The organism is Streptomyces sp. NPDC051109, from assembly GCF_044455885.1.
Classification (GTDB): domain Bacteria; phylum Actinomycetota; class Actinomycetes; order Streptomycetales; family Streptomycetaceae; genus Streptomyces.
On record NZ_JBITFF010000012.1, the window covers coordinates 54805 to 166669 of the forward strand.

The window sequence follows — 111865 nt, forward strand, 5'->3', positions numbered from 1 at the left end:
CGCTCAGTCCGCGGTCGAGGTGCCGGTTGATCATCTCGACCATGCCGTCCTGCCCCAGCCGCTCCTTGCCCTCGCCGATGCGGCCCTCGATCAGGCCGTCGGTGTAGAGCATCAGGCTCCAGCTGCCGCCCAGCTCGACCTGGCGGCGCGGCCAGCGGGCCTTGGGCAGCAGGCCGAGCGCCGGGCCGCTGTTCTCGTACGGGAGGAGCTGCGCGCGACGGCCCGGCCGGGATATCAGCGGGGCCGGATGGCCGGCCAGGCACAGGCCGGCGCGGCGGCCGTCGGGGGAGATGTCGACCGTGCACAGGGTCGCGAAGATCTCGTCGCCGGGGCGCTCCACCTCCAGGACCTCCTGGAGGGTCGACAGCAGGTCGTCGCCGCAGAGGCCGGCCAGGGTCAGGGCGCGCCAGGCGATGCGGAGCTCGACGCCGAGGGCGGCCTCGTCGGGGCCGTGGCCGCAGACGTCGCCGATCATGGCGTGGACGGTGCCGTCGGGGGTGCGGACGGTGTCGTAGAAGTCCCCGCCGAGGAGGGCGCGGCTGCGGCCGGGGCGGTAGCGGGCGGCGAAGCGGAGATCGGAGCCTTCGAGGAGGGGGTTGGGGAGCAGGCCCCGCTCCAGGCGGGCGTTCTCCTGGGCCCGAAGTTTCGATTCTGCGAGCTTGTACTGGGCGATGTCCGCGCGCTTTCTCTCCACGGCGTAGCGGATCGCCCGGCTCAGCAGGCGGCCGTCGAGCTCGTCGCGGAAGAGGAAGTCCTGCGCGCCGACCCGTACGGCCTCGGCGGCGCGCTCGGCGTCCGCCTCGGCGGTGAGGACGAGGACGGCGTGGCGGGGCGCGATCCGGAGCACCTCGCGGAGCGTGTCCAACTGGTCGACGACGGTGGTGCGCCCGCCGCCCGCCGTCGTGGATCCGGCGGCGGGGAGGGAGAGGTCGAGCAGGATGCAGTGCACGTCGGGGGTGAGCAGGCGCGCGGCCTCGGTGAGGTTGCGGGCGGTGCGGAGGCGGATGCGGTGCCGGTCGGCGTCGAGGATCTCGGGGACGGTGAGGCCGCCTGCGGGGTCGTCCTCGATCACCAGCAGGGTCAGGGACGCCTGGGGTGCGGGGGCGGGCGCGGCTGGCGGCGGGGTTGCCTGAGCGCTCTCCGTGGCGGGGGTGTCCCTCTGCCGCGGTACGGGTACGGCCATCGTCTCCGGTTCCTTCCCTCCCCCCGAGGGTGCGTCCGGCAGACCCTAGCGGGCCGTGGCTGGAGAACGGAATGGCGTTCTGGGCCCGGGCCGCTGTCATATGCCGTTATCGCGGGGGAAAGTCCGCCTCACTGAGTGCCCACTGAATGAGAAACGTCACGGCGTACGCCATCGCCGTCCCGACCAACGAGACGCAGCCCGACCCTCCGGGGTTCCCTCACCGCCGGGCCCGGGCCCGTGCTCCGGAGCCGCGCCCCTGCGGGCCGGCTCCGGGCCTGCAGCGGCCGCGGACAGCGGTTACGCGTCGGGGCGGACCACTGCCTTGATCGGCATCGAGCCGGCTCCGGCCAGGGTGACGTTGCGGCCCGGGCGGGGGGCGTGGATCATCGCGCCGTCGCCGATGTACATCCCGACGTGGCTGGCGTCGTCGAAGTAGATGATCAGGTCACCCGGACGCATGTCCTTGATCGCGACCTTCGGCAGCAGCCGCAGCTGCTCCTGCGAGGTGCGCGGGATGCCCTTGCCGGCCGCCCGCCAGGCCTGCGAGGTGAGGCCGGAGCAGTCGAACGAGTCCGGGCCCTCGGCGCCCCACACGTACGGCTTGCCCATCTGCGCCGTGGCGTACTGGACCGCCTTCTTCCCCGACTCCGACGCCGAGCTGTTGATCGCCTTCAGCACGCCCGTCGAGAGCCACGCCGTCTGGGCCTTGTACTGGGCTTCCTGCTCCAGCTGGATCAGCCGGGCCTTCTCCTCGGCCTCCAGCTTGCTCTCCAGCGACTCGGCCGACTTGATCTTCTCCTCGATCTGCTTCTTCGAGGTCTCCTGCTTGATCCGGTTGGCTTCGAGCTTCTCCCACTGCGCGCTCGCGTCCTTCGCGTACTGCTGCAAGTCGCTCTGCGTGCGGTTCATTTCGGACAGCAGGTCCGTGGTCGCCTTCTCGCCCTGGCGGATCCGGTCCGCCCCGTCGAGGAACTGGCCCGGGCTGTCGCTCAGCGCCAGTTGGGCGCCGGCCGGCATCCCGCCCGAGCGGTACTGGGCGCGCGCGGCGGCCCCCGCGCGGTTCTTCAGTGCCGTGATCCGGTCCTGGCCGGCCACCACCTGCTTGGCGATCTCGACGATCTTGGCGGACTGCGCCTTGGCCTCGCTCTCCGCGAGGTTGTACGCGTCCGTCGCCGTGCCCGCCTGGCGGTACAGCTCGTCGATCTCCTGGCGCACCTGCTCAAGGGACTTGGCGCCGGGCTCGGGCATCGGCGCCGCCTGGGCCACGCCCGTCAGGGCCGATACCGCCAACAGCGCCGTCGCACACAGCAGCGTGAGAGCGGACGCGCCCCTCCTTCGCCTGCGCTCCACGGTCCCCATGGCCCCCCCAAGGTGCCCCGAGTCGGATCCGGTATCAGATCTGACTATTCATCAGTAACTTTGTCCTGCCCTCGGGATGGTGCCACGAGTGGGTGAATTCCAACACCCTCGCGGATGGCGTCCCGATCTTGGACCTCGTCCTGGCCCGGCCCGGCCCGGCTCGGGCCCGCCCGGCTCGGCCCGGTCACGGCTTCGCCCCGGCCCCGGCCACCGGCCCCGCCCAGTCCCCCACATCCATCCCCGACGACTCAACGGGCCACCCCGGCAACCGGTTCCCCGCCGCGCCACATTCACCCCGCCGGGCGCAACGCCTCCCAGCGCACCGTGAGTTCCCCCTGCCGCCACCGCCCCGGCCCGTCCGCCAGCGGCCAGTCCGCGGCCAGCGCCCGCGCCGTCCGGATCCAGCGCTGCCGCGCGCCGTACGAGGCGTACGGGGCGGCCGCCGCCCACGCGCGGTCGAAGTCGCGCAGGAACGCGTGCACCGGTTCCCCCGGCACATTGCGGTGGATGAGTGCCTTCGGCAGCCGCTCCGCCAGGTCCGAGGGACGCTCCAGGGATCCCAGCCGGGTCGCGAACGTCACCGTGCGCGCCCCCTCTGGCCCCAACGCGACCCACACGTGGCGCCGTCCGATCTCGTCACAGGTGCCCTCGACGAGCAGCCCGTCCGGGGTCAGCCGGGCGCACAGCCGCTCCCACACCGCGGCCACCTGCTCCTCGTCGTACTGGCGCAGTACGTTCGCCGCGCGGATCAGCGTCGGCCGGGCCCCGCCCTCCAGCGGCACCTCGAACCCGCCGTGCCGGAAGCTCAGCCCCTCGCACTCGTACGGCTTCGCCCCGGCGACCCGCGCCGGCTCGATCTCGATGCCGACCACCCGCACCCGCGGCGCCGCCTCCCGCAGCCGGGCCAGCAGCTCCACCGCCGTCCACGGCGCGGCCCCGTAGCCGAGGTCCACCGCGACCGGCGCCTCCGAGCGCCGCAGCACCGGGCCGTGCACGGCCGCGATCCAGCGGTCCATCCGGCGCAGCCGGTTCGGATTCGTCGTCCCGCGCGTCACCGTGCCCACGGGGCGGCGCGGGGGCGGGGCGGCGGAGCGGGAGGACATGCGCCGAGCGTAAGCGGAGGGCACCCACCGGATGAAAACGCCCCCGCGGCCGGGATCCCCCACGGCAGGAACCCCCACGGCACCCCCGCGGCCGGAAACCCCACGGCGCGAAAGCCCCGACCTGACGGAAAGCGCCCTCGCGCGGCCCGCCGGGGCAAACGCCGGGAAAAAGGCGCGCTCCCCCGGAATGCGGGACGCGGCCATCCGGGTTGCACTCCTTGAAGGGCGCCCCGTGCGCTCCTTCCGTCATGCCCTGTCCGCGTCCCGCCGGTGGTCCCGCCCCTTCCACCGCGCGCCGTCCGAGTGTCGTCCGAGCGAGAGGAACTGCTCCCTTGAGCCAGTACGTGTCCCGCCTCGGCGGCAGCATCGGCGGCCGCATCGCCGCCGCCCGCGGCACCCGCCACGATCCGCCGCGGCTGCGCCTGCCGGCCGTCGGCCACCACCGCAAGCCGCGCCGCGTCGCCATGCTCAGCGTGCACACCTCACCGCTGCACCAGCCCGGCACGGGCGACGCCGGCGGTATGAACGTGTACATCGTGGAGCTGGCGAAGCGCCTGGCCGCGATCAACATCGAGGTCGAGATCTTCACCCGCGCCACCGAGGGCGGCCTGCCGCCCGCGGTCGAGCTGGCCCCCGGGGTCCTCGTACGGCACGTGGACGCGGGCCCGTACGAAGGCCTCGCCAAGGAGGAGCTCCCGGCCCAGCTGTGCGCCTTCACCCACGGCGTCATGCAGGCCTGGGCCGGCCACCGGCCCGGCTACTACGACCTCGTCCACTCCCACTACTGGCTCTCCGGCCACGTCGGCTGGCTCGCCGCCGAGCGCTGGGGCGTCCCCCTCGTCCACGCCATGCACACCATGGCCAAGGTCAAGAACGCCGCGCTCGCCGAGGGCGACACGCCCGAGCCCGCCGCCCGCGTCATCGGCGAGACCCAGATCGTGGCCGCCGCCGACCGGCTCATCGCGAACACCACCGAAGAGGCGGACGAGCTCGTGCGGCACTACGAGGCCGACCCCGGCAAGGTGGCCGTCGTCCACCCCGGCGTGAACCTCGACCGCTTCACCGTCGGCGACGGCCGGGCCGCCGCCCGCGCCCGCCTCGGCCTGCCCCAGGACGCCGTCATCCCGCTCTTCGCCGGCCGGATCCAGCCGCTCAAGGCCCCCGACATCCTGCTGCGCGCGGTCGCCGAGGTCGTGGACCGCGACCCCTCGCTGCGCCGGCGCCTCTTCGTCCCGGTCGTCGGCGGACCCAGCGGCAGCGGGCTCGCCAAGCCCGAGGGGCTCCAGAAGCTCGCCGCGAGGCTCGGCATCGCCGACATCGTCCACTTCCACCCGCCGGTCCGCCAGGACGCGCTCGCCGACTGGTTCCGGGCGGCGTCCGTGCTGGTCATGCCCTCGTACAGCGAGTCCTTCGGGCTCGTCGCGATCGAGGCCCAGGCGACCGGCACCCCGGTGCTGGCCGCCTCGGTCGGCGGGCTGCCGGTCGCCGTCAACGACGGCGTCACGGGAATCCTCGTACCCGGGCACGACCCGGTGGACTACGCGCGCGAGCTGAGGCGCTTCGTCGACGAGCCGGAGCTCGCGGACCGGATGGGCGCCGAGGCCGCGCGGCACGCCCAGTTCTTCGGCTGGGACACGGCGGCGAGCGGCACGGCGGACGTGTACACCGCTGCGATGCATGATCACCGCCGTCGCGTACGCTCCCACCATGGCTGACACCGCCGCGATCATCGAGAGCACGCTGACGGAGGCCGGACTGGGCTGGGAGAGCCCCGAGCCCGGTTCGTACGTCGTCCAGCTCCCCGGCACGCGCAAGCTGTCCACCACCTGCTCGCTCCGGGCCGGGCGGCACTCGCTGTCGGTCAACGCGTTCGTGATCCGCCACCCCGACGAGAACGAGGCGGGCGTCCACCGCTGGCTGCTGGAACGCAACCTCAAGCTGTACGGGATGGCCTACGCGGTCGACCCGCTCGGCGACATCTACCTGACGGCCCGGCTCCCGCTGTCGGTCGTCACCCCGGAGGACCTGGACCGCCTGCTCGGCACGGTCCTGGAGGCGGCGGACGGCGCGTTCAACACGCTGCTGGAGCTGGGCTTCGCGAGCGCGATCCGGCGCGAGTACGACTGGCGCGTCTCGCGCGGCGAGCCGACCCGCAACCTGGACGCCTTCAAGCACCTGACGCAGCCTTCGCAGGCGTCGTCCCAGTAGGGGGTGTCCGCGAAGTCCCGCCCGGCCCGCGACGACTTTGCGGACTCCTCTAGGCTTCGACGACGGCCGCAGCCGGGACGGTCGGCGCCGCAACCGGTGCCGCAACCGGCGCCGCAGCCGCAGCCGCCGCCGGTGCCGTGACCACGGACCCGGGCTCGCTCTCCGCCAGTCCCCGCATCAGCAGCCAGTAGCCCAGCGCCGCCACCGTGCCCAGCAGCGCGACGGACGCCCAGAGCCAGCCCGCCCCCCACCGGTCGATCACGAAGCCGGCCATCAGCGGAGCCACCAGCGAGGCCACCGCCCAGGACATCGTGTACATGCCCTGGTAGCGGCCGCGCCCGTGCAGCGGGGAGAGCCGGGCGACCAGGCCCATCTGGGTCGGGGAGTTGACGATCTCGGCCAGCGTCCACACGCAGACCGTCAGCCCCAGGCTCCACACCGATCCGGCGAAGGCCGTCAGCCCGAACCCGTACCCGGCCAGCAGCGCCGAGGCCACCAGCAGCTTCTGCGGGTCGCGCTTCTCCAGGAACCGGGTGACCGGGATCTGCAGCAGCACGATCAGCACCCCGTTGACCGCGATGACCAGACCGTAGTCCCCGGCGGAGAACCCGCCCGCGCCCATCGCCAGCGGCAGCCCGAACGAGCCCTGGGTGAAGATCAGCGAGATCAGGAACGACAGCCCGACCACGCCCATGAAGGGCCTGTCCCGCAGCACCGTCCCGAGCCCGATCTCCGGCTCCGCGGCCGCCTGCTCGGCGGCGGTCCGCTCCGGCCGCGACTCCGGCAGCTTCACGTACACGAGGACCGCGCAGACCAGCGTCAGCGCGGCCTCGCCGAGGAACCCGGCCAGGTAGCTGTACTCGGCGACGAAGCCCGCCGCCGTCGCCGAGACGGCGAAGCCGAGGTTGATCGCCCAGTAGTTCAGCGCGAAGGCGCGGACCCGGTCCTCCGGCCGGACGATGTCCGCCATCATCGCCTGCACCGCCGGGCGCGAGGCGTTCGAGGTCATGCCGACCAGCAGGGCCACCGCCGCGATCGCGGCCGGGTGCTCCATGAAGCCGAGCAGCGCCACCGAGAACGCCGTCGAGGCCTGGGCCGCCAGCAGCGTGGGGCGCCGGCCGAGGCGGTCGGTCATCACGCCCGCGCCGAGCGAGGAGACGACCCCGCCGAGCCCGTGCAGGGCCACCACGAGTCCCGCGAAGGAGGCCGAATAGCCCCGCTCCACGGTCAGGTACAAGGTCATGAAGGTGGCGACGAAGGCCCCGAGCCGGTTCACCAGGGTGCTGGTCCACAGCCACCAGAACTCGCGGGGGAGGCCGGCCACGCTCTCGCGCGCCGCCCGTCTGAGACTGGCAACGGACATGACGGATTCCCCCCGGTGGTGTAAGTGGCTCTCCTGCTCACCGCACCCTACGGGTGGGGCTTCGCGAGGGCCACTGGATTGACGCGCACCGTCAATCCACGGCCGGTCCGCGCCCGATCCCGCGGCCGTGGACACGCGCGCGAGCGCCCCCGCGCGTCCATTAGGCTCGTACGCATGGCCGACGCACCGTACAAGCTGATCCTCCTCCGCCACGGCGAGAGCGAGTGGAACGCGAAGAACCTGTTCACCGGCTGGGTGGACGTCAATCTCAACGAGAAGGGCGAGAAGGAGGCGGTCCGCGGCGGTGAGCTGCTCAAGGACGCCGGCCTGCTCCCCGATGTCGTGCACACCTCGCTCCAGAAGCGCGCGATCCGCACCGCGCAGATGGCGCTTGAGGCCGCCGACCGCCACTGGATCCCGGTCCACCGCTCCTGGCGTCTGAACGAGCGCCACTACGGTGCGCTCCAGGGCAAGGACAAGGCCCAGACCCTCGCCGAGTTCGGCGAGGAGCAGTTCATGCTGTGGCGCCGCTCGTACGACACCCCGCCGCCGGCCCTTGAGGACGGTACGGAATTCTCCCAGTCCGAGGACCCGCGCTACGCGACCATCCCGCCGGAGCTGCGCCCGAAGACGGAGTGTCTGAAGGACGTCGTCGTCCGCATGCTCCCGTACTGGTACGACGGCATCGTCCCGGACCTCCTCGCGGGCCGCACGGTCCTGGTCGCCGCGCACGGCAACAGCCTCCGCGCACTGGTCAAGCACCTGGACGGCATCTCCGACGCCGACATCGCGGGCCTGAACATCCCGACCGGCATCCCGCTCGCCTACGAGCTGGACGCCGACTTCAAGCCCCTCAAGCCGGGCGGCACCTACCTCGACCCGGCCGCCGCGGCCGCCGCCATCGAGGCCGTCAAGAACCAGGGCAAGAAGAAGTAGGTATTGCGATCATGCCTCCCACCTGCGGAAACCTTGCGGGTGGGAGGCGCTTTCGTCTTCTGGGCCTTCTACGGGCCCCGAGCGTGAGCGGGATCCAGGTGGACGTCCGAACGCTTCAGGGGTTCTCCAGGGGGTCGGCGAGACGGATCTGGAGCTGGCTCAAGCGCGTCGCATCCGCCTCTTCGCCGATCGACAGAGCCAGAACGAGCCGAACGATCTGCCCTCGAGCGCTCATCCGGACAGTTCAGCCCGCCATTGCCGGGGCCACTGCCCCGACGGCGGCGGAGCTCCGTTGATTCCGAGGTCACGCCGCGCGCTCTCGTAGAAGGCGTCACGCGCCGCACTTGCCAGCCGATGGACCTTGGTCCACTTCTCCGCGTCGACCGGCCCCTCTCGTATGAGCAACTCGATGGTCCAGATCGTCTCGTGCCAGCGCCGGGCCGCCGCGATGGTCGCTGCGTCCCCGACGAGCAGGACGGACTCCCACTCCGTTGCACGGTGAGACTCGGCATCGGCGAGCAGAGGCAGACCCTCGGTCGGCGGCAACGGATCGACCACGTCCGCGAATCCGAGGGCGGCGCCGATGCGTTGGGCGAGGCGGAGCTGGGCCTTGAGGGCATTGGCGTAGGCGCCGTACGTCTCGAAGCGCTTCTCGTCCCACCTCTCCTCCCGCTGCCGCGTCCACTTCCGGCGTTCGGTCAAGCTCTGCGCGGCATACGAGCCAAGCGAACCGATCACGACACCCAGCAGAGCAGGCAGTTGATCCACTAGCTCCATAGTCACTCCCCGACCAGTTTTCCAATGCCGCGCGCTCAGTGCTCCGCGGCCCACAACTCCATGCGCACCCGGCGTACTTCTGTTCTGTGGCATGCGGGGGGATTCGATTCCCTCGCGTCGGCGGCGGATGGCGGCCGAACTGTCGTGACACTAACTGCCAGTGGTCGAACTCCGCTGACACTTGCCCCGAGTCTTCACGCCCGGGGTAGGTGGGGATGTCGTCACCGCGGCGGACGACAAGTGACAAGCGGCCGCGTGGAGCGGAAGCCTTTCGTCGTGACGGCCATTGCGGAGAGGTGAGAGGGGCACCAGGCCCGGTTACCGGTTACCGGTTACCGGTCAGAGGCCCTGTGGACGCCGGTTCGCGCCGCTCAGAGCGGTCCAGGGACGTCTGCGGCCTGTAACCCGCTGCTGGTTTCAGCAGGTGGAGGGCCTGTCGGGGATCTTGGTCGCTCGGGTGGACCAACCGGTCACCTGCGTGGGCCAAGCTCCGGGCCGTCAGGGTGCGGAGCAGGGGAGGCGAGGGTCCGATGGGCTCGCGGGCCGACCGGCCCCGCATTCCCTCGTCCTCCGCGAGGGCCTCGGCCCGCCGCGGGGAAGGAAATCGCTCCGTGAACCAGAAGCCCGTTTCCCAGCGCTCCCGTGCCCCCCGCCGGGTGCTCCTCGCCTCCGCCCTGGCGGCGGTGGCCCTCTCCGGCCAGCTGCTCACCATGGCACCCGGCGCACTCGCGTACGACGGCCCCCACGGCGGGGGCGACAGCGACGGCCTCCACGACGGGGGCGACCGGCCCCAGCCCAAGGAGCCCAAGGAGCACCGGGAGCCGCAGGCGCCCACCAACATCCACGGCTTGCGGGACTTCACCGCGGACGGGTTCTTCACGCCGCCCGAGGGCGTCACCTCGGTGCACGTCCAGGCCTGGGGCGCCGGAGGCGGCGGAGGCGGTGGCGGAGGCGGCGCGAGCGCGCCGCTGACGGGCAACGGAGGCCAGGGCGGTGGCGGCGGCGCCGGCGGGTTCACCTGGTGCGTCATCAAGGTCAGGCCCGGCCAGAGCTACACGGTGGACGTGGGCTCCGGCGGCGCGGCCGGAACCGCCGGTCCCGGCGGGGCCGACGGCGGCAACAACGGACAGCCGGGCGGCACCGGCGGGACCGGCAGCCCGACGACGCTGACCTCCTCGGGCGGCGTCCAGCTCAGCGCCACGGGCGGCACCGGCGGTGGTGGCGGTGGCGGCGGCACCGCCACGACGGGCACTCCCGGTACGGGCGGCACCGGCGGCAACGGCACCTGCAACAGCCTCGACGTGACGAACCGCAGCGGTGCGAACGGTCAGAGCGGCGCCCAGGGCGGCGTCGGCGGGGCCGCCGTCGACGGCATCGTGCAGCTGCCGCCGACGAACACCGGCTCGGGCGGCAACGGCGGTGGCGGCGGAGCGGGCGGCATCACCCCGGCCGGCCCCGGCAGCCCCGGTGGCGTGGGCGGCAACGGCTACCTCGTCGTGTTCTGGTAGGTCCGGCCGAGCAGGCCGAGTAAGCCGAAACGGCCGCGAAAGGCCCCCTGCCTGCGGATCTCCGCGGGCAGGGGGCCTCTCCTTGCTGGCGTTGCTGGTGCCGCGCCGGCCCGGTTCGGCCGGGTCAGCCTCCGCACTGGCAGGGCGCGCCGGACTGGCAGCCGCAGCCGCAGCCCGAGCCGCAGCCGCAAGCCGCGAGCAGCGGGAGCCTCAGCGGTTCAGGCCGCGGTTGCTGCTGCTCGTGCTCCGGGGTGATGGGGACGGGGGAATCGGGCATGGATCCTCCTCGCAGGCGGCGTGCGTGGCGTCTTGCTGCTTATCAGAGCCTCTTACTGCCTTCGCCCTCATTCATGCCCAGCCGCACCGGCGCGTCAACGGCGCACTGGTGCAGAACGGCTCAGACTCCGTCGACCACCGTCGGCGTCTGCAGCTCGTCCGCGTGCTCGCCCGTCACCAGGTAGACCACGCGCTTGGCCACCGACACCGCGTGGTCCGCGAAGCGCTCGTAGTAGCGGCCCAGCAGGGTCACGTCCACCGCGGTCTCGATGCCGTGCTTCCAGCGGTCGTCCATCAGGTGCTGGAACAGGGTGCGGTGCAGCTGGTCCATCTCGTCGTCGTCCTGCTCCAGCTGGAGGGCCAGGTCGACGTCCTTCGTGATGATGACCTCGGCCGCCTTCGCCATCAGGCGCTGCGCGAGCTGCCCCATCTCCAGGATGGTCGCGTGCAGGTCCCGCGGTACGGCGGTGTCCGGGAAGCGCAGCCGGGCCAGCTTCGCCACGTGCTGGGCCAGGTCGCCCGAGCGCTCCAGGTCGGCCGACATGCGCAGCGAGGTCACCACGATGCGCAGGTCGGTGGCGACCGGCTGCTGGCGGGCCAGCAGCGCGATCGCGCGGGCCTCCAGGTCGTGCTGGAGGTCGTCCACCTTCTGGTCGGCGGCGATGACGCTCTCGGCGAGCTTCAGGTCGGCGTCGAGCATGGACGTCGTGGCCCGCCCGATCGCGGAGCCGACGAGCCGTGCCATCTCGACCAGGCCTTCTCCGATCGAGTCCAGTTCCTCGTGGTACGCGTCGCGCATGGGATGTCCCTCTCTTGCCTACTGCCTCTGCTGCCCGTGTGGGACGGGCCGGGGCGGCCTCGTGCCCCCACGTTGACACGGTGGGCCGCAAACGCGTCCGACTCCGGCATCACAAGTGAATCAGCCCCGTCGCCACGGTGAACTCTGGGCGACGACTGTTCGAGGTGCCACCCGAACGGCTGTGGAAGTGCCGTCGCGCCTGCTTAACCTGGATCCATGGACGTGAACGCGGCGGTCACCGCAGCTGCAGCGATCGCCGGTCTTTGCACCGGTGTGATCGCGATGCTGGCGTTCCGCTGGAGCGAGCGCGACCAAGCCCGCCCCACCCGGAGCTCCATGCGCCCCGACATCAACGCGGTGCTCCCGCCTGGCGTGGACACCGTCCTCTCCGTGCTCCGATCCTCCGCCGTCGTACTCGACGAGGGCGACGCGGTGGTCAAGGCCAGCTCGGCGGCGTACGCCCTCGGCCTGGTACGCGGCGGCAAACTGGTCGTCGAGCCCATGCTCCACATGGCCCGCGACACCCGCCGCGACGGGGAGATACGCCAGGTCGAGCTCGACCTGCCCCGGCGAGGTACGGGCCGCGGCGAGGCCCTCGCGGTCTCGGCGCGCGTCGCCCCGCTCGGCTCACGGCTGGTCCTGCTCCTGGTCGAGGACCTCACCGAGGCCCGCCGCATCGAGGCCGTACGGCGCGACTTCGTCGCGAACGTGTCGCACGAGCTGAAGACGCCGGTGGGAGCGATCTCCCTGCTGTCCGAGGCCGTCATGGACGCCGCCGACGATCCTGAGGCGGTCAGCCGCTTCGCCGGCCGCATGCAGATCGAGGCCACCCGCCTGATCAACCTCGTGCAGGAGCTCATCGACCTCTCCCGGGTGCAGAACGACGACCCGCTGGAGGACGCGGAGCCCGTACGGGTGGACACGCTCGTGGCCGAAGCCATCGACCGCTGCCGCCACACGGCGTCCTCCAAGCACATCACCATGGCCGCGGGCGGCACCGCCGACCTGCGCGTCTGGGGCAACCGCGGCCAGCTCGCGGCCGCCCTCGGGAACCTGGTCGAGAACGCCGTCAACTACAGCCCCGCCCGCACCCGCGTCGGCATAGCCGGACGCAAGGTCGCGGCACCTGGGGGAGACTTGATCGAGATCGCCGTGACCGACCAGGGCATCGGCATCCCGGAAAAGGACCGCGAGCGCATCTTCGAGCGCTTCTACCGCGTGGACCCGGCCCGCTCCCGTGCCACGGGAGGAACCGGTCTCGGCCTTGCGATCGTGAAGCACGTAGCGGCCTCTCACGGCGGGGAGGTGTCCGTATGGAGCTCGGAGGGTCAGGGCTCGACGTTCACCCTGCGCCTGCCGGAAGCAGCCGCTCCGGCACCTGCACCCGCGGCCGCCCCCGCCGCGGAGCCCGACCCCGCACCGAGCCACCCCACCCCCGCCTGAACCACGTGTCCCAAAGAACCACGCCAGCCATTCCTGCCCCGGAGGTCCTTCCGTGACCCGAGTGCTCGTCGTCGAGGATGAGGAATCCTTCAGCGACGCCCTGTCCTACATGCTCCGCAAGGAGGGCTTCGAGGTCGCGATCGCCGCGACCGGGCCCGACGGGCTCGACGAGTTCGAGCGCAACGGCGCCGACCTCGTCCTCCTCGACCTGATGCTCCCCGGGCTGCCCGGTACGGAGGTCTGCCGGCAGCTGCGCGGCCGCTCGAACGTGCCCGTCATCATGGTGACGGCCAAGGACAGCGAGATCGACAAGGTCGTCGGGCTGGAGATAGGAGCCGACGACTACGTCACCAAGCCCTTCTCCTCGCGGGAGCTGGTCGCCCGCATCCGCGCGGTCCTGCGCCGCCGCGGCGAGCCGGAGGAGGTCACCCCGGCCGCGCTGGAGGCCGGCCCCGTACGGATGGACGTCGACCGCCACGTGGTCACCGTCGCCGGAGCCAAGGTGGACCTCCCGCTGAAGGAGTTCGACCTGCTGGAGATGCTGCTGCGCAACGCGGGCCGCGTACTGACCCGCATGCAGCTGATCGACCGGGTCTGGGGCGCCGACTACGTCGGCGACACCAAGACCCTGGACGTCCACGTCAAGCGCCTGCGCGCCAAGATCGAGCCGGACCCGGGCGCTCCGCGCTACCTGGTCACGGTCCGCGGCCTGGGCTACAAGTTCGAGCCGTAAACCGGCGGTGTCGCGGTGGTCCGGGCCGGTCGGAGGCCGGCGCGGCAAGTTCGAGCCGTAGACCGCGAGCCGGGCCGCTCCCGCCGCGCACGCATATACGAGAGGGCCCCGTCCGCTTCGGCGGACGGGGCCCTTCCGTACGTGGTGCCGTCGGCTCAGTGGCCGGCGCTGTGCGAGGGGGAACCCGACGTGGCGCCGGAAGCGGCGCCCGAGGGGGTCGTGGCCGGGGAGCCGGACGGGCTGCCCGACGGGGCGCCGGAGGCCGCGCCCGAGGGGGTGGCGCCGGGGGCGGCGATCGGGGCCTCGGTCGGGCCGAAGCCCGCGTACATGCCGGTGGCCGGGACGACGAAGGCGTCGATCGCCACGTCACCCGCGTTGCTCAGCTGGAAGACGACCGGCTGCGCGTTGCCGTTCTGCACGGCGTCGCCGCCCTCGACCACGGCGGAGGCGTTGCCCTTGCCGCCCAGCACCACCGAGCCGCCGGCCGGCACGGTGATCTTGGACGCGCCCTCGGCGGGCTTCAGGACGACCTTGCCCCGGCCACCCGGGAGGGTGATGGCGTCAACCGTCTGCGGCTTGATGCCGTTGTTGAAGAGCGTCGCGGAAACGACGGCCTTCTTCTCCTTCTCGCCCTGGGTGATCACCAGCGCGTTCTGGATCTTGATGTTGCCCTTGGTGACGGCGGCGTTGTCCGGCTTGATCTGGAGCGTCTCCGCGTTGTTGCCTGCACCGCAAGCGGCCAGCGAGGCGATCGAGAACACGATGGCGGTGGCGGCGAGGGCGCCGCGTCGAAGGCTGCGGCTCACGGCGGCGGCAACTCCTTGGACGTACGGAACGGAAGGGTGGGCAGTCTCCGAGCGGCCGAGGTAAAGCCGCCCTAAGGGTGTGTCAGCGCGCTTAGGTTACCGAGCCGCCGCCCCGCCCCCGCACCCGACCCTCCGCAGCGCACGGGCCGCCCTGCACCGGCTCCGCGATCTTGCATTCCCCCCGCCGTCCGCCCGGCCCTTCCGGCCGCCGTTCCCCCACCCCTCCGCCGTCCTTCCTCCCGTCCCTTCCTCCTGTCACTTCCCGCGCCGTTCATCCGCCGATCATGTGCCGCCCGCATATCGCGCGCCGGGCCCCCGGTGATCAATTCGGGGATTCCTTCGAACGGCCCACGGTGATCAATTCCGGATTGGGCCTGAACCGCTCCGTACGGGTGGCCGCCAGTCGAACGGAGTAGTTCGGTTTCCCGGCTTCGAAACCGGCAAAACGGGATGTACATCACACGGGCGGCACCCGTGTCCGGGTGTAGCGTGGCTGTTTCGCCCGGTCCGCACAGCGCCTCCGACCTGCGAATACCCCCCTCCGGAAGCTCTTCGCAGCACGTTCCTGTCGCTGTTGTCAAGCCCCGAGATGTGCCCTGACCTGCGAAAACGCCATTCATAACAGTCAGTTCTCGTGTTACCCTGGATAGCCACGGAAGGGGTACCTGTCACATGACGTTCAAGGTTGGCGACACCGTGGTCTATCCCCATCACGGGGCCGCGCTGATCGAGGCCATCGAAACTCGCCAGATCAAAGGCGTGGACAAGACCTACTTGGTGCTCAAGGTCGCCCAGGGCGACCTGACGGTTCGTGTGCCTGCGGACAATGCGGAGTTCGTCGGCGTTCGCGACGTAGTCGGCCAGGACGGGCTGGACCGGGTCTTCGAGGTGCTTCGTGCACCGTATGCCGAAGAGCCGACGAACTGGTCCCGGCGCTACAAGGCAAATCTGGAGAAGCTCGCTTCTGGCGATGTCATCAAGGTCGCCGAAGTGGTGCGTGACCTGTGGCGTCGTGAGCGTGAGCGCGGGCTTTCCGCGGGCGAGAAGCGCATGCTCGCGAAGGCGCGCCAGATCCTGGTGAGCGAGCTCGCGCTCGCGGAGAACACCAACGAGGACAAGGCTGAGGCCCTCCTCGACGAGGTTCTCGCGTCCTGACGCGGGAAATCCTTCACACAGTTGTGCCGCGGTGCCCGATGACATGCCCTCTCCTCCACGAGAGGGCTGTTGCCGGGCGCTGCGGCATGTCTGTACCCACACCTTTTCTGCACTTTTTCCACCGGCGTGCCGGGTCCTGACAGCCTGCTCGACCGGTCGTCACGGAAGGGGCGAGGGCGTCGCACCCGGCACCCTTCAGGCCATACCCATGTCGGCCGAAGTCACAAACCTGGCTCGGAGCTACTGATGTCTGACGAATCGCGCCCCCACCGCACCGCCGCGGTGATCCCGGCCGCCGGCCGGGGGGTACGCCTCGGCCCCGGCGCCCCCAAGGCCCTGCGGGCCATCGGCGGCACCCCCATGCTCATCCACGCCGTCCGCGCGATGGCCCGCTCCCGGGCCGTCTCCCTCGTGGTGGTCGTGGCCCCGTCCGACGGCGCCGCCGAGGTGCGCCGGCTCGTCGACGAGCACACGCTCCCCGACCGGACCGAGATCCTGGTCGTCCCCGGTGGCGAGACCCGCCAGGAGTCCGTGAACGCCGGCCTCGCCGCGCTCCCCGCGGACGTCACCTCCGTCCTCATCCACGACGCGGCCCGCCCGCTCGTCCCCGTGGACACCGTCGACTCCGTCGTCGAGGCCGTACGCGACGGCTCGCCCGCAGTGGTGCCGGCGCTGCCGCTGGCCGACACCGTCAAGGAGGTCGAGCCCGGCAGGCCCGGCGAGGCCGAGCCGGTCGTCGCCACCCCCGAGCGGGCCCGGCTGCGCGCCGTACAGACCCCGCAGGGCTTCGACCTCGCGACCCTCGTACGGGCGCACGAGGCCATCGCCGTCAACGGCGAGGGCGCCACCGACGACGCCGGAATGGTGGAACAGCTCGGCATCACCGTCATGGTGGTCCCCGGCCACGAAGAGGCCTTCAAGGTCACCCGCCCGCTCGACCTGGTCCTCGCCGAGGCCGTACTCGCCCGCAGGAGGGCCACCGATGCCTACTAGCCCCGCAGGTTCCGCCGCCCCGCTTATCCCGCTCGTCGGGATCGGCACCGACGTGCACGCCTTCGAGGCCGGGCGCGAGCTGTGGTGCGCCGGGCTGCTCTGGGAGGGCGAGGACGGACTCGCCGGGCACTCCGACGGCGACGTCGCCGCCCACGCAGCCTGCGACGCCCTCTTCTCCGCCGCCGGCGTCGGCGACCTCGGCGCGCACTTCGGCACCTCCCGCCCCGAGTGGTCCGGCGCCGCCGGCGTCACCCTCCTGGCGGAGGCCGCCCGCATCGTCCGCGCCGAGGGCTTCGAGATCGGCAACATCGCCATCCAGGTGATCGGCGTACGCCCGAAGATCGGCAAGCGGCGCGAGGAAGCCCAGAAGGCGCTGGCCGCGGCCGCCGGAGCCCCGGTCTCCGTCTCCGGCACCACCACGGACGGCCTCGGCCTCACCGGCCGCGCGGAAGGCCTCGCCGCCATCGCCACCGCACTGGTGTACCGGACCAACCCCTGAGGAACGCCCGGCGGATCAGCCTCCGGACCGCCCCCGGACCACACCGCTTCGGCAACAAAGCACCCCCGCGTCCCGAAAGGGTCGCGGGGCACTGCTACGGGCCCACTACCCTGGATGCCGTGACTATTCGCCTGTACGACACCAGCGCCCGGCAGATCCGCGACTTCACCCCGCTCGTTCCGGGCTGCGTCTCGATCTACCTCTGTGGCGCCACCGTCCAGGCGGCCCCGCACATCGGGCACATCCGCTCCGGCCTGAACTTCGACATCATGCGGCGCTGGTTCGAGTACCGGGGCCTCGACGTCACCTTCGTCCGCAACGTCACCGACATCGACGACAAGATCATCGCGAAGGCCGAGCTCCAGGGCCGCCCCTGGTGGTCCATCGGCTACGACAACGAGCGGGCCTTCAACGACGGCTACACCGCCCTCGGCTGCCTCCCGCCCACGTACGAGCCGCGCGCCACCGGCCACGTGCCCGAGATGATCGAGATGATGCGCGGGCTCATCGAGCGCGGCCACGCGTACGAGGCCGACGGCAGCGTCTACTTCGACGTGCGCTCGTTCCCGGGCTACCTGGAGCTGTCCAACCAGGACATCGACGACCTGCGCCAGCCCACCGAGCACGGCATCACCGGCAAGCGCGACCCCCGCGACTTCGCCATGTGGAAGGCCACCAAGCCCGGGGAGCCCGACTGGGAGACCCCGTGGGGCCGCGGGCGTCCCGGCTGGCACCTCGAATGCTCCGCGATGGCGCACAAGTACCTCGGCGGCGCCTTCGACATCCACGGCGGCGGAATCGACCTGATCTTCCCGCACCACGAGAACGAGATCGCCCAGGCGAAGGCCTTCGGCGACGCGTTCGCGCAGTACTGGGTGCACAACGCCTGGGTCACCATGTCCGGCGAGAAGATGTCGAAGTCGCTGGGCAACTCGGTGCTCGTCTCCGAGATGGTCAAGGCCTGGCGCCCCATCGTCCTGCGCTACTACCTCGGCACCCCGCACTACCGCTCGATGATCGAGTACAGCGAGGAGTCGCTGCGCGAGGCCGAGTCCGCCTTCGCGCGCATCGAGGGCTTCTACCAGCGCGTCATCGAGAAGGCCGGCAAGACCGTCGACCCGGCGTCCGAGGTCCCGCCCGCCTTCGCCGAGGCCATGGACGACGACCTGGGCGTGCCGCAGGCGCTCGCCATCGTCCACACCACGGTCCGCCAGGGCAACAGCGCCCTCGCCGCCGACGACAAGGACGCCGCCATCGCCCGGCTGTCCGAGGTGCGGGCCATGCTCGGCGTCCTCGGCCTGGACCCCCTCGACCCGCACTGGGCCGGGGAGTCCGACCGCGGCGAGGACCTCCACGGCGCCGTCGACACCCTCGTACGCCTCGTCCTGGAGCAGCGCGAGTCCGCCCGGGCCCGCAAGGACTGGGCGACCGCCGACGCCATTCGCGACCAGCTCCAGCAGTCGGGCCTGGTCATCGAGGACAGCCCCACGGGACCGCGCTGGTCGCTCGGCCCGCGCTGAGCCCCCGGCACCCGGAGCAGTCCGACTGTGCCGCCCGGCGCTCCGGGCGGCACACTCTTCATACGTACATATCGCAGCATCAACGAAAACAGGTAGAGGTCATGGCCGGGAACAGCCAGCGCAGGAACCGCCGCACGTCCAACAAGAAGGGCGCCACGGTCGGCAGCGGTGGCCAGCGGCGCAAGGGCCTGGAAGGCAAGGGCCCCACGCCCAAGGCCGAGGACCGCAAGAAGCACAAGGCGAACCGCATCGCCGGCGCCATGGCCCGCCAGGCCGCCAAGCGCCGCCCGGCCCCGCGCCGCGGCGGCCCCAAGGGCACCAGCGAGATGGTCGTCGGCCGCAACCCGGTCTTCGAGGCGCTGCGCGACGGCGTCCCCGCCACCACTCTCTACGTCCAGCAGTTCATCGACAACGACGAGCGCGTCCGCGAGGCCCTCCAGCTCGCCGGCGAGCGCGGCAACATCAACCTGATGGAAGCCCCGCGCCCCGAGCTCGACCGCATGACCAACGGGCTCAACCACCAGGGCCTGGTCCTCCAGGTCCCGCCGTACGAGTACGCGCACCCCGAGGACCTCACCGCCGCCGCGTACGACGAGGGCGACGACCCGCTCATCGTGGCGCTCGACGGGGTCACCGACCCCCGCAACCTCGGCGCGATCGTCCGCTCCGTCTCCGCCTTCGGCGGCCACGGCGTGGTCATCCCCGAGCGCCGCGCGGCCGGCATGACCGCCGGTGCCTGGAAGAGCTCGGCCGGCACCGCCGCCCGCACCCCGGTCTCCCGCGTCACCAACCTGACCCGCGCCCTTCAGGACTTCAAGAAGGCCGGCATCGCCATCGTCGGCCTCGCCGCCGAAGGCACGCACGAGGTGCAGGACCTGGAGGCGCTCGGCGGTCCCGTCGTCATCGTCGTCGGCTCCGAGGGCAAGGGCCTCGGCCGCCTCGTCGGCGAGAACTGCGACTACCTCGTCCGCATCCCGATGCCGGGCGGCGCCGAGTCGCTGAACGCCGGTGTCGCCGCCGGCGTCGTGCTCTACGAGGCGGCCCGCCGCCGCGCCACCCGCGGCCGCGTCTGACCCCGCACGGCACCGCCGCCCCTGGTGGCGGCGGCGCCGCCTTGATCCACTTGGCTCATGGAACGTGACCCGTGAGCGTGCCACCCCGCCCCTTTCGGGCGGGGTGGCTTGATCTTGACGGGTCTCGGACACATCCCTCCCGTCAAGGCAGTGTCCTAAACACTGATCACTCGGTTAGATGAGTGTGGACACCAGAACGTCAGGGTTCGACGACCAGCCCGCGCTGAGCATGGTCAAGGTGCCGTGCGACCCCGCACAGGTCATCGTCAACCACGCCAGCTTCCGCGTGCGGCTCGCACCGAGCCCGAGCGCGCGTTCCAAGCCCGCGAACGCCCCCGGCCGCGTGCCCGTCCTCGGCGGCGCCGTGGTCGCCGCCGCTGCCGGCGCAGGCCGCCGCCGGGCCCCCGTCGTCTGGAGCGGCAAGTCCGCCCCCGGCGACACCGCCGCCATGGGCGGACTCCTCCAGGCCGTACGCGAACACGGGCGAGGGCACGACGAGTTCGACGGAGGCGCCACCCAGACCATTCCCCGCGTCGACCTCGCCCGCGACCTCGCCGAGGACACGCTGGCCACGCCGACCGTCATCGGCCAGCGCACGTACGGAGACCCGGACGAGACCCGCCCGCTGTCCGCCGTGCGCGACCTCCCGTACGACACCCGGTACACGGGCGGCGGGGAGCCGTACGGCGGCCCCTACGGCGGACCCGGCACCGAATCCCGCCGCGCCCCCTCCGACACCCGCGGGCAGGCCTCGTACTACCCCGGCCGCCGGATGAACCTCGGCGTCGTGCTGCTCCCGCTGCGCGTCTTCCTCGGCTTCATCTGCATCTACGCCGGCATGGGCAAGCTGTGCGACCCCGTCTACTTCGACGGCGGCGAACGCGGCTCCATGGTCACCTGGCTCCGCACCCTGCACCCCTGGGCACTCGCCGAACCCCTGCGCGACTTCGCCCTCGCCCACCCCGTCGGGGCCGGGCTCAGCGTGGCCTTCCTCCAGGTCATCGTCGGCGTACTGACCGTCCTGGGCCTGTGGCAGCGGTTCGCCGCCTGCATCGGCGCCCTGCTGTCGGCCGCCCTGCTGATGACGGTCAGCTGGAAGACCGTCCCCGCCTACGACGCCCCCGACATCATCTACCTCGCCGCCTGGAGCCCGCTGATCATCGCCGGCGCCCCCGTCTACTCCCTGGACGGGCGCCTCGCCGGCGAGGCCTGGCGGACCCTCGGACCGCGCTCCGAGATCTGGCGGCTGCGCCGCCGGGTCCTGCGCCGCGGAACCATCATGGCCACCGTCGTCTGCGGACTCACCCTCCTCATCGGCTCGCTCCTCGGCGGCGCCGTCCGCTCCACCACCGTGGTCACCGTCCCCGGACCCGGCCAGGCCCCCAGCAACTACCTGCCCGGCTCCCCGCTCCCGCAGCCCCCGTCCGGCAAGCCGCAGCGGCCCCAGCAGCAGCCCGCCACCCAGCAGCCCTCCAAGGCGGCCGAACCCAGCGCGAGCGCGTCGGCGCCCGCCGCCAAGTCCGGGCGCAGCAGCACCGGTTCCACGGCCAAGCAGACCGCGGGCACCGGCTCGCAGTCGCCGACCGCGACCCGCGGCTCCGGCAGCGGCCTGAACTCGGGCAGCTCGCCCAAGCAGTCCACCCCGAAGCCGCCGCCCTCCAGCTCCGGCAGCGCGGGCGGCAGCGGCGGCGGGGACGCGCCGCCGAAGCGGCCCGGACTGGTCGGCGGCCTCCTCGGCTGACGACGGTACGGAAAGGGGCCCGGCGCGCTGTGTGCGCCGGGCCCCTTTCCGTGCTCTGCGGGCCCTGTCAGTGCCCTGCGGGGCCCTGCGGGGCTTCTCGGCCGTGGTCCGGTGCTCCAGCGCCCCGGTGCGTTCTGCCGCGCGAAGGGCCTCAGGGGCCGCTCTGGGCCGCCAACTCCCGGGCCGCCTCGGTCAGGTCCTTCGCGGTGTCGATCGCCCGCCAGTAGGCCCCCTGCGGCAGCGGGAAGCCCGCCAGCCGCCGCTCCCGCGCCAGCCGCGGGAACGTCGTACGCTCGTGGTCGCCCAAATCCGGCAGCAGCGCCGCGAATTCGGGACCGAAGACGTAGACGCCCGCATTGATCAGATACGGCGACGGCGGTGACTCGATGAAGTCCAGCACCTGCCCGAACTCGTTGGTCTCCACCGCCCCCCACGGGATCCGCGGCCGGGCCAGCGCCAGGGTCGCCGTGGCCCCCCGCTCGGCGTGGAACTCCGCCATCTCGCGCAGCGAGAACCGCGTCCAGATGTCCCCGTTCGTCGCGTACCAGGGCCGGTCCGGGTGCGGCAGGTGGCGCGCCGCGTACTTCAGCCCGCCACCGCGCCCCAGCGGCTCCTCCTCCACCACCGTGGTCACCCGCAGCGGCAGGTCCGCCTTCGCCAGCCAGTCCTGCAGCACCTCCGCGAGGTGCCCGCACGACACCACGGCGTCCGTCACCCCCTCGGCCGCCAGCCAGGCCAGCTGGTGCCCGATGATCGGCACCCCGGTCCCCGGGATCTCCACCATCGGCTTCGGCCGGTCGTCCGTATACGGACGCAGCCGCGAACCCTGGCCGCCCGCCAGTACGACCGCCTGAACAGGCGCCTGGGCGAGGGGGGCCGGGTACGCGGCCGCGGATACGGAGGAGCGGGACACGGGGGGAACGTCGGTCATGGCCGCCAGAGTAGGGGCCCCGACGCGGGGGAGAACGGCGACGCCCGTCAGCCGTCAGCCCATCGAGGCGACGCCGGTCGCGTACGAGGTGTCGCAAACGGGACGCGCGAAGGACTGCGCCTTCGTCGGGCCGTACACGTCCACGGCGGCCCGTCCCAGCGCCCGCGCGATGCCCATGCAGTGCTCGGCCAGCGACGGGCGCCGGTCCACCTCCTGCTGAAGGTGCGTCAGGACGTCGCCCGGCGTCTCGCCCTGCTGGAGCTCGCCCAGCAGCTTGTCGCGCAGCACGTCCTGCGCGGCGCGCGGCTTCGCGGGGACGGACACGTCCTCGGCGGAGGCGGTCAGGATCTGGGAAGGCGTGTTGTCCGCCCAGGGGACCATGGTGACCGCGAGGGTCCCGGACAGGACCAGGACGACGGGCAGGACCAGGGCGAGGGAACGGCCGATACGGCGGGCAGTGTGGGTCACGAGGGCGAGAGTAGCGCTCGGTGAAGATTTGGCGACATTCAGTCACCCGGTCGGGGGATGGTTCGACGTGGCTTTTCGAATTAAGGGTTGACGGGTGGGGCTGAATGGCCCGGTCTGCCCCGGATGGCGGACGCGGACGCGGACGCGGATCGCGGACGCGGACAGGGGCGCCCCCGGGAAGGAGCGCCCCTGTCCGTACCCACTCGCGCGTCGGGTCAGTCGGAGAGCCGCTCGCCCGAGGAGGTCGAGAAGACGTGGATCTCGTCGGCCCGCGGCACCACGTGCAGCGTCGAGCCCTTTTCCGGCACCTGGCGGCCGCCCACGCGCACCACGATGTCCTGCGCACCCTCGGCCTCGGTCGTGCGGCCGTAGACGTAGCCGTCGGCGCCGAGCTCCTCGACGACGTTGACGGTGATCGTCAGGCCGCCTTCGGTGCCCACGTCGAAGTGCTCCGGGCGTACGCCGACCGTGACGGTGCGGTCGCCCGCGTCCGCGGCGGCGGACAGCGCCTCGCGCGACACCGGGACCACGCTGTCGCCGAACTTCACGCCGCCGTCGGCGATCGGGACCTCGACCAGGTTCATGGCCGGGGAGCCGATGAAGCCGGCGACGAACAGGTTCGCCGGGCGGTCGTACATGTTGCGCGGGGTGTCGACCTGCTGGAGCAGACCGTCCTTGAGGACCGCCACCCGGTCGCCCATCGTCATGGCCTCGACCTGGTCGTGGGTGACGTAGACGGTGGTGATCCCGAGGTCGCGCTGGAGCGCCGCGATCTGGGTGCGGGTGGACACGCGGAGCTTGGCGTCGAGGTTCGACAGCGGCTCGTCCATGAGGAACACCTGCGGCTTGCGCACGATGGCGCGGCCCATGGCGACGCGCTGGCGCTGGCCGCCGGAGAGCGCCTTCGGCTTGCGGTCGAGGTACTGGGTGAGGTCGAGCATCTTCGCCGCGTCCTCGACCTTCCTGCGGATGGTCGCCTTGTCCTCGCCGGCGATCTTGAGCGCGAAGCCCATGTTGTCGGCGACGGTCATGTGCGGGTAGAGCGCGTAGTTCTGGAACACCATCGCGATGTCCCGGTCCTTGGGCGGCAGGTGCGTGACGTCGCGGTCGCCGATGCGGATGGCGCCGCCGTTGACGTCCTCCAGGCCGGCCAGCATGCGCAGCGAGGTGGACTTGCCGCAGCCGGAGGGTCCGACGAGGACGAGGAACTCGCCGTCCTCGATGTGGAGCTCCAGCTCGTCGACGGCGGGCTTGTCGCCGCCGGGGTACAGCCGGGTCGCCTTGTCGAAGGTGACAGAAGCCATGGTGGTGAATCCCTTCTACCGGCAGGAACGTGCCGGACGATCCGAGTGGAAGGTCTAGTCCAGTAAGCAGGACTTCCGCCCGACGCTACCCGCCGTTCCCCCTCCTGTCAGCACCCCGGCGGTGGTGACTTCCGCCTCTGTCGGAGCCCGTCCGCCGACCACCCGTGGACGGGACGACGTGATGGCCCGGGGGTTGGGGCGCTGTGTAAAGTGAGGGCGGTTATGCCTCCTTAGCTCAGTCCGGCCAGAGCAACGCACTTGTAATGCGTAGGTCGTCGGTTCGAATCCGACAGGGGGCTCCGTCCCGGATCAGGGGTTCCTGATCGAGGGAAGCGGATGGAAGCGGAAGGCCCCGGATCCTTGTGGTCCGGGGCCTTCCGTGTGGGCGGGGAAGGGTCAGTGGCGGCCCGAGATGCGGTCGGCCAGGCGGGCCAGGGGGGTTGTGGTCGGGGCGTGGGTCGCCGATTCGCGGCGGTCGGCCTCGCGGTAGGCCGCGTAGAGGGCTTGGACGCCGAGCCAGCGGAAGGGTTCCGGCTCCCAGCGGCGGACGCGGTGGTTGACCCAGGGGAGGGTGGTCAGGTCCGAGGGTTCGCCCAGGACCAGGTCGCGCAGCGTGCGGGCCGCGAGGTTGGAGGTGGCGACGCCCGAGCCGACGTAGCCACCGGCCCAGCCGAGGCCCGTCGTGCGGTCCAGGGTGACGGTGGCGCACCAGTCGCGGGGGACTCCGAGGACGCCCGACCAGGCGTGGGTGATCTCCACTCCCGTGAGGACTGGGAAGAAGGACGTCAGCAGCGCGGTCAGGGAGTCGATCGTCGACTGCTGGGTGGTGCCGTCCGTGTCCGTGCGGGAGCCGAAGCGGTACGGGACGCCGCGGCCGCCGATCGCGATGCGGTCGTCCGCGGTGCGCTGGGCGTACATGTAGGCGTGGGCCATGTCCCCCAGGGTGCAGGCGTCGGACCAGCCGATGCGGGACCACACCTCGGGCGGCAGCGGGGCCGTCGCGATCATCGAGGAGTTCATGGGGAGCCATGAGCGCTTCTGGCCCTTGAGGGCGGCGGTGAACCCCTCGGTGCAGCGCAGGACGTACGGGGCGCGGACCGTTCCGTACGGGGTGACGGCCCGGCGGGGGGCGATCTCGGTGACGGGCGTCGATTCGTGGATGACCACGCCGAGGCGTTCGCAGGCGGCGGCCAGGCCCTTGACCAGCTTGAGGGGGTGGATGCGGGCGCCGTGCGGGGTCCAGGAGGCGCCGACGGCGTCCGCGACGTCGATGCGGGCGCGGGTGTCGGTGGCGTCGTAGAGCTCGCGGTCGGTCTCGCCGAAGGCGAGTTCGGCGGCGTGGAAGGCCTTGAGGCGGCTGAGCTGGGCGGGGGTGCGGGCGACTTCGAGGACGCCGCCGCGGTGGACGTCGGCGTCGATGCCCTCCTTGGCGGCGGTGTCGATGACCTCGGTGACGGTCTCGTTCATGGCCTGCTGGAGGCGGAGCGCGGCCTGGTGGCCGTGGAGTTCGGCGTAGCGGTCGCGGCCGGCGATGCCGTTGTAGAGCCAGCCGCCGTTGCGGCCGGAGGCGCCGTAGCCGCAGAACTTCTGCTCCAGGACGGTGACGTGGAGGTCGGGGGCGGCGGTCTTGAGGTAGTAGGCGGTCCACAGGCCGGTGTAGCCGCCGCCGACGATGACGACGTCGGCCGTGGCGTGGCCGGTGAGGGGGGCGCGGGGTGGCTGCTGGGTGGCGGTGTGGTCGGTCGCGTACCAGAAGGAGATGCCGCCGTTGATCGTCATGGGGAGTTGGTACAGGGCGGTCCGGAGGGGTGTCCAGGTACCGGATGCCGGGTTTTGGGGCGGGACAGGTGGCCTTTTGGCTGATGTGGCGGGGGTGCTGGGGTTCGTAGGGTGCCGGTGGGGGGTTTTGTCCGTGTTGCGAGAGGTTTGGTTGATGATGGGCGTACGTAGGGCAGGGCGCGCGGAGCATGTCGTCGGGGCGGTGGTGGCGGCGGCCCTGCTCGTCGGGGCTGCGGCCGGCTGCGGCGCGGGGGAGGGGGCCGGGGCGGATTCCGGTTCCGGCGCGGCCGGGGTGGTCCGGACGAGCCCGATCGCCGGTCGACTGGCGGAGCTGCCGGCGCGGGTCGACGGGGCGAAGATCGCGGTCGGGGACCAGGCTGCTCCGCGTACGGCGCAGGTGCTGGTGGATCCTCGGTGCGGGTACTGCGCGAAGTTCGAGGGGGCGGGCGGTGAGGTGCTGCTGAAGCTGGCCGCGGAGGGGAAGGTCAAGGTCGAGTACCTGTTGGCGTCGTTCCTGGACCGGGGCGGGGCCAGTGGTTCGGTGCGGGCGGTGAACGCGCTGCGGGCGTCGGTGGAGGCGGGGAAGTTCGCGGAGTACCAGGCGGCGGTGTTCGCGAGCCAGCCGAAGGCGAAGTTCACGGACGGGCATCTGCTGGCGATCGCGGCCGAGGTGCCGGGGCTGCGGGGGGAGGCGTTCGACCGGGCGGTGGCGGAGCAGACGTACAAGGGGTGGGCCGGCGAGGCGGAGGAGGCGTTCGAGGCGACGGGGGCGCAGGGGACGCCGCTGGTGAGGGTGGACGGGCAGTCGGTGGGCTCGAAGAACGGGGCGATGTTCGACGCGGCGGCGTTCGCGCAGGCGCTGAAGGCCGTAGGCATCGGCCCGGCGGACATGCCCTAGGGGCGCGGCCTAAGGTGCTCGCATGATCCGTCGCGCCGTCGTCGAAGACGTTCCCGTCATCCATTCCATGATCCGCGAACTGGCGGAGTACGAGAAGGCGCCGCACGAGGCGCGGGCCACGCAGGAGCAGTTGCGGGAGGCGCTGTTCGGGGTGCGGCCGGCGGCGTTCGCGCACATCGCGGAGACGGAGGACGGGGAGGCCGTCGGGTTCTCGGTCTGGTTCCTGAACTTCTCGACGTGGCGCGGGGTGCACGGGATCTACCTGGAGGACCTGTACGTACGGCCCGGTGCGCGCGGTGGCGGGTACGGCAAGGCGCTGCTGGCGGAGCTCGCGCGGATCTGTGTGGAGCGCGGGTACGAGCGCCTGGAGTGGGCGGTGCTGAAGTGGAACGCGCCGACGATCGCGTTCTACGAGGCCCTGGGCGCGCGGCCGCAGGACGAGTGGTCGGTGTACCGGCTGACCGATGGGCCGTTGAAGAGGCTCGGGTCGGTGCAGCACCCGGCGCAGGACGCGGCGCAGGACGCGGCGCAGGACGTGGCGCAGGACGTGGCACCGGGCCCGGCGCAGGGCTGAAGCCGCCGCGCCGGGCCGGGGTGCGGCCTCAGGCGGTGATCTTGGCCGTGAAGGAGTCGAGGTTGGCGCGGGCGCGGTCGATCTTCTCGGTGGGCGTGAGGGTCTCCTCGTACCGGCCGGCCCGCAGCTTCGGCTGCCGCTTGCCCCGGATGTAGAGGGAGCAGGCGAGGTCGGAGCAGACGTAGACGCCGACGGTGTTGCCCTCGCGGCCGCGGGCCCCGGCGAGGGGCGCGACCAGGAGGGAGACGCCGGAGGCGGCGTGGCCGGTGAGGCAGATCTGGCAGACGCTGGACTTGAGGGCGCTGGTGCGGCTCGCGCCCGGGACGCGCAGGGTGATGCCGACGGGGGTGCCGTCGGCGTCCCGGCGGACGAGGTGGGCGCGCAGCGGTGCGCCGGGGTCGACCCAGCCGAGGAAGTCGAGGTCTTCCCAGGGGAGTTCGCCGAAGTCCAGTGGGAGCTTGAGGCGGGCTGCCTCGCCCTTCGTGCAGTTCACGAAGGACGAACGGATCTCTTTTTCGGTGAGCGGGTCCACGTCGGTGGACGGTACGTGGGGATACGGGCCGCTGTCATCCGATATTACCGGCGGGTCGGGGCGTTCCCCTCAGGGTTCGAGGACGACCTTGCCGGTGGCGGCGCGGGTTTCCAAGGCGTGGTGGGCGGCGGCCGCTTCGGCGAGCGGGTAGCGCTGGAGGGCGGGCCGGAGCCGGCGGGCGGCGGCTTCGGCGAGGGCGCGGGTTTCGAGCAGGCGCAGGGGGTCTTCGCCGCCGGCACGCCGGAGCATGGCGGGGCCGAGGACGTTCTCGGTGGTGACGGCGCGGGCGGTCAGGCGGGCGCGGTCGGCTTCGGTGAGGTCGATGGGGCCGGCGGACCAGCCGAAGACCAGGTGGCGGCCGCCGGGGGCGAGGAGGTGGAGGGCGGCGCGGGCGGTGGGGCCGCCGACGGAGTCGAAGAGGACGGTGGCGCCGGCCGGGTGGGCTTCGCGTACGGCCTCCGGCCAGCCGGGGGCGGTGTAGTCGAGGGCGAGGTGGGCGCCGTTCGCGGCGGCCAGGGCGGTTTTGGCGGGGCCGCCGGCGAGGGCGATGACGGTGGCTCCGGCGTTGCGGGCGTATTGGACGAGCAGGGTGCCGATGCCGCCGGCGGCGGCGGGGACGAGTGCGGTGGAGTCCGGGCCGAGGTCGGCGAACTGGAGGATCCCGAGGGCGGTGCGGCCGGTGCCGATCATGGCGACGGCCTGGGCGGGGTCGAGGCCGGGCGGTACGGGGTGCAGGCGGTCGGCGTCGGCGACGGCGTACTCGGCGTAGCCGCCGGGCGCGAAGCCGAGGTGGACGACGACCTGGCGGCCGAGCCAGCCGGGGTCGGTGCCCGGGCCGAGGGCGTCGACGGTGCCGGCGACCTCGCGGCCCGGGATGGTCGGGAGCTCGGGCAGGGCGTGGACGGGGCTCCGCACCCCTTGGCGCAGGGCGGTGTCGAGGAGGTGGACTCCGGCGGCGGCCACGGCGATGCGGACCTGGCCGGGGGCCGGTACGGGGGTTTCGGTGCGCTCGTGGACGAGGTTCCCGGCGGGGCCGAAGGCGTGGAGGCGGATGGCGCGCATGGTGTCCATGCCGACAGGCTCTGACCTCAAGCGCGGTTGAGGTCAAGGCTCCGCGGGCGTTGTCAGTGCGGCGGGGGACGATGGGGGGATGGCGCGCAAGGAGCAGCAGGGGCAGCAGGAGCAGCAGAGTCGGCAGGGGCGGCGGGAGGCGGTGAAGGCGGCGCGGCTGCCGGAGGTGCGGCTGCCGGAGCTGAGCGCCTGGGAGGGCGGTGAGCTGGAGCCGGACGGGGACTACGACGGGCTGGAGTTCGCCGACCTTGATCTGGCGGGGCAGGAGGGGATCGGGGCCCGGTTCATGGACTGCGCGCTGCGGCGGTGCGCGCTGGACGAGGCGGGGCTGGCGAAGGCGCGGATCCTGGATTCGGTGCTGGAGGGGGTCCGGGGGGTGGGGACGGACCTGTCCGGGGCTGCGCTGCGGGACGTGGAGCTGGTGGAGGCGCGGCTCGGCGGCGTGCAGCTGCACGGGGCCGTGCTGGAGCGGGTGGTGTTCCGCGGGGGCAAGATCGACTACCTGAACCTGCGGAAGGCGCGGCTCAAGGACGTGGTCTTCGACGGGTGCGTGCTGGTGGAGGCGGATTTCGCGGGCGCGGTCCTGGAGCGGGTGGAGTTCCGCGGGTGCGCGCTGCGGGGGGCCGATTTCACGGGGGCGCGGATGGCGGACGTGGACCTGCGGGGGGCCGTGGAGCTGGACATCGCGCGCGGGGTGGACGCGCTGTCCGGTGCGGTCATCAGCCCGCCCCAGCTCTTCGATCTGGCCCCGGCCCTGGCGGCCCAGCTGGGCCTCCGCGTGCTCTCGTAACCCCGCGGGTCCCGCGAGCCCTGCCGGGGCCTGCCGGGGCGGGCAGGGCCTCCGGGCCGCTCGCTCACCCGGGCCCGGCGGGCGCCCCTACGCCGGGACGCGGGGGAAGCGGGACTGGAGGCCCCAGATGACGGGGTTGTCGGCCAGGGTGTCGTGCATGTCGGTCAGGTCCGCGATCAGGTCGTGCAGGAAGTCGCGGGCCTCGCGGCGCAGCAGGCGGTGGCTGAAGGTCAGCGGCTCCTCCTCCGGCGGCATCCAGTCGGCCTCGATGTCCACCCAGCCGAAGCGGCGCTCGAAGAGCATGCGGTCGCTGGACTCGGTGAAGTCGAGTTCGGCGTACTGGCGGTGGGCGGAGCGGCTGCCGCGCGGGTCCTGGTCGAGCTGCTCGACGATGTCGCAGAGCGCCCAGGCGAAGTCCAGTACGGGCACCCATCCCCAGGCTGTGGACACTTCCCGGTCCTTGGCGGTGTCGGCGAGGTAGACGTCCCCGCAGAACAGGTCGTGGCGCAGGGAGTGGACGTCCGCCGAGCGGTAGTCGGTCTGCGGGGAGTCCGGGAAGCGCCGGGAGAGGGAGTAGCCGATGTCGAGCACGTACCCGATGGTGTCACGGGTGCGGGCCGATGGTGTTACCGGTGCGATCCGCACGCGCCCGTCGGCCGAGCGGCTCTCCCCGTCCCGGCGGTGGCCGTGCGGCCGGGTCAGCGGACGTTGACGGCGTTCCAGGCTGCGGCGACGCGCCCGTATTCCACGCCGGCCGGCCCGTAGAGGTCGGCAGCGGCCATGAGGGTGGCGGTACGGGCGCGGGCGTAGTCGCTGGTGGAGGTCATGTAGGTGCTCAGGGCCCGGTACCAGATGCGGACCGCCTTGTCCTGGCCGATGCCGAGCAGCTTGGAGCCGTCGTACGTGGGGGAGTCGTAGGAGATCTTGTTGATCTCCTTGGGTCCGCTGCCCTCGGCCAGGAGGTAGAAGAAGTGCCGGGCGGGGCCGGAGGCGGCGTACGCGTCGAGGGTGCCGATGTCGCGTGACCAGTAGTCGCGGGAGTGGCCGTCGAGGCTGGGGTGGTCCATGCGGCGCAGGGGGCCGTCGGCGAAGGCGCGCTCGCCGATGAAGTAGTCGCCGACGTCGGCGGCGTTGTCGGCGAAGAACTCGATCGCGGTGCCGAGGATGTCGGCGGTGCCCTCGTTCAGGCCGCCGGGTTCGCCTGAGGAGCCGAGGCCCGCGGTGGAGGCGATCACGCCGTGGGTGAGCTCGTGGCCGACGACGTCGAGGGTGGCGAGGGTCTGGCCGGTGGCGGGGTCGTCGCCGTAGTTGGCGCAGAAGCAGCTCGGGTCGAAGAAGGCGTTGGGGTGGTTGCTGCCGTAGTGCACGCGGGAGGTGACGCCGGTGCCGTCGCCGCGGATGCCGTTGCGTCCGAGGACGCCCTTGTAGAAGTCCCAGGTGACGGCGGTGGCGTAGTGGGCGTCCACGCCGGCGGACTGGCGGTCGGCGGGGGTGCCGGCGCCGCCCCAGTCGTTGTCGGGGTCGGTGAAGAGGGTGCCGCCGCCGGTCTGGTTCATGGCGTCGAGGGTGCGCTGGTTGCCGCGCGTGGTGTCGCGGAGCTGGTAGGCGCTGCCGGTGAAGTAGGTGCTGAGGGGGACGGCGCCGGCGTGCTGGCTGTGGCCCGTGCCGAGGGCGGCGACGGGCCCGGGGCCGATTCCGGCGCCTACGCCTGCGCCGGCGGCTGCGTACGGGGGCTGGGCCGCGGCCGTCGCCGGGGCTGTCACCGCCGTGGCCGTCAAGGCGGCGGCCGTCCCGAGGAGGACGGCGAGGCGGGTGCGGCGAGAGGACGTGGGGTGGGTCACTCGGGCTCCTTCGCGGTGGCCGGGGTGGCGGCGCGAGAGAGCGTGGCAGGGCGGGGCAGGGCTTTGGCAGGTCTACGACAAGGATTCCCGGGGGATTCGGGCCGGTTGTCCGAACACGCCCCGCCCGGTGTCCGGATCCCACCCCCGGCATGATCCGGAAGACGCGGCCTACGGCAGGAGGCGCTGCTCCTTGGCCACCGAGACCGCTCCCGCCCGGGTGTCCACGCCGAGCTTGTCGTAGATGCGGCCCAGGTGGGTCTTGACCGTGGCCTCGCTGATGAACAGGGCCCGGGCGATGTCCCGGTTGCCCAAGCCCCGAGCCAGCTGGCCCAGGATGTCCAGTTCGCGGTCCGTCAGCGTCGGGCGCGAGCCCCGCATGTGGGCCATCACGCGGCTCGCCACCGGCGGGGAGAGGGTGGTGCGGCCCGCCGCCGCCGAGTGGATGGCGGCGAACAGCTCCTCCGGGCGCTCCGCCTTCAGCAGGTAGCCCGTGGCGCCCGCCGCGATCGCCCGGGTGACGTCCGCGTCCGTGTCGTACGTCGTCAGGACCAGTACGTGCGGCGGGTCGGTCACCGCCGTGATGCGGCGGGTGGCCTCGACCCCGTCGATGCCCTCGCCCAGCTGGAGGTCCATCAGCACCACGTCCGGGCGCAGCTTCGCCGCCAGGGCGACGGCCTCCTCGCCGCTGCCCGCCTCGCCCAGCACCTCGATGTCGGGCGCGCTGCCGAGCAGTGCCAGCAGGCCGGCGCGGACCACCGCGTGGTCGTCGCAGAGCAGGATCGTCGTCATCGGGCCGGTTCCGGTCGTCATGCGGGGGGCTCCAGGGGGACGGCCGCGGAGAGGACCGTGCCCTCGCCGGGGGTGGATTCGAGGGTCAGGGTGCCGCCGAGCTGGCGGACGCGGGCGCGCATCGCCGGGAGCCCGTGCCCGCGGTCCCCGGCCGCGCCCGCCCCGCGCGGCTCGGTGAACCCCTCGCCGTCGTCCGCGACGTCCAGGACCACCTGGTCGCCCAGGAAGCTCAGGGTCAGGGCCGCGGTCCGGGCGTGCGCGTGCTCCCGTACGTTGGCCAGCGCGCCTTGCGCGATCCGCAGCAGCGCCGACTGGACCCGGTCCGGGAGCGGGGCCGGCGCGCCCTCCAGGTGGAAGCGGACCTCGATGTCCGGGCCCGCGTCGAGCGCGCGCAGCGCGTCCGCGAGGCCGCCGCGCCCTTCGAGCTCCGGCGGGGCCAAGTCGTGGACCAGGCGCCGCGCCTCCGCCAGCCCGCGCGCCGCGATGCCGGTGGCGGTACGGACGTGCGCGCGGGCGGTGGCCGGGTCGCTGTCCCAGGTGCGGTCCGCGGCCTGGAGCAGCATCTGCTGGCTGGACAGGTGCTGCGCGAGCGTGTCGTGGATCTCCATCGACAGCCGCTGCCGCTCGGCGAGGGTGCCCTCGCGGCGTTCGGTGGCGGCCAGCTCGCGGCGGGTGCGGATCAGGTCGTCGATCAGGGCGCGCTGGGACTCGGCCTGGCGCTCCATGTGGACGAAGACCGCGGTGGCCAGGGCCGCGATCGCGGGCGGGGCGAGCAGCAGGTTCGGGTCGAACTCGCGCGAGAGCTTGAGCTGGGCGGCCACCACGAACACCGTCAGCAGGGCCACCAGGACGATCGCCGCGCGGGGCGGCAGGGTGCGCAGGGCGGTGAAGAAGAGGGGGACGGCGCACCAGGCGAAGCTGGGCGCGAGGACGACCAGGACCACCCAGACCGCCACGACCAGCCCGAGCCAGAGCAGCCGGCGCACCGTGGGCGCGGCCCCGAGCGCGGGGCCGAGTACGTACAGCAGGGCCAGCGCGATGCTGAGGGCGAGGATCCACGGGGTGCCGGGCGAGCCGGGGTGGCGCAGCAGGAAGCGGGCCACCGAGGCGCCGAGGAGCAGGAAGAAAGCCGTGTGCATGACGGCGGCCAGAGCCCGCGTGTCCGCCTTCCCGGGCGCGCCCCGCACCCCGGGCACCCCCGCCGCCTGTGGCGGTACGCGCCTTACGTGGTGGCTCACAGCGGGCTCCCGGGTCGGTGTCTGGCTCCTCCATCGTGCCTGGTCGTACGCGATGGCGCCGACCAGCCAATCCGCACCCGTACCCGCTCCGCATCGACCGATCGGTTGACCCCGGGGTCAACCGGTGCGGCAGCCGTCGCGAGCCGGTACGGGGACCGGTCGGGGCCGGGTGCGGCCCCAGGCTTGGAGCAGCAGGACGAGCCGACGTACTCAGCCGATGCACCCAGGAGCAGCAGACATGAACACCCGCACCCGCGTTCTCACCGGTACCGCTCTCGCCGTCGCGCTCGGCGCCGGGACCTTCGGCGCGGTCAGCGCCAGCGCAGCGCAGGCCGAGACCGCCCCGGCCGCCGCTGCCGCCGCCACCGCGAAGAAGGACGGCGGGGCGGACGAGAAGAACTTCACCACCACGACCCACCTCACCGTCGACGCCGCCACCCGCGCCGCCCAGGCCGCGCTGGACGCCGCGCAGAAGGAGAACCAGAAGGTGACGGTCGCGGTCGTGGACCGTAACGGCAACACCATCGTCACCCTGCGCGGCGACGGCGCGGGCCCGCAGTCCTACGAGTCGGCGCAGCGCAAGGCCTTCACCGCCGTGTCCTGGAACGCCCCGACCTCGGTGCTCGCGGGCCGCCTCGCCCAGACCCCGAACCTGAAGGACATCCCCGGCACCCTCTTCCTCGGCGGCGGCACCCCGGTGCAGGCCAAGGGCGCCCCGGTCGCCGGCATCGGCGTGGCCGGCGCTCCGAGCGGCGACCTGGACGAGAAGTACGCCAAGGCGGGCGCCGACTCCCTGGAGAAGTAATCACCCCGAAGTACGACATCGGGCCCCCATAGGATCGGGCGCGTGGAACACCGCCGCGCACCCTCCCGCCTCGCCGCCGCCCCCGCAGCCGCCGCTGCCGTCCTGCTCGCCCTCACCACGGCGTGTACGGCCGGCACGGTGCAGGGGCGGCCCGGTGCGTCCGGGCTGCGCGACCCGTACTTCCCCAAGGCCGGCAACGGCGGCTACCAGGTCGAGCACTACGACCTGGACCTCGACTACGACCCCGCGGACGGGGAGTTGAACGCCACCGCCGTCATCACGGCCCGCGCGGAGCAGGGGCTCAGCTCCTTCAACCTCGACCTCGCCGGCCTGGAGGTCGAGGACGTCACCGTGCAGGGCGCGGGCGCCCGCTACAACCGGACCGGCCGGGAGCTGACGGTGCGTCCCGCCAAGGACCTCAAGAAGGGCGAGGTCTTCCGTACGGAGATCGACTACCGCGGCAAGCCGAAGCCCATCGCGGACGCGGACGGCTCCAAGGAGGGCTGGATCACCACGGCCGACGGGGCCGTCGGGGTCGGCGAGCCGATCGGATCGATGGCCTGGTTCCCCGGGAACCACCACCCCAGCGACAAGGCCACCTACGACATCACCCTGACCGTACCCAAGGGCTACGAGGCGGTCTCGAACGGCGAGTTGGCCTCCCGGACCGACTCCCCCGCCGGGCGGACCGAGTTCGTGTGGCACAGCCCGGAGCCGATGGCGAGCTACCTGGCCACCGCCGCGATCGGGAAGTTCGACGTGACGACCGGCCGGACCCCCTCCGGGGTCGCCCTGTACGAGGCCGTCGCGCCCGGCGAGGCTGCCGCCGGCGCCCCGGCGCTGGCGCGGCTGCCCGAGATCGTGGAGTGGGGCAGCCGCAGGTTCGGGCCGTACCCCTTCGGCACCGCCGGGGCGATCGTGCTGCCGGCCAAGTCCCTCACGTACGCGCTGGAGACGCAGACCAAACCCGTCTTCTCCGGTGCGCCCGACGAGGATCTCGTCCTGCACGAGACGGCCCACCAGTGGTTCGGGGACTCGGTGTCACCGAAGTCCTGGAAGGACATGTGGCTCAACGAGGGCTTCGCGACCTACGCCGAATGGCTGTGGTCCGAGGACCACGGAGGGACCACCGCCCAGCAGCACTTCGACGCCTTCCGCACGGGCGACACCGCGGTGGACGAGGAGGCCGACTCCGACTGGGCCGCCTTCCCGCCCGCCGACCCGCCCAGCGCCAAGGACATCTCGGAGACCCCGGTGTACGTCCGGGGCGCGATGGTCCTCCAGCGGATCCGGCAGGAGGTCGGCGACGAGAAGTTCTTCGCCCTGCTGCGCGGCTGGGCCACCGACCACCGGTTCGGGAACGCGAGTACGGCCGACTTCACCGCGTACGCGGAGCGGTCGACGGGGCACGACCTGAAGAAGGTCTGGGACGTCTGGCTGTACGGGGAGGGCCGTCCGAAGTAGCCCCCGTACGGCCCGCATCCGTATGCGGCCCCTACAGGGCCTTGCGCAGGACCGTGCAGTCGCGGCCGTGCTCGCGGTCCTTGGCGCGGCGCAGCGCGGCGTAGCCCTGGGACTGCCAGAAGGCCAGGCCGGCGGGGTTGTCGTCGAGCACGGCGAGCCGTACGCCGGTGCGGCCCGCGGCGCGGAAGCGGTCCTCGACGAGCCCGGCGACGGCGCGCCCGTACCCCGCGCGGTGCACGGTGGCGTCGATGAGCAGCAGGCCGATCCACGGGTCCGGGTCGCCGGAGGAGGGGTCCGGGTGGTGGGCGAGGGTGGCGGCCAGGCCGACCAGCCGGCCGGCGGAGCGGGCCAGGAGCACCTCGGCGCCTTCGTGGGCGAGTTCGTCGGCGAGGGCCGCGGCGACCTGTTCGACCGTGATGCGGTCCGGGTCGGGGAAATCGCCGCTGAGCTCGAAGAAGGCGTGGTTGGTCGCGTAGAGCGCGGCGATCTCGGTGAGGACCGGGCCCGGCAGTGCGCCGTCCACGGGCGCGAGCGGTTGCAGGATCACCTGCCGAACCGTAGCGAAGCCCCCTCCCCGGACGGCCGGGAGGGGGCTTCGGCTGTGGTGCTCTCGGCCGGTCGGACCCGGCCCCGGGCTCAGCCTCGGACTCAGACGTTGACGCCGAAGTCCTGGGCGATGCCGGTCAGGCCGGAGGCGTAACCCTGGCCGACCGCGCGGAACTTCCACTCGGCGCCGTTGCGGTAGAGCTCGCCGAAGACCATGGCGGTCTCGGTGGCCGCGTCCTCGGAGAGGTCGTAGCGGGCGATCTCGGCGCCGCCGGCCTGGTTCACGACGCGGATGTACGCGTTGCGGACCTGGCCGAAGTTCTGGCTGCGGGCGTCGGCGTCGTAGATCGAGACCGGGAAGACGATCTTGTCCACGTCGGCCGCGAGGGTGGCGAGGTTGACGTTGATGGACTCGTCGTCGCCGGAGCCCTCGCCGGTGCGGTTGTCACCGGTGTGGACGATGCTCTGGTCCGGGGTGGACTTGTTGTTGAAGAAGACGAAGTGACCGTCGGAGACGACCTTGCCCATCGCGTTGACCGCGATGGCGGAGGCGTCCAGGTCGAAGTCGACACCGGTCGTCGTACGGACGTCCCAGCCGAGGCCGACCGTGACGGCGCTGAGGCCGGGGGCCTCCTTCGTGAGCGAGACGTTGCCGCCCTTGGACAGGCTTACTGCCATTTTGACTGGTGTCCCTTCCTCTTCGCTTGGCCGCGAGATCGTGGCCAAGGTACCGCTGACCTACATAACGCGGCGAGAGGGCCGGTAGGTTCCGCGCGGCGGAATACGCGCGGCGAAATACGGGTGACGGGCATCGCGCGGGGCGGGATCATGGGGGCATGCCTGGTCCCTATGTCATTCGCGGTTCGGTCGTGCTCCCCGAGGCGGAGCTCGCCTGGCGCTTTTCGCGATCCTCCGGGCCGGGCGGTCAGCACGTGAACACCTCGGACTCGCGGGTGGAGCTGCTGTTCGACGTCGCGGCGACGAAGGCGCTGCCGGACGTGTGGAAGGAGCGGGCGCTGGAGCGGCTCGCGGCCCGGCTGGTGGACGGGGTGCTGACCGTACGGGCCTCGGAGCACCGGTCGCAGTTCCGCAACCGGGAGATGGCGCTGGTCCGGATGGCGTCCGTGCTCGCGGAGGCCACCGCCCCGCCGCCGAAGGCGCGCCGCGCCACGAAGATCCCGCGGGGGATCAACGAACGCCGCCTGCGCGAGAAGAAGGCCCGGGCGGAGACCAAGCGCGGCCGCACCGGCCGCGACTGGTAGCGACCGCCGCGATCGGTGGCGACCGGGTGCGACAGGTCGCGACCGGGTGCGCCGCTGCGGTCCTCAGCCCGCCAGGTGGCGGTAGCGGCCGCGGAAGTACGTCAGCGGCGGGGAGTCCGGGGAGGGGAGCGCCGCGGTCAGGACGCGGCCGATGACTAGGGTGTGGTCGCCCGCCTCGACGCGGTTCTCCGTACGGCATTCGAGGGTGGCCAGCGCGCCCGTCAGCAGCGGGGCCCCCGAGACCTCGCCGCGCCCGTAGGGCAGGTCCGCGAAGAGCAGCCGGTCGCTGATGCGGTTCTTCATCGAGAAGCGGCTCGCCACCTGCACCTGGTGGTCGGCGAGCACCGAGACCGCCCACAGCGGCTGCTCGGCCAGCAGGTCGTCCATCCGGGAGCCCTCGCGCAGGCTCACCAGGACCAGCGGCGGGTCCAGGGACACGGACATGAAGGCGGTCGCGGTCATGCCGACGTCCTCGCCGTCCGGGCCGGTCGGTGTCAGGGGCGGCTCGTGCGCGGTGATCAGGCACACGCCCGCCGCCAGTCGGGACATCGCGGCACGGAACTCGTCGTTGCTCACGCCCTCAGGATGAAGGGTGGCGGGGATCGGCACGGGTACAGGGGTCGTCTTCGGCACGTTCGGAACGCTAGTCTCGCCCTCCTGCGTCGCGCATCGGGCCCGAGTCCGAGCCGCGTCCCCGCCCCTTGGCCTAGGCCCGGGCGTATCGTTTGCTCCCGGGAATGCAGGGGAGCGCTCCCGCGTGACACGACCCCCATCGCCCACCTTTATTCATCTCATGTGACTTGAGTCACAGAGGGCAAGATTTGTTGACCCTGTGTACCTGCCGCACAGCTCACTGTGATTCAGTGGACGGGACACCGCAACGAAACGCCGATGACAAACCTGGAGTTGCTGTCGAGGTCTCGGGGAGAGCGAGCAATGGAGACCGAGTCGGAGCCGTACGTCCGTCTTGCGACCCTGCGGCAGCTCCATCAGGTGGTGGCCGAACTCAACACGGCCAGGAGCCTGGCGGACACCCTGCAGACCGTCGTGGACGGCATCGTCGTGGGCCTCGGCTACGAACTCGCCTGTGTCAATCTCGTACGCCCTGACGGGGATCTCGTCGTCGCCGCATTCGCCGGCGACCCCGCCGCAGAGGCCCTCATCACCGGCCGCGTCGGCTCCCGCGCCTCCTGGGAGCGCCGTCTGACGATGGGTGAGAGCTGGGACGGGCTCCGCTTCATCCCGCACACCGAGGGGTGGGTCCTCCTGGAGGACGACGTGCCCCAGTGGCACACGGACGGCCCCGATCCGCGCTTCGCCGACGAGTGGCACCCCGAGGACCGGCTCTACGCCCCCATGTATGCGTCCGGCGGGGAACTTCTGGGTGTCATTTCGGTGGACAGACCGCGCAACGGGCGCCGCCCCGGCGCGTGGGGGCGCGAGGCGCTCCAGATGTACGCCTTCCAAGCGGCGATTGCGATCAGCAACGCACGGCTGCGCGCGAACATGCAGCGGGCCCTGGTCCGGCTGGAGCGTGAACAGCAGGCGCTGCGCGCCAGCGAGGAGTCCTTCCGGCAGGCCTTCGAGTACGCGCCCAGCGGCATGGCGATCGCCGAGATGGGCGGGGACCAGCACGGGCGGCTGCTGCGGACCAACGACGCGCTGTGCCGGCTGCTGGGCCGGCCCGCCTCCGTACTGCGCCGCTACTCCTTCTCCGACCTGGTCCACCCGGAGGACATCGGGACGCTGCTGCGGACCTCCGCCGAGGGTGGCCGGGCGGAGCTGCGGCTCGGGCGGCGCGACGGCACGTACGTATGGGTCTCGCTGCGCAACTCCGTCGTCGCGGACGCCGCCGACGGGCCGCGGTTCCTGCTCACGCACGTCGAGGACATCGAGGAGCGCAAGCGCCACGAGCTCCAGCTCGCCCACCGGGCCAGCCACGACTCGCTGACCGGCCTCCCCAACAGCGCCGAGCTGCGTTCCCGCCTCGGGGCGCGGCTGTGCCGCAGGCCGCAGTCGGTCCGCGCCACCGCCGTGGAGGCGCTCGACGCGGCGTACGAGGGGCACGGGGCGCACGGCGGCCACGGCGGCCACGGCGGCGGGATCGAGGCGGGTGGTGCCGTCGGGGAGCACGGCTTTCGTCCCGACGCCTACCCCGAGCCCTTCGAGTACCCCGGCGCCCCGGCGGTGCCCGCTCCCGGTGTCCCGGGGGTGCCCGGGCCCGGCGGGCCCGGCGCGGGCCCGGGCCCGTACGACCACCACGTGCACATGGTGGCGCCCGCGACGGACATCGACGACGGGACGAAGGGGCTCGCGGTGCTCTTCTGCGACCTCGACGGGTTCAAGTCGATCAACGACCGGTTCGGGCACCACACCGGTGACGCCGTCCTGATCGAGGTGGCCCGGCGGCTGACGACGGGCGTCAGGGACGGTGACACCGTCGCTCGGCTGGGTGGTGACGAATTCGTCGTCCTCGCGGACGGACTGGGCGCGGCCGACGCCGCCGACCTGGCCGTCCGGCTGCGCAACGCGATCATCCCGCCGATCCGGGTGGACGGCCGCGCGGTCCGTGTGGGCGCCAGTTTCGGGATCGGCTGGGCCAGCTGCGGCATGTCGGCGGACGAGGTGCTGCGCTCCGCCGACCAGCGGATGTACATCGAGAAAAGGTCCCGTTCCAAGGCGCACCGCCGGGCCGGCTGAGGCGATCGGCCGCCCGTGGGTGCACGTGTTCGGGGTAGGCTCCCGTGGGTCGAAAGGAGTGACCTGCGATGACGACGCCCGCGAACAACGGCCCGAACAGTGGGGCGAACAAGCCCGAGGACGACGATCCGTTCGGCTATCTCTACGCGGACGGCCAGGCCGCCGGAGCCACCCCGCCCGCGCAGGGCGGTGGATACGGCTACCCCGGCCCGACGGTCGGTGGGCAGCCCGGCGTGCAGCCCGGTGTCCCCCGTACCTCGTACAACCAGGTGCGCACGGTCGGTGAGCGGACGTACGGCGGCCAGCGCGGCGCCCAGGTTCCGCCCCAGCAGCAGCCGTCCTACCAGGCCCAGTACCAGGCCCCGGAAGCGCTCCAGGCGGGCGGCTACGGCGTTCCGCCGCAGCAGGGCCAGAGCACTGCGACGATCCCGGCGCCGGGCGGCCACGGAGGCCACGGCGGAGGCGGCGGTTCCAGCCGCAAGGGCATGCTCATCGCGGCGGTCGCGGTGGTCGCCGCGGTCGCAATCGGCATCGGTGCGGCCGTGGCCTTCGGCGACAAGGACAAGGACAAGGACAAGGGCGGCGCGACGGGCGGACAGCAGTCCGCGCAGCCGCAGACCTCCACCTCCGCGCAGCCGAGCCCCTCGCAGTCCTCGGAGGCCCCGCTGCCCAAGGCGGACGCCTCGGGCGCGGGCATGTCCCTCACGGGCGGCGCGCACCTGGAGGCCGCGGTCCCGGGCGCGAAGAGCGCGGGCGGCCAGTACGTGGGCGGGCTGAACGCCCCCGGTGCGGCGGCGACTTGGACCGTGGACGTGGCCAAGGCGGGCCAGTACAAGCTGAAGATGGTCTACGGGGTGCCGGGCAAGGACGCCAGCACCACCCTGACCGTCAACGGCGAGGCGCAGTCCCGGCCGGTCAACATGAAGAACTTCTCCGGGGCCAAGCCGGGCGAGTGGGACAAGGGCTGGACGAACACCTGGTCGCTCGTGACCCTCAAGCAGGGCACGAACACGATCAAGGTCTCGTGCGAAGCCGGCAACCAGTGCGAGGTCGCCCTCGACCAGCTCTGGCTCGAGAAGGGCTGATCCCGGGCCCGGCCCCCGCCGCTCCTAGCGTGCCGTCAGCTTCACCGACCCCCGTACCTCCTCGTAGGTGCGGGGGTCGAAGTCTCCCGCCGTCGGGGCGTGGACCGTGGCCGCCGAGAGGGCGACCGCGCGGGTCAGGCGGGCCGGCCAGTCCAGGCCCTCCGTGAGGGCCGACAGCAGGCCCGCCACCGCGGAGTCGCCGGCTCCGGTTGGGTTGCCCGTCAGGGCGCGCGGCGGGGCCGCCTGCCAGGTGCCGTGGGCCGTGGCCGCCAGCAGTCCGTCGGGGCCGAGTGAGGTCACCACGGCGTGCGCGCCGCGGCGGCGGGCGTCGCGGGTGGCCTGGAGCGGCTCGCGGGAGCCGGTCAGCTCGGCGAGCTCGGCTGCGTTCGGCTTGATCATCTCGGGCCGGGCGGCGACCCCGCGGCGCAGGGCCTCGCCGCTGGTGTCCAGGAGGACCGGGACCCCGGCCGCGCGGGCGGCCCGTACGAGGAGGGCGTACGCGCCCACCGGCACGCCCGGCGGGAGGCTGCCGCACAGGGCCACCGCCGCGGCCCCGGCCAGCAGGGCCTCGTACCGGTCGAGGAAGGCGGCCCATTCCGCGGAACCGATCAGCGGGCCCGGCTCGTTGAACTGCGTGGTGTCGCCCGAGGCCTCGTCGACCACGGCCAGGGTGCGCCGGGTGGTGCCCGCGCAGGGGACCAGAGCGTCCGTCACCTTCACGGTCTCGGCGAGCAGTTCGCGTACGACGGCGCCGGTGCGGCCGCCCGCGAAGCCGGTCGCGGTGACCTCGTGGCCGAGCGCGGCCAGTACGCGGGCGACGTTGAGGCCCTTGCCGCCCGGCCGCTCGGTCACGGCGGTGACCCGGTGCGAGGTGTGCGGAATCAGCTTCGGTACGTGGTGGGTGACGTCGAGTGCGGTGTTGAGCGTCACGGTGAGGATCATGGCAGGCCCCGGTTTCGGTGTGTGCCGGGATCATGCCAAACAGCAGTACGGGCGGCCCAGTCCCGCGGGCCGCCCGTTTCCCTCCGCACCCGCTCAGAGCAGCGCCGCAGCGGGCCTCAGAGCAGCGGGTCGACGATCCACTCGCCGCGCCGCATGACGCCCTTGACGTCGAACGCGGCGTCCAGGACGACCAGGTCGGCGTACTTGCCCGGCTCCAGCGAGCCGACCTCGTCGTACAGGCCGATCAGCTTGGCGGGATTGGCCGAGATCGCCTGGACCACGGACTCCACGGGCAGCTGGTCCAGGGTCACCGACCGCTTGAACGCGGTGTCCAGGGTCAGCGTGGAGCCGGCGATCGAACCGCCCTCGACGAGGCGGGCCACCCCCTCCTTGACCTCGACCTCCAGCGGCCCCAGGTGGTAGATCCCGTCGCCGAAGCCCGCCGCGTCCATCGCGTCGGTGATGAGCGCCACGCGGTGCGCGCCCGCGTGGTGGAAGGCCAGCTCCAGCATCGCCGGGTGCAGATGGGTGCCGTCGTTGATCAGTTCGACGGTGACCCGCTCGTCCTCCAGCAGGGCGGCGATCGGGCCGGGTGCGCGGTGTTCCATGCCGGGCATCGCGTTGTACAGGTGGGTGGCCACGGTCGCGCCCGCGTCGATGGCCTGGCGGGTCTGCTCGTACGTGGAGTCGGTGTGCCCGATCGCGGCGATGACCCCGTGCTCGGCCAGCAGCCGTACGGAGTCCAGCCCGCCCGGGAGTTCGGTGGCGAGGGTGAACATGCGGGCGGCGCCGTGCGCGGCGTCGATCAGCTTGCGGACCTCGGCCGGGTCGGGGTCGCGGAGCAGGTCCTCCTTGTGGGCGCCCTTGCGGCAGGGGTTGATGAACGGCCCCTCGAAGTGGATGCCGGCGATCTCGCCCTGCTGGGTCAGCTCGGCCAGGAGCCCGGCGCGGCGGGCCAGTTCGTCCAGGTCGCCGGTGACGGTGGAGGCGACGAGCGTGGTGGTGCCGTGCTCGCGGTGGGTCCGTACGCCCTTGAGGACCTCCTCGGCGGTGCCGGAGGTGAAGGAGGCGCCGCCTCCGCCGTGGTTGTGCATGTCCACGAAGCCGGGGACGAGCCAGTGCCCGGACAGGTCGACGGTCCGCGCGTCCTCGCCGGCGCTGCCGGCGATGCGCTCGCCGTCGACGATGACGCGGCCGCCCGCCACGGTCCCGGTGGGCAGGACCACCCTGGCGCCGGAGAGAACGGTGCTGTGTGCGCTTCCGGACATCAGGCAGGTACCTCCGTGGCGAGTAGGTCCCAGGCGAGCAGCCCTGCGCCCAGGCATCCGGCGGTGTCCCCGAGGGCCGCCGGAACGATGTCGGGCAGCCGCTGGAACGTCACGCGCTCCTCGACGGCCGTCCGTAGTGGTGTGAACAAGGTTTCCCCCGCCTCGGCGAGCCCGCCACCGATGATCAGCGTGCGCGGGTCCAGCAGGGTGATCGCGGTGACCAGGCCGTCGGCGAGGGCGCCGACGGCGGCCAGCCACACCTCGCGGGCGCGCTCGTCGCCGGACTCGACGGCCTTGGCGCAGTCCGCGGCGTCCGCGGATGGGTCGCCGGAGGCGGCCGCCCAGGCGCGGCTGACGGCGGACGCGGAGGCGAGGGTCTCCAGGCAGCCGTACTGGCCGCAGCCGCAGGCGGGGCCGCCGGGGCGGACCACGATGTGGCCGATCTCGCCCGCGTAGCCGTGGGCGCCGGCCTCGATGCGGCCGGCGATGCCGATGGCGCCGGCGATGCCGGTGCCGAGGGGGACGAACAGGAAGCGGTCGGCGCCCCGGCCGGCGCCGATGCGGCCTTCGGCGAGTCCGCCCGTGCGGACGTCGTGGCCCAGGGCCACCGGGATGCCGCCGAGCCGTCTGCTGAGGAGCTCGCGCATCGGTACGTCGCGCCAGCCCAGGTTCGCCGCGTAGACGGCGATCCCGTTCTCGGCGTCGACGATGCCGGGGACGGCGACGCCGGCCGCGCGGGCGGGCGAGCCGAAGCGCTCGCGGCCGAGCGCGGACAGCTCGGCGGCGAACTCCAGGATCGTCTCGACGACGGCGTCGGGGCCCCGGTCGCGGCCGGTGGCGCGGCGCGCCTCGTGCAGCAGGGAGCCGTCCTCGGCGATGAGGGCGGCCTTCATCCCGGTGCCGCCCACATCGAGGGCGATGACGTGTTTCACGGGTTTCACAGGTGACAGTCTCGCGTGCTCGGCGGGGAAAGGTCTAGTCCATTGGAGGGGATTGTTGAGCGGCCATACAAAATCGGAGACCTCGGTCGGGCGACGAACCGGACACCGTGCGTTCCCGATGTGGACGAGCCGCCAAAGTGGTGTAGACCTTACGTGGATCGTACGTACAACAAGGGGTGGATCGAGAACTGTGAAGGGCCGTTACCTGAGCCTGGCCGCGACCGGCGCCGCGCTGAGCCTGACCGCCGCGGCACTGACGGGCTGCGGAGCCGTGGGGAGTCTCACCGGGGACAACGACGTGACCCTGCGGGTCGTGGCGGCCGACTACGGGGACAATCCGCAGAACTCCTCGACGGGCTACTGGAAGGACCTCGCCGCCGGCTTCCAGAAGGACCACCCCGGCGTCAAGGTCGAGGTCAGCGTCTACTCCTGGTCCGAGGTCGACGCCAAGGTCGCGGAGATGGTCAAGGCCGGCAAGGCCCCCGACATCGCTCAGATCGGCGCGTACGCCGACTACGCGGCCGCCGGCAAGCTGTACACGGCGGAGGAACTGCTCTCCGTCAGCACCGAGGCCGACTTCCTGGCGCCGCTCGCGGACGCCGGCAAGGTCCGGCGGGTCCAGTACGGGATGCCCTTCGTGGCCAGCACCCGCCTGCTCTTCTACAACGAGAAGCTGCTGACGGACGCCGGGGTCGTGCCGAAGGACGCCAAGGGCGGCTGGCAGCCGAAGAGCTGGGCCGACCTGGAGGCCGCCGCGAAGAAGCTCAAGGCCGCGGGCGTGCCGACGCCGCTCGCGCTGCCGCTGGGCCGCGAGGAGGCGCAGGCCGAGACGATGATGTGGATGCTCGCGGGCGGTGGCGGCTACACCGACAACGAAGAGGCGTACGCGATCGACTCCCCGGACAACGTCAAGACGTTCGAGTTCCTGCGCGACAAGATGGTCGGCCAGGGCCTGACCGGACCGCTGGAACCGGCGAAGACCGACCGGCGGGCGGCGTTCGACGCCTTCACCCGGGGCGAGGTCGGCATGCTCAACGGCCACCCCACGCTGCTGAAGCAGGCGGCGGAGAAGGGCGTGAAGTTCGGCATGGTGGCGATGCCGACCGCCGACGGCACCGAGCACCCGACGATGGGCGTCGCGGACTGGGTGATGGCCTTCAAGAACGGCCACCGCAAGGAGTCCGGGCAGTTCCTGGACTACCTGTACGAGGCGAAGAACGTGACGGCCTTCACCAACAAGTACGACCTGCTGCCGGTCACGACGACCGGCTACCGGGCGATGGACGCCAGTACGGGCGGCTCGGCGACGCAGCTGAAGACGTTCCTGCAGGCGCTGCCGAACGCGCGGCTCTACCCGGTCGGCAAGAAGTCCTGGGCCGGGGTCAGCGAGGACGTCAAGCAGAACATCGGCAAGAGCGTGCAGCCGGGCGGGCAGCCGGCGAAGGTCCTGGAGGACATCGCCGAGTCGGCGCGCAGGGCGGACGCCCACTGACGGGCCCCGGCCGAACGGCGCCGGCCGGGGCGCGGGCGCCGAGGGGCGCGGGCCGGCCGGGTGTCACAGGGCGGCGTTAATCTGGCGGTATGACGGACGACGTGGGGCTGACGGCCACCGAGGCCGCGGTGCTCGCGTACGAGGGACGCACCTGGCCCGGGCCCGGGGCCAAGGAGCGGGCGATACGGGAAGGGCTGGGGATGACCCCGGTCCGCTACTACCAGCTGCTCAACGTGCTGATGGACGACCCGCGGGCGCTGGCCCACGCCCCCGGCACCGTCAACCGGCTCCGCCGCATCCGCGAGGCCCAGCGGGCTCGGCGCTGAGGGACGGCCCCGCGGGCGGCGGACGCCCCCCGGGGGGTGTCAGGGCTTCCCGCGCCGTAGCCGTGGCCCGGCCGGGCCGTTAGGGTCGTGCCTATGGGGAGCCATCCGCACGACTTGCCGATGCCCGTCACCGCTGCCGGACGTGAGGGCCTCGAAGCCCTGCTCCGCGCACCCCGCCGTTCCGTCGTCGCGCTCGACTTCGACGGCACCCTCGCCGACATCGTCCCCGACCCGGACCAGGCGCGGGCCCACCCCGGGGCCGTCCCGGCCCTCTCCGCGCTCGCCCCCGAGGTCGACTCGGTGGCCGTGATCACCGGCCGCCCGGCCGGCGTCGCCGTCCGCTACGGCGGCTTCGCCGGTGTCCCCGGCCTGGAACACCTCGTGGTCCTCGGCCACTACGGCGCCGAGCGGTGGGACGCGGTGACCGGCATCGTCCACGCACCGGCCGAGCACCCGGGAGTCGCCGCCGTACGGGCGGAGCTGCCCGGGTTCCTGGAATCCATCGGCGCCTGGCGCGGTACCTGGATCGAGGAGAAGGGCCGGGCGCTGGCCGTCCACACCCGGCGCGCGGACGACCCGGCGGCGGCCTTCGCGGCGCTGCGGGAACCCCTGGCCGAACTGGCGGCCCGCCACGGGCTCATGGTGGAGCCGGGCCGTGCGGTCCTGGAGCTGCGCCCCCCGGGCATGGACAAGGGCGTCGCCCTGACGGAGTTCGTGGCGGAACGGGATGCCGAGGCGGTCCTCTACGCGGGCGACGACCTCGGTGACCTCGCCGCGTACTCCGCGGTGGAGAAGCGCCGGGCCGACGGTCTGCCGGGGCTGCTGGTGTGCAGCGGCTCCGCCGAGGTCCCCGAGCTCGCCGCCCGGGCGGACCTGGTCCTGCCCGGCCCCGGCGCGGTGGCGGACTTCCTGGCCGTCCTGGCCGCGGCCATCCGCGGCTGACGGGGCCCTGCCGCCCCGCGGAGCCCCTCGGGCCCCGCGCGGCGGCAGCGGTCATCACGCCTCGCGCAGGGCCTCCAGCTGGGCCGTGAACCACTCCGTCGCGGGGAGGGCCGTGGCCGCGGCGGCCAGGCGCTTGGTGCGCTCCAGCCGCTCACCCGCCGGCATGGCCAGCGCCGCGTGCAGGGCCTGCGCCGTCGCCGTCACGTCGTACGGGTTCACCGTCAGCGCGTCCTCGCGGAGCTCCCCGTACGCCCCCGCCCCGGTCGACAGCACCAGCGCGCACCCCGCGTCCGACACCACCGGGATTTCCTTGGCCACCAGGTTCATCCCGTCCCGTACCGGGTTGACCAGCGCCACGTCCGCCAGCCGGTACGCGGCCAGGGAGCGGGTGAAATCGTCCTTCACCGACACCAGCACCGGCTGCCAGTCCTCCGTGCCGAACTCCTCGTTGATCCGCTCCGCCAGCTCCCGTACCGCCTCCGTGTACGAGCGGTAGACCGCCAGGTCCTGCCGGGACGGGTACGCCGACGCCAGGTGCACCACCCGCCCGCGCCACTCGGGGTGCACCGTCAGCAGCTCCCGGTACGCCAGCAGCCCGCGCACGATGTTCTTCGACAGCTCCGTCCGGTCCACCCGGACGATCGCCTTGCGGTCACCGACCTCCGCCCGCAGCGCCGCCAGCTTGTCGTTCACCTCCGGCCGGTGCGCCAGCGCCCGCAGCTCGTCCGCGTCCACGCCCAGCGGGTACACGGCCACGTCCGTCCGCCGGTGCCGCACCGGACCGCGCGGGGCCTTCTCGACGAACCGCTCGCCCGTCCCCGCCGGGGAGCAGGGCTCGGCCACGCCCCGCTCGTCGTCCAGGTGCGCGCCGTCCATGAAGCTGTTCGCCCACGCCCAGGTGTGGAAGCCCACGATGTCCGCCCCGAGCATGCCCCACACCAGCTGCGAGCGGACGTCGTCGGGGAGCATCTCCAGGAACTCCCGCGAGGCCCACGGGGTGTGCGTGAAGTGGCTGATCTTCAGGTCGGGCCGCAGCCGGCGCAGCTCACCCGGGACCAGCGCCAGGTGGTAGTCCTGCACGAGCACCGCCGCGCCCTCGCCCGCCTCCTCGGCCAGCGCCACCGCGAAGGCGTGGTTGTAGGCGGCGTACGACTGCCACTGCCGCCGGAACCGCGCGTCGAAGACCGGCTCGCGCGGGATGTCGTACAGGTGGTGGTGGGTGAACCACAGCACCGAGTTCGCGATGCCGTTGTACGCGTCGTCGTACGTGGTGGGATCGATGTCCAGCATCCGGACGCCGGGCTCGGAGACGCCGCGGCGGACCGCCTCCCGGTCCGCGTCCGACAGGGCCGCGCAGACCCACAGCGCCTCCGGCTGGCGGGCGAGGGCGGCGGAGAGGCCGGAGACGAGTCCGCCCCCGCCCCGCCGGGCCGTGAGGGTGCCGTCTTCGTCGAGTGCGTAGGAGAGCGGGCCGCGGTTCGCTGCAACGAGTACCTGGGAAGCCATGCGGCGAACCTAGCCCGGGGCCCGCCCGCTCAAACGTCAGTTCCCTCACGCCACCCGTCGGCCGGAGTACTCCTTGACCCCCGCCATCGGCGGCCGCTCCTCGGTGTCCACGGCGTACGTCCGCGGCGTGAACCCGTCCGGGCCGCGCTCGAACTGCGTCAGCTCCGGCCGTACGTGGGGGTAGCCCCGGCGGTGGCTGGGGGAAGGCCCGCGCGAGAGCCGCAGCTGCGCCGTCCGGTAGATCGCTGCGGCCATCCGGCCCAGCGCCTGGCCGTCCTGATGGCGGTGGAGCCGTACGCCCACGTCCACCTGGGCCAATGCGTCCAGTCCGACCGTGTGCAGCGCGTCCACGAGCAGGCCGAGCTCGACCCCGTACCCGACGGGGAAGGGCAAACGTTCCAGCAGGGCCCGGCGCACGGCGTACTCGCCGCCCAGGGGCTGGACGAAGCCGGCCAGCTGCGGCCAGTGCAGATTGAGCAGCGGGCGGGCGACGAGCTCGGTGACCCGGCCGCCCTGGCCGGGGGCGTCCCCCAGCGGGCGGTCGTACATCGCCTTGACGAACTGCACGTCGGGCTCGGTCAGCAGCGGGCCCACGATCCCGGAGACGAAGGCGGAGGAGAAGTCCCGCAGGTCCGCGTCCACGAAGCAGACCACGTCCCCCGTGGTCGCCAGCAGCGAGCGCCACAGCACCTCGCCCTTGCCGTGCACGGCCGGGATCCGCGGCAGGATGTCGTCGCGGTGCACCACCCGGGCGCCGGCCTTGGCGGCCACCTCGGCGGTCCGGTCGGTGGAGCCCGAGTCGATCACGACCAGTTCGTCGACCAGCGGCAGCGGCAGCCCGTCGATCAGATCGCGCCGGATCACCTCGACGATCGCGCCGACCGTCTCCTCCTCGTCGAGCGCGGGCAGGACCACGCTGACCGTGGTGCCCGCCGCCCGCTTGGCGGAAAGCAGCTGGTCGAGCGGTCGGTCGGCCGCGGACCAGGAGCGGTCCGCGAACCAGCGCTCCACCTCTTCCAGCACGTTCAGCACTCCCTGGTCGTCCTTCGCTCCCCGGCGGTTTCGGCCGAAAAGTGATCCATCTCGCGGTTCGGACGGCTGTCTCAACCACGCGGACCTTCAGTTACAGTCTTGAACAACGCGAAGGACCACCGCATGCCGGGGGTCCCCGCGCACAAACGCCCGGACGCGCCGCAGAGCGCGCGAACCGGTGCCATACCGCTCATCCAGAGGGGCAGAGGGACACGGCCCGTTGAAGCCCCGGCAACCCTCCAGTCGGTTCTCGCGCTTGCTTGCAGCAGCGGGGTCCCCGGCTAGGGAAGGTGCCAATTCCGTCTCATGGCGAAGTGCGCCATGGGGAAGATGAGGAGAAAGGGCCTCGCCATCATGGCTGCACAGACTGTTGCCACCTCTGTCGATCTCGGACCTGCCACCGGCCTCTCGTGTCGCGAGTGCGGTACCCGTTTCGAGCTGGGTCCCATCTTCGCCTGCGTCGAGTGCTTCGGTCCGCTGGAAGTCGCCTACGACCTTCCCATCGGAGACCCGGAGGCGCTGCGCGCCGCGATCGAGGCCGGCCCGAACAACATCTGGCGCTACGCCCCACTGCTGCCCGTCCCCGCGGACGTGGCCTCCAAGCCCAGCCTGAACCCCGGCTTCACCAAGCTCGTGGACGCGGCCAACCTGGCCAAGGAGCTCGGCGTCACGGGCAAGCTGTACGTCAAGGACGACTCCGGCAACCCGACGCACTCCTTCAAGGACCGCGTCGTGGCCATCGCCGTCGAGGCCGCCCGCGCCTTCGGCTTCACCACCCTGTCCTGCTCCTCCACCGGCAACCTGGCCGGCGCCGTCGGCGCCGCGGCCGCCCGGGCCGGCTTCCGCTCCTGCGTGTTCATCCCGCACGACCTGGAGCAGGGCAAGGTCGTCATGGCCGGTGTGTACGGCGGCGACCTCGTCGGCATCGAGGGCAACTACGACGACGTCAACCGCTTCTGCTCCGAGCTCATCGGCGACCCGCTCGGCGAGGGCTGGGGCTTCGTCAACGTCAACCTGCGCCCCTACTACGGCGAGGGCTCCAAGACCCTGGCGTACGAGATCTGCGAACAGCTCGGCTGGCGGCTGCCCGACCAGATCGTGATCCCGATCGCGTCCGGCTCGCAGCTGACGAAGATCGACAAGGGTCTGCAGGAGCTGATCAAGCTCGGTCTCGTCGAGGACAAGCCGTACAAGATCTTCGGTGCGCAGGCCGAGGGCTGCTCCCCGGTGTCCACCGCCTTCAAGGCCGGCCACGACGTGGTCCGCCCGCAGAAGCCGAACACCATCGCCAAGTCGCTCGCCATCGGCAACCCGGCCGACGGCCCGTACGTCCTGGACATCGCCCGCCGCACGGGCGGGTACGTCGAGGACGTCACCGACGAGCAGGTCGTCGAGGCGATCAAGATCCTCGCGCAGACCGAGGGCATCTTCGCCGAGACCGCGGGCGGCGTGACCGTCGGCGTGACCAAGAAGCTCATCGAGAACGGGCAGCTCGACCCGGCGCTGACCACGGTGGTCCTCAACACCGGTGACGGCCTCAAGACCCTGGAGGCGGTGGCCGCGGACAGCGGGCAGACCGCCACCATCCGCCCGAGCCTGGACGCCTTCCGCGCCGCCGGCCTGGCCTGACCCACACCCTCCGCCCCCGGAAAGGCAGTAGCGCCATGAGCGTCAACGTCCGCATCCCCACCATCCTGCGCACCTACACCGGCGGCCAGGCCGAGGTCCCCGCCGAAGGCGCGACCCTCTCCGAGGTCATCGCCTCCCTGGAGTCGAACCACCCGGGCATCGCCGCCCGCGTCCTGGACGACCAGGGCAAGCTGCGCCGCTTCGTGAACGTCTACGTCAACGACGACGACGTGCGCTTCGAGGGCGGTCTGGACGCGGTGACGCCGGACGGCGCGGGCGTCTCGATCATTCCCGCCGTGGCGGGCGGCTGCTGACACGCGCAAGCCCAGAATTACCCCTTCCGGTAAAAGCGGAGGGGGTAATTCTGCTTGGTTGGGCGCGGTAGAGTTGGGGAAGTCCCCTCCGCTGTTCTTGCCCGCCGCATATGAGCGGGTCGCGTGATGGTTGACATTGAGTCAATGTGCAAGTGCGGTATGGGGCTTTGGCGAGATATGCCGGGTCCGAGTTGCCCGGGAATATGCCAACTTTTCACTCTATTTCAATGTATCCCCGTGTCCAGATTTCTCGTCGGATTGACCTGTTGCAGACAGCAGCGGTGCAGATACATTCAGCCCCGGTCGAGGCGTTCCGGCGCAAGTTCTGACCCGGGACCGCGAAGTGCGGTCCTGCGCAAGGGCCAGTAATAGGGGAGTTAGGCATGGCTCAGGGCACCGTCAAGTGGTTCAACGCGGAGAAGGGCTACGGCTTCATCGCGGTCGACGGTGGTGCGGATGTGTTCGTCCACTACAGCGCCATCCAGATGGACGGGTACCGCACCCTTGAAGAGGGTCAGCGGGTCGAGTTCGAGATCTCGCAGGGCCAGAAGGGTCCGCAGGCGGACATGGTCAAGCTCGCCGTCTAGCCCCGGCGCGATCGACCAGCGACGCATCAAGCACGAGGGTCCACATCCTGGAGGAGGGATGTGGACCCTCGACGCATGTCCGGCCCCCGTCGGGCCGGCCGGCCGCCCCGGCCGTTGCCCGAAGCCGCTTGCACTCGGAGGGGTCGAGTGCTAATCATTGGCGTTAGCACTCTCCTGGTGAGAGTGCTACTACACAGGACCGGGTCGGTGAGGCCCGCAGGGTCCGGCGGGAAGGAACCGCCGGGCACGCAGGCCGTCCGTCGCGGGCGCGGGCGCGGTCCGGAGCAATCCAACCCTCCCCTCGTGCCGACGGCGCAGGGGGAACCCCAGTCCTGGAGGACCACTTCAGATGGCCAAGATCATTGCGTTCGACGAGGAGGCCCGGCGCGGTCTCGAGCGCGGGATGAACCAGCTCGCCGACGCCGTCAAGGTCACCCTCGGCCCCAAGGGTCGCAACGTCGTCCTTGAGAAGAAGTGGGGCGCCCCCACGATCACCAACGATGGTGTCTCCATCGCCAAGGAGATCGAGCTCGAGGACCCGTACGAGAAGATCGGCGCCGAGCTGGTCAAGGAAGTCGCCAAGAAGACGGACGACGTCGCGGGCGACGGTACGACCACCGCCACCGTGCTCGCCCAGGCGCTCGTCCGCGAGGGCCTGCGCAACGTGGCCGCCGGCGCCAACCCGATGGCCCTCAAGCGCGGCATCGAGAAGGCCGTCGAGGCCGTCTCCGGCGCCCTGCTGGAGCAGGCGAAGGATGTCGAGACCAAGGAGCAGATCGCTTCCACGGCCTCCATCTCCGCCGCCGACACCCAGATCGGCGAGCTCATCGCCGAGGCCATGGACAAGGTCGGCAAGGAAGGCGTCATCACCGTCGAGGAGTCCCAGACCTTCGGTCTGGAGCTTGAGCTCACCGAGGGCATGCGCTTCGACAAGGGCTACATCTCGGCGTACTTCGCCACCGACATGGAGCGTATGGAGGCGTCGCTCGACGACCCGTACATCCTGATCGTCAACTCGAAGATCGGCTCGGTCAAGGACCTGCTGCCGCTCCTCGAGAAGGTCATGCAGTCCGGCAAGCCGCTGCTGATCATCGCCGAGGACGTCGAGGGCGAGGCCCTGTCGACCCTGGTCGTCAACAAGATCCGCGGCACCTTCCGCTCCGTCGCCGTCAAGGCCCCGGGCTTCGGTGACCGCCGCAAGGCCATGCTCGGCGACATCGCCATCCTCACGGGCGGCACGGTCATCTCCGAGGAGGTCGGCCTCAAGCTGGAGAACGCCGGTCTCGACCTGCTCGGCCGCGCCCGCAAGGTCGTCATCACCAAGGACGAGACCACGATCGTCGACGGTGCCGGTGACAGCGACCAGGTTCAGGGTCGCGTCAACCAGATCCGCGCCGAGATCGAGAACTCCGACTCGGACTACGACCGCGAGAAGCTCCAGGAGCGCCTCGCGAAGCTGGCCGGCGGCGTGGCCGTCATCAAGGCCGGCGCCGCGACCGAGGTGGAGCTCAAGGAGCGCAAGCACCGCATCGAGGACGCCGTTCGCAACGCGAAGGCGGCCGTCGAGGAGGGCATCGTCGCCGGTGGCGGCGTGGCCCTGCTCCAGGCCTCCGCGGTCTTCGAGAAGCTCGACCTGACGGGTGACGAGGCGACCGGCGCCAACGCCGTGAAGCTCGCCCTGGAGGCCCCGCTCAAGCAGATCGCCGTCAACGGTGGTCTTGAGGGCGGCGTCGTCGTGGAGAAGGTCCGCAACCTGACCGTCGGCTGGGGCCTGAACGCCGCGACCGGCGAGTACGTGGACATGATCGCCGAGGGCATCATCGACCCGGCGAAGGTCACCCGCTCCGCGCTGCAGAACGCGGCGTCGATCGCGGCCCTCTTCCTCACCACCGAGGCCGTCATCGCCGACAAGCCCGAGAAGGCCGGCGCCCCGGCCGGCGGCGGCATGCCGGGCGGTGACATGGACTTCTGATCGGCCCCCGGCTGATCGGCTGTTCTTCGACCGAGGGCGGCACTCCCCACACGGGGGGTGCCGCCCTCGGGCGTTTCCCGGTCCCATCGCCACCCGACAGGGCGGTTTGGTTGACTGGGGGGATGAGCGAGCTGTTCGTGAAGATCTGCGGGCTGAAGACCGGGCCGGACGTCGACGTGGCCGTGGCGGCCGGGGCCGATGCCGTCGGGTTCGTCTTCGCACCGGGGAGCCCCCGTACGATCGGCGCCGCCGGGGCGAGCGAGCTGGCGGCGCGGGTCCCGGCCGGGGTGCTGACCGTCGGGGTGTTCCGGGGGCAGCCGGTCGAGGAGGTGCGCCGGCTGACCGAGGAGAGCGGCGTACGCGGAGTGCAGCTGCACGGGGACGAGGGACCGGAGTACTACGAGGCGCTGCGCGCCGAGGGCCGGACCCTGCTGCGGGCCACCGCCGAGCACGTGAAGCGCTGCGGGGAGTACGGGGAGGACCTGCTGCTGCTCGACGCCCCCGACCCCGGCTCCGGCAAGCCGTGGAACTGGGGCTCCGCGGAGTTCACCGCCCCCGAGGGCCGCTGGCTGCTGGCCGGCGGGCTGACCCCGGGGAGCGTCCGGGAGGCCGTGGAGACCACCGGCGCCTGGGGCGTGGACGTCTCCAGCGGGGTGGAGAGCGCGCGCGGCGTGAAGTCCCCCGACCTCATCCGGGCCTTCATCGAGGCCGCCCGCGGCTGACCGGACGCTCGGGGCCGGTCGCTCGGGAAGTCCGGCTGGTCGCCACGTCGGCCGGGTCGAGGTCCTTCCGTACGGTGACGATGTACGGGGGGCGAGGGGGCCGCGTACGGCGCGGGCTCCGGCACGGCGACGCCGGCCGCGGGCAGGGCTCGGCCATCACGTACATCGCCGCAGTTCAACGACGTCCGTGGGGGTGGCGGGGCATCGGGGGCGCACCGGCAGTGCGCTCCCCGGTGTGGGGGCGGACCATACGGGTGGTCTTGTCGGCGGCCCGTCGGCGGTGCGGGCCGGGACGGCGCGGGGCACGGGCTTGACGCCCGGCTCCAGCCCGAACGCGCTGCTGTTCACCGCCGGTCCCTGACCGTCTCCGGGTCCTGACGGACCTGCCCCCGGCCCGTGCGGGGAGGCCCGCGCACGGGCTGCGCATGCCCCGCCCGATCGCCGCTAGGCTGCGGGGCGGGGGGATCATGGACACGCCACTGCCGCTCGCGAAGCGGCTCCGGGACCACGTGCGGCTCGCCGCGGCCTGCGCGTTCAGCGCCGTCGCGGTGTTGTACGCCGTCCTGTGTGTGAAGTTGACCGCCGTGGACATGGCCTCCGACCTCCGGTGCGGGGACGGCGGCTGCCCGCGCGGGCTGGGCCCGCTGGTGCTGTGGGCGCTGGTCGCCGGGCTCGCGGCCGGCGGCCTGTGGTGGTCGGCCGTGAAGGGCCGCGGGTACCGCTCCGGCGTCGGCTGGACCGTGGCCGTCGCCGTGGCGCTCGTCGCGCTGTGGCCCGGCTGGCTCGGCTTCTCGTGGCTGCGCGGCCCGCACATGGACCTCTTCTCGTACCAGGCCCCGGACGGTCCTGGCGCGGACAAGCCGCTCGGCTCCTGGGCGGGGCACCCGGACACGGGGGTCGTGATCCGGGCCCGCGCGGACGGCGTGACCGGCTACGACGGGGAGGGCCGTCGCGGCTGGGGCTTCCCCGCCCCGGCCGGCGGCGCGGTGTGCGGGATGAGCGCGGACACCCCCTCCGGCACCGGGCTGCTCACCGTGACCACTGCGGAGAGCATCTGCGGCAACCGCTTGGTGGCGGTGGACGTCGCGTCCGGCAAGCAGCTTTGGAGCAAGGACATCCCGAAACTCGTGGGTCGGCCGTCCGGGGGAGGATCGCTGGCCGTGGTCGCGACCGCGGACGCCGTACTCGCCCACGACCTGGTCACCGGGGCCGAACGGTGGCGTTCCCCGCTGCCCTCGGGCGTCGTCGCCGTGGAGGTCGCCGCCGGTCCCGACCGGGCCCTGCTCCTGGCCCGGACCGGCGAGGGAGTCGAGCTGTTCGCGCTCGACGCCCGCACCGGCGCCGCCGCCTGGCGCTTCCCGATGCCGGTCGGGTACGAATCCCCGCGCATCGTGTCGGCGTCCCCGGCCGCGGCCGTCGGGGACGGACGCCTGCTGGTGTTCGACGAGCAGGGCCGTGCGCGCGCGGAGTCGCAGGCGCCGTACGTCCCGACCACGGGCGGGACGGAGTGGCTGGTCGCCGGTGACGTGCTGTACGCGTCGGTCCCGGAACGGGAGGAGCGGGAGGTCATGGCGGCGTTCTCCCTGAAGGACGGCCGCCACCTGTGGACCCGTGCGTTCGAGCACGACTGGCGGGTCCGCGCCCTGGCCGCCGACGGCCGCACCGGCCGGCTCGCCGTGGTCACGGAGGGCGGGTACACCCACCTCTGGCACCTCGACCCGGGCACCGGGAAGCCGACCGGCGAGTCGACGGTCCTGCGGGGCCTGCGGCTGGGCGAGTCGTTCGCCCTCCACGGCAGGACGTTCGTCAACCTCGACGACGACGGCCGCCTCCCGCCGATCCTCGACGTGGCCCCGACGATCGGCTGGTAGTCAGAGGCTGGCGACGAACGCCGTCCAGGCCGAGCCGTTGAAGGTGAGGTGCGGGCCGTCCGGGACCTTGGAGTCCCGGACGGGGACGATGCCGGTGTGGCCGTCGGCGACTTCCAGGCAGTTGCCGCCGTCGCCACCGCTGTACGTGGACTTGTGCCAGGTGGCCATCTCCAGGCAGTTGCCGCCGTCGCCAGCGCTGTAGCTGGACTTGTGCCAAGTGGCCGCCGACAGGTCGTAATCAGGCGTGCTCATCATGCTCGTAATCCTCCGCCACAGACTCGATGAGAGCCAGTGATTCCCGGGGTGGTAGCGCGCTGGCCGTGAGGAGATCGTAGGTCAGGGTGTGTTGTACGACCGTGGCTGGATCATCCAGCAGTAGTCCCGTTTCGAGGCCTTCGACGTACGCGAGCGGGGGAGCATCATCGAAGGCCATGAGCCTTAGCGGACCGCCTAGCGATGCGTGAGCCCCTGTCCTGAACGGAACGACCTGCGCGATGAGCCGGTGGGAGCGGATGAGGGTGGCGACGTGGCGGAGGGCCTCCGCCATCACTGTCGGGCCGCCGACCTCGCGGCGAAGCACCGCCTCATCAAGAACACACCACAACAGTGGTGTTGTTGGATCACTCAGGAGCGCGGCGCGGGCCAACCGGTTGGCCACCAGCTCGTCGATGATCTCCGCCGTGGCCGTTGGCTTGTACGCGCGGAAGACCGCCCGTGCGTACGCTTCTGTCTGTAGCAGACCCGGGATGATCAGCGGCGCGTACTCGCGGATGGTCTTCGCCAGAGCCTCGGCCTCGGCCGCCGCCGCGAAGTGGTCCGGGTACTTGGACTTGGCCGCCGCCCCGCAGTTGCGGACGAAGAAGCCGCCCGTGTCGAGGATGTCGTCGATCTGCCGGGCGAATTCGATGTGCATCCGCCGCGTGCCGGCTTCGAGCTGGCCGATGAACGAGCCGCTGACGAAGAGGGGTTCGCCCAACTCGGCCTGGCTGAGGCCCGCGCGTTCGCGCGCCACGCGCAGTTCGGCGCCGAGCAGGGCGCGGGGTGAGGAGGACGGGTCGAGGTTCTTACCTGCCATGGCAACTCTCCTGGCAACACGTGCCGTTGTTGCGGTGTCCGTGTGGAAAGGCTAGCGAGCCCGCCGCCACTCTGTGTGTCGAAGCTGAACACTCAGAGTGGAAAGGTGACATGCCATGGTGCTCTCTCCGCAGGAGCGGATGCAGGCAGCCGAGGAGGCGGTCCGGCAGTTGAAGGAGTCCCTGGCGGGAGTGGGGGTGCTGTTCCCGTCGCTCGACGTGGAGCGGGTCTCGGCCGCCGGCACGTACGGGCTGCCGCTGGTCGACCTGGGCCGCTGCAACCTGGACACCGCGCTCCGGCTGGCCGCCGTGCTCCACGAGCGGGCCAACCCGTGATCGGGGACGCCGCCGCCGAATGGGGCTTCGAACTCGGCTGGAAGCTGCGGGGACTGGAGCACGCCCTCCTCGGCAGTGGATGGAAGCGCGACGGGCGGCCGGGGCCGCCCGCTTCGGATGTGCAGCGGTTCACCCTGGTCCACTGGCCGGTGGGGGAGTGCGCGCGGTTCGAGGACGCCCGCTACGACGGGCTGAAGAAGCAGCCGCCACAGGGCTGCGAGGTCGAGGAGATCGGCGGGCGCTTCGCGCTGCGCTGCGAGCGGCCGGGCGCGCGGCTGCTGGAGGCGGTGGCCGAGCTGTGCGGGGAGGTCCGGACCGGACACGGGCTGCTCATGACCGACCTGGGCATCGAGAGGCTCTGGGAGTGGACGGCGGACGGCACGGACGGCTGGGGCGCGGAGATCGTGGGCCAGCTGCTCCTGATGGCCGCCGAGCGGGGCCCGCGCCTCGGCTACGGCGTCGATGACCTGGTCCGCTTCCTGCGGACCGCAGCCGGTTCGTGCCGTGACGGGTCGGGCCCCGCGGGGGTGGTCAGACCTTGACTGCGGCGAGGCGTTTGCCGCAGAGGGCCGTCAGGTCCTCCGGGTCGGAGGTCAGGACGGTGACGGGCCCGGGCGCCGCGAGCGCGGTGGCGGCGAGCATGGCGTCGATGGCGTGCTTGTGCCCGTGCAGTCCTGCTTCGCGGAGCAGGTCGGTGGCGCGGTGGGCGATCTCCTCCGTGACGGGTTCGACCACCACGCGGGACAGCGCCCACTTCAGTGCCGGCACGTTGATCTGAGGGTGGATCACCTCGACGAGGGTGGCCGTGCTGGTGATGACCCGCACGTCCCGTGCGTGGGCTGCCGCCAGCCAGCCCACGGTTTCACGGTCGCGCGAGATGTACTTCGCGAGTCCCTCGCTGTCGAGGACGAGGGTGCCGGCGGGGGTGGCCTTTTGGGGTGTCATGCGGCGCTCCGCTTGTCTTCGGTACCGGCCGGTTCTGCCTGGTGTGCGCGCACGAGGAGGTCGCCCTTCTCGCGGATTTCCTCGGCTGTGATCGGGCCGATCTCCGCCTCGGCGACGGCGATGAGCTCGGCGAGGTTGTCGCGCTCGATCTGGCGGGCCACGGCGGCGGTGACGTAGGCGGACAGACCCGAAGGGCCGCTGCGGGCACGAGCGGCCTCGGCGACGTCACGGGGCATCGAGATCGAGTACTTCTGGGTGGGCTCGCTCATACCACCCATGCTACTTCCGATGCCACCGCCGTACCCGGCGTGTGGGGTGAGGGAATACATGTGCATAGGTTGATGGCATATGCGGACCCGAGAAGCGTCCGTCGTCGTGCGTTAGCTCGATGGTGTGATCATGCGGTGAGCTTCAGGCGGGGACCGGGCCGTCCGTGCTCAGGCGGGCGTGGAGGTGTTCGTCGTGCCAGCCGTCCGCGTGGAGGAGCGCGCCGCGCATGGTGCCCTCCAGGAGGAAGCCGGCCTTCTCCGCGACGCGGCAGGAGGCCGGGTTGGCCACGGAGTGGGTGATCCGCAGGCGGTGCAGGCCGAGTTCCTCGAAGGCCCAGCGGCTGACCCGGTCCGTGGCCGCGGTCATGACGCCGCTGCCGCGGCCCGTCGGCAGCAGCCAGTACAGGATCTCCCCGCTCCCGCCCGCCAGATCGAGGTCGGCCAGGCCGATCAGGCCCACGGGCAGACCGTCCGCCTCCGGGGCGATGGCCCAGATCGCGGCCGCCTCGGCGCGCCAGCGCTCCTGCCAGCGCGCGATACGTTCCTCCGCCCCGGCCGGGGACAGCACCGGCGGGCGGTTCCAGTGGCGGATCTCCGGGTCGTGGCAGGACTCGACCAGCGCGGGGGCGTCGTACGAGGCCCACGGCCGCAGCCGGAACGGGCCAGGGAGGTCCAGGACCGGCTGCGGGAGGGCCGCCATCCGGCCGGGCGGGACCACCGGCGGAAGGTCGGCGCCGGGAGCAGCTTCGACATCGGCTGCGGCTGCGGTTTCGGCGGGGAGGCGCATCCGCCCAGTCTCCCCAACCGCTCTAGATCTTCGCCAGGGAGGGCTCCGCGGCCGGTGGGGCGGTGGCCGGAGTCGGCTCCCGGTCGGCGTTGAGCTCGGTCAGCATCTGGCGCGTGAAGCCGAAGAAGTACGTGGCGGCGAAGCCGACCAGGTAGCCGGTCAGGAGCCCGCCCGCGTAGATCGCCAGGTTCGGGCCGAGCCCCGAAGGGCCGTCCAGCAACGGGAACAGGGCCCACCCCGAAGGCCCGATGGCCGTGGCGCCGAACGCGACCCCGAGCTGGTTGAACAGCCCGACGAACGCGCCGCCCGCCGCGCCGCCCACGCAGGCGGTGACGAAGGGGCGTCCCAGGGGGAGCGAGACCCCGTAGATCAGCGGCTCGCCGACGCCCAGGAAGCCCGCCGGGAGCGCGGACTTGATGGTGGTGCGCAGGGACCGGTTGCGCGGCAGCCGGCAGTACACCGCGAGCGCCGCGCCGACCTGGCCGGCGCCCGCCATGGCGAGGATCGGCAGGAGGGCGGTGTGGCCGGTCTGCTCGATGAGGGTGGTGTGGATCGGGATCAGCGCCTGGTGCAGACCCAGCATCACCAGGGGCAGGAACAGGCCGCCGAGGACCAGCCCGGCGAAGGCGCCGCCGCCGGCGAGCATCCAGGTGGCGAAGGAACCGATGGCGGTGGCGACCTCACCGGCCAGGAACATCAGGCCGAAGATCGTCACCAGCCCCGACACCAGGACGGTGAGGGTGGGGGTGACCAGCGCGTCCACCGACTCCGGAACCCACCTGCGGCACAACTTCTCCACCCGTACGGCGAGGAACGCGGCCGCCAGGGCCCCGAGGACCCCGCCCTGCCCGGGCGAGAGGTGCTGGCCGAAGGCGTCGATCTTCGCGACGCCGGGGAAGACGATGATGGCGGCGACGGCCCCGCCCAGGACCGGCGTACCGCCGAACTCCTTGGCCGTGTTGTAGCCGACGAAGACCGCGATCAGCGACATGAACCCGGAGGCGATCGCGGCGAGCGCGGGGACGACGGCCGGCAGCCAACCCGTGTTGAGCAGGACGCCGTTCAGGCCTGCGATGATGCCGCAGCCGATGAGCGCCGGGATCAGCGGGACGAAGACGTTCGCGATCCGGCGCAGGAACAGCTTGACCGGGGTGCTGTTGCGGGCCTTCTGCTCCTGCTTCAACGCTGCGCCCTGGGCCGCGAGTTCCTCCGCAGTGACGGCGGTGCGCGGCGGGTGTTCGGCCGAGCGGCCCTCCTCGACCAGCGCCTCGAACTCCGGGGTCACCCGGGCGACGGTCCCCGGTCCGAGCACGATCTGGTACGTGTCGTCCTCGACGACGCCCAGCACCGCGGGCAGTGCGCGCAGCGCCTCGTCGTCGACCAGCGAGCGGTCGTGCAGCGCGATGCGCAGCCGGGTCATGCAGTGCGCGATCGCGCTGATGTTGTCCGGGCCGCCGACCAGCGGGAGGATCGCGGCGGCCGTGGCGCGGTTCTTGTCAGTGGACATGTGGTGATCGCCTTGCGTCGGGGGGAACGGGGCAGTCAGCAGGTCGGGCAAGTCAGCAGGTCGGGCAAGTCGGCAGGTCGGAGCAGGTCGGAGCAGGTCCCAGTGAGTCGGCGGGTCAGCGGGCCGAAGCCAGGGTCAGGGCCTCGCGGAGATGGCCGCGCGCGGCCGTGAGCAGTCCGGCCGCGGCCGGGCCGTCCACGCCGCCGAGCAGCACGAGGACGGCCTGCTTGACCTCGCCGCCGGTGGCGTCGAGCGCGGCCTCGATCTCCTCGTCCGGCGCGCCCGTGGCCAGCGCCACGATCCGGCGGGAGCGGGCGCGCAGCTTCTCGTTGGAGGCGCGCAGGTCGACCATCAGGTTCCCGTACGTCTTGCCCAGGCGGATCATGGTGATCGTCGAGATCAGGTTCAGTACGAGCTTCTGCGCGGTACCGGCCTTCAGCCGGGTGGACCCGGTCAGCAGCTCGGGCCCGGTGACCACCTCGATGCCGTGCTCGGCGGCCGCGGCGAGCGCCGAGCCGGCGTTGCAGGCCAGGCCGACGGTGAGTGCGCCGCGCGTACGGGCGTACTCGACGGCGCCGATCGCGTACGGCGTGCGGCCGGAGGCGGAGACGCCGATGACGGAGTCGTCCGGTCCGACGTCCAGCGCGGCCAGGTCCGAGGCCGCCAGCTCGGCGGAGTCCTCGGCCCCTTCGACCGACCGGACCATGGCGCCGGGCCCGCCCGCGATCAGGCCCACGACCTGCGCCGGGTCGGTGTTGAAGGTGGGCGGGCACTCGCTGGCGTCCAGTACGCCCATCCGCCCGGCCGTGCCCGCACCCGCGTACACGAGCCTCCCGCCGCGGGCCATGCGCGGCGCGATGGCGTCGATCGCGGCGGCGATCCGCGGCAGCTGCGCGGCGACGGCTGCCGGGACGGTGGCGTCCCCGGCGTTCATGGTGCGGGCGATGTCGAGGGTGGACAGCCGGTCGATCTCGGCCAGTTCGGGGCGGAAGGCCTCGGTGGTCAGGGTGTCGAGCTGGGCGCGGAGCGCGGCGTGCGAGCCGTCGGCGTACGAGCTGGTCATGGGCGGGGGCTCCTGGCGGATCGGCGGGGGGCGAGTGCCTCGTACGAGGCGGCGAGCGCGGGCGCGGCGGTCTCGTACGTCTGCTGCGCGACTGCGACGAAAAGGCAGTCGACGACGAGGAGTTGGCTGGTCCGGCTGGACATCGCGGCCGGGCGCAGCCGGGTCTCGCGGGCGGCGGAGGTGGCCAGTACGAGGTCGGCGTAGTGGGAGACGGGGGCGTTCGGGCGGCCGGTGAGGGCGATGGTGGTGGCGCCGCGCTCGAAGGCCGTGCGGAGGGGGTCGATCACGTCGCCGGTGGCGCCGGAGTGGGTGATCGCCACGGCGGCGTCCCCGGGGCGCAGCTGGACGGCGCCGGTGACGGCCAGGTGGGGATCGCCGTGGGCGTGGGCGACGAGGCCGATGCGCAGCAGCTTCTGGGCCAGGTCCTGGCCGACGAGGGCGGATGCGCCGACGCCGTAGATGTCGATCCGGCGGGCGGTCGCGAGCGCGGTGACGGCGGCGGCGAGCGCGGTGAGGTCGAGTCCGGCGGCGGTGTCGGCGAGGGTCTGGGCCTCCTCGTGGGCCAGTTTGGCGACGACGTCGGAGATCGGGTCGTCGACGGCTATGTCGGCGGTGACGGCGGGGGCGGCGCCGGATTCCTGCTGCGCGGCGAGGGCGGCGAGGGCGAGGCGCAGGTCGCGGTAGCCGGGGTAGCCCAGGAGGCGGGCGGTGCGGACGACGGTGGCCTCGCTGGTGCCGGTGCGCGCGGCGAGCGCGCCGACGGTGAGTCGGGAGCAGCCGGCGGGGTCGGCGGCGGCGGTTTCGGCGACGGCCCGGACGGAGCGGGTCATGGAGGGGCCGAGGCTGCGGACGCGGGCCCGCAGGGGTACGCCGGAGCCGGTTGCGCCGCCCTCCACGTCGCCGAAAGTTACTTTCGGGTCGTCGCTCATTCTTGAAATCTATTTTCGGCCCGGGTGGGGGTCAAGGCGCCATTCGGTACCGGTGGGGAAGGACCTTCACCACTTTGCCCGTACGGGGCCACAATGGGCCCATGGACCACGCGACCCCACTGGAGCAGGCGCTGCACGTCGCCCGTGCACTTGTTCTCGCCGATCTTGCCGCGGGCGAGGTCGCCGACGCCGATGTCGTCTCCCTCGTCGAGGACTCGGTCACGCACCGTCGGTGGTGGGTGGAGCAGTGGCCGGAGGGGGTCGGCTTCCTTCCCGGACTCGTCGCCCAGGACGTACAGGACGCGCTGCTGGAGAAGTACGGCCGCTGGCCGCTGTGCCCGGTCTGCTCGCACGGCGATCCGCACGCGCTGGACGTGGAGCCGGAGTTGGGACCCGATCCGCACTGGGTATGCGCCAAGGCGGGGGTGAAGGTCGCCGCGGTCGGCGGCCTCGGCCCCGTGTTCGGCGCCGGCCGGTGAGCCGCCGGTGACGCTCTACATCGACCCGCCGACCTGGCCGGGCCACGGCCGCATGTGGTCGCACCTGGTCAGTGACGTCTCGTACGAGGAATTGCACGCCTTCGCGGCGTCGATCGGCTGCCCGGCGAAGGCGTTCGAGCGCGACCACTACGACGTGCCGTCGTACCGCTACGCGGACGCGGTGGCCGCGGGCGCGGTGGAGGTCGGCAGCAAGGAACTGGTCCGCCGCCTGACGGCCGCCGGGCTGCGCCGCCCGAAGGGCCGCCCGGTGGCGTAGTCGGCCGGGGCTCGTGCCCGGTCGGGGCGCGTGCGCCCCGTGGGGGTCGGCCGGGACTCGCGCGCCCGGTGGGGATCAGCGGCCGACGGCCGGTGCGGCCGCCGCGTCGGCCGCCTCCGGGGCCGACGACGCGACGACCCGGCTCGCGGGCTGCGGTGTGCGGGTGTGGAGGCGCAGTGCGATCGCGGCCAGGGCGATGGCCGTCACCGTCATCGCCGCGCCCGCCCAGGCGGTGGCGGCGAAACCGCGGCCGGCGTCGATCACCGTGCCGCCGAGCCACGGGCCGCCCGTGTTGCCGAGGTTGAACGCCGCCGTGGTGGTGGCTCCGGCCAGGGTCGGGGCCGCGCCCGCCACGTTGAACATGCGGGCGTTGAGCGCGGGCGCCGTGAAGAACGCCGAGACGCCCATCAGGAACGACAGCCCGACGGCCGCCACCGCCGACGACGCGAAGAGGGCCAGCGCGACGAGGAAGACCGTCGACGCGGTGATCCCCCACAGCATCACGCCGAACAGGTGCGCGTCGGCGATCCGCCCTCCTGCCGTCGTGCCGACGAGCGCGCCGACCCCGAACAGCGCGAGCACCCACGGCACCCACGCCGCCTCCAGCCCGGCGACCTCCGTCAACAGCGGCGACAGGTAGCTGAAGGCGCAGAAGACCCCGCCCGCGGCCAGTGCCGTCACGCCGATCGACAGCCACACCTGGCGGTCGCGGTAGATGCGCAGCTCCCGCGCGAGGGTGGGCCGTACGGCGGGCCGCGGGATGTCCGGGATCAGGGCCAGGATGCCGACGAGGGCGACCGCCGAGGCCGCGCCGACCGACCAGAACGCGGACCGCCACCCCAGGTGCTCACCGAGGAAGGCGCCGGCGGGGACGCCCAGGACGTTGGCGATGGACAGGCCGCCGATCATGACGGCCATGGCGCGGGCCCGCTGGTCCTTGTCCACCATCGCGATGGCGACGGCCGCGCCGACCGCCCAGAAGCCGGCGCAGGCGAGCGCGGAGACGATGCGCGAGGCGAAGAGGAGCTCGTACGAGGGGGCCAGCGCGCCCGCGACCTGCCCGAGACCGAAGAGGCTGATGAGGGCGATGAGGGTGGTGCGGCGAGGGAGCCGCAGGGTGGCCACCGCCAGCAGCGGCGCCCCGACGACCATGCCGATCGCGAAGGCCGATATGAGCAGGCCCGCCTGCGGGATGGTGACGTCCATGTCCTCGGCGATGGGCGGAAGCAGCCCCGAGAGCATGAACTCGCTGGTTCCGAGCGCGAAGACGGACAGGCCGAGGACGTATACGGCGACGGGCATGCGGGAGCGTGCTGCGGCGGAGGGCATGTTCTGCACGAACCGCCGCGAAGCGGATCTCATTCCCCGGGGGCGGGATCAGTGGCCGGGTCGGTGGTCAGGCCGGCGAGCTCGGCGGCCAGATTGCGGCGCGCCGGGGCCTCCCAGTGCGCGGTGCCGTACGGGGTGCGGAAGAGGCGGGGCAGGCCGAGCAGCTGGCGCAGCACGGCGGCCCGGCCGGAACGGAAGGCGTCCTCCGGCACGAAGCCGTACTCGGCGCGGACGGCGGCGACGTACGCCGCGTACGCGTCCGGCGCGCCCGCGAGCACGGCCAGGTCGGCGTCGCAGAGCACCTCGCCGTCGGTGTCGCCGGGGGCGGGGTCGTGGGTGACGGTGAGCCGCACCAGACGGGCCACCTCGGCCGTGCGGGCCGCGTCGATGCCGAGCTCGGGCAGGGCGCGCTCGGCGAGGGCGGCGCTGCGCTCCTCGTTCTCGGAGCGGTCGGGGCGGTAGACGGCGTCGTGGAACCAGGCGGCGAGCTCGACGGCGGCGGGGTCGGCGGCGTGCCCGGCCAGTACGTCGATCCGCGCGAGTACGTCGGCCAGGTGCGCGGTGGTGTGGTAGCGGCGCTGGGGCTCCGCCCAGGCGGCGAGGAGCCGGTCGGCGTAGGGGGCGGGGTCGCGATCGGCGGCCGCGCCCGCGGCGGCGGTGGTCGCGTGCCAGCGGGCGCGGAGCGGGGCGGTGTCGGGCGCGGTGTCGGGCGCTGTGTCCATGCGCACATTGTGCGGGTGGCGTGATTGTGCTGGTGGAGGGTGGGCGGAGGCCCGTACTCTGGATATTGGACTAGACCTATTTTCCATACCAGCAGCTTTCCGGAGGAGTGGGGCCCAATGAGCAACCGTGCAGTCCTGGAGGTGATCGCCCTCGACGTGGAGGACGCGGTCGCGGCCCAGGCGGGTGGGGCGGACCGCCTCGAACTGGTCACCGACATGGCCGCCGACGGGCTCACCCCGCCGCGCGAGACCTTCGCGGCGATCAGGGCGGCGGTCGACATCCCGCTGCGCGTGATGCTCCGCACCACCGACGGTTTCGCGGCGGGCACGGCGGCGGACGTGGAGTTGCTGGCCGCGCGGGCGCGGGCGCTGCGGGCGGAGGGGGCGGACGAGTTCGTCCTCGGGTTCCTGGCCGCGGACGGCGGCCCGGACCTGGCCGCGATCGAGGCGGTCGTGGCGGAGCTGGGCGGCTGCAAGTGGACCTTCCACCGGGCCATCGACCGGGCCGCGGACCGGGACCAGCTGCGCAAGGCGCTCGCGGAGCTGCCGGAGTCCGCCGGACCGGACACGTACCTGACGGCGGGGTCGGCGGCCGGGGTCGACGCCGGGCTGCCGGTGCTGCTGGCCGAGGCGGCCCGGCGGGGCGAGCCCGGGTACACCGCGCAGATCCTGGTGGGCGGCGGGCTGGCGCTGTCGCACCTGCCGCAGCTGCGCGCGGCGGGGATCGACGCGTTCCACATCGGCGGCGCGGCCCGCCCCGACGGCTGGTCGGCGCCGGTCTCCGCCGCGGCGGTGGCCGACTGGCGCGCGGCCCTGTCCTGACGGCTCGCGCCCCGAACGCCGACGGGACCACCGTGGCGGCGTTCGGGGCGCGGGTCGGGACCGGTCCGGGACGCGGCCCCGGCCGGGCCGGCTGCTACGCCAGCGCCGCCGGCAGTGGATCCGCGTGGAGCAGCGTCAGGCCGGAGACGGCTCGGGTGAGGCAGACGTACAGGCGCCGCAGGCCCGTCCGCTCGTCCGGCTCGCCCGCCACGATCGCGGCGGGCTCGTCCAGGACCACGTAGTCGTACTCCAGGCCCTTCGCCAGCGACGCCGGAACGAGGGTGAGGCGCGACTGCGCAGTCGTCTCCTCGCCGGGTGAGAGGTACGCCGTCCCGGCCGCCTCCAGCGCCTTCGCCAGCTCCGGGATCCGGGCGTCCGCCGCGATCAGGCCGATCGAGCCCTCGTGGCCGAGCGAGGCGCGGCAGGCGTTGAGCACCGCGGCGGTCAGGTCCGAGGGGTCCACCGCCGGTGCGACGACCAGCGAGCCCGGCGTCTCACGCACCGAGGAGACCGGGGCCAGCCCCGGGGAGATCGACGGCAGCAGCCGCGAGGCGTACGCGATCACCTCGCGCGGTACGCGGAAGCCCGCCGTCAGCTCCTCCAGCACCGCATCCGGCTTGCCGAGGTGGGCGAGGGCCTCGTCCCAGCCGCGCGTGGCCCACGGGGTCGTGCCCTGCGCGAGGTCGCCCAGGACGGTCGCGGAGCCGGTCGTACAGCGCCGCCCGACCGCCCGGTACTGCATCGGGGACAGGTCCTGGGCCTCGTCGAGGACGACGTGGCCCAGCGAGTGCGTGCGCTCCACCAGGTCGGCCGCCTCGTCGATCAGGACCAGGTCGGCCGCCGACCACTTCGCCGACTTCACGCTGCGGAAGGGCTTCGCCCACAGCAGCAGCTCCTGCTCGTCGGCCGAGAGCACGCCCTGCGCGTGCTCCGCCAGGAACTCCCGGTCGGACAGCAGGCGCAGCACCAGCTTCGCCGGGTCCACGGCCGGCCACATCGCCTTGACCGCCGCCTTCACGGCGGCGCCGCGGGCCACCGAGTCCTGGACGCGGTCGTCCGGGGCCTCGCCCGCCTGCTCCATCCGTACGAGCACGGTGTGCGCGATCCGCTGCGGCAGCGCGTCGCGGGCGGCGCCGTAGCGGATGTCCCGGTCGAGGAGTTCCGCGACGATCTCCTCCAGCTCGTACGCCGGCACCCGCCAGCGGCGCGAACCGCGCACCACCATCAGCGGCTCGGCGGGCGGGGTGACGTGCGAGCGGACCGCGCGGCGCAGCACCTCCGCCATGCGGGCGTCGCCCTTGACGACGGCGGTCGCGGCGGCGTCGGCGCCGCGGATCTCCAGGCCGTCGCGGGAGACGAGGTCCTCGACGGTGGCCTGCTTGACCTCCAGCTCGCCCAGGGCCGGCAGGACCTGCTCGATGTAGTGCAGGAAGGAACGGTTCGGCCCGATGACGAGCGTGCCGGTGCGGGCGAGCCGCTCGCGGTGGGCGTACAGCAGGTACGCGACGCGGTGCAGGCCCACCGCCGTCTTCCCGGTGCCGGGGCCGCCCTGCACGCAGACGGAACCGGACAGGCCGGAGCGGACGATCTCGTCCTGCTCGGGCTGGATCGTCGCGACGATGTCGCGCATGGGGCCGACGCGCGGGCGCTCGATCTCCTGCTGGAGCAGCTTGCTGACGGCGGCCGCCTCGGAGGGGTCGGAGAGGTGCTCGTCCTCGTACGCGGTGAGCTCGCCGCCGGTGTAGCCGAAGCGGCGGCGCAGCGCGATGTCCTGCGGGTCGTTCTTGGAGGCCCGGTAGAACGGCTGGGAGACGGGCGCACGCCAGTCGATCACCATGGGGTCGCCGTCCGCGTCGTGGACGTGGCGGCGGCCGATGTAGAACTGCTCGCCTTCCGCGCCTTCGGCGAGGTCCGCGCCGGGTGCGTGCAGGTAGTTGAGGCGGCCGAAGAAGAGCGGGGTGTGCGCGAGGTCGGCGAGGGCCTTGATCCGGTCGTCGATCTGGGCCTGGAGGACGACGGCGTTGACCCAGTTCGCGGTGACGTCGCGGATGTCGAGGGCCTCGACGTCCTCGCGCATGGCGCGGAGCGCGGCACGGGAGGCGGTGAGGTGGGCCTGCTCGCGGGCGAGGGGGTGGGTGGCGGTTCCCGGGTCGGTCGCGGTCTCGGTCTCGGTCTTGGTCGGTGTCTCGGAGTCGGCTTCGGGGGCGTGCGCGGACACGGAAATGCCTCCAGCTGCTGATCGGTACGGAACGATGCACGCCGGTTTCCGTCCGGCGGGCGGCTCTCCCCGAAACGGCGGCGGGAGGCGGCAAGAGCGGAGATTGTAGTCAGTGGGCGGTCACGACGCGAACGGATTCAGCGGGCGGAGGTCCCTCCGGAGGGGTAGGCCCGTGCGGGTGTCATACCGGGGAGTGCCAGACCTCGGGCAGAGCCACTAGGGGACGGCATGGGCCGGGAGGAGTAGGCGGGAGGCCATGCGGTTCCACCCGCAGACCGATGTGAAATCCGGGAAGGAAACGCACCATGGATACATGAGCACCGCAACCCTCACCCCGATCCGGGGCGGCCGCCCTAGCGGCGCCACCGCCACCTCCGACTCCCGCCCCCGCCACCTGGTGGGCAATGCCCTGCGCGCCGCGAAGGTCTTCGCGTCCGCGGCCGTCAGCGTGGTCGTCTTGGGCGAGTACGCCGAGGACGCAGGCGTCATACGCCGCTGACCCGCGGCACCGCTCCGCCTGGCCGGATAGCGGCGGGGCGGCCGCGGTGATCCACTAGGGTCACGCGCGTGACCCGGAGCCTCCATTCCAGCCCCCCGCCGTCGCCCCTGGTCGGCGTGCTGGTCACGGGCTCGCTCCTCGTGCTCGGCGTGCTCTGCATCGTGGTGCGGATCCCGATCGCCGACGGCCTCGCCGCCGGGTTCAGTGCCGGGTTCGGCGCCGCCGAGTGGCGGCCTCCCGCCGCGTACCCGCCCTTCGCGGCGATCCTGTTCACCCCGGCCGCGTGGCTGCCCGCCGGCGTCCTGAAGGCCGTCTTCGTGCTCGGCAACGCCGGCCTGCTCGCCCTGCTGATCCTCATGTCCTGCCGCCTGGCAGGACTGCGGGCCCGGCCCGGGCCCGTCCTCGCCGCCACCATCGCCGGGCTCTGGATGGAGCCGCTGTTCCAGAGCCTGCTCGCCGGGCAGATCAACCTGGCGCTGGCCTGCCTGGTCCTGTGGGACCTGCGCCGGCCCCGTGGTGCCCTCGGCAAGGGCTTCGCGCTGGGCACCGCCGCCGGGATCACCCTGACCCCGGCGCTGCTCATCGCGTACCTGCTGCTGACCCGCCGGATCCGGGCCGGGCTGACGGCACTGGGCGCCTTCGCCGGTACCGCCCTGCTCGGGCTGCTGGTCCTCCCGCAGGCCTCCGCCGAGTTCTGGTCCCGGCACCTGCCCGCCTCCGGCCGGGTCCCGCTGCCGGACTGGCCGCACCTGTGGGTGTGGTGCGTCCCGCTCCTCGCCCTCCTGGCCCGGGTGGCGACGACCCGCCGCCGCCCGGCCCCCAAGCGCGGCCTCGTCATGGTCCCCGTCCGCAGGTCACCCCTCGGGCAGCAGGATGTCCGCGTCGTCGAAGATCCTCAGCACCACGAGCAGCAGCCGGCCGCGCGACACCATGTACTCGGCCACGATCTGTGAGGTGAGCCGGATCTCGCGATCCTGCTCGCCCGCCCCTATCGGCCGGGACAGCTCGGTGTACGGATCGCGTGCCAGGATCTCGACGGCCTTGTCGAAGGAGGCGCGGCGCGCGGGGTCCAGCCGGTCCCGGTCATGGCCGGCCGACTCCGTGTAGAGGACCTCGTAGATCTCCTGGTGCGTCATGTGACTCTCCCTGCCGGACGTGCGTCCCCCTCAGCGTAGCGACCGGGCGGCGGGCCGGTCAGTCGCTGGTCAGGATGTCGTCGGCGTCCATGATGCGGTAGGCGTAGCCCTGTTCGGCGAGGAAGCGCTGGCGGTGGGCCGCGAAGTCCTGGTCGATCGTGTCGCGCGCGACGACCGAGTAGAACCGCGCCTCGTGGCCGTCCGCCTTCGGGCGCAGTACGCGGCCCAGCCGCTGGGCCTCCTCCTGGCGGGAGCCGAACGTACCGGACACCTGGATCGCGACCGTGGCCTCGGGGAGGTCGATCGAGAAGTTCGCGACCTTCGACACCACCAGCACGCTGATCTCGCCCTCGCGGAAGGCGTCGAAGAGCTTCTCCCGCTGAGCGTTGGAGGTCTCGCCCTTGATGACGGGCGCGTCCAGGTGCTCGCCGAGCTCGTCGAGCTGGTCGATGTACTGCCCGATGACCAGCGTCTGCTCGCCCTTGTGCTTCGCGACGAGCGCCTCGGTGACCTTCCGCTTCGTCGCCGTCGTCGCGCAGAAGCGGTACTTCTCCTCGGTCTCGGCGGTCGCGTATGCCAGCCGCTCGCTCTCGGTCAGGTTCACCCGGACCTCGACGCAGTCCGCAGGCGCGATGTAGCCCTGCGCCTCGATCTCCTTCCACGGCGCGTCGAACCGCTTGGGTCCGATCAGCGAGAACACGTCCGACTCGCGGCCGTCCTCGCGCACCAGCGTCGCGGTCAGGCCGAGCCGCCGCCGGGCCTGGAGGTCGGCGGTGAACTTGAACACCGGCGCCGGCAGCAGGTGCACCTCGTCGTAGAGGATCAGGCCCCAGTCCCGGGAGTCGAACAGCTCCAGGTGCGGGTAGACGCCCTTCCGCTTCGTCGTCAGGACCTGGTACGTGGCGATGGTGACCGGCCGGATCTCCTTGCGGGTGCCGGAGTACTCGCCGATCTCCTCCTCCGTCAGCGAGGTCCGCTTGACCAGCTCGTGCTTCCACTGGCGGGCCGAGACGGTGTTCGTGACCAGGATCAGCGTCGTCGCCTTGGCCTTCGCCATGGCCCCGGCCCCGACCAGCGTCTTTCCGGCGCCGCAGGGCAGGACGACCACGCCCGAGCCGCCGTGCCAGAAGCCCTCGACGGCCTGCTGCTGGTACGGCCGCAGCGCCCAGCCGTTCTCCTCCAGCTCGATCGGGTGCGCCTCGCCGTCGACGTACCCGGCGAGGTCCTCGGCCGGCCAGCCCAGCTTCAGCAGGGTCTGCTTGATCTGCCCGCGCTCGGAGGGGTGCACGGCCACGGTGTCGGGGTCGAGCCGGGCCCCGACGAGCGGGGCGATCTTCTTCGAGCGCAGGATCTCCTCCAGCACGGGCCGGTCGGTGCTGGTCAGGACCAGTCCGTGCACGGGGTGCTTGGAGAGGGTGAGGCGGCCGTAGCGCGCCATGGTCTCGGCGACGTCGACGAGCAGCGCGTGCGGGACGGGGTAGCGGGAGAACTCGACGAGCGCGTCGACGACCTGCTCGGCGTCGTGCCCGGCGGCCCGCGCGTTCCACAGGCCGAGCGGGGTGATCCGGTACGTGTGGATGTGCTCGGGGGCCCGCTCCAGCTCGGCGAAGGGGGCGATGGCCCGCCGCGCCGCCCCGGCGAGCTCGTGGTCGACCTCAAGAAGCAGTGTTTTGTCGCTCTGGACGATGAGAGGCCCGTTCACAAACGTCCCTTTCCTGCGTGGGGTGGCCGCCCGAACGCGGACGGCCAAACCTCCAGTCTGCCGTATCCGGGCCCGTGTGGGGGGCCCGCGCGCTACCGCACGACGGGCCCGCGCCCCGCCCGCCAGTCGTCGAGGCGCTTGCGGACGGCGGGGACCATGGGCAGCCCCGCCACGTCCTCGGGCCGGAACCAGGCGACCTCGAGGGACTCGTCCGAGACACGGAGGGTGCCGCCGGGAAGAACGCGGCTCTGCGCCGGCACCCGCACGTGCGGGGCCCGGGCCGCAGATCCCGGCGACGGGAGCCGGGCGGCTCGTGAGGTGCGCCGCCTGCGCCCGCCGGAATGCGTGCGTGGAGCGGACGGGGAACGGCGAAGGGGCCCGGCACGTGTGTGCCGGGCCCCTTCGGAGTGCGGTGATCAGACGCGCGTCGCGCGGCGGCGGCGGGCGCCGAGCCAAGCCGCGGCGCCGCCGAGGGCGACGAGGACGGCGGCCAGGCCGGAGTACAGGCCGGTGTTCGAGTCGGCGCCGGTGTGGGCGAGGGAGCCCGTGGCGCCGGTGGCCTTGGTGTTGGTGTTCGCCGCGGCGGCCGCCGTGGTGGAGGACGAGGGCGAGGGGGACGCGGAGGGCTGCGCCGTGGCGGACTTGCTCGGGGCCGGCGAGGGCGACGTGGTCGCGGTGGCCGGGGCGAGCTGGAACTTCGTCTCGTCGCCCGAGAACTCGTAGGTGTTGCCCTCGGCCAGGGCGACGCTCGCCTGCAGGGTGACGTCGGTGGCCTTCTTGTAGTCCGTGTTCGGGCCGAACGAGGTCCGCAGGTGCAGGACGCGCTCGCCGGAGGCGGCGCTGAAGCCCTCCGGGATCGTCGGCAGCACGAAGTTGTACGGGTCGGCGGTGCTGACGCCCTGCCACTTGCCGTTGACGAGCATCTCCAGCTGGAGGTTGGGCACCTTGACGTTGCTGCCGAAGTTCACGCCCAGCGAGGTGTACAGCGCCGTCTTGAACGCGCCGTCGCCGGTGAGGCGGTAGGTCAGGTCCATCTCGCGGCACTGGAGCGCGGGCACGCCCTTGCAGTCGCCGACGTTCTTGAACGCGGTCTCCAGCTTGCCCGTCTTGACCGACGGGTCCGTCTTGAAGGTCAGGGAGGCGGTGTTGCCCTCCGCCACCTCGCCCGAGTAGCTGGCGGCCTTCAGCTCGAAGTCGCCGTTGGTGGTCGGGTAGCTCTTGCCGAGGCCGATCGTGACCTTCCAGGTCATCTTGGCGCCCGCCGGGATCTCGAAGCCCTCGCCGCCCGGCTTGCCCGCCGGGCGGAACAGGCCCTGCCACTCGCCGTCCTGCTGCCCGATGGAGGACTCGGTCGCCGGCGCGGTCACGCCCTCGACCTTGAAGACGACGTCGCTCTGCCCCAGCGGGCTCGCGCCGGCGCCGTGGAGGAGCAGCCAGGGGTGGAAGGAGCTCGCCTTGTCCGTGGTGTTGGTGGCGGTCAGCTCGAAGGTCTCCGTCGCACCGCCGCGGGTCAGCGGGCCGCTCGGCACCGGGGCGCTCATGGCCAGCTTCAGCGCGTCGTGGTTGTCGGCGGCCGGTGCGGCGTACGCCGACAGCGGCATCAGGACGGTACCGGCGACGGTGGCGACGACGGCGGTGGCGGCCGCGGTGCGGAAGGAACGGCGGGTGGCGGTGCGAGCGGACATGGTGGACTCCCCCCAAGGAATCACGAAGGCAGGCGAGCAGCGCAGAGCGGTGGCGGCCGGCGGAACAGACGGAAGAGGACGTGCGAGGTGCCGCGGCGGAGCGCCGGTGGCGGGTGGTGCGGGTTTTCGCTCCGGCGCCGGTTCTGCTTCCTCGGCCGCTTGCTGCGATGAACTGATCTTCACACATCGTGGATCACCAATCCATCGCCCGTGTGTCACCGCTCTGCAACAGGGGTCGAAGGACCCCCACCACCCCTCTGAACTGCGAAAACGATGCCTCGTATTCCGCTTCTCCCGCTGTCCGGACGCTACGCGCCCAGATGCCCCAGCGGGGGCGCCGGATACGGCGTCTCCACCGGCAGCAGCGCCCGCGCCGCGGCCTCCTCGCCCGACCGGACCAGACCGTGGATCTCCCGGGCCAGCGCAGTCACGTCGCGGATGGAGACCGTCCACTCGTCGGCGTACGCGCGCGACGCCGACCCGGACAGGCCCAGCTGGAGCGAGCGGTGGGCCAGCGGGTTCAGGTGCAGGTCGCGCTCCGGGTCCCACTGGACGCGGGCGGGGGAGTCGCGCAGGGCCCGCTGCCAGGTCTCGTGGTCGGCGTGCGTGCCGCGTTCGTAGTGGGACAGGCAGGCGCGGCGCAGCGCGTGGTCGAACCCCCCGCGGGTGATCTCGACGGCCAGCACCGTCTCCTGGTCGGCCTTGGTGGCCCAGCCGCAGCGGTACATCATCCACAGGAACGACGGCTTGATCCACGTCATCCGCTCCCGCTTCCAGGCGGGCGGGAACCGGCCCTCGCGCGCCGCGGGCAGCCCCAGCGCGGGCGCGTACGCCTGGTAGACGGTCACCGTGGTGTCGGTGTGGGCGGCCCTGATCTGCCGGGCGGCTCGTACTTCCTGCATGCGGCAAGGGTGCGCGGCGGGGACCCCTCGCCGCCAGCCGTTTTACAGGTGCTCCTCCGCCAGCTCCGCGACCCCCGTGATCCGGTGCAGCGCGTACGTCCGCACCTCGTCCGCCGTGTGGTCGTACCCGGTGACGAAGCCGCCCTCCACCCGGACCGGGGCGATGACCCGCTGGCTCGCCGCGCCGTCCGCGTTCACGTACCCGATCCACACCGCCGATCCGGTCAGCGCGGCCGCCTGCACCGTGGCCAGGGTCTCCGCCGCGCTCGTGCGCGGGAGTTCGCCCGGGACGACGGCGGCCGCGGCCGGCTCCTTGCGCACCGCCGTCGCCGCCAGATCGCCCGCGCGGATGGCCCGTACGGCCGCCCCCAGCAGCGTCTCGTCCGGTACCGGAGGCCCGTCCGGCACCGGGACCGGAGCCGAACGCGCCGGCGTGCGGCGGGCGTCGGCCCGCGCCACGACCACGTCCCCGGTCAGCGACTCCGCGGCCGGCGCGTAGCCCATGGTCCGCAACCCGTCCAGCAGCGCGCCCGGTTCGGCCTGCGCCGCCAGCACCGTCGGGGCCAGGCGCCGCAGCCCCAGCCCGGCGGACCGCCGGTCGGCCAGGATCTCGTTCAGCATGCCGTCGTCGTCGCAGCGCACGTACGAGGAGGCCACCCCGACCCGCAGGTGCCCGTGTCGCCGGGCCACGTCGTCGATCAGGTACGCCAGCGGCTGCGGAACCGGCGTGATGCTGTGCTCGGCGAGGAAGGCGTGCAGGTCGGAGGCGGTCCGCCCGGAGTCCAGGGCCCGCCGTACGGAACCGGGCGTGAAACGGTAGACGGTCGCCCCGCCCTTGGACTCCACGTCCGCGAGGACGGCCAGGACATCGCCGAGTGCCCGGCGCAGCGGCCCCGGGGCCACCGCCGTCAGGTCGGCCTGGAGCAGTACGTGGTCCACCGGCTCCGGGAACAGCGGCGCCAGCAGCGGAGCCGGGTCGCGGTGCTCCAGCAGCGCGCGGCCGTGCGCCGCGAGCGCGCCGCGGCCGGTGACGCCGAGCACCTCGGCCTCGGTCAGCGTCCACCGCGCGAGGCGGGCGCGCAGCGCGCTCGCCCCCCGTACCGGCCGCTCCCAGTCGAGCCGCGCGAGCAGCGCGTCGGCGTCGGCGGAGGCGCCTTCGGGCAGGGCGGCGAGGAGTTCGAGGACGCGCCGGCGCACCTCGGGGGCGGCGGAGCGGTCGAGGTCGGGGCCGAGCGCGGCCAGGGTGCGGCCCTTGGCGTCCTGATCGCCGACCAGGCCGGCGGTCCGGGTGGCCGGCAGCCAGGCCCGGGCGAGGGCCGACCACCGCTCGGCGGGCGGGAGTTCCACCCAGTCGTCGAAGGCGGGGGTGGGCGCGTACCGCTCGTCGGCCTCGCCGTCGCTGGCCAGCAGCCCGGCCGCGTAGGCGAGTTCGATCCAGAACGCGGCCACCGGCTCGGTGGCGTCCAGGGTGGCCGCCGTCCGCTTCAGGTCGCGTACGGACAGTCCGCCGGCCCGCAGCACCGGCGGCCCGGCGTGCTCCCAGGACTTCACGAGCTCCTCGACGGTGGCCAGCGCGGCCAGCGCCTGCCCGGCCGCGTTCGCGTCCACAAGCTGTGGACGGTGCTCGCGGTCGGCGGGCACCGCCGGGGCCAGCGGCTCCGTCTGCCGGTGCGCGAGGCCGCCGCGCAGGTGCAGCGCCACCTCGCGGGGCAGTACGACGGTCCGCGCCGACGCCGGCAGCAGCAGCCCGCGATCGCGCAGCCAGCGCACGGGCGGGGTCGGGTTCGGCGTGACCTCCCCGTACGGCGGCCCCCACACGAGCCGGCCGAGCACCTGGTGGGCCTCCGCGGGGGCCTCGTCCAGCAGCGCCGACATCCGCTCCGGGTCGGTGAACAGCCCGGTCAGCGCCGTCACGGCGGACACCGGGTCGTGCGTGGCGGGCAGCCCGGCCGCCGCCACGATCTCCTGGATCCGCGTCGGCGACATCCCGGCGGTGGCCTCCGCGACGGTCGGCCCGAGGCCGGTCGGGGAGGGCCGCCCGGCGGACGGCGCGAGCAGCTCGCGGGCGGTGCGGACCAGCCGCAGCCGCTCGTCGTCGCCCCACACCAGGGCCTGGTCGCGCAGGGTGGCCACGGCGCGCGGGAGTTCGGCGCGGGCGCCGTTGTCCGCGCCGCTGCCGGGGCCGCTGCCGTGCTCGCCGGCCAGCAGCGACTCCAGCACCGGGTACGGGCACGGGTCCGGGGCCACCGCGAGGGCCTCCGCGGTCTGCAGCGCGAACCGGTCGAGCCGGTCCAGCGCGCGGACCACCGAGGCCCGGGTGCCGGCCCGGGTGGCCAGCTGCGTCATGTCACCCGGCACCGGCCCGAGCAGGTCCGGGCGCGCGTGCAGCAGGGCGGCGAGCGACGCGTCGTCGCGGGCGCGCAGCGCCTCGGCGAGGGAGCGCGGGGCGCTGCTCGCTGTGGCGCTTCCCGCAGCGCTGCTTGGCTCAGGCACGGTCGCCTCCATGGTCGCGTCGGCCGGTCCCCATCCGGCCAACGGTATCCGCTGAGCCCTCGGCCGCTCCACGGGCGCACGCGCTACCTTTCCGGTGGGTGGTACGGGAGGAGCCGGGCATGGGGATCGAGAGCGACCATCTGGTCTACGAATATCTGAGCCGGGTCGGGGACTTGGCGCAGCGGCGGCAGCTGTCCTCCGGGGACCGGATGCGGCTGGTGGCGGGGTTGCGGGACGAGATCGACCGGCGGCGCGCCAAGTACGAGCCGGAGACCCCGGCGGCCGTACGGCGCATCCTGGAGCGGATCGGCACGCCGGAGGAGGTCCTCGACGGCATGGGCGCGTCGCCGGCGCCGCAGACGCGGGCAGCCACCCCCGACGCGGCTCCGGCCGTGCCGGCGCAGCGGGGGCCCGGCAGGCTGCGCCGCAAGGCCGTACCGGAGCCGCGCCCGGCGGACACCGCGCCCGCGCCGCCGCACCTGGCGGGGCTCGACGAGCTCGGCGCCGACGGCGGGGCGGAGCCCGACTGGTGGCGCGTAGCGCCGGGCCCGTTCGGGGCCGGGCCGCAGGTGGAGGGCTTCGCGGGCGGGGTGGAGATCCCGGAGCTGTTCCGGAAGCCGGTGGAGGAGGAGAAGCCGGAGCCCGCGGCCGGTTCGGCGGGTGCGCCCGCCGCCGAAGACGGTTCGGCGGTACGGGGGCTCGTACGGTTCCTGAAGCAGCGCCGGCGGGCCAGGGCGGATGCGAGGGCGGCGGCAGGGGCCGCGGCCGGCGGCCCGGAGGCGGCGTCCGCAGTCGCCCCGCGCCCGAAGCCGCACGCCTTCCTGCTGTTGGCCGCGGCCGTGCTCGTGGCGGGCGCGGTCACCGGCTCCTGGCTGCTGCTGATCGGCGGCTGGCTGCTCGCGTACGCCTCGCGGGTGCTGGGGCCCGCCGAGCGCAAGGCGGTCGTGTTCGGTGTGCCCGGGGCCGTCTTCGCCGGTGCGGTGGTGTGGCTGTGGGGCCGCCTGGAGGGGCGCTGGGGCGCGCCGCTGGCGGACGAGGGGCTGGGCGGGGTCTTCCAGGGCATGTGGCCCTGGCTGGCCCGGGGCGCGGCCGTCGCCTCGGCCCTTTACCTGGCCTGGCGCTCCCGCCGCCGCTGAGGCCGCGAATTCCACTGACCGTAAGGCGAGGCCAAGGCCGGCGTTCCTCCCCGTCGGCCCCGGATCGGCACAATGGGCGCATGAGCTCCGAGACCCCCGCCGTGCCCGCCGTGCCGGCCGTGCCCGCCCAGCTGACGGTCGGCTTCGACCTCGACATGACCCTCATCGACTCGCGCCCCGGGATCAAGGCCGCCTACCAGGCGCTCTCCGCCGAGACGGGGACGTTCATCGATGCCGACGAGGCGGTCACGCGGCTCGGTCCGCCGCTGGACGAGGAGCTCGCCTACTGGTTCCCGGAGGCGGAGATCCCCGCCATGGCCGACCGGTACCGGGAGATCTATCCCACGCACGCCATCGCGCCGACGCCGGCGATGCCCGGTGCCCGCGAGGCGATCGCGGCCGTCCAGGCGCTGGGCGGCCGCGCGATCGTCGTCACGGCCAAGCACGAGCCCAACGCCCGGCTGCACCTCGCGCACCTCGGTATCGAGCCGGACGCCGTCGTCGGCTGGCTGTGGGCCGAGGCCAAGGCGGGCGCGCTGCGCGAGTACGGGGCGCAGGTCTACGTCGGCGACCACGTGGGCGACGTACGCGGGGCCCGTACGGCCGGCGCGCTGTCGGTGGCGGTGCCGACCGGCCCGTGCCCCGAGCCGGAACTGCGGGAGGCGGGCGCCGACGTGGTGCTGCCGGACCTCACCGCCCTGCCGCAGTGGCTCACGGAGTACGTCCGCACGCAGGCGGTCTGACCCGGAGGTCCCGCCCTGAAGGCCCCGCCCCGCCCCGACGGGGAGTCAGGCCTGGGACGCGCGGGCGGCCCGGCGCTGGGCCGCCGCCGAGCGCAGCACGCCCGCCGCCGAGATTGCGAAGCCGACGCCCATCAGCATGCACACGGCCCACGCGTACGAGGGGAACGGGTCGACGTCCAGGAACAGCGGGGCCATCGTCACGAGGGTCGCCACGGCGCCCGCGATGAACACGATGCCACCGGCGCGCACCAGGCCGTCGCCGGGCCGCGCTTCATCGCCATGAGGAGTAACAGTCACCCCACCAGGGTAGTTCCCTGGCCGAAGCAGCCACAGCGCAGCCGAAGGGGAAGAGCCGGCGAAGGACCGGGGAACGTCTTGTCTCCTGTCGATCGCCCACTAGCCTGGAGACGGCGGGTCGTCATGACCCGCTGCGCTGTTGTCCGGACCCGCCGCGCGGCGTACCGGACCCCGACGAGCACAAGGACAGAGGACGGACGTGCCTACCGGCAAGGTCAAGTGGTTCAACAGTGAGAAGGGCTTCGGCTTTCTCTCCCGCGACGACGGCGGAGACGTCTTCGTCCACTCGTCGGTGCTCCCGGCCGGGGTCGACGCCCTCAAGCCCGGCCAGCGCGTCGAGTTCGGCGTCGTCGCCGGACAGCGCGGTGACCAGGCGCTTTCCGTGACGGTGCTGGACCCGGCGCCCTCGGTCGCGGCCGCTCAGCGCCGCAAGCCCGACGAGCTCGCCTCGATCGTGCAGGACCTCACGACCCTGCTGGAGAACATCACCCCGATGCTGGAGCGCGGCCGCTACCCCGACAAGGTGCACGGGACGAAGATCGCCGGCCTGCTGCGCGCGGTGGCGGACCAGCTCGACGTCTGAGCCCTCACCGAGCCCGTACGTACGACGGTGCCCCGGCCCTCCGAGAGGGCCGGGGCACCGTCGTACGTACGGGGAGGCGTCCCGGAGGCGGCCTGAAACCGCCTACGGGAAGTCCAGCGCGTCCGGCGCGATGGCCGGTACCAGACCCTCCGCCGCGGCCCGCGTCAACAGCCCGCGCACCGCCGCGTACCCGGAATCGCCCAGGTCGGCGGTGAACTCGTTGACGTACAGCCCGATGTGCTGGTCGGCGACGGCCGGGTCCAGCTCCTGCGCGTGGGCGCGGACGTACGGGCGGGAAGCCTCCGGGTCCTCCCAGGCCATCCGGACCGACGCACGGGCCGACTCGGCGAGCGCGCGCAGCGTCTCGGCGCCCAGCGAGCGCTTCGCGATGATCGCGCCGAGCGGGATCGGCAGGCCGGTCGTGTGCTCCCAGTGCTCGCCCATGTCGGCCAGGCGGTGCAGCCCGTAGTCCTGATACGTGAACCGGGCCTCGTGGATGACCAGTCCGGCGTCGACCCGGCCGTCACGGACGGCCGGCATGATCTCGTGGAACGGCATCACCACGACCTTGCCGACGCCCTCGGGCAGCACGTCCGCGGCCCACAGCCGGAACAGCAGGTAGGCGGTGGAGCGTTCGCTGGGCACGGCGACGGTCTTGCCGGCCAGGTCCGCCCCCGGCTCACGCGTGAGGACGAGGGGCCCGCAGCCGCGCCCGAGCGCCCCGCCGCACGGGAGCAGCGCGTACTCCTCCAGCACCCACGGCAGCACGGCGTACGACACCTTCAGCACGTCCAGCTCGCCGCGCTCGGCCATGCCGTTGGTGATGTCGATGTCGGCGAAGGTGACGTCGAGGCCGGGTGCGCCGGGGATCCGGCCGTGGGCCCAGGCGTCGAAGACGAAGGTGTCGTTCGGGCAGGGCGAATAGGCGATGGCGAGCGGTCCGGCGGGTCGTACGGCGGGCCGTTCAGCGGTGCTCATGGCGTTCTCCCCAGGTGACGAGTACGGGCCCCAGGGCGCGGAATCCGGCGGTGAGCGCGGCCAGCGCGTCCCCGATCCGCCAGGTGTCGCGGTCGCGGGGGCCGACGGCGTTGGACACGGCGCGGATCTCCAGCACCGGGAGCCGGTGGGCGGCGGCCGCCTCGGCGACGCCGAAGCCCTCCATGGCCTCGGCCCCGGCGAGCGGATGCCGGGCGGCGAGGCGGGCCGCGCCCTCGGCGGTGCCGGTGACGGTGGAGACGGTCAGCACGGGCGCGAGCAGCGCCCCGGTGGCCTCGGCGGCGCGGGCGGCGAGCTCGGCGGGCGGCAGGTGCACGCTGTGCCCGAAGCCGAGCTGCCGTACGTCGAGGAAGCCGTCGGGGGTCTCGGCCCCGAGGTCGGCGGCGACGACGGCGTCGGCGACCACGAGGGAGCCGACCGGGGCGGCGGGCGCGAACCCGCCGCCTATGCCGGCGGAGACGACGAGGGAGTAGTCGGCCAGCGCGAGCGCGGTGGCCGTGGCGGCCGCGGCGGCGGCCGGCCCCACCCCGCCGACGAGGACGTCGGCGGCGAGGCCGGGAAGATCGCGCCGGGAGAGGAGGTATCCGCCGGGGAGGGCGCGCGGCTCCGGCGTCACCGGATCCGGATGAGGGGTGGGTCCGGTCAGGCCATTGGCGACGGAGTCTGCCTCCGCCGCCACCGCGGTCACGATGAGCGCGCGCACCGTCGGTACGTGGCTACTTGAGCTTGACGTTGTAGGCCCAGACGGCGAGCGGCTTGCCGTCCTCGCCGACCTGGACGATGTTCAGCTTCTTGGAGGACGGGGCCTCGCCCTGGCCGCCGGTGGCGAACAGGTCGGCGCCCGGGAAGCTGCGGTAGGTGTTGGAGGAGGGCTCGGTGATCGGCTGGCCGTCCAGGACCGCCTGCCACCGCTTGCCGTCCTCGACGACTTCCGGCTCGACGCCGAGACGCAGGGTGTCCCCGCGGCCGTAGTCGATGGTCTTGGCGTCCTTCATGTCGGTGAGGCACTCCTGGACCTTGTCCATGGAGAGCTCCTTGGCATCGGAGCAGACGGCCTCGGTGGACACCGACGACGTGCCGACCGTCACGGTCGCCAGCGGCGTCGGCTTGTCGCAGGCGGAGAGAAGGAGGAGGCCGGCGGACACGGCTCCGAGGGCCGCGACGCTGCGGCGGCCCCTACCCGAGAAAAGCGGTGCGGTCATGAGCCGAAGGCTATCGGGCCACCCCGCTCCGCCGCCGCACGGGGGTGTCCGTGGCCTGCCGCGCGGCGCGCGGCCCGCCCCGCCGGGCCGGTTTGCCCGGGCATGCCCCGCCGTACCCCCCTCCTACGCCACTCGGGGGCGGGGGGAGCCCGGATGGTGGTGGCGGGGGGCGGAAAGGCGGCCGCGGAGGGCCATCACGGTGCCCGCCGCGACGATCGCCGCGGCCACGGCCATGCCCAGGGCCCCGTTCAGCGGCAGCGCGATGCCGATCGCGCCGCCCAGCACCCAAGCCATCTGGAGCAGCGTCTCCGAACGGGCGAACGCGGACGTCCGCACGGCCTCGGGCACGTCCCGCTGGATCATCGCGTCCAGCGACAGCTTGGCCAGGGCCTGGCAGAAGCCCGCCGTGGCCCCCAGTACGGCCATGAACAGCCCGCTGAAGAACACCGCCGCCAGGATCGCCACCGCCAGGGTCGCCGACAGCACCGACGCGATGATCGTCTCCGGGGCCCGTGCCCGCAGCCAGGCGCCCGCCGCCGTCCCGCAGGCGTTCCCGACGCCCGCCGAGACGCCCACGATGCCCAGCGAGACCGCCGCGCTCTGGCCGGCGAGCGGGTGCTCGCGCAGCAGGAACGCCAGGAAGAAGATCAGGAACCCGGACAGTGCGCGCATCGAGGCGTTCGCCAGCAGACCGCACAGCACGGACGGGCTCACCGTGCGCAGGCCCGGCTTGCGCGAATGCGGCTCGTGCGTGGACAGCCGGGCCCGCCGCTCGCCCTTGGCCTCGTCCACCTTGTGCGGCAGCGAGAACGCCGCGAACGTGCCCCACACGAAGATGGCGCAGGCCCCGTACAGCGGCCACGGCGGCCCGATGGCGTGCAGCCCCGCCGCGACGGGCGCCGCCGCGGCGGTGGCGAGCAGGCCTGCCAGGGTGACCCGGGAGTTCGCCTTGACGAGTGAGAAATTCGGGGGGAGCAGCCGCGGCACCACCGCGCTGCGGACCACCCCGTACGCCTTGGACGCGACGAGCACGCCCAGCGCCGCCGGGTAGAGCTCCAGTCCGCCCGTGGCCACCGCGCCCGACATCATCACCGCGAGCAGCGCCCGCGCGAGCATGGCGCAGGCCATCGCGGCCCGCCGGCCGTGCGGCAGCCGGTCCAGCGCCGGGCCGATCACCGGGGCCAGGACGGTGAAGGGGGCCATGGTGATCGCCAGGTACAGGGCGACGCGGCCGCGTGCCTCGTCCGTGGGTACCGAGAAGAACACCGTCGAGGCCAGCGCCACCGTGATCATCACATCGCCGGCGCCGTTGATGGCGTGCAGCTCGATCAGCTTGCCGAGACCGGATTCGCCGGCCCCGTGCGCGTGCGTCGCCCGCCGGATCCCGCGCGCCGTACCGGTGAAGGGGCGCTGCAGGGCACGACCGACGGCCCGGCCGGCCCGTCTGGCCGGTCCCGAGCCGTCGCGGGACGACCGTACGGGTGCCACACCCGCCATAGTGCCCCACGGACCCCTCCCGGTCCCGTCCCGGCGCGTTACGGGCGGCCGACGGATCGCCGTCGGGCGCGCGTCGGGAGGTCGTAGGGGCGATGTCGGCACAGCGTCTCGTCCGCGAATCGGACCTTGCATGTGGGCCCAAGGCGTCGGAGAGGGTAGCGTGCGTAGCGCGCCACCGGCGGTTGCTCTCGGCCGCGCGCCTCTTCGCTATCCCGCAGAATGGATGGCAGGTAGGTGCGCCCGAGGCCGATCGGGTGCGGACGTCGACGCGGCCCTCTGGTCCGCTCCGCCCGCGCCACGTACGGACAGGACCGACGGGTCGTTCAGGACGACAGTACGGACGGCGCACTCGTGAGACGGCGTAGGAGAGAACGAGACCTGTGAGTGCTGCGACGACGCGAAGCCGTACCCCCGACCGCCTGTGCGCCGAGGCGGTAGACCTCGCCCGCACGGCGGCCGAGGAAGCCGCCGCTCCCTCCGTGGTGGGCGAGCACGTCGCCGCCGTGGCGGAGGGCGACCGGGTCGTCACGCACTTCTTCGAGTGCAAGGACCCCGGCTACCGGGGCTGGCGCTGGGCCGTCACCGTCACGCGCGCCTCCCGCGCCAAGAACGTCACCCTCGACGAAACGGTGCTGCTCCCCGGCGACGACGCGCTCCTGGCCCCCGAGTGGGTGCCGTGGAGCGAGCGGCTGCGCCCGGGCGACATGGGCCCCGGCGACCTGCTGCCCACCGACGCCGAGGACCTGCGGCTGGAGCCGGGCTGGTCGGGCGAGGACGCGCCGCCGCCGAACTCGGTCGTCTCCACCGAGATGGCCGAACTGGTCGAGGCCGAGGACGCCGACGTCACCGACCGCGCCGTGGTCCCCGTACGGGGCTCCATCACCTCCGTGGCCGAGGAGCTCGGCATGCGGCGCGCCCGGGTCCTGTCCCGGTACGGACTGCACAGCGCCGCCGACCGCTGGGACGAGTCCTTCGGCGCCAAGACGCCGATGGCGCAGGCCGCGCCCGCCTCCTGCGTGTCGTGCGGGTTCCTCGTCGCCATCGGCGGCTCGCTGGGCCAGGCCTTCGGGGTCTGCGCCAACGAGTTCGGCCCGGCCGACGGACACCTCGTCTCGCTCTCGTACGGCTGCGGCGGCCACTCGGAGGCCGCGGTCATGCCGAAGCCGCTGCGCCCGGCGCCGCCGGTGCTCGACTCGATGGCCACGGACGAGTTCCCGCTGCGCCCGGCCCCCGACACGGGCTCGGTCCCCTCGACGGACCTCCCCGCCGCGGACCTCGGGCACTCCTAGGCCGCCTCTTCCGGATCAGGTCGGGCTGATCCGGATGTCGCGAGCTGGCCGCGCGCGGCCCCGTAAGGCCGCGGAGCCCCCGTAAGGCCGCGCAGCCCCGTAAAGCCGCACCGGCGGCGTACCCTCGGCGCATGGGGGAAGACGGCATGGTGGGGCTGGACGGCCGGGTGACCGGGACGGTGGGCCCCGGGCTCGTGGGCGAGGTGATCGTCCGCATCCGGGGCGGCGCGGAGCACTTCCTCGCCCATCCGGCGCCCGGGACGGGCCGGCTGGCGGTCGGGACGGTGGTGACCGTGGTCGAGTACCTGCCGCCGCGCACGGTGTACGTGATGGCGGCGTACGACAACTGAGCCCCCGCGCCACCTGCGCGGATGTGGTTCGTATCAAGATGGCGACAAGAATCCTCCTGCGTCTTCTTAACGGCCCGCCGCAGGAGCACACTCGCCCTCGTCAGTGTCGAACGGCACTGCGATAAGGGGGCGTTGCCGATGGCTATCGGCGTCGTGGCGGGAATCGTTCTCGCCGCAATCCTGGCCTTGATCGGCCTGTTCAAGCTCATGTGGCGCGTGGCCGAACCGAACGAGGCGCTCGTCATCTCCGGCTCCACGCACCGCACCGAGGGCATCGGCGAGGGCATGGGGTTCCGGATCGTCACCGGACGCGGAACCCTCGTGGTCCCCGGTGTGCAGGCGGTGCGCAAGCTCTCGCTGGACCTCAACGAGACCCAGCTGAACGTGGACTGCGTGACGCACCAGGGCATCCCGCTGCGGGTGAAGGGCGTCGTGATCTTCAAGATCGGCGACGACCTCGTGTCCATCGCGAACGCGGCGCGCCGCTTCCTGGACCAGCAGAAGATGATGCCCGAGCGGGTGCACATCGTCTTCGCCGGCCATCTGCGCTCCATCGTGGGCGGGTTGACGGTCGAGGACATGATCCGCGACCGCGAGAAGCTGACGGGGCAGACCCGGGCGGCCTGCGGGACGGAGATGGAGAAGCTCGGCCTCATCGTCGACTCGCTCCAGATCCACGAGATCGAGGACCCGACGGGCTACATCAAGAACCTGGCGATGCCGCACGCGGCCGCCGTGCAGCGGGACGCGCGCATCGCGCAGGCCGAGGCGAACCGTTTGGCCACCGAGGCCGAGCAGACCGCGTTCGCGCGGATGGCGGAGGCCACCCGCGACAGCGAGATCCTCCAGGCCGGCTACCAGGCCGAGCGCGACAAGGCCGCCGCGACCGCCCGCCAGGCGGGCCCGCTCTCGGAGGCGGCGGCCCGCCAGGAGGTCGTCGTGCAGGAGACCCGGGTCGCCGAGCTCGAAGCCCACCGGCGCGAGCAGCAGCTCCAGGCGGACGTGCGCAAGCCCGCGGACGCGGCGGCGTACGAGACCCGGACCCGCGCCGAGGCCGAACGCGACGCCCGTATCTCGGCGGCGCAGGCCAAGGCCAAGGAGACCGAGCTGGCGGCGGCGGCCGAGGCCACGCGCGTCACGACGGCGGCGACCGCGGACGCGGCGGCCACCGAGGCCCGGGGCCTGGCGGCCGCGAAGGCCACCCGGGCGACCGGTGAGGCCGAGGCCGCGGCCACCCAGGCGAAGGGCCTCGCGGTCGCGGCGTCGGCGAAGGCGAAGGGCCTCGCCGAGGCCGACGCCATCAAGGCGCGGGCCGCCGCACTGGCCGAGAACCAGGAGGCGGTCGTCGCCCAGCAGCTCGCCGAGAACTGGCCGGCGATCGTGGAGGCGGGCGCGGGTGCCTTCGGCAACGTGGAGCACATGGTCCTCCTGAACGGCGCGGAGGGCATGTCGGAGATGTTCGCCAAGGCGCTGACCATGGGCGGCACGGGCCTGGGCCTGGCCCGCCAGCTGCTCTCGTCGATGTCCCAGCCCGCCGCCGCCCCGGAGACCACCCCGGTGAACGGCAGGACGGCGTCGCCGGCGGCTCACCAGATCCCGATCGCGGACGCGTAATCCCGCCCGGCGCGAGCCTGGCCCGTCGTCCGGGTTAGGCTCGCGCCCATGAGGCTGTTCGCCGCGTTGATGCCGTCCCAGCAGGCCGTCGAGGAGCTGCGCGAGGCAGTGGAGCCCCTCCGGGACGACCGGCTGCGCTGGACGGGGGAGGCGGGCTGGCACTTCACCCTCGCCTTCATGGGCGAGGTGCGTGAGGAGCTCCTGGCGGACCTGCACGCCCGCCTGGCCCGCGCCGCCCACCGCACCGAACCCTTCAGCCTGCGCATCCACGGCTCCGGGCACTTCGGCGACCGCGCCCTGTGGGTCGGCGCGGCCGGCGGGCTCGACCCGATGCGGATGCTCGCCGAGCGCGCCGACGCCGCCGCCCGCCGGGCCGGGGTAGCGATGGAGCACCACCGCCGCTACACCCCCCACCTCACCCTGGCCCGCAGCCGCACCGGCGCCGACATGCATCCGTACGTCGACGCCCTGGCCGGCTTCGAGGGCACGCCCTGGCGGGTCGAGGAGCTCAGCCTGGTCCGCAGCAACCTCCCGGCGGGCGGGGTCCCCGGGGAGCAGCCCCGCTACGAGGTGGTCGAGGCCTGGCCCCTGGCCGCCTGACGCCCCTCGGTACGGGAACCCGCGACGCCCGCGTTACGCTCGACGGGTGGATCCCAAGACCCGAAACCGTGTGATGGCCGGTGTACTCGTGCTGATGTTCGTCGTCGTGGCCGTGGCAGCCGCCGTGGGCCAGTAGCCGCGCCCCGGACGGCCGCGACGCCCGCGCGGGCCCTTGCCTGGAGTGGACTCCAAGCAGTTGGCTTGGGGTCCATGAAGTACACACAGCTCGGACGCACCGGACTCAAGGTCAGCCGACTCGTACTCGGCACGATGAACTTCGGTCCGCAGACAGACGAACCCACCAGTCACTCGATCATGGATGCCGCGCTCGGCGCGGGCCTGAACTTCTTCGACACCGCCAACGTCTACGGCTGGGGCGAGAACAAGGGCCGCACCGAGGAGATCCTCGGCACCTGGTTCGCCCAGGGCGGCGGCCGGCGGGACAAGACCGTGCTGGCCACCAAGGTGTACGCGAACATGGCCGGCGAAGGCGAGCCGTGGCCCAACTACGACCGGCTCTCGGCGCTGAACATCCGCCGGGCCGTCGAGGCCAGCCTCAAGCGGCTCCAGACGGACTACATCGACCTCTACCAGTTCCACCACGTCGACCGCCGGACTCCGTTCGAGGAGATCTGGCAGGCCGTCGACGTGCTGATCCAGCAGGGCAAGGTGCTGTACGCCGGGTCGTCGAACTTCCCCGGCTACAAGATCGCCCAGGCCAACGAGACGGCTGCCCGGCGCGGTTCGGTCGGGCTGGTCAGCGAGCAGTGCCTGTACAACCTCGCCGAGCGGCGCGCCGAGATGGAGGTCATCCCGGCGGCGCAGGAGTACGGGCTCGGCGTGATCCCCTGGTCCCCGCTGCACGGCGGGCTGCTGGGCGGCGTCATCAAGAAGGAGGTCGAGGGCGGCCGCCGCGCCTCCGGTCGCTCCGCGGACGCCCTGGCCAACAGCTCCGTACGGGCGCAGGTGCAGGCGTACGAGGACCTGCTCGACAAGCACGGCCTGGAGCCCGGCGAGACGGCCCTGGCGTGGCTGCTGACCCGGCCCGGGGTGACCGGGCCGATCGTCGGTCCCCGTACGGCGGAGCAGCTGGAGAGCGCCCTGAGGGCGCTGGAGCTGGAGCTGTCGCAGGAGGTGCTCTCCGCCCTGGACGAGATCTTCCCGGGCCCGGGGGCCTCCCCGGAGGCCTTCGCCTGGTGAGCCGGTAGTCCGCCGGCCGGGATGACGGTGCGACCGGTCCGCACCCCGGCGCGGGGCGCGGATCAGTCGCGGGGGAACTCGGAGGTGTCGAGGACCAGGCCCACGACCGTGCCCGTGAGGTCGATCTCGTCCCCGAAGGGGATCTTCGTCTCCGTGGCGTAGTCCCCGTCCTTGGGCTGGGTGTAGAGCAGGGAGCGGCGGACGTACGGGTCGACGATGAGGTAGGCGGGTACTTCGGCGGCGGCGTACGCGGCCTTCTTGGGGCCGTAGTCGTTGGCGGCGGTGCCCTTGGAGATCACCTCGGCGACGAATTCCACGTCCTCGTGGCGCCAGTGAGCCGAGTCGTCCTTCGTGGCATCCGTACTGAGCAACGCGACGTCAGGCGCGAACCCGTTCAGCCGGCCGGGGAAGTCGATGCGCACGTCCGAGAGGGCTTTGACTCCCATGCCGAACTCGTCTTCCAGTGCACGGACGATCCTGCGGATGATCTCCCAGTGCGTGTCCCGCTGCGGCGACATGTAGACGGTTCCCTCGACGATCTCGACCTTCAATCCCTCGGGGACGGGCTCAAGCGCCTCGAACATGTCGTCCAAGGCCTGCTCGCTGCTGATGTCGGCCATCTCGATCCTGTCGGTCTCTACGACGGTCACCGTGGCGCTCCTCCCCGCTGCCGCGCAGTCGCGGGCAGCCGCGTAGTACAACGATACGCACGGAGGCCGGGTCACGGCGGAAACGCCGGATGTGGTCCTACGGGGTGTCAGGGCATCCGGTACGGGCCGCCGATGCCCCACGCCTGGTGGAGCGCCGCGGCGAACTCACCGGCCAGGCGGTGCTCGCCGGAGGCGTTGGGGTGGGTGCCGTCGTAGGTGTCGTGCGCGATCTCGTACGAGGCCGGGCGCGCGGCCAGCAGGATCGGCGAGGCGTCGGTCGACAGGTCGGCGACGGCCTTCGCGAGGAGCTCGTTGAACCGGGCCACCTCGGCCGCGAACGGCGCGTCGGACTCGGCCCGGACGTTCGGGATGACCGGGAGCAGGACCATCCGGATGCCGGGGCGGGCCGCCCGGGCCTCCGCGACGAAGCGGCGGGCGTTGGCCGCGGTCTCCTCGGCGCCGGTGTAGAAGCCGAGGTCGATCAGGCCGAGGGAGACGAGCAGCACGTCGGGCTCGCCGGAGCGGACGGCGGAGCCGATGAGGGGGGCCATGTGCTGCCAGCCCTCGCCCCAGCCGGCGAGGTGGCGGCGGGCGGGCTCCGGGAAGCCGGGGTCGGCGTACGCGTGGCTGGTCGGCCCGTCGGCACCGGTGTCGAAGAGCGCGGTGCGCGGGCCGACGATCTCGTACGGGCCGCCCGGGACGGCGCTCAGGTGCTGCCACATCCGGTAGCGCCAGGTGTAGTCGCCGGCGCGTCCGATGGTCATGGAGTCGCCGACGAACATGAAACGCATCCGGTCATCATCGCGGATCACGCGCCGGGCGCCCCTGTGATGCCGGACACGCGGGGTGCCCTGGCAGGCTTGGGGCATGCGCCTGCTGCCGTTGACCGCCGTCATTGCCCTTGCCGTGCTGCCGGGTTCGGCCGCGGCCGCCGCCCAGGCCTCGGGAGCGGCGCCCGCCTCCGGATCCCCGGGCGCCTCCGGGTTCACGATCACCGATCCGCGGATCAAGGAGTCGAGCGGGCTGGCGGCGAGCCGGATCCACCCGGGCGTGTACTGGACGCACAACGACAGCGACGACGGCCCGTACGTGTACGCGGTGGACTCGGCGACCGGAAAGACCGTGGCCCGGGTGACGCTGACCGGGATCGGGACCCCGCGCGACGTCGAGGCCATCTCGCTGGGCCCGGACGGGCAGCTGTACGTCGGCGACATCGGGGACAACCTGAACGGGACCTGGGACCACGTCTGGATCTACCGCTTCCCGGAGCCGAAGCAGCTGGCCGACGTCACGGTGAAGGCCGAGCAGTTCACGGTGAAGTACGCGGACGGGGCGCGCAACGCGGAGGCGCTGATGGTGCATCCGGTGACGGGCCGGGTGTACATCGCGAGCAAGAGCGAGGACAAGGGCGGCCTGTACGAGGGGCCCAAGGAGCTGTCGGCTTCGGGGACGAACGTGTTCCGGCGGGTCGCGGACCTGCCGTGGGTGACGGACGGGGCGTTCTCGCCGGACGGCGGCCGGCTCACGCTGCGCGGCTACTTCTTCGCGAAGACCTACCCGTGGAAGGACGGGAAGCCGGAGGGCGCGGGCGAGCGGGTGGACGCGCCGTGGCAGGGCCAGGCGGAGTCGGTGACGTACTCGGCGGACGGGTCGACGCTGCTGTTCGGATCGGAGGGGGAGTCGAGCCGGGTGGTGGCGGTACCGGTGAAACCCGCGGCCGGCGGCCCGGCGTCCTCCGCTCCCGGGAAGCCGGGCGCGAGCCCGGCTCCCGGAACCCCCGGCCCCGCGGGGGAGCAGGGCGGGGGCGGTTTCACCAAGGGCGCGGCCGTCCTGGCCGTGGGCGCGGCCCTGGTCTTCGGTGCCAAGCGGCTCCTGCGCCGAAGGCCGCGCGACTGACGACAGGGCCTCAGGCCGCCGTGACCAGCTCGCGGGGGCGGGGCGACGGGACGAACGTGACGCCGTGGCGGCTCACGCTCAGGCGGAGGTTGCCGACCCGGGACAGGATCACCGCGATCGTCGCGGCGGCGGCGAGGGAGACGAGGCCGCCCGCGGCCATGCCGACCCGGGCCCCGTACGTGTCCGTCACCCAGCCCACGACTGGTGCACCGATCGGGGTGCCGCCGGTGAACACCATCATGTACAGCGCCATCACCCGGCCCCGCATCTCGGGGTCGGTGGCCATCTGGACGCTCGCGTTCGCGGTGACGTTGACCGTCAGCCCGAACATCCCGATCGGCACCAGCAGCGCCGCGAACAGCCAGAACCCGGGCGCGAAGGCCGTCACGACCTCCAGCGCGGAGAACAGGACCGCCGCCGCGACCAGCAGCCGCAGCCGCGAGTGCCCGCGCCGGGCCGCCAGCAGCGCACCCGCCAGGGAGCCCGCGGCGATCAGGGTGTTGAAGAGCCCGTAGGTGCCCGCGTCCCCGTGGAACACGTCGTTGACGAACGCCGACAGCCAGATCGGGAAGTTGAACCCGAAGGTGCCGATAAAGCCCACCAGCACGATCGGCCAGATCAGCTCGGGGCGCCCGGCGACGTACCGCAGACCCTCCCGCAGCTGCCCCTTGGCGCGCGGCTGCGTCTGGACCGGGTGCAGCTCGCGGGTCCGCATCAGCAGCAGGCCGGCGACGGGCGCGGCGAAAGACAGCCCGTTCAGCAGGAAGGCCCAGCCGACGCCGACGGCGGTGATCAGCACACCGGCCACCGCCGGGCCGACCAGCCGCGCGGACTGGAAGTTCGCCGAGTTCAGGCTGACGGCGTTGGCGAGCTGCTCCTTGCCGACCATCTCGGAGACGAACGTCTGCCGTGCGGGGTTGTCCACGACGGTGACGAGGCCGAGCAGGAAGGCCGCGAGGTACACGTGCCAGACCTGGACGTGTCCGGCGAGGGTGAGGGCGGCCAGGGCGACACCGGTCAGGCCCATCAGGGTCTGGGTGGCGATCAGCAGCGGCCGCTTGGGCAGCCGGTCCGCGAGTACGCCTCCGTAGAGGCCGAACACCATCATCGGCAGGAACTGCAGCGCGATCGTGATGCCGACGGCTGAAGCCGAGCCGGTCAGGGACAGGACCAGCCAGTCCTGGGCGATGCGCTGCATCCAGGTGCCGGTGTTGGAGACGGCCTGTCCCGTGGCGAAGAGCCGGTAGTTCCGGATCTTCAGCGAGCTGAACATCGAGTTGTTGTTCTTGCCCGTGGAGCATGTGGAGCGCGCGGCGCGCCCGGTGGTAGTGGTGGATGTATGGCCGGGTGCGGAGTCTGCTCCGTTTCCCGTACTCAAAAGCGTTCGCCTCCTGGCGTCGTTCCTTACAAGTGCGCGAGCTTCTCCAGGACGGGCGCGGCCTCGCGCAGCTTGGCCCATTCGTCCTCGGTGAGCTCGGCCGCGAGCCCGGCCAGGAAGGCGTTCCGCTTGCGACGGCTCTCTTCGAGCATCGCTTCGGCCTCCTCGGTCTGGGTGACCACCTTCTGGCGGCGGTCGTCCGGGTGCGGCTGCAGCCTGACCAAACCCTTGGCCTCCAGCAGCGCCACGATGCGCGTCATCGACGGCGGCTGGACGTGCTCGCGCCGGGCCAGCTCACCGGGGGTGGCCTGGCCGCAGCGGGCGAGGGTGCCGAGGACCGACATCTCGGTCGGGCTCAGCGATTCGTCGACGCGCTGGTGCTTGAGGCGCCGGCCCAGCCGCATGACGGCGGAGCGGAGGTCGTTCACGGCGGCAGCGTCGTCGCCATGGCTAAGGTCGAGCATCTCTTTAGACTACCTCATTACTCTCTCTAAGGAACGCCACTGAAGCGTGTCACTCGTACGGGTGAGTCGTCGGCGGAAAGTGACACGCGTCCACGGCCTGTGCCACGACCCTTTCGGCATGGGGACACACGTGCTGAGCATGCGCATAGACGGGGAGCTGCTCGACCGCCTCCGGACTCATGCGGCGAAACGCGGAATGAGCGTCCAGGACTATGTCGTCCGGACGCTCATTCGCGATGACTTCGACGAGCGCTTCAAGGCGGCCGTCGACGAGACGGAGAAGTTCTACGGGCTGACGTGAGTGACGCGTGGGTGACGCGTCGCCCACGCGTCGGTGACGCGGGCCCGTGGGCGCCTACGTGAGGCCGAGGGCCGGCATCGCGTAGTAGAAGACGAACACGGCGGACACGACGTACAGGGCCGCCGGGACCTCACGGCCACGGCCGGTCGCCAGCCGCAGCACGCAGAAGGCGATGAAGCCGAAGCCGATGCCGTTGGTGATCGAGTACGTGAACGGCATCATCACCATGGCCAGGAAGGCCGGGACGGCGATGGTGAAGTCGCTCCAGTCGATGTCCCTGACCGAGCCCGCCAGGATCAGGAAGCCGACCGCCACGAGGGCCGGGGTGGCCGCCTGGGACGGGACCATGGTGGCGAGCGGGGTCAGGAACAGCGCCACGGTGAAGAGGCCGCCGGTCACGACATTCGCGAGGCCCGTGCGGGCGCCCTCGCCGACGCCGGCCGTGGACTCCACGAAGCAGGTGGTGGCCGAGGACGAGGTGGCGCCGCCGGAGGCGACGGCCAGGCCGTCGATGAACAGCACCTTGTTGATGCCGGGGAAGTCGCCGTCCTTGTCGATCAGCTTGGCCTCGTCGCCGACGCCGAGGATCGTGCCCATCGCGTCGAAGAAGCAGGACAGCAGCACGGTGAAGACGAACAGGATGCCGGTCAGCACGCCGACCTTGCCGAAGCCGCCGAACAGGCTGACCTGGCCGACGAGCCCGAAGTCGGGCGCGGCCACCGGGTTGCCCGGCCACTCGGGGACGGTCAGGCCCCAGCCCGAGTCGGGCAGTCCGACGATCAGCTGGACGGCGACGGCGACGACGGTCATGGCCACGATGGAGATCAGGATCGCGCCGGGCGTCTTGCGGATCAGCAGGGCCAGGGTCAGCAGGACGCCGACGATGAAGATCAGGACCGGCCAGCCGAGCAGGTGGCCGCCGGTGCCGAGGGTGAGCGGCACGGTGGTGTGCGCGGCGTCCGGGATGCGGGTGACGAAGCCCGAGTCGACCAGGCCGATCAGCATGATGAACAGGCCGATGCCGATCGCGATGCCCTTGCGCAGGCCGAGCGGGACGGCGTTCATGACCCGCTCGCGCAGGCCCGTCGCGACCAGCAGCATCACGACGAAGCCCGCCAGGACCACCATGCCCATGGCGTCGGGCCAGCTCATGCGCGGGGCGAGCTGGAGCGCGACGACGGTGTTCACGCCGAGGCCGGCGGCGAGCGCGATCGGGACGTTGCCGATGACGCCCATGAGGAGCGTGGTGAACGCCGCCGTCAGGACGGTGGCCGTCACGAGCTGGCCGCTGTCGAGCTGGTGCCCGTACATGTCCTTCGCGCTGCCCAGGATGATCGGGTTCAGCACGATGATGTAGGCCATCGCGAAGAAGGTCGCGAAACCGCCTCGGACCTCGCGGGCGATCGTGGAGCCGCGCTCGGAGATCTTGAAGTGGCGGTCCAGCGCCGAACCGCCGCGGGGGGCGGGGTCCGGGAGGGTGGGCGCGGGGGCGGGAGCCGGCGTGCTCATGCGGTCCTCTGGGTCTTCATCGCGGGGGCATTGAGTGATTCATACGAAGAAAATGGGCCATGCCCACACCGTTTCAGTATGAACACATGAACGAAAGGCCGTCCATCTCCGCGCGTAGACCTCGTTTCGGCGCACCTAGACTTGGGGGCATGGCGAAATGGACTGCGAAGCACGAGGCGCCGGCGCCCCTTGAGGGCCCCGTCGTCGCGACCGTCACCGGCGGCACGATCCTGTGGTTCGCCATGTTCCTGGTCCAGCTCCCCTTCTACGGCTGGTTCGCCGACCGGGACCTGCTGTGGTGGGTCTGGTGCTGCGCGGCCGGCGGGTTCCTCGGCCTGATCGGCCTCTGGTACGTGCGGGGCCGCGACGCCGCGCTCAAGCGGCACGCGGCAGCCCAGGCCGCGCAGGAAGAGGAGAGCGGCGCCTCCGGCTGAGGGGATCGGCGGCCGGGGCCCGGCCGGAGAGCCCAGGAGGCCGGCCGCGAGTCGAGGCCGGTCGGGAGCCGAAGGGGCCGGTCGGGAGCCGAAGGGGCCCGGGAGTCGAAGGGTCGGTCGGGAGCCGAGGGGGACCAAGGGACGATTCGGGTCATCCCGAAGTCGGATCTTCGGACTTCTCGGCGGGTGAAGCGGCAGAACCCCCTTTACCGTCGAAAGCATGACGCAGCGGGCAGACATCGAACCAGGCGGTTCCGAGCCGGGATCCGGCGGCCCCGGCGGCGCGGCCATCGACGCGGGAGCCGAGCTGGATCCGGTACACCCGGTCCGGCCGCCCGCACCCCGGTTCAAGCCCGCCGGCCTGACCACCGCCGAAGTCGCCGAGCGCGTCGCCCGCGGAGCCGTCAACGACGTGCCCGTGCGCAGCAGCCGCTCCACCGCCGACATCGTCCGCGCCAACGTCTTCACCCGGTTCAACGCCATCATCGGCGTGCTCTGGGTGGTCATGATCATCGTCGCGCCGCTCCAGGACAGCCTGTTCGGCTACGTGATCATCGCGAACACCGGCATCGGCATCATCCAGGAGATGCGGGCCAAGAAGACCCTGGACGGCCTCGCCGTCATCGGCGAGGCCAAACCCGGGGTCCGCCGCGACGGCCGGACCGCCGAGATCTCCACCTCCGAGATCGTCCTCGACGACGTCATCGAACTCGGCCCCGGCGACAAGGTCGTCGTCGACGGGTCCGTCGGCGAGGCCGACGGCCTGGAGATCGACGAGTCCCTGCTCACCGGCGAGGCCGACCCCGTCCTGAAGAAGCCCGGCGACCCCGTCATGTCCGGGTCCTTCGTCGTCGCCGGCGGCGGCGCGTTCACCGCCACCAAGGTCGGCCGCGAGGCCTACGCCGCCCAGTTGGCCGAAGAGGCCACCCGCTTCACGCTCGTCCACTCCGAGCTGCGCTCCGGCATCTCCACCATCCTCAAGTACGTCACCTGGATGATGATCCCGACCTCGATCGGCCTGATCGTCAGCCAGCTCGTCGTCAAGGACGACAACCTCAAGGACGCCATCGCCCGCACCGTCGGCGGCATCGTCCCGATGATCCCCGAGGGCCTCGTCCTGCTGACCTCCGTCGCCTTCGCGATCGGCGTCATCCGGCTCGGCCGCCAGCAGTGCCTGGTGCAGGAACTGCCGGCCATCGAGGGCCTCGCCCGCGTCGACGTGGTCTGCCTCGACAAGACCGGCACCCTCACCGAGGGCGGCATGGACGTCACCGAGCTGCGCCCGCTCGGCGGCGCGGAGGCCCCGTACGTCAAGAAGGTGCTCGGCGCGCTCGGCGAGTCCGACCCCCGCCCCAACGCCAGCCTCCAGGCGATCATCGACGCCTACCCGGACAGCGCCGAATGGCGCTGCACCGAGTCCCTGCCGTTCTCCTCCGCCCGCAAGTACAGCGGCGCCAGCTTCAGCGAGGGCGACGGCGAGAACAGCACCTGGCTGCTCGGCGCCCCCGACGTGCTCCTCCCGGCCGGGGACCCGGCCCTCGACGAGATCAACGGCCTCAACGAGCAGGGCCTGCGCGTCCTGCTGCTCGCCCGGGCCGCGCGCGAGCTCGACGACCCGGCCGTCGGGGCCGGGGTCAAGCCGACCGCCCTGATCGTCCTGGAACAGCGGCTGCGCCCCGACGCGGCCGACACCCTGCGCTACTTCGAGGACCAGAAAGTCCACGCGAAGGTCGTCTCCGGGGACAACGCGGTCTCGGTGGGCGCGGTGGCCGGCAAACTGGGCCTGCCGGGCGCCGAGAACACGGTCGACGCGCGCAAGCTGCCGACCGGGCAGGCCGACATGGCCAAGGTCCTCGACGAGAACGCCGTCTTCGGGCGGGTCAGCCCGCAGCAGAAGCGCGACATGGTCGGCGCGCTGCAGTCCAAGGGCCACACGGTCGCGATGACGGGCGACGGCGTCAACGACGTCCTGGCCCTCAAGGACGCCGACATCGGCGTGAGCATGGGCTCGGGCTCGGAGGCCACCCGCGCGGTCGCCCAGATCGTCCTCCTCAACAACAGCTTCTCCACCCTCCCCTCGGTGGTCGCCGAGGGCCGCCGGGTCATCGGCAACATCACCCGCGTCGCCACCCTCTTCCTCACGAAGACCGTCTACTCGGTGCTGCTGGCGGTCCTGGTGGTGTGCTTCCAGGTCGAGTACCCGTTCCTGCCGCGCCACCTGACGCTGCTGTCCACCCTCACGATCGGCATCCCGGCCTTCTTCCTGGCCCTGGCGCCGAACAAGGAGCGCGCGAAGCCGCACTTCGTGAAACGGGTGATGCGCTACGCGATCCCGGGCGGCGTGATCGCGGCGGTGGCCACCTTCGTGACGTACGTGATCGCCCGCCACCACTACACGGGCCCGGAGGCCCTCCAGGCCGAGACGAGCGCGGCGACGCTGACGCTGTTCCTGACCTCGATGTGGGTCCTGGTGATCATCGCCCGCCCGTACACGTGGTGGCGGGTCGCCCTGGTCGGCGCGATGGGCGGCGCTTTCCTGATCGTCCTCGTCGTTCCCTGGCTCCAGAGCTTCTTCCAACTGAAGCTGGTCGGCACCGAACTCCCCTGGACGGCGGTCGCCGTCGCGGCAGCGGCCTCGGCCCTGATCGAAGTCACCTTCCGCTGGGTCAACCACAGGTTCCCGGCCTGAGCCGAGGCCGAGACCGAGGCCGCAGCCATGGGCCGGGAACGCAAGGTCCCGAACCGCAAGGTCCGAAATCGCCCGCGCCGGGACGGCGGGAGGGCGACCCTGGCGCTGCTGTCCTTCGCCATGCTGATCGTCTCGCTCGACCAGTACATCGTGGTGGTGGCGCTCCCCGACATCGCCCGGGACCTCGGCTACTCCGCGCAGACCCTGCAGTCCGTCATCAGCGCCTACGCGGTGACCTCGGCCGGCTTCCTCCTGTTCGGCGGGCGCGCCGCCGACCTGCTCGGACGGCGGCGCGTACTGGCCACCGGGCTCGGGCTGTACGCCGCCGCGGCGCTCGCCGGCGGCCTCGCGACCGGGCCCGGGACGCTGCTCGCCGCCCGCGCGGTCCAGGGCCTGGGCGGCGCCCTCGTCTTCCCCACCACGCTGGCCCTCGTCAACACCGCCTTCGCCGAAGGCCGGACGCGCAATCGCGCCCTGGGCATCTGGGGCGGTGCCGGTGCGGCGGGCCTCGTCATCGGGGTGCTGCTCGGCGGCTTCCTGACGCAGGCCTTCGGCTGGGAGGCGGTGTTCCTCGTCAACGTCGCCCTGGCCGGACCCGCGCTGCTGCTCACCTTCGTGGTGATCCCTTGGGACGGGGCGCGCGAGAGGGGCCGGGCGTTCGACCTTCCCGGTGCGCTCAGCATCACCGCGGGCGTCACCCTGATCGTGTTTTCTCTGGTCCAGGGCCCCGCGCTGGGCTGGCTCTCGCCGGGCTTCCTCGGCAGCGCGGCGGCGGGCCTGCTGCTGACCGCGGCCTTCGCCGTCATCGAGCGGCGCAGCCAGGACCCGCTCGTACCGCCCCGGCTGCTCGCCAACCCCCACCTCGTCACAGGCGTCGTCATCGCGTTCATGTTCATGGCGACGTTCGGCTCGGTGCTCTACTTCCTGTCGCTCTACTTCCAGGAAGTCCTGGGCTACGACGCGCTGCAGACCGGCGCCGGATTCCTGATCCCCACGGCGGTGGTGGTCGCCGGATCGATGACGGCGGGCCGGGTGGTGACGCGGTTCGGCCTCAGGGCCACGCTGACCGCCGCCCTCGCCGTCGGCGCGCTCGGTGCCCTGGCCCTCGGCTTCGCCGTCGCGCCGGACGGCTCGTACGCCGGCCTGGTCCCCGGCCTGGTGGCCCTCAGCATCGGCGACGGCATCGTCTTCACCACCATGTTCATCACCGCCGCCACCGGCGTCCCCGACCGGGACCAGGGCACCGCCTCGGGCATCGCCTCCACCGGCTCGGGCGTGGGGGCTGCGGTCGGCCTGGCCGTCCTCGTCCTGATCGCGACCGCCGGCCTCGGCGGCCTCTCCGGCGAGCGGCTGCGCGCCGCCACCGCCGACGGGATCAGCACCGCCCTCTTCGTGGTGGCGGGCGGCATCGCCCTGACCCTCCTCACGGCCCTGACCCGCTGCCCCACCACGCCCGAACCGGCACCGGCGCCCGTCCCGTACCAGACCCGCCGCTGCTGAGAGCGGTGCCGGTACGGGTGCCGGGGCCGTCAGTCAAACCAGCGGTCGCGGGCCAGTTCCGGGGTGCGGGAGGGGTCTTCCAGGAGGGCGGCCACCTCGAAGCGGCGGGGCCACTGGGCCGCCGACCAGGCGAGGCCCGCGGCCACGCCCTCCAGGGTGGCGGCGTGCAGGGTGCCGTCCGGGGTGCGGCGCCAGTCGAGTTCCACCCCGTCGGCGATCAGCTCCTCGTGCTCCAGGTAGGTCGCCGGGGTCGAGGGGCCCAGGAGGATACGGACCGACTCCGGGACCTCGTGCTCCTCGCCCGGCGTCGTCACCTCCGCCGGGACCGTCTCCGACAGGCGCCGGACCTGGAGCAGCTCCGCCAGGTCCGCCGCGCGGGCCGGGGCCACCGGGAGCAGGGGCAGACCTTCGGCCAGGGGCAGGAGGTCCGGGGCGTCCGCGATCACGGCGTCCGCCGCGTCGACCACGACGATCTCGCCGTCCACCACCGCGCGCAGTTCGTCCGGGAGCGTGACCTGCTCGGGGTCCAGGTCGGCCAGGGCTCCGTACAGGGCGTGCAGCTGGCGGTCCGACACCTCGCGGTCCGGGTCGGCGAGCCGGCCCAGGAGTTCGGCGGCGCCTCCGGGTTCGTCCAGCAGGGCCGAGACGGTCGTGCGCACGCCGAGCGCCCGCAGGACCTGCTCGTCCTCGAAGCCCGTCGCGTCCGCCGGGGTGTAGAGGCCCGCCAGCAGCGGGTCGCCGCCCGCCGCGCGCAGGCCCGCCGGGCGGCGGCCGTCGAGCACCGGGTGGTCGCGCAGCCACCAGGCGGTGTACGGGCGCACCGACTGCGTGGTGCCGTCCGGCAGCAGCACCCGTACGGGCTGGGTCAGCGCGTCGCGCAGCGGCGGCTGCGCGAGCATGGCCAGGGCCTGGGGCCAGCAGTCGTCGTCGACGAGGTCGAGGTCGCGGACCGCGACGAGTTCCGTGGCCACGGGCGGCAGCGGGGTCTCGGGGAGCTGGTCCAGTACGTCCTCGCACCACACGTCCACCGCGTCGAGCAGCCCCGCGTCGTCGGGCTCGGCGAAGTCCCCTTCGCGCGGCTCCAGTTCGTCCGGGTCGAGGACCACGTCCGTCGCGCGGACCAGCTGGAAGGCGGCCAGCACCCCGCAGGCGGTCAGCGGCTGCGCGCCCCACCTGGCGGCCAGCTCGCCGTCCACGTAGGGGACTTCGTCCTCGCGGATCACCGAGGCCAGCGGCGAGCCCGGCAGCAGCAGCTCGCCCGCGGGCGTGAGCTCCCCGTCCTCGTCCGGCAGGGCCAGCGCCCCCAGCCACGGCTCGTCTCCCGGCGCCAGATCGGCGTCACGGACCAGGCCGAGGACCACCTCGGCCAGTTCGTCGGCGTCGAGGGCGTCCTCGTCCCAGATCTCCCCGGCGTCGAGGGAGGCGGCCACCGCGGCCCGGACCTGCGGGGTCGTCAGAACGGCGCGGGGCGTGGCCGGGAGGGCGCCGAGGCGCTCCAGCAGCGGGTGCGCGGCGTCCGGGTGCGCCACCTTCAGCCCCAGCCGGGCCAGGTCCTTCGGGGTGTCGGCGTCGGGCAGCAGTACGTGCCGCGGGCCGATCGTGGTCCGCCCGTCGGCCAGCGGCACCGGCAGGCCCGAGAGCCGGTCCGGGTCCACCCCGGCCAGGGTGTCGTACAGCCGGTGCCACCACTCCGGGCCGCGCTCGATGCCCGCGATCCGCTCGATGGCGTCGCCCAGCGGCAGCCGGCCCACGCCCAGCGTGCGCAGCTCGGGCCGGCGCTCCAGCCCGGCGGGCAGCAGCGTCGGCAGCACCTCGGACAGGACCCGTACGGTCTCGGCGCCCGCGCCCTCCACCACCTCGGCCTCGAAGGGGCGCAGGGCGGCCCGCTCCTCGGCGTGCTCGGCGTGCTCGGCCGGGGCCGCCGGGGCGAGGAACGCCGTACGCGGCAGCCGCTCCAGCACCGCCGCGCGCAGCGCCCCGTCCAGCGGGCCCTGGCCGAGCGGCCCGGGTACGAGGTCCACCAGGGCGGTGCTCACCGGGTCCCAGGAGCCCAGCAGTTCGGCGTACGCGTCGGCGGCCCGCTCCACCAGGAAGTCGGTCAGCGGTCCCGGCGCGGGGTGCCGGCGGGCGGTGTCCAGCGGCAGCGTCGCGATGAGCAGGGCGGGGATGCCCAGCGGCTCGTCGGTCGGGGTCGGCGCGTGTACGACGGGCGCGGTGGCCGGGCGTAGGGGAGCGCCCTCGGTGTCCACGGGGACGGCCCAGGACACCGTCCAGGTCGGCCGCAGCCGCTCCTCCACCGGGCGGTCGGCGAGCAGCGCCCGCTCGATGGGGCCGCTGTGGCGGACGGTGCGCCAGCGGCGGGTCGCGCCCTCGGCGCCCGCGGCTCCGGTGCCTGCGTCGGCGTCCTCGATGACGGTGTACGGGCCCTCGTCGCGGCGGCGCAGCGTGCGGATGCCCTCCTGCGGGGTCTCCACGACGATCTCGGCCAGCCCCGGCAGGGTCAGCAGCAGCGCGTCGTCGATGCCGCCCAGCAGCCGCTGCACCAGGTCCCCGGCCGCGGCGTCGCGCAGGGGGAGGACGACCACGGTGTCGTAGCCCTCGGGGGCGGTGCCCTCGGCGGGCAGCGGCAGCCGCAGCAGCGGGACGTGCCCGTCGCGGCGGCGCAGTTCGTCGCCGAGGCCGGGGCTGCCGTTGGAGGCGTCGCGGGCCAGCTCGCGGGCCTCGGCCAGAGACCAGCGGACACCGCCGTGGCGGCCGAGTACGGCGGGCTCGTCGGACACCGCGAGGACGGCCGCGAAGCCGACGCCGAAGCGGCCCACGGTGTCCGCGGAGCCGGTCGTGCGGGTCGACCCCGCGGGCTCCCGCTTCGCGGAGGCCCGCAGGGTGCTCAGCGACTCCACGCCCGTCGCGTCCAGCGGGGCACCGGTGTTGGCGACGGCCAGCACGCCGGGCCCGCCCTCGCCGGAGTGCAGGGTGAGGCGCAGCCGGCCGGGCACCTCGGCCCTGGCCGCGGCGTCGGCGGCGTTCTGCGCCAGCTCGACGACGAGGCGGTCGCGGTAGCCGCCGAGGGCCAGGTCCTCCTCGGCGTTGGCGTCCTCGCGGAAGCGGGCCGGACCCGCGCCCCAGGCGTCGAGCACCCCGCGCCGCAGCCGGGCCGTGCCGAAGGGGTCCGCGCCGCCCTGGGCCGCCGTCACTCGCACGCTCACGCCGCTGCCTCCATCTGTCCTGCGCTGCACCGCACCGCACTGCACCGCACTGCATCCACCGTATGCCGAATGCCGAGGCCCTGAAGGTATCGCGTGGCGGTCCCGCTCATCGGGGCGGCCGGGCGTGCGGCGGACCGCCGGACACCCCCTGGGCTGAGGCTGCCGCCACAGGTGATCAGCGCAGTTGGGCCGAGCCGTGGGTGTCCCCGAACACCTCGGCCGTGGGGAGGCCGTCCTTCCTGTACGTGTCCACCGCGCCGACGGCGAGGACGGCGGTGAGGGGCCCGGCGCCCGCCTCGGTGGAGAACGTGACGGTGTCGAACTCCCTGCCGCCCGCGAAGGCGTGCGCGCCGTGGCGGCCCGGCTTGACGTCCTCGGCGACGACCGCGGTCCCGGTCCGGGTGCCGGGGCCGTCGCCGAAGTCCCCGCGTAGGGGCCCGCAGGCCGCGCACCCGCCAAGGGGCCGCCGTGTGCAGGCGCTTTGCCCCGATTTTCGGGACTGAGGTCCTGGGGGATCCGGCGGCGGCGCGCAACGACGGAGCCCCCGGCGACACGGAGTCGCCAGGGGCTCGTACGGTGCCGGTCAGGGCGTGGTCAGAGCTGCTCGATCACGTGGTCGATGCACGCGGTCAGCGCCTGCACGTCCGCCGGGTCGATCGCCGGGAACATGGCGATGCGCAGCTGGTTGCGACCGAGCTTGCGGTACGGCTCGGTGTCCACGATGCCGTTGGCGCGCAGCACCTTGGCGACGGCGGCCGCGTCGATGTCGTCCGAGAAGTCGATCGTGCCGATGACGGCGGAGCGCTTGTCGGCGTCCACGACGAAGGGGCTGGCGTACTTCGACGCCTCGGCCCAGCCGTAGAGGTGGCGCGCGCTGGCCGCCGTACGGCCGGTCGTGAACTCCAGGCCGCCCTGGCTGTTCATCCACTCCAGCTGCTGGTTCAGCAGGAAGAGGGTGGACAGCGCCGGGGTGTTGTACGTCTGGTTCTTCAGCGAGTTGTCGATCGCCGTCGGCAGCGAGAAGAACTCCGGGATGTGCCGACTGCCGGAGGCGTGCACGCGCGCCGCGCGCTCCAGGGCCGCCGGGGAGAACGCCGCCAGCCACAGGCCGCCGTCGGAGGCGAAGGACTTCTGCGGGGCGAAGTAGTAGACGTCGCTCTCGGTGATGTCCACCGGCAGACCGCCGGCACCCGAGGTCGCATCCACCAGTACGAGTGAACCGGCATCGGCGCCCGCGACGCGCTTGACCGGCGCCGCCACACCCGTCGAGGTCTCGTTGTGCGTGTACGCGTACACGTCGATGCCCGCTTCGGCCACCGGCTCGGGGTGCGTGCCGGGCTCGGAGGAGATCACGGTCGGCTCGTCCAGCCACGGCGCGAGCTTCGCGGCCTTGGCGAACTTGGAGGAGAACTCCCCGAACGTCAGGTGCTGGGACTTGCGCTCGATGAGCCCGGCGGTCGCGATGTCCCAGAAGGCGGTGGAGCCGCCGTTGCCCAGGATCACCTCGTAGCCCTCGGGGAGGGAGAAGAGGTCCCGGATGCCGTCCCGTACCGAGCCGACCAGGTTCTTGACCGGGGCCTGGCGGTGGGAGGTTCCGAGCAGGGAGGTACCGGTGGCGGCGAGGGCGTCCAGCGCCTCGGTCCGCACCTTGGAGGGGCCCGCGCCGAAGCGTCCGTCGGCGGGCTTGATGTCAGCGGGAATCTGGATCTCGGCCACGAGCGGAGCGTATCCGGTCCCGGTCCACGCCTCGGAGGCGCGTCCACCCGGTGAGACGAGCCCGGCCGGTGGCAGGGTGGGGGCCGTGACGTCACCCGGGGAACTCGAACGGACATTGCGGGAGAACCTGCGCGGGGAGGTGGACTTCGGGGCCGCGGCCCGCGCCCTCGCGACGATGGACGCCTCGAACTACCGGCGGGTGCCGGTGGGGGTGGTCGCGCCGCGCGACGCCGAGGACGTGGCCGCCGCGCTGCGGATCTGCGCGGAGGCCGGCGTGCCGGTCGTCCCGCGCGGCGGCGGGACCTCGATCGCCGGACAGGCCACGGGCGTCGGGGTGGTGCTGGAGCTGACCCGGCACATGAACGCGCTGGTGTCCCTGGACCCGGCCGCCCGGACCGCCGTGGTCCAGCCGGGGCTGGTCCTCGACCGGCTGCGCGAGGCGGCCCGCCCGTACGGGCTGACCTTCGGCCCGGACCCTTCCACGCACTCCCGCTGCACGCTGGGCGGGATGATCGGCAACAACGCGTGCGGGGCCCACTCGGTGGCCTGGGGGACCACCGCGGACAACGTGGCGGAGCTGTCGGTCACGGCGTACGGGGGCGCGGCGCACCGGCTCGGGACGGGCTGGGCGGGAGCCCCGGCGGGTCTGCGGGAGCTGGTGTCGGAAAACCTGGCGGTGCTGCGTACGGGCCTGGCCGGCGGCTTCTCACGGCGGATCTCCGGATACGGCGGGCTGGACGCACTGCTGCCCGAGCGGGGTACGGAGGTGGCCCGGGCCTTCTGCGGGAGCGAGGGCACGCTCGGGGTGGTGACCGAGGCCGTCGTACGCCTGGTGGAGGCGCCGCGCGCGCCGGCGCTCGCGGTCCTCGGGTACGCGGACGAGGGTGCGGCGGCGGATGCGGCGGCCGGGCTGCTGGGGTTCGGGCCGCTGACGGTGGAGGGAATGGCGGCCGACCTGGTGGGCCCGGCTTCCGGGCTCCCCCGGGGCGGGGGGTGGCTGTTCGTCGAGATGCGGGACGAGGGGGCGGCGCGCTCGCTCGTACGGGCCGCCGACGCGGTGGACTCGGTCGTGGTCACGGACCCGGCGGCGCAGCGGGCGCTGTGGCGGATCCGTGAGGACGCGGCGGGCACGGCGACGCGGATGCCGGACGGCTCGATGGCGTGGCCGGGGTGGGAGGACTGCGCCGTGCCGCCGGCCCGGCTGGGGGCCTACCTGCGGGAGTTCCGGGCGCTGCTGGCCGGGCACGGGCTGCGGGGGACCCCGTACGGGCACTTCGGCGAGGGCTGCGTCCACGTACGCATCGACTTCGACCTGGCGTCGGAGGCGGGGATCGCCCGCTTCCGGGCGTTCTCCTCCGACCTGGCGGACCTGGTGGCCTCCCACGGCGGCTCGCTCTCCGGGGAGCACGGGGACGGGCAGGCGCGGGCGGAGCTCCTGCCGAGGATGTACGGGCCGGAGGTGATCCGGCTCTTCGGCGCGTACAAGGACGTGTGGGACCCGGCGGGCGGAATGAACCCCGGGATGCTGGTCCGCCCGGCCCGGTCGGACGAGAACCTGCGCTTCGCGGTGCTGCCGGCGACGCCCTTCGCGGGGGAGGTGGCCCGCTGCGTGGGCGTGGCGAAGTGCCGCTCGACCGCCGCGGCCGGCCCGGAGGTGATGTGCCCCTCGTACCGGGTCACGGGGGAGGAGCGGCACTCCACGCGCGGCCGGGCGAGGCTGCTGCACGAGATGCTGGCCGGGGAGATCGTGACGGACGGCTGGCGCTCGCGGGAGGTCGCGGAGGCGCTCGACCTCTGTCTGGCCTGCAAGGGCTGTCTCAGTGACTGCCCGGTGGGGGTGGACATGGCGTCGTACAAGGCGGAGTTCCTCCACCGCCACTGGGCGGGCCGCATCCGCCCCCTGGCCCACTACACGCTGGGCGGACTGCCCACGTGGCTCCGCCTGATCGCCGCGCTGCGGCTGGCACCCTTCGCGAACGCGGCCGTCCGCCACCTCCCGGTTCCGGGCCTGACGCGGGAACGCGCCCTCCCGCCGGCGGCCGCCGAGCCCTTCACCCGCTGGTGGCGGCGCACGGTCGGGGCGGCCGCGGCACCGCCGGGGCCGCGGAACCCGGGCCCGCCCCCGGCCCCGGCCCCGGCCGGCGTCACGCTCTGGCCGGACACGTTCACCGAGTACCTGTCCCCGCAGACCGGCAGGGCGGCCGTCACGGTCCTCCGGGCCGCCGGCCTGACCGTGTCCCTGCCCCCGAAGGGGGTCTGCTGCGGGCTCACCTACATCTCCACCGGCCGCCTCGACCGTGCCCGCACCGTCCTGCGCCGCACCCTCGACGCCGTGGGCGAGCCGCACGCCCCCCTCGTCGTCCTCGAACCCAGCTGCGCCGCCGCCCTCCGTACCGACCTCCCCGCCCTCCTCCCCGACGACCCCCGCGCGGAGCGCCTCGCCCGCGCCGTGCGGACCTTCGCCGAGACCCTGGAGGAGTACGCCCCGCACTGGCAGCCGCCCCGCCTGGACCGCCCCGCCGTCGGCCAGACGCACTGCCACCAGCACGCCGTCCTCGGCGACGCCGCCGACCGCCGGCTGCGCGAGCGCGCCGGCCTCGGCGGCGAGCTCAGCGGCGGCTGCTGCGGTCTCGCCGGGAACTTCGGCTTCGAGCCGGGCCACCAGGAGGTGTCCGCGGCCTGCGCCGGGGAACAGCTGCTCCCCGCCCTGCGCGCGGCACCGCCCGGGGCCGCGATCCTGGCGGACGGGTTCTCGTGCCGTACGCAGATCGACCAGCTCGCCGGGCTCCCCGGCGGGAGCCGGGCCCGCCACCTCGCCGAGCTGCTCGCGGAGGGGCTGGCGCGGGGTCCTGGGGAGGGCCCGGCGGGCGGCCCGGGGGGCGGCCTGTAAGCGAACACACGGCCGCATGGCCCTTACGCACCCCTTAGTCTGGATTAATGCCCGCAACCTCGCCCAAGTCCGACCACGCCCCGGCAGCCGCCGACCTCACGACGAACCCGGCACTCCCGACGACCGCCGGCCCGTCCCGTTTCGGCCCCGTCGCACTGGTCATCGCCGCGGGCATCTCGGTGCAGTTCGGCGCGGCCCTCGCCGTCATGATCATGCCGGCCGCGGGCGCGGCGGGCGTCGTCACGCTGCGGCTCGCGGCCGCCGCGCTGGTGCTGCTGCTCCTGTGCCGCCCGAAGGTCCGCGGCCACTCACGCGCCGACTGGGTCACGGTCGTCGCCTTCGGCATCGCCATGGCCGGTATGAACGGGCTCTTCTACCAGTCCATCGACCGGATCCCGCTCGGTCCGGCCGTCACCCTCGAAGTGCTCGGCCCCCTCGTCCTGTCGGTCGTCGTCTCGCGCCGCCTGGTCAGCCTGCTGTGGGCCGGCCTGGCCCTCGGCGGTGTCGTCCTGCTCGCCGGCCACGGCGGCGGCAGCGGCTTCGGCGGCCTCGACCTCCTCGGCGCGGCCTTCGCGCTCGGAGCGGGCGCGATGTGGGCGGCGTACATCGTGTTCAGCGCGCGCACGGGCCGCCGCTTCCCGCAGGCGGACGGGCTGGCCCTGGCCATGGCGGTGGCGGCGGTGCTCTCGCTCCCGCTGGGCGTGATCGAGGCCGGCTCCGCGCTCCTGGTGCCGAGCACGATGGCGCTGGGCCTCGGCGTCGCCGTCCTGTCCTCCGTCCTCCCGTACACCCTGGAGCTCCTGGCGCTGCGCCGCGTCCCCGCCCCGACGTTCGCGATCCTGATGAGCCTGGAACCGGCGATCGCGGCGACGGCCGGGTTCCTGCTCCTGGACCAGGCGATGTCGGCGATCGACGCGCTGGCGATCGCCCTGGTCATCGCGGCGAGCATGGGCGCGGTCCGCTCCCAGACCCGCAAGGCGGCCGCCTGACCGCCCGGCCGCAGCCGGCGACGGCTCAGGCGTAGCGGGACGTCATCGCCGCCAGGGTGGCCCGGATGCGGGCCCGCAGGGGCGGCGGGGAGAGGACCTCCGCTTCCGCGCCCAGGGCCAGGAACTGCTCCTCCGCCCGGGCGTGCGACTCGATCGGCAGCACCGCCCGGGTCCACCCCGCCCGTTCCGGATCCGGTGCGCCCCCGGCGGCCAAGGCCCGCGCCTGGGCCCCCGTCAGCCGCGCCGCGCCGCGCGGGGACAGACGGACCAGCGCCTCCTCCGGATGGAGCCGCGCATGGAACTCCTCCTGCGTCCTGCGCCAGTGCTCCGCCAGCTCGAAGCCCTCCGGCAGCAGGCACTCCCGAGCCGTCTCCCGCACCGACAGGATCTGGTCCACCCGGTACGTCCGCGGTTCCGCCGCACCCCCGCGCCCCTGCACCCCCGCCACCAGGTACCAGCGCCCCGCCTTCAGCACCAGCCCGTACGGCTCCAGCCGCCGGTCCACCTCCCGCGGTTCCTTCCACCGCCGGTAGCGGACCTCGATCTCCCGCCCCCGCCACACCGCGTCCGCGACCTGCGCCAGGTACGGGGTCTCCTCGTGCTCCGCGTACCAACCCGGCGCGTCCAGGTGGAACCGCAGCCTCATCCGGTCCGCCTGCTCCCGCAGCTCCGCCGGAAGCGCCGCCCGCAGCTTCAGCTGGGCCGCCGACAGGGCGCGCCCGAGCCCGAGTTCCGCCGCGGGCCCCGGCATTCCGGTCAGGAACAGTGCCTCCGCCTCGCCCGTGCTGAGCCCGGTCAGCCGGGTCCGGTAGCCGGCCAGCAGCTGGTAGCCGCCGCTGTGCCCGGCGTCCCCGTACAGCGGGACGCCCGCCGCGGCCAGCGCCTCCGCGTCGCGGTAGACCGTGCGTACGGACACCTCCAGTTCCTCCGCGAGCTCGGCGGCGGTCATCCGCCCCCGGGTCTGGAGCAGCAGCAGGATCGACAGCAGGCGGCTCGATTTCACTGACACAGGATGTCAGCGAAGCGGTCCTACGGTCCTCGCATGAACGACTTCGACTTTCTCCTCGGCACCTGGGACGTCACCAACCGCCGGCGCCTCGACTTCCTCGACCCGGACGGCGAGTGGGAGGAGTTCCCGGCCGTCTCCCGGGCGTCCCGGCACTTCGACGGCGCCGCGAGCTTCGACGAGATCGAGTTCCCGACCGAGGGCTACGCCGGTCTGACGCTGCGCCTGTACGACCCGGAGCGGGAGCAGTGGTCCCTGTACTGGGCGAGCCGCCGCACCGGAACCCTCTTCCCGCCGGTCACCGGCCGCTTCACGGACGGCGTCGGCGTCTTCGAGGGCGAGGACACGTACGCCGGCAAGGCGGTCGGCGTCCGGTTCGTGTGGTCGGGGACCGCCTCCGGCTCCCCCCGCTGGGAGCAGTTCTTCTCACTCGACGGGGGCGCGAGCTGGATCCACAACTGGACGATGGACTTTCGCCCCCGTTCCCGCCCCCGCCCCTGAGGCCGCACCCCCGCCCCGCCGGCCACGGGGGTGCTCGGCGGGGCGGGCGCGACCGGCGGGGGAGGCCCCGCCCGGCCGTCAGCCCAGCGGCAGGTCCAGGTAGGACGGCGTGGCCTCCGGGGAGGTGAAGGCCAGCGTCGAACGCGGCAGGTTGGCGTCCCCGTAGAAGGGGTCGCGGGCGTCGATCACCAGCATCAGCCGGTGTCCGCGCGGGACGTCGTACGCCGTCGCCTGCAGCTCGATGTCGGCGCTGACCAGACTGTCGGGCGCCGAGTCGAGGTCCGCGTACGGGGCGTGCGTGACGATGTGCCCCGTACCGTCGGGCCCCACCGCGAGCAGGTACGCGACGAACGAGGAGTCGGGGTTCGCGGCCCGGTACGTGACGCGGAGCCGCGGCGTGCCCCGCAGCCGGGCGGTCTCCGCTTCCGGGTCCGCCGTCCAGACCGCGGCGACGGTGCGGTCGATGTCGCCGGTCCGGTAGGCCTTCGGGCGGCCCGCGATCTCGTCGTACCCGGAGAGCACGATCTCGTCGGCGACGGTCGCCGGGGTGTCCACCCCGCACAGCACGCCCGCGCTCCAGCCGGCCTCGGGCCGCTCGGTGAGTTCCCCGCCGCTCACCAGGTGCAGCCGGCGCACCTGTTCGGTGACGGAGTCCCAGGTGGGGCGGGGTTCCAGGGTCCGGCCCCACATGACCTCGCTGAGCACCTGGCCCTCGTCGCCGATGCCGTTGTCGATCCCCCTCAGATGGTGGTCGAACCAGCGGTGGGCGTTCGTCCAGATCCGGTTGGGCAGGCCGATCATGCCCGTCATCTCGGGCCCGGAGTGGTCGCCGATGGAGAGGTCGAGGCGCTTGGGCCCGGTGAGCTCGTTGAACAGCCTCAGCGTCTGGTTGCCGGGGAAGAGGGTCTCGTGCCAGGCGTGCGAGAAGTACACGGGCACCTGGCGCCGGTTGAGCTCCTT

The 111865-nt window shown here is 72.9% G+C and carries 108 protein-coding genes, 1 tRNA gene, 1 pseudogene and 1 riboswitch (2 of these 111 running past the window's edge); of the genes and pseudogenes, 53 read left to right on the forward strand and 57 right to left on the reverse strand.

From position 1 onward, the window contains the following. From ACIBAD_RS22315 to ACIBAD_RS22325, 3 genes are all read right to left on the reverse strand, one after another. Positions 1-1183 carry the 5' portion of a PP2C family protein-serine/threonine phosphatase gene (locus ACIBAD_RS22315; RefSeq protein WP_398908134.1) on the reverse strand. It extends 104 nt beyond the left edge of the window, so only the first 1183 of its 1287 coding nucleotides appear in the window; it begins with the start codon at positions 1181-1183; its stop codon lies beyond the left edge, outside the window. Between the two features lie 297 nt (positions 1184-1480). After that, positions 1481-2542, reverse strand: a complete 1062-nt coding sequence (locus tag ACIBAD_RS22320; protein WP_134073270.1) for an NlpC/P60 family protein — start codon at positions 2540-2542, stop codon at positions 1481-1483. Positions 2543-2832: 290 nt separating this feature from the next. Beyond that, positions 2833-3645: a class I SAM-dependent methyltransferase gene (locus ACIBAD_RS22325; RefSeq protein WP_134073272.1), complete on the reverse strand. Its 813-nt coding sequence runs from the start codon at positions 3643-3645 to the stop codon at positions 2833-2835. Between the two features lie 332 nt (positions 3646-3977). On the opposite strand from ACIBAD_RS22325, the gene mshA reads away from it, so the two are divergent. Both mshA and ACIBAD_RS22335 read left to right on the forward strand, forming a co-directional pair. Then, complete coding sequence (gene mshA, locus ACIBAD_RS22330; RefSeq protein ID WP_398908135.1) at positions 3978-5360, forward strand: D-inositol-3-phosphate glycosyltransferase; 1383 nt, start codon at positions 3978-3980, stop codon at positions 5358-5360. After that, positions 5353-5853 carry a YbjN domain-containing protein gene (locus ACIBAD_RS22335; protein WP_398908136.1) on the forward strand — a complete coding sequence of 167 codons (501 nt, stop codon included), beginning with the start codon at positions 5353-5355 and terminating at the stop codon, positions 5851-5853. The genes mshA and ACIBAD_RS22335 overlap by 8 nt, the downstream gene beginning before the upstream one ends. A 49-nt stretch (positions 5854-5902) precedes the next feature. On the opposite strand, the gene ACIBAD_RS22340 is transcribed toward ACIBAD_RS22335, so the two are convergent. Next, positions 5903-7216 carry an MDR family MFS transporter gene (locus ACIBAD_RS22340; RefSeq protein WP_398908137.1) on the reverse strand — a complete coding sequence of 438 codons (1314 nt, stop codon included), beginning with the start codon at positions 7214-7216 and terminating at the stop codon, positions 5903-5905. 174 nt (positions 7217-7390) lie between these two features. On the opposite strand from ACIBAD_RS22340, the gene ACIBAD_RS22345 reads away from it, so the two are divergent. After that, positions 7391-8152, forward strand: coding sequence for a phosphoglyceromutase (locus ACIBAD_RS22345; RefSeq protein WP_134073277.1), 762 nt, complete (start codon positions 7391-7393; stop codon positions 8150-8152). Between the two features lie 231 nt (positions 8153-8383). On the opposite strand, the gene ACIBAD_RS22350 is transcribed toward ACIBAD_RS22345, so the two are convergent. After that, a complete protein-coding gene (locus ACIBAD_RS22350) occupies positions 8384-8929 on the reverse strand; it encodes a hypothetical protein (protein ID WP_134073279.1) in 546 nt (181 codons plus the stop codon). A 611-nt stretch (positions 8930-9540) separates the two neighbouring features. On the opposite strand from ACIBAD_RS22350, the gene ACIBAD_RS22355 reads away from it, so the two are divergent. Continuing rightward, positions 9541-10437, forward strand: coding sequence for a hypothetical protein (locus tag ACIBAD_RS22355; protein WP_166682080.1), 897 nt, complete (start codon positions 9541-9543; stop codon positions 10435-10437). 124 nt (positions 10438-10561) lie between these two features. Here ACIBAD_RS22355 and ACIBAD_RS22360 read toward each other — a convergent pair whose 3' ends face one another. Together ACIBAD_RS22360 and phoU are read right to left on the reverse strand one after the other, a co-directional pair. After that, positions 10562-10714: a hypothetical protein gene (locus ACIBAD_RS22360; RefSeq protein ID WP_199809224.1), complete on the reverse strand. Its 153-nt coding sequence runs from the start codon at positions 10712-10714 to the stop codon at positions 10562-10564. Between the two features lie 120 nt (positions 10715-10834). After that, positions 10835-11512, reverse strand: coding sequence for a phosphate signaling complex protein PhoU (phoU, locus tag ACIBAD_RS22365; RefSeq protein ID WP_053693399.1), 678 nt, complete (start codon positions 11510-11512; stop codon positions 10835-10837). A 216-nt stretch (positions 11513-11728) separates the two neighbouring features. Here phoU and ACIBAD_RS22370 point away from each other — a divergent pair, with 216 nt between their 5' ends. Both ACIBAD_RS22370 and ACIBAD_RS22375 read left to right on the forward strand, forming a co-directional pair. Next, positions 11729-12955: a sensor histidine kinase gene (locus tag ACIBAD_RS22370; RefSeq protein ID WP_398908138.1), complete on the forward strand. Its 1227-nt coding sequence runs from the start codon at positions 11729-11731 to the stop codon at positions 12953-12955. A gap of 52 nt (positions 12956-13007) precedes the next feature. Continuing rightward, entirely contained in the window at positions 13008-13688 is a 681-nt protein-coding gene (locus tag ACIBAD_RS22375; RefSeq protein WP_007265514.1) for a response regulator transcription factor, read from the forward strand. Between the two features lie 155 nt (positions 13689-13843). Here ACIBAD_RS22375 and ACIBAD_RS22380 read toward each other — a convergent pair whose 3' ends face one another. Beyond that, on the reverse strand, positions 13844-14494 hold the full coding sequence (locus ACIBAD_RS22380; protein WP_398908139.1) for a DUF461 domain-containing protein: 651 nt from the start codon (positions 14492-14494) through the stop codon (positions 13844-13846). A 672-nt stretch (positions 14495-15166) separates the two neighbouring features. Between ACIBAD_RS22380 and ACIBAD_RS22385 the strand changes: the two genes are divergently transcribed. The 6 genes from ACIBAD_RS22385 to ACIBAD_RS22410 all read left to right on the forward strand — a co-directional run bounded on the left by ACIBAD_RS22385 (position 15167) and on the right by ACIBAD_RS22410 (position 21475). Beyond that, the gene (locus tag ACIBAD_RS22385; RefSeq protein WP_003953493.1) at positions 15167-15649 is read left to right on the forward strand and encodes a CarD family transcriptional regulator; all 483 of its coding nucleotides are present in this window, start codon (positions 15167-15169) and stop codon (positions 15647-15649) included. Between the two features lie 246 nt (positions 15650-15895). Continuing rightward, positions 15896-16642, forward strand: coding sequence for a 2-C-methyl-D-erythritol 4-phosphate cytidylyltransferase (gene ispD, locus ACIBAD_RS22390; protein ID WP_134073285.1), 747 nt, complete (start codon positions 15896-15898; stop codon positions 16640-16642). Next, positions 16632-17141 (forward strand): 2-C-methyl-D-erythritol 2,4-cyclodiphosphate synthase, encoded by a 510-nt coding sequence (gene ispF, locus ACIBAD_RS22395; protein ID WP_398908140.1) that lies wholly within the window; start codon positions 16632-16634, stop codon positions 17139-17141. The genes ispD and ispF overlap by 11 nt, the downstream gene beginning before the upstream one ends. Positions 17142-17260: 119 nt before the next feature. Beyond that, on the forward strand, positions 17261-18661 hold the full coding sequence (gene cysS, locus ACIBAD_RS22400; protein WP_398908141.1) for a cysteine--tRNA ligase: 1401 nt from the start codon (positions 17261-17263) through the stop codon (positions 18659-18661). A 101-nt stretch (positions 18662-18762) separates the two neighbouring features. Further along, positions 18763-19734, forward strand: coding sequence for a 23S rRNA (guanosine(2251)-2'-O)-methyltransferase RlmB (rlmB, locus tag ACIBAD_RS22405; protein WP_134073289.1), 972 nt, complete (start codon positions 18763-18765; stop codon positions 19732-19734). A gap of 178 nt (positions 19735-19912) precedes the next feature. After that, positions 19913-21475, forward strand: coding sequence for a DoxX family protein (locus ACIBAD_RS22410; RefSeq protein WP_398908142.1), 1563 nt, complete (start codon positions 19913-19915; stop codon positions 21473-21475). Positions 21476-21626: 151 nt separating this feature from the next. Here the strand turns inward: ACIBAD_RS22410 and ACIBAD_RS22415 are convergent, their stop codons facing one another. From ACIBAD_RS22415 to ACIBAD_RS22425, 3 genes are all read right to left on the reverse strand, one after another. Next, complete coding sequence (locus tag ACIBAD_RS22415) at positions 21627-22406, reverse strand: nucleotidyltransferase family protein (protein WP_134073294.1); 780 nt, start codon at positions 22404-22406, stop codon at positions 21627-21629. Positions 22407-22460: 54 nt separating this feature from the next. Further along, positions 22461-22874 carry a hypothetical protein gene (locus ACIBAD_RS22420; protein ID WP_134073296.1) on the reverse strand — a complete coding sequence of 138 codons (414 nt, stop codon included), beginning with the start codon at positions 22872-22874 and terminating at the stop codon, positions 22461-22463. Between the two features lie 215 nt (positions 22875-23089). After that, complete coding sequence (locus ACIBAD_RS22425) at positions 23090-24178, reverse strand: ABC transporter ATP-binding protein (protein WP_398908143.1); 1089 nt, start codon at positions 24176-24178, stop codon at positions 23090-23092. Positions 24179-24402: 224 nt separating this feature from the next. Here ACIBAD_RS22425 and ACIBAD_RS22430 point away from each other — a divergent pair. Then, a tRNA-Thr gene (locus tag ACIBAD_RS22430) sits at positions 24403-24477 on the forward strand. A gap of 97 nt (positions 24478-24574) precedes the next feature. Here ACIBAD_RS22430 and ACIBAD_RS22435 read toward each other — a convergent pair. Continuing rightward, complete coding sequence (locus ACIBAD_RS22435) at positions 24575-25957, reverse strand: FAD-binding oxidoreductase (protein WP_134073300.1); 1383 nt, start codon at positions 25955-25957, stop codon at positions 24575-24577. Positions 25958-26111: 154 nt separating this feature from the next. On the opposite strand from ACIBAD_RS22435, the gene ACIBAD_RS22440 reads away from it, so the two are divergent. Continuing rightward, a complete protein-coding gene (locus ACIBAD_RS22440; RefSeq protein WP_398908144.1) occupies positions 26112-26855 on the forward strand; it encodes a DsbA family protein in 744 nt (247 codons plus the stop codon). Positions 26856-26877: 22 nt separating this feature from the next. Then, positions 26878-27345 (forward strand): annotated as a pseudogene (locus ACIBAD_RS22445) (GNAT family N-acetyltransferase); the annotation flags it as partial. A 112-nt stretch (positions 27346-27457) separates the two neighbouring features. Here ACIBAD_RS22445 and ACIBAD_RS22450 read toward each other — a convergent pair. Both ACIBAD_RS22450 and ACIBAD_RS22455 read right to left on the reverse strand, forming a co-directional pair. Then, positions 27458-27961: an FBP domain-containing protein gene (locus tag ACIBAD_RS22450; RefSeq protein ID WP_398908145.1), complete on the reverse strand. Its 504-nt coding sequence runs from the start codon at positions 27959-27961 to the stop codon at positions 27458-27460. 69 nt (positions 27962-28030) lie between these two features. Continuing rightward, positions 28031-29023, reverse strand: coding sequence for a zinc-binding dehydrogenase (locus ACIBAD_RS22455; RefSeq protein WP_398908229.1), 993 nt, complete (start codon positions 29021-29023; stop codon positions 28031-28033). An 88-nt stretch (positions 29024-29111) separates the two neighbouring features. Between ACIBAD_RS22455 and ACIBAD_RS22460 the strand changes: the two genes are divergently transcribed. Then, the gene (locus ACIBAD_RS22460; RefSeq protein WP_398908146.1) at positions 29112-29822 is read left to right on the forward strand and encodes a pentapeptide repeat-containing protein; all 711 of its coding nucleotides are present in this window, start codon (positions 29112-29114) and stop codon (positions 29820-29822) included. A gap of 87 nt (positions 29823-29909) precedes the next feature. Here the strand turns inward: ACIBAD_RS22460 and ACIBAD_RS22465 are convergent, their stop codons facing one another. From ACIBAD_RS22465 to ACIBAD_RS22480, 4 genes are all read right to left on the reverse strand, one after another. After that, entirely contained in the window at positions 29910-30413 is a 504-nt protein-coding gene (locus ACIBAD_RS22465) for a hypothetical protein (RefSeq protein ID WP_134073308.1), read from the reverse strand. Between the two features lie 107 nt (positions 30414-30520). Next, positions 30521-31663 carry a M4 family metallopeptidase gene (locus tag ACIBAD_RS22470; RefSeq protein ID WP_398908147.1) on the reverse strand — a complete coding sequence of 381 codons (1143 nt, stop codon included), beginning with the start codon at positions 31661-31663 and terminating at the stop codon, positions 30521-30523. Between the two features lie 168 nt (positions 31664-31831). Beyond that, complete coding sequence (locus tag ACIBAD_RS22475; protein ID WP_398908148.1) at positions 31832-32473, reverse strand: response regulator; 642 nt, start codon at positions 32471-32473, stop codon at positions 31832-31834. Beyond that, positions 32470-33591 carry a sensor histidine kinase gene (locus ACIBAD_RS22480; protein WP_398908230.1) on the reverse strand — a complete coding sequence of 374 codons (1122 nt, stop codon included), beginning with the start codon at positions 33589-33591 and terminating at the stop codon, positions 32470-32472. The genes ACIBAD_RS22475 and ACIBAD_RS22480 overlap by 4 nt, the downstream gene beginning before the upstream one ends. Before the next feature lie 337 nt (positions 33592-33928). Between ACIBAD_RS22480 and ACIBAD_RS22485 the strand changes: the two genes are divergently transcribed. Then, positions 33929-34495, forward strand: coding sequence for a heme-binding protein (locus ACIBAD_RS22485; protein WP_134073314.1), 567 nt, complete (start codon positions 33929-33931; stop codon positions 34493-34495). 42 nt (positions 34496-34537) lie between these two features. Further along, on the forward strand, positions 34538-35959 hold the full coding sequence (locus ACIBAD_RS22490) for a M1 family metallopeptidase (protein WP_398908149.1): 1422 nt from the start codon (positions 34538-34540) through the stop codon (positions 35957-35959). A 31-nt stretch (positions 35960-35990) separates the two neighbouring features. On the opposite strand, the gene ACIBAD_RS22495 is transcribed toward ACIBAD_RS22490, so the two are convergent. Further along, positions 35991-36506, reverse strand: coding sequence for a GNAT family N-acetyltransferase (locus tag ACIBAD_RS22495; protein ID WP_134073316.1), 516 nt, complete (start codon positions 36504-36506; stop codon positions 35991-35993). 101 nt (positions 36507-36607) lie between these two features. Beyond that, on the reverse strand, positions 36608-37183 hold the full coding sequence (locus ACIBAD_RS22500; RefSeq protein ID WP_030156998.1) for a TerD family protein: 576 nt from the start codon (positions 37181-37183) through the stop codon (positions 36608-36610). Positions 37184-37341: 158 nt separating this feature from the next. On the opposite strand from ACIBAD_RS22500, the gene arfB reads away from it, so the two are divergent. Then, a complete protein-coding gene (gene arfB, locus ACIBAD_RS22505) occupies positions 37342-37767 on the forward strand; it encodes an alternative ribosome rescue aminoacyl-tRNA hydrolase ArfB (protein ID WP_053786579.1) in 426 nt (141 codons plus the stop codon). Between the two features lie 63 nt (positions 37768-37830). On the opposite strand, the gene ACIBAD_RS22510 is transcribed toward arfB, so the two are convergent. Beyond that, positions 37831-38400 carry a flavin reductase family protein gene (locus ACIBAD_RS22510; RefSeq protein ID WP_389018146.1) on the reverse strand — a complete coding sequence of 190 codons (570 nt, stop codon included), beginning with the start codon at positions 38398-38400 and terminating at the stop codon, positions 37831-37833. A 303-nt stretch (positions 38401-38703) separates the two neighbouring features. On the opposite strand from ACIBAD_RS22510, the gene cdgB reads away from it, so the two are divergent. Then, the gene (gene cdgB / locus ACIBAD_RS22515) at positions 38704-40467 is read left to right on the forward strand and encodes a diguanylate cyclase CdgB (RefSeq protein ID WP_134073320.1); all 1764 of its coding nucleotides are present in this window, start codon (positions 38704-38706) and stop codon (positions 40465-40467) included. Positions 40468-40535: 68 nt separating this feature from the next. After that, positions 40536-41552, forward strand: a complete 1017-nt coding sequence (locus tag ACIBAD_RS22520) for a CBM35 domain-containing protein (protein WP_134073322.1) — start codon at positions 40536-40538, stop codon at positions 41550-41552. Positions 41553-41576: 24 nt separating this feature from the next. On the opposite strand, the gene ACIBAD_RS22525 is transcribed toward ACIBAD_RS22520, so the two are convergent. The 3 genes from ACIBAD_RS22525 to ACIBAD_RS22535 form a co-directional block, all read right to left on the reverse strand. Beyond that, positions 41577-42494: a 1-phosphofructokinase family hexose kinase gene (locus ACIBAD_RS22525; RefSeq protein ID WP_398908150.1), complete on the reverse strand. Its 918-nt coding sequence runs from the start codon at positions 42492-42494 to the stop codon at positions 41577-41579. A gap of 116 nt (positions 42495-42610) precedes the next feature. Next, complete coding sequence (nagA, locus tag ACIBAD_RS22530) at positions 42611-43762, reverse strand: N-acetylglucosamine-6-phosphate deacetylase (RefSeq protein WP_398908151.1); 1152 nt, start codon at positions 43760-43762, stop codon at positions 42611-42613. Further along, positions 43762-44694, reverse strand: coding sequence for an ROK family protein (locus ACIBAD_RS22535; RefSeq protein ID WP_398908231.1), 933 nt, complete (start codon positions 44692-44694; stop codon positions 43762-43764). Before ACIBAD_RS22535 ends, nagA begins: the two co-directional genes overlap by 1 nt. 199 nt (positions 44695-44893) lie before the next feature. Here ACIBAD_RS22535 and ACIBAD_RS22540 point away from each other — a divergent pair, with 199 nt between their 5' ends. The 3 genes from ACIBAD_RS22540 (at position 44894) to otsB (ending at position 47463) form a co-directional block, all read left to right on the forward strand. Beyond that, positions 44894-46195, forward strand: coding sequence for an extracellular solute-binding protein (locus ACIBAD_RS22540; RefSeq protein ID WP_398908152.1), 1302 nt, complete (start codon positions 44894-44896; stop codon positions 46193-46195). A gap of 89 nt (positions 46196-46284) precedes the next feature. Then, entirely contained in the window at positions 46285-46521 is a 237-nt protein-coding gene (locus ACIBAD_RS22545; protein WP_030156982.1) for a DUF3263 domain-containing protein, read from the forward strand. A 93-nt stretch (positions 46522-46614) separates the two neighbouring features. Next, positions 46615-47463: a trehalose-phosphatase gene (otsB, locus tag ACIBAD_RS22550; protein WP_398908153.1), complete on the forward strand. Its 849-nt coding sequence runs from the start codon at positions 46615-46617 to the stop codon at positions 47461-47463. Between the two features lie 54 nt (positions 47464-47517). Here otsB and ACIBAD_RS22555 read toward each other — a convergent pair whose 3' ends face one another. Both ACIBAD_RS22555 and ACIBAD_RS22560 read right to left on the reverse strand, forming a co-directional pair. Beyond that, positions 47518-48969 (reverse strand): trehalose-6-phosphate synthase, encoded by a 1452-nt coding sequence (locus ACIBAD_RS22555; protein ID WP_398908154.1) that lies wholly within the window; start codon positions 48967-48969, stop codon positions 47518-47520. 45 nt (positions 48970-49014) lie between these two features. After that, positions 49015-49992: a glucosyl-3-phosphoglycerate synthase gene (locus ACIBAD_RS22560; protein WP_134074513.1), complete on the reverse strand. Its 978-nt coding sequence runs from the start codon at positions 49990-49992 to the stop codon at positions 49015-49017. Positions 49993-50188: 196 nt separating this feature from the next. After that, a riboswitch (SAM riboswitch) is annotated at positions 50189-50338 on the forward strand. On the opposite strand from ACIBAD_RS22560, the gene thrC reads away from it, so the two are divergent. The 6 genes from thrC (at position 50332) to ACIBAD_RS22590 (ending at position 57096) form a co-directional block, all read left to right on the forward strand. Further along, complete coding sequence (gene thrC / locus ACIBAD_RS22565; protein ID WP_398908155.1) at positions 50332-51630, forward strand: threonine synthase; 1299 nt, start codon at positions 50332-50334, stop codon at positions 51628-51630. Its footprint overlaps the riboswitch before it by 7 nt. 35 nt (positions 51631-51665) lie before the next feature. Next, complete coding sequence (locus ACIBAD_RS22570; RefSeq protein ID WP_134073336.1) at positions 51666-51944, forward strand: MoaD/ThiS family protein; 279 nt, start codon at positions 51666-51668, stop codon at positions 51942-51944. A gap of 383 nt (positions 51945-52327) precedes the next feature. Then, positions 52328-52531, forward strand: coding sequence for a cold-shock protein (locus tag ACIBAD_RS22575; protein WP_005315736.1), 204 nt, complete (start codon positions 52328-52330; stop codon positions 52529-52531). 349 nt (positions 52532-52880) lie between these two features. Beyond that, positions 52881-54503 carry a chaperonin GroEL gene (groL, locus tag ACIBAD_RS22580; protein ID WP_053690625.1) on the forward strand — a complete coding sequence of 541 codons (1623 nt, stop codon included), beginning with the start codon at positions 52881-52883 and terminating at the stop codon, positions 54501-54503. 122 nt (positions 54504-54625) lie between these two features. Continuing rightward, positions 54626-55225: a phosphoribosylanthranilate isomerase gene (locus ACIBAD_RS22585; protein ID WP_398908156.1), complete on the forward strand. Its 600-nt coding sequence runs from the start codon at positions 54626-54628 to the stop codon at positions 55223-55225. Positions 55226-55692: 467 nt separating this feature from the next. After that, positions 55693-57096: a PQQ-binding-like beta-propeller repeat protein gene (locus ACIBAD_RS22590; RefSeq protein ID WP_398908157.1), complete on the forward strand. Its 1404-nt coding sequence runs from the start codon at positions 55693-55695 to the stop codon at positions 57094-57096. On the opposite strand, the gene ACIBAD_RS22595 is transcribed toward ACIBAD_RS22590, so the two are convergent. Together ACIBAD_RS22595 and ACIBAD_RS22600 are read right to left on the reverse strand one after the other, a co-directional pair. Then, the gene (locus tag ACIBAD_RS22595) at positions 57097-57351 is read right to left on the reverse strand and encodes a DUF397 domain-containing protein (protein ID WP_398908158.1); all 255 of its coding nucleotides are present in this window, start codon (positions 57349-57351) and stop codon (positions 57097-57099) included. Continuing rightward, complete coding sequence (locus tag ACIBAD_RS22600; protein ID WP_398908159.1) at positions 57335-58171, reverse strand: Scr1 family TA system antitoxin-like transcriptional regulator; 837 nt, start codon at positions 58169-58171, stop codon at positions 57335-57337. Before ACIBAD_RS22600 ends, ACIBAD_RS22595 begins: the two co-directional genes overlap by 17 nt. Positions 58172-58286: 115 nt before the next feature. Between ACIBAD_RS22600 and ACIBAD_RS22605 the strand changes: the two genes are divergently transcribed. Continuing rightward, positions 58287-58505, forward strand: a complete 219-nt coding sequence (locus tag ACIBAD_RS22605) for a hypothetical protein (protein WP_030156956.1) — start codon at positions 58287-58289, stop codon at positions 58503-58505. After that, entirely contained in the window at positions 58502-59047 is a 546-nt protein-coding gene (locus ACIBAD_RS22610) for an amidase (RefSeq protein WP_398908160.1), read from the forward strand. The genes ACIBAD_RS22605 and ACIBAD_RS22610 overlap by 4 nt, the downstream gene beginning before the upstream one ends. On the opposite strand, the gene ACIBAD_RS22615 is transcribed toward ACIBAD_RS22610, so the two are convergent. The 6 genes from ACIBAD_RS22615 to ACIBAD_RS22640 form a co-directional block, all read right to left on the reverse strand. Next, the gene (locus ACIBAD_RS22615; protein ID WP_134073344.1) at positions 59037-59450 is read right to left on the reverse strand and encodes a PIN domain-containing protein; all 414 of its coding nucleotides are present in this window, start codon (positions 59448-59450) and stop codon (positions 59037-59039) included. The genes ACIBAD_RS22610 and ACIBAD_RS22615 overlap by 11 nt on opposite strands. Further along, positions 59447-59719 (reverse strand): CopG family transcriptional regulator, encoded by a 273-nt coding sequence (locus ACIBAD_RS22620; RefSeq protein ID WP_134073346.1) that lies wholly within the window; start codon positions 59717-59719, stop codon positions 59447-59449. Before ACIBAD_RS22620 ends, ACIBAD_RS22615 begins: the two co-directional genes overlap by 4 nt. A gap of 142 nt (positions 59720-59861) precedes the next feature. Next, on the reverse strand, positions 59862-60506 hold the full coding sequence (locus tag ACIBAD_RS22625) for a GNAT family N-acetyltransferase (RefSeq protein WP_398908161.1): 645 nt from the start codon (positions 60504-60506) through the stop codon (positions 59862-59864). Between the two features lie 22 nt (positions 60507-60528). Then, a complete protein-coding gene (locus ACIBAD_RS22630) occupies positions 60529-62013 on the reverse strand; it encodes a PTS transporter subunit EIIC (RefSeq protein WP_398908162.1) in 1485 nt (494 codons plus the stop codon). Between the two features lie 115 nt (positions 62014-62128). Then, positions 62129-63076, reverse strand: a complete 948-nt coding sequence (gene murQ, locus ACIBAD_RS22635) for an N-acetylmuramic acid 6-phosphate etherase (protein ID WP_398908163.1) — start codon at positions 63074-63076, stop codon at positions 62129-62131. Beyond that, the gene (locus ACIBAD_RS22640) at positions 63073-64005 is read right to left on the reverse strand and encodes a MurR/RpiR family transcriptional regulator (protein WP_134073352.1); all 933 of its coding nucleotides are present in this window, start codon (positions 64003-64005) and stop codon (positions 63073-63075) included. Before ACIBAD_RS22640 ends, murQ begins: the two co-directional genes overlap by 4 nt. Before the next feature lie 101 nt (positions 64006-64106). On the opposite strand from ACIBAD_RS22640, the gene ACIBAD_RS22645 reads away from it, so the two are divergent. Both ACIBAD_RS22645 and ACIBAD_RS22650 read left to right on the forward strand, forming a co-directional pair. Next, positions 64107-64484 carry a hypothetical protein gene (locus tag ACIBAD_RS22645; RefSeq protein WP_134073354.1) on the forward strand — a complete coding sequence of 126 codons (378 nt, stop codon included), beginning with the start codon at positions 64107-64109 and terminating at the stop codon, positions 64482-64484. A 7-nt stretch (positions 64485-64491) separates the two neighbouring features. Further along, positions 64492-64761, forward strand: a complete 270-nt coding sequence (locus tag ACIBAD_RS22650) for a DUF4031 domain-containing protein (protein WP_134073356.1) — start codon at positions 64492-64494, stop codon at positions 64759-64761. 75 nt (positions 64762-64836) lie between these two features. On the opposite strand, the gene ACIBAD_RS22655 is transcribed toward ACIBAD_RS22650, so the two are convergent. Both ACIBAD_RS22655 and ACIBAD_RS22660 read right to left on the reverse strand, forming a co-directional pair. Beyond that, complete coding sequence (locus tag ACIBAD_RS22655) at positions 64837-66063, reverse strand: Cmx/CmrA family chloramphenicol efflux MFS transporter (RefSeq protein ID WP_134073359.1); 1227 nt, start codon at positions 66061-66063, stop codon at positions 64837-64839. A gap of 56 nt (positions 66064-66119) precedes the next feature. After that, positions 66120-66812 (reverse strand): hypothetical protein, encoded by a 693-nt coding sequence (locus ACIBAD_RS22660; protein ID WP_398908164.1) that lies wholly within the window; start codon positions 66810-66812, stop codon positions 66120-66122. A gap of 117 nt (positions 66813-66929) precedes the next feature. Here ACIBAD_RS22660 and ACIBAD_RS22665 point away from each other — a divergent pair, with 117 nt between their 5' ends. Then, a complete protein-coding gene (locus ACIBAD_RS22665; protein ID WP_134073363.1) occupies positions 66930-67634 on the forward strand; it encodes a copper homeostasis protein CutC in 705 nt (234 codons plus the stop codon). 94 nt (positions 67635-67728) lie between these two features. Here the strand turns inward: ACIBAD_RS22665 and ACIBAD_RS22670 are convergent, their stop codons facing one another. Beyond that, the gene (locus tag ACIBAD_RS22670; RefSeq protein WP_398908165.1) at positions 67729-69852 is read right to left on the reverse strand and encodes a HelD family protein; all 2124 of its coding nucleotides are present in this window, start codon (positions 69850-69852) and stop codon (positions 67729-67731) included. Positions 69853-70165: 313 nt separating this feature from the next. Between ACIBAD_RS22670 and ACIBAD_RS22675 the strand changes: the two genes are divergently transcribed. Together ACIBAD_RS22675 and ACIBAD_RS22680 are read left to right on the forward strand one after the other, a co-directional pair. After that, on the forward strand, positions 70166-70351 hold the full coding sequence (locus tag ACIBAD_RS22675; protein ID WP_099891262.1) for a hypothetical protein: 186 nt from the start codon (positions 70166-70168) through the stop codon (positions 70349-70351). A 68-nt stretch (positions 70352-70419) separates the two neighbouring features. Then, positions 70420-71304, forward strand: a complete 885-nt coding sequence (locus ACIBAD_RS22680; protein WP_398908166.1) for a glycosyltransferase family 87 protein — start codon at positions 70420-70422, stop codon at positions 71302-71304. Here the strand turns inward: ACIBAD_RS22680 and ACIBAD_RS22685 are convergent. From ACIBAD_RS22685 to ACIBAD_RS22710, 6 genes are all read right to left on the reverse strand, one after another. Beyond that, entirely contained in the window at positions 71206-71487 is a 282-nt protein-coding gene (locus tag ACIBAD_RS22685) for a hypothetical protein (protein ID WP_134073367.1), read from the reverse strand. The two genes, ACIBAD_RS22680 and ACIBAD_RS22685, sit on opposite strands and share 99 nt — an antisense overlap. A gap of 58 nt (positions 71488-71545) precedes the next feature. Next, positions 71546-73189 carry a DNA repair helicase XPB gene (locus ACIBAD_RS22690; RefSeq protein WP_134073369.1) on the reverse strand — a complete coding sequence of 548 codons (1644 nt, stop codon included), beginning with the start codon at positions 73187-73189 and terminating at the stop codon, positions 71546-71548. A 92-nt stretch (positions 73190-73281) separates the two neighbouring features. Then, positions 73282-73449 (reverse strand): hypothetical protein, encoded by a 168-nt coding sequence (locus tag ACIBAD_RS22695; protein WP_398908167.1) that lies wholly within the window; start codon positions 73447-73449, stop codon positions 73282-73284. A gap of 156 nt (positions 73450-73605) precedes the next feature. Then, on the reverse strand, positions 73606-74874 hold the full coding sequence (locus ACIBAD_RS22700; RefSeq protein WP_398908168.1) for an LPXTG cell wall anchor domain-containing protein: 1269 nt from the start codon (positions 74872-74874) through the stop codon (positions 73606-73608). A 308-nt stretch (positions 74875-75182) separates the two neighbouring features. Further along, positions 75183-75776, reverse strand: coding sequence for a DUF4291 domain-containing protein (locus tag ACIBAD_RS22705; protein ID WP_134073373.1), 594 nt, complete (start codon positions 75774-75776; stop codon positions 75183-75185). Positions 75777-75818: 42 nt separating this feature from the next. After that, positions 75819-78281, reverse strand: coding sequence for a helicase-associated domain-containing protein (locus tag ACIBAD_RS22710; RefSeq protein ID WP_398908169.1), 2463 nt, complete (start codon positions 78279-78281; stop codon positions 75819-75821). Between the two features lie 107 nt (positions 78282-78388). Here ACIBAD_RS22710 and ACIBAD_RS22715 point away from each other — a divergent pair, with 107 nt between their 5' ends. After that, positions 78389-79405, forward strand: coding sequence for a hypothetical protein (locus tag ACIBAD_RS22715; RefSeq protein WP_398908170.1), 1017 nt, complete (start codon positions 78389-78391; stop codon positions 79403-79405). Positions 79406-79485: 80 nt separating this feature from the next. Then, complete coding sequence (locus ACIBAD_RS22720) at positions 79486-80148, forward strand: HAD family hydrolase (RefSeq protein WP_134073379.1); 663 nt, start codon at positions 79486-79488, stop codon at positions 80146-80148. A gap of 45 nt (positions 80149-80193) precedes the next feature. Here ACIBAD_RS22720 and ACIBAD_RS22725 read toward each other — a convergent pair whose 3' ends face one another. Next, positions 80194-80445 carry a hypothetical protein gene (locus ACIBAD_RS22725; RefSeq protein WP_134073381.1) on the reverse strand — a complete coding sequence of 84 codons (252 nt, stop codon included), beginning with the start codon at positions 80443-80445 and terminating at the stop codon, positions 80194-80196. 199 nt (positions 80446-80644) lie between these two features. Between ACIBAD_RS22725 and ACIBAD_RS22730 the strand changes: the two genes are divergently transcribed. After that, positions 80645-81028, forward strand: a complete 384-nt coding sequence (locus ACIBAD_RS22730) for a cold-shock protein (protein WP_030012939.1) — start codon at positions 80645-80647, stop codon at positions 81026-81028. Positions 81029-81130: 102 nt separating this feature from the next. Here the strand turns inward: ACIBAD_RS22730 and ACIBAD_RS22735 are convergent, their stop codons facing one another. The 4 genes from ACIBAD_RS22735 to ACIBAD_RS22750 form a co-directional block, all read right to left on the reverse strand. Then, positions 81131-82006 (reverse strand): 1,4-dihydroxy-6-naphthoate synthase, encoded by an 876-nt coding sequence (locus ACIBAD_RS22735; RefSeq protein WP_398908171.1) that lies wholly within the window; start codon positions 82004-82006, stop codon positions 81131-81133. Then, positions 81993-82727, reverse strand: a complete 735-nt coding sequence (locus ACIBAD_RS22740) for a futalosine hydrolase (RefSeq protein WP_398908172.1) — start codon at positions 82725-82727, stop codon at positions 81993-81995. Before ACIBAD_RS22740 ends, ACIBAD_RS22735 begins: the two co-directional genes overlap by 14 nt. Before the next feature lie 13 nt (positions 82728-82740). Next, positions 82741-83226 carry a DUF2771 domain-containing protein gene (locus ACIBAD_RS22745; protein WP_134073387.1) on the reverse strand — a complete coding sequence of 162 codons (486 nt, stop codon included), beginning with the start codon at positions 83224-83226 and terminating at the stop codon, positions 82741-82743. A gap of 123 nt (positions 83227-83349) precedes the next feature. Next, a complete protein-coding gene (locus ACIBAD_RS22750) occupies positions 83350-84723 on the reverse strand; it encodes an MFS transporter (RefSeq protein WP_398908173.1) in 1374 nt (457 codons plus the stop codon). A gap of 380 nt (positions 84724-85103) precedes the next feature. On the opposite strand from ACIBAD_RS22750, the gene ACIBAD_RS22755 reads away from it, so the two are divergent. The 5 genes from ACIBAD_RS22755 (at position 85104) to ACIBAD_RS22775 (ending at position 89776) form a co-directional block, all read left to right on the forward strand. Next, positions 85104-86012 carry a DUF3027 domain-containing protein gene (locus ACIBAD_RS22755; RefSeq protein ID WP_134073391.1) on the forward strand — a complete coding sequence of 303 codons (909 nt, stop codon included), beginning with the start codon at positions 85104-85106 and terminating at the stop codon, positions 86010-86012. A 131-nt stretch (positions 86013-86143) separates the two neighbouring features. After that, positions 86144-86362, forward strand: a complete 219-nt coding sequence (locus ACIBAD_RS22760) for a hypothetical protein (RefSeq protein WP_134073393.1) — start codon at positions 86144-86146, stop codon at positions 86360-86362. A gap of 132 nt (positions 86363-86494) precedes the next feature. Then, entirely contained in the window at positions 86495-87976 is a 1482-nt protein-coding gene (locus ACIBAD_RS22765; protein WP_134073395.1) for a flotillin family protein, read from the forward strand. Positions 87977-88024: 48 nt separating this feature from the next. Next, on the forward strand, positions 88025-88576 hold the full coding sequence (gene thpR / locus ACIBAD_RS22770) for an RNA 2',3'-cyclic phosphodiesterase (RefSeq protein WP_398908174.1): 552 nt from the start codon (positions 88025-88027) through the stop codon (positions 88574-88576). A 210-nt stretch (positions 88577-88786) separates the two neighbouring features. After that, the gene (locus tag ACIBAD_RS22775) at positions 88787-89776 is read left to right on the forward strand and encodes an aldo/keto reductase (protein WP_134073399.1); all 990 of its coding nucleotides are present in this window, start codon (positions 88787-88789) and stop codon (positions 89774-89776) included. A gap of 62 nt (positions 89777-89838) precedes the next feature. Here ACIBAD_RS22775 and ACIBAD_RS22780 read toward each other — a convergent pair whose 3' ends face one another. Together ACIBAD_RS22780 and ACIBAD_RS22785 are read right to left on the reverse strand one after the other, a co-directional pair. Next, positions 89839-90426, reverse strand: coding sequence for a Uma2 family endonuclease (locus ACIBAD_RS22780; RefSeq protein ID WP_134073401.1), 588 nt, complete (start codon positions 90424-90426; stop codon positions 89839-89841). A gap of 107 nt (positions 90427-90533) precedes the next feature. Next, positions 90534-91217 carry a GDSL-type esterase/lipase family protein gene (locus ACIBAD_RS22785; protein ID WP_398908175.1) on the reverse strand — a complete coding sequence of 228 codons (684 nt, stop codon included), beginning with the start codon at positions 91215-91217 and terminating at the stop codon, positions 90534-90536. Between the two features lie 76 nt (positions 91218-91293). On the opposite strand from ACIBAD_RS22785, the gene ACIBAD_RS22790 reads away from it, so the two are divergent. Then, positions 91294-92322 (forward strand): WD40 repeat domain-containing protein, encoded by a 1029-nt coding sequence (locus tag ACIBAD_RS22790; RefSeq protein WP_398908176.1) that lies wholly within the window; start codon positions 91294-91296, stop codon positions 92320-92322. A 10-nt stretch (positions 92323-92332) separates the two neighbouring features. On the opposite strand, the gene ACIBAD_RS22795 is transcribed toward ACIBAD_RS22790, so the two are convergent. Together ACIBAD_RS22795 and ACIBAD_RS22800 are read right to left on the reverse strand one after the other, a co-directional pair. Then, complete coding sequence (locus ACIBAD_RS22795) at positions 92333-93700, reverse strand: MFS transporter (RefSeq protein ID WP_398908178.1); 1368 nt, start codon at positions 93698-93700, stop codon at positions 92333-92335. Positions 93701-93726: 26 nt separating this feature from the next. Continuing rightward, positions 93727-94164, reverse strand: a complete 438-nt coding sequence (locus tag ACIBAD_RS22800; protein WP_134073407.1) for a MarR family transcriptional regulator — start codon at positions 94162-94164, stop codon at positions 93727-93729. A gap of 118 nt (positions 94165-94282) precedes the next feature. Between ACIBAD_RS22800 and ACIBAD_RS22805 the strand changes: the two genes are divergently transcribed. Then, positions 94283-94465 carry a hypothetical protein gene (locus ACIBAD_RS22805; RefSeq protein ID WP_030156886.1) on the forward strand — a complete coding sequence of 61 codons (183 nt, stop codon included), beginning with the start codon at positions 94283-94285 and terminating at the stop codon, positions 94463-94465. Between the two features lie 54 nt (positions 94466-94519). On the opposite strand, the gene ACIBAD_RS22810 is transcribed toward ACIBAD_RS22805, so the two are convergent. Then, entirely contained in the window at positions 94520-95974 is a 1455-nt protein-coding gene (locus ACIBAD_RS22810) for an NCS2 family permease (RefSeq protein ID WP_398908179.1), read from the reverse strand. Between the two features lie 149 nt (positions 95975-96123). Here ACIBAD_RS22810 and ACIBAD_RS22815 point away from each other — a divergent pair, with 149 nt between their 5' ends. The 3 genes from ACIBAD_RS22815 (at position 96124) to ACIBAD_RS22825 (ending at position 100597) form a co-directional block, all read left to right on the forward strand. Next, entirely contained in the window at positions 96124-96408 is a 285-nt protein-coding gene (locus ACIBAD_RS22815; RefSeq protein WP_134073411.1) for a DUF2530 domain-containing protein, read from the forward strand. Positions 96409-96628: 220 nt separating this feature from the next. After that, on the forward strand, positions 96629-99097 hold the full coding sequence (locus tag ACIBAD_RS22820) for an HAD-IC family P-type ATPase (protein WP_398908180.1): 2469 nt from the start codon (positions 96629-96631) through the stop codon (positions 99095-99097). A 27-nt stretch (positions 99098-99124) separates the two neighbouring features. Then, positions 99125-100597, forward strand: a complete 1473-nt coding sequence (locus ACIBAD_RS22825; protein ID WP_398908181.1) for an MFS transporter — start codon at positions 99125-99127, stop codon at positions 100595-100597. Between the two features lie 29 nt (positions 100598-100626). Here ACIBAD_RS22825 and ACIBAD_RS22830 read toward each other — a convergent pair whose 3' ends face one another. Together ACIBAD_RS22830 and serC are read right to left on the reverse strand one after the other, a co-directional pair. After that, a complete protein-coding gene (locus ACIBAD_RS22830) occupies positions 100627-103803 on the reverse strand; it encodes a sacsin N-terminal ATP-binding-like domain-containing protein (protein ID WP_398908182.1) in 3177 nt (1058 codons plus the stop codon). Between the two features lie 594 nt (positions 103804-104397). Beyond that, positions 104398-105519 (reverse strand): phosphoserine transaminase, encoded by a 1122-nt coding sequence (serC, locus tag ACIBAD_RS22835; protein ID WP_134073417.1) that lies wholly within the window; start codon positions 105517-105519, stop codon positions 104398-104400. Between the two features lie 85 nt (positions 105520-105604). Here serC and ACIBAD_RS22840 point away from each other — a divergent pair, with 85 nt between their 5' ends. Beyond that, positions 105605-108409: an FAD-binding and (Fe-S)-binding domain-containing protein gene (locus ACIBAD_RS22840; RefSeq protein WP_398908183.1), complete on the forward strand. Its 2805-nt coding sequence runs from the start codon at positions 105605-105607 to the stop codon at positions 108407-108409. 47 nt (positions 108410-108456) lie between these two features. Further along, positions 108457-109398: an EamA family transporter gene (locus tag ACIBAD_RS22845; RefSeq protein WP_398908184.1), complete on the forward strand. Its 942-nt coding sequence runs from the start codon at positions 108457-108459 to the stop codon at positions 109396-109398. A gap of 25 nt (positions 109399-109423) precedes the next feature. On the opposite strand, the gene ACIBAD_RS22850 is transcribed toward ACIBAD_RS22845, so the two are convergent. Continuing rightward, positions 109424-110401: a YafY family protein gene (locus ACIBAD_RS22850; RefSeq protein ID WP_134073420.1), complete on the reverse strand. Its 978-nt coding sequence runs from the start codon at positions 110399-110401 to the stop codon at positions 109424-109426. A 39-nt stretch (positions 110402-110440) separates the two neighbouring features. Here ACIBAD_RS22850 and ACIBAD_RS22855 point away from each other — a divergent pair, with 39 nt between their 5' ends. Then, positions 110441-110905 (forward strand): hypothetical protein, encoded by a 465-nt coding sequence (locus tag ACIBAD_RS22855; protein ID WP_134073421.1) that lies wholly within the window; start codon positions 110441-110443, stop codon positions 110903-110905. Positions 110906-110983: 78 nt separating this feature from the next. Here ACIBAD_RS22855 and ACIBAD_RS22860 read toward each other — a convergent pair whose 3' ends face one another. Next, on the reverse strand, positions 110984-111865 hold the 3' portion of the coding sequence (locus ACIBAD_RS22860; RefSeq protein ID WP_398908185.1) for an alpha/beta fold hydrolase. 732 nt of this gene lie beyond the right edge of the window; the window shows 882 of its 1614 coding nt (coding positions 733-1614); its start codon lies off the right edge, out of view; its stop codon occupies positions 110984-110986.

Bases quoted from the DNA above. Each gene is read 5' to 3' on its own strand.
- ACIBAD_RS22385 (WP_003953493.1), top strand. From the start codon at position 15,167: ATGACGTTCAAGGTTGGCGACACCGTGGTCTATCCCCATCACGGGGCC.
- ACIBAD_RS22525 (WP_398908150.1), bottom strand. From the start codon at position 42,494: ATGATCCTCACCGTGACGCTCAACACCGCACTCGACGTCACCCACCAC.
- ACIBAD_RS22645 (WP_134073354.1), top strand. From the start codon at position 64,107: ATGGACCACGCGACCCCACTGGAGCAGGCGCTGCACGTCGCCCGTGCA.
- ACIBAD_RS22855 (WP_134073421.1), top strand. From the start codon at position 110,441: ATGAACGACTTCGACTTTCTCCTCGGCACCTGGGACGTCACCAACCGC.
- ACIBAD_RS22700 (WP_398908168.1), bottom strand. From the start codon at position 74,874: ATGTCCGCTCGCACCGCCACCCGCCGTTCCTTCCGCACCGCGGCCGCC.
- arfB (WP_053786579.1), top strand. From the start codon at position 37,342: ATGCCTGGTCCCTATGTCATTCGCGGTTCGGTCGTGCTCCCCGAGGCG.
- ACIBAD_RS22605 (WP_030156956.1), top strand. From the start codon at position 58,287: ATGGTGCTCTCTCCGCAGGAGCGGATGCAGGCAGCCGAGGAGGCGGTC.
- ACIBAD_RS22825 (WP_398908181.1), top strand. From the start codon at position 99,125: ATGGGCCGGGAACGCAAGGTCCCGAACCGCAAGGTCCGAAATCGCCCG.
- ACIBAD_RS22615 (WP_134073344.1), bottom strand. From the start codon at position 59,450: ATGACACCCCAAAAGGCCACCCCCGCCGGCACCCTCGTCCTCGACAGC.
- thrC (WP_398908155.1), top strand. From the start codon at position 50,332: ATGAGGAGAAAGGGCCTCGCCATCATGGCTGCACAGACTGTTGCCACC.
- ACIBAD_RS22520 (WP_134073322.1), top strand. From the start codon at position 40,536: ATGACGACGCCCGCGAACAACGGCCCGAACAGTGGGGCGAACAAGCCC.
- ACIBAD_RS22685 (WP_134073367.1), bottom strand. From the start codon at position 71,487: ATGACGCACCAGGAGATCTACGAGGTCCTCTACACGGAGTCGGCCGGC.
- groL (WP_053690625.1), top strand. From the start codon at position 52,881: ATGGCCAAGATCATTGCGTTCGACGAGGAGGCCCGGCGCGGTCTCGAG.
- ACIBAD_RS22720 (WP_134073379.1), top strand. From the start codon at position 79,486: ATGAGCTCCGAGACCCCCGCCGTGCCCGCCGTGCCGGCCGTGCCCGCC.
- thpR (WP_398908174.1), top strand. From the start codon at position 88,025: ATGAGGCTGTTCGCCGCGTTGATGCCGTCCCAGCAGGCCGTCGAGGAG.
- ACIBAD_RS22455 (WP_398908229.1), bottom strand. From the start codon at position 29,023: ATGCGCGCCATCCGCCTCCACGCCTTCGGCCCCGCCGGGAACCTCGTC.
- ACIBAD_RS22775 (WP_134073399.1), top strand. From the start codon at position 88,787: ATGAAGTACACACAGCTCGGACGCACCGGACTCAAGGTCAGCCGACTC.
- ACIBAD_RS22655 (WP_134073359.1), bottom strand. From the start codon at position 66,063: ATGCCCGTCGCCGTATACGTCCTCGGCCTGTCCGTCTTCGCGCTCGGA.
- ACIBAD_RS22320 (WP_134073270.1), bottom strand. From the start codon at position 2,542: ATGGGGACCGTGGAGCGCAGGCGAAGGAGGGGCGCGTCCGCTCTCACG.
- murQ (WP_398908163.1), bottom strand. From the start codon at position 63,076: ATGACCAGCTCGTACGCCGACGGCTCGCACGCCGCGCTCCGCGCCCAG.
- ACIBAD_RS22590 (WP_398908157.1), top strand. From the start codon at position 55,693: ATGGACACGCCACTGCCGCTCGCGAAGCGGCTCCGGGACCACGTGCGG.
- ACIBAD_RS22800 (WP_134073407.1), bottom strand. From the start codon at position 94,164: ATGCTCGACCTTAGCCATGGCGACGACGCTGCCGCCGTGAACGACCTC.
- ispF (WP_398908140.1), top strand. From the start codon at position 16,632: ATGCCTACTAGCCCCGCAGGTTCCGCCGCCCCGCTTATCCCGCTCGTC.
- ACIBAD_RS22715 (WP_398908170.1), top strand. From the start codon at position 78,389: ATGGGGATCGAGAGCGACCATCTGGTCTACGAATATCTGAGCCGGGTC.
- ACIBAD_RS22815 (WP_134073411.1), top strand. From the start codon at position 96,124: ATGGCGAAATGGACTGCGAAGCACGAGGCGCCGGCGCCCCTTGAGGGC.
- ACIBAD_RS22440 (WP_398908144.1), top strand. From the start codon at position 26,112: ATGATGGGCGTACGTAGGGCAGGGCGCGCGGAGCATGTCGTCGGGGCG.
- ACIBAD_RS22475 (WP_398908148.1), bottom strand. From the start codon at position 32,473: ATGACGACCGGAACCGGCCCGATGACGACGATCCTGCTCTGCGACGAC.
- ACIBAD_RS22350 (WP_134073279.1), bottom strand. From the start codon at position 8,929: ATGGAGCTAGTGGATCAACTGCCTGCTCTGCTGGGTGTCGTGATCGGT.
- ACIBAD_RS22760 (WP_134073393.1), top strand. From the start codon at position 86,144: ATGGGGGAAGACGGCATGGTGGGGCTGGACGGCCGGGTGACCGGGACG.
- ACIBAD_RS22500 (WP_030156998.1), bottom strand. From the start codon at position 37,183: ATGGCAGTAAGCCTGTCCAAGGGCGGCAACGTCTCGCTCACGAAGGAG.
- ACIBAD_RS22425 (WP_398908143.1), bottom strand. From the start codon at position 24,178: ATGGCTTCTGTCACCTTCGACAAGGCGACCCGGCTGTACCCCGGCGGC.
- ACIBAD_RS22415 (WP_134073294.1), bottom strand. From the start codon at position 22,406: ATGACCGACGTTCCCCCCGTGTCCCGCTCCTCCGTATCCGCGGCCGCG.
- phoU (WP_053693399.1), bottom strand. From the start codon at position 11,512: ATGCGCGACGCGTACCACGAGGAACTGGACTCGATCGGAGAAGGCCTG.
- ACIBAD_RS22335 (WP_398908136.1), top strand. From the start codon at position 5,353: ATGGCTGACACCGCCGCGATCATCGAGAGCACGCTGACGGAGGCCGGA.
- ACIBAD_RS22820 (WP_398908180.1), top strand. From the start codon at position 96,629: ATGACGCAGCGGGCAGACATCGAACCAGGCGGTTCCGAGCCGGGATCC.
- ACIBAD_RS22460 (WP_398908146.1), top strand. From the start codon at position 29,112: ATGGCGCGCAAGGAGCAGCAGGGGCAGCAGGAGCAGCAGAGTCGGCAG.
- ACIBAD_RS22370 (WP_398908138.1), top strand. From the start codon at position 11,729: ATGGACGTGAACGCGGCGGTCACCGCAGCTGCAGCGATCGCCGGTCTT.
- ACIBAD_RS22665 (WP_134073363.1), top strand. From the start codon at position 66,930: ATGAGCAACCGTGCAGTCCTGGAGGTGATCGCCCTCGACGTGGAGGAC.
- ACIBAD_RS22585 (WP_398908156.1), top strand. From the start codon at position 54,626: ATGAGCGAGCTGTTCGTGAAGATCTGCGGGCTGAAGACCGGGCCGGAC.
- ACIBAD_RS22410 (WP_398908142.1), top strand. From the start codon at position 19,913: ATGAGTGTGGACACCAGAACGTCAGGGTTCGACGACCAGCCCGCGCTG.
- ACIBAD_RS22790 (WP_398908176.1), top strand. From the start codon at position 91,294: ATGCGCCTGCTGCCGTTGACCGCCGTCATTGCCCTTGCCGTGCTGCCG.
- ACIBAD_RS22705 (WP_134073373.1), bottom strand. From the start codon at position 75,776: ATGCAGGAAGTACGAGCCGCCCGGCAGATCAGGGCCGCCCACACCGAC.
- ACIBAD_RS22640 (WP_134073352.1), bottom strand. From the start codon at position 64,005: ATGAGCGACGACCCGAAAGTAACTTTCGGCGACGTGGAGGGCGGCGCA.
- ACIBAD_RS22555 (WP_398908154.1), bottom strand. From the start codon at position 48,969: ATGGCTTCCCAGGTACTCGTTGCAGCGAACCGCGGCCCGCTCTCCTAC.
- ACIBAD_RS22710 (WP_398908169.1), bottom strand. From the start codon at position 78,281: ATGGAGGCGACCGTGCCTGAGCCAAGCAGCGCTGCGGGAAGCGCCACA.
- ACIBAD_RS22435 (WP_134073300.1), bottom strand. From the start codon at position 25,957: ATGACGATCAACGGCGGCATCTCCTTCTGGTACGCGACCGACCACACC.
- ispD (WP_134073285.1), top strand. From the start codon at position 15,896: ATGTCTGACGAATCGCGCCCCCACCGCACCGCCGCGGTGATCCCGGCC.
- ACIBAD_RS22660 (WP_398908164.1), bottom strand. From the start codon at position 66,812: ATGGACACAGCGCCCGACACCGCGCCCGACACCGCCCCGCTCCGCGCC.
- ACIBAD_RS22485 (WP_134073314.1), top strand. From the start codon at position 33,929: ATGAACACCCGCACCCGCGTTCTCACCGGTACCGCTCTCGCCGTCGCG.
- ACIBAD_RS22345 (WP_134073277.1), top strand. From the start codon at position 7,391: ATGGCCGACGCACCGTACAAGCTGATCCTCCTCCGCCACGGCGAGAGC.
- ACIBAD_RS22745 (WP_134073387.1), bottom strand. From the start codon at position 83,226: ATGACCGCACCGCTTTTCTCGGGTAGGGGCCGCCGCAGCGTCGCGGCC.
- otsB (WP_398908153.1), top strand. From the start codon at position 46,615: ATGGGGAGCCATCCGCACGACTTGCCGATGCCCGTCACCGCTGCCGGA.
- ACIBAD_RS22785 (WP_398908175.1), bottom strand. From the start codon at position 91,217: ATGCGTTTCATGTTCGTCGGCGACTCCATGACCATCGGACGCGCCGGC.
- ACIBAD_RS22575 (WP_005315736.1), top strand. From the start codon at position 52,328: ATGGCTCAGGGCACCGTCAAGTGGTTCAACGCGGAGAAGGGCTACGGC.
- ACIBAD_RS22805 (WP_030156886.1), top strand. From the start codon at position 94,283: ATGGGGACACACGTGCTGAGCATGCGCATAGACGGGGAGCTGCTCGAC.
- nagA (WP_398908151.1), bottom strand. From the start codon at position 43,762: ATGTCCGGAAGCGCACACAGCACCGTTCTCTCCGGCGCCAGGGTGGTC.
- ACIBAD_RS22600 (WP_398908159.1), bottom strand. From the start codon at position 58,171: ATGGCAGGTAAGAACCTCGACCCGTCCTCCTCACCCCGCGCCCTGCTC.
- ACIBAD_RS22675 (WP_099891262.1), top strand. From the start codon at position 70,166: ATGAGCACCGCAACCCTCACCCCGATCCGGGGCGGCCGCCCTAGCGGC.
- ACIBAD_RS22810 (WP_398908179.1), bottom strand. From the start codon at position 95,974: ATGAGCACGCCGGCTCCCGCCCCCGCGCCCACCCTCCCGGACCCCGCC.
- rlmB (WP_134073289.1), top strand. From the start codon at position 18,763: ATGGCCGGGAACAGCCAGCGCAGGAACCGCCGCACGTCCAACAAGAAG.
- ACIBAD_RS22480 (WP_398908230.1), bottom strand. From the start codon at position 33,591: ATGCACACGGCTTTCTTCCTGCTCCTCGGCGCCTCGGTGGCCCGCTTC.
- ACIBAD_RS22570 (WP_134073336.1), top strand. From the start codon at position 51,666: ATGAGCGTCAACGTCCGCATCCCCACCATCCTGCGCACCTACACCGGC.
- ACIBAD_RS22325 (WP_134073272.1), bottom strand. From the start codon at position 3,645: ATGTCCTCCCGCTCCGCCGCCCCGCCCCCGCGCCGCCCCGTGGGCACG.
- ACIBAD_RS22360 (WP_199809224.1), bottom strand. From the start codon at position 10,714: ATGCCCGATTCCCCCGTCCCCATCACCCCGGAGCACGAGCAGCAGCAA.
- ACIBAD_RS22595 (WP_398908158.1), bottom strand. From the start codon at position 57,351: ATGATGAGCACGCCTGATTACGACCTGTCGGCGGCCACTTGGCACAAG.
- ACIBAD_RS22735 (WP_398908171.1), bottom strand. From the start codon at position 82,006: ATGAGCACCGCTGAACGGCCCGCCGTACGACCCGCCGGACCGCTCGCC.
- ACIBAD_RS22630 (WP_398908162.1), bottom strand. From the start codon at position 62,013: ATGTCCACTGACAAGAACCGCGCCACGGCCGCCGCGATCCTCCCGCTG.
- ACIBAD_RS22625 (WP_398908161.1), bottom strand. From the start codon at position 60,506: ATGCGCCTCCCCGCCGAAACCGCAGCCGCAGCCGATGTCGAAGCTGCT.
- ACIBAD_RS22340 (WP_398908137.1), bottom strand. From the start codon at position 7,216: ATGTCCGTTGCCAGTCTCAGACGGGCGGCGCGCGAGAGCGTGGCCGGC.
- ACIBAD_RS22845 (WP_398908184.1), top strand. From the start codon at position 108,457: ATGCCCGCAACCTCGCCCAAGTCCGACCACGCCCCGGCAGCCGCCGAC.
- ACIBAD_RS22545 (WP_030156982.1), top strand. From the start codon at position 46,285: ATGACGGACGACGTGGGGCTGACGGCCACCGAGGCCGCGGTGCTCGCG.
- ACIBAD_RS22620 (WP_134073346.1), bottom strand. From the start codon at position 59,719: ATGAGCGAGCCCACCCAGAAGTACTCGATCTCGATGCCCCGTGACGTC.
- cdgB (WP_134073320.1), top strand. From the start codon at position 38,704: ATGGAGACCGAGTCGGAGCCGTACGTCCGTCTTGCGACCCTGCGGCAG.
- ACIBAD_RS22750 (WP_398908173.1), bottom strand. From the start codon at position 84,723: ATGGCGGGTGTGGCACCCGTACGGTCGTCCCGCGACGGCTCGGGACCG.